This window comes from Polynucleobacter sp. AP-Elch-400A-B2, assembly GCF_018688355.1.
Lineage (GTDB): Bacteria > Pseudomonadota > Gammaproteobacteria > Burkholderiales > Burkholderiaceae > Polynucleobacter.
The window spans coordinates 762398-875996 of record NZ_CP061317.1 but is presented as its reverse complement, the minus strand read 5'-3'; the positions used below and the strand labels follow the sequence as shown (position 1 = coordinate 875996).

Annotated in this window: 113 protein-coding genes and 5 tRNA genes (1 of these 118 only partly in view); 33 read left to right on the top strand and 85 right to left on the bottom strand. The window is 46.3% G+C overall.

What is annotated here, in order from left to right:
• Positions 1-706 (top strand): MBG domain-containing protein (locus FD977_RS04525; protein WP_215306700.1); only part of this gene is annotated, 706 nt, incomplete at its 5' end.
• Positions 707-751: 45 nt separating this feature from the next.
• Positions 752-1057: a hypothetical protein gene (locus FD977_RS04520; RefSeq protein WP_215306699.1), complete on the top strand. Its 306-nt coding sequence runs from the start codon at positions 752-754 to the stop codon at positions 1055-1057.
• A gap of 236 nt (positions 1058-1293) precedes the next feature.
• On the opposite strand, the gene FD977_RS04515 is transcribed toward FD977_RS04520, so the two are convergent.
• Positions 1294-1370, bottom strand: a tRNA-Arg gene (locus FD977_RS04515).
• Between the two features lie 35 nt (positions 1371-1405).
• A tRNA-Pro gene (locus FD977_RS04510) sits at positions 1406-1482 on the bottom strand.
• Between the two features lie 60 nt (positions 1483-1542).
• Between FD977_RS04510 and FD977_RS04505 the strand changes: the two genes are divergently transcribed.
• Positions 1543-1908, top strand: coding sequence for a hypothetical protein (locus tag FD977_RS04505; RefSeq protein WP_215306697.1), 366 nt, complete (start codon positions 1543-1545; stop codon positions 1906-1908).
• Positions 1909-1998: 90 nt separating this feature from the next.
• Positions 1999-4104: a TonB-dependent receptor gene (locus FD977_RS04500; RefSeq protein WP_215306695.1), complete on the top strand. Its 2106-nt coding sequence runs from the start codon at positions 1999-2001 to the stop codon at positions 4102-4104.
• Between the two features lie 8 nt (positions 4105-4112).
• Here FD977_RS04500 and FD977_RS04495 read toward each other — a convergent pair whose 3' ends face one another.
• From FD977_RS04495 to FD977_RS04475, 5 genes are all read right to left on the bottom strand, one after another.
• On the bottom strand, positions 4113-4640 hold the full coding sequence (locus FD977_RS04495; protein WP_215306693.1) for a chromate transporter: 528 nt from the start codon (positions 4638-4640) through the stop codon (positions 4113-4115).
• Positions 4637-5209 (bottom strand): chromate transporter, encoded by a 573-nt coding sequence (locus tag FD977_RS04490; RefSeq protein WP_215306691.1) that lies wholly within the window; start codon positions 5207-5209, stop codon positions 4637-4639. Before FD977_RS04490 ends, FD977_RS04495 begins: the two co-directional genes overlap by 4 nt.
• Positions 5206-6033 (bottom strand): hypothetical protein, encoded by an 828-nt coding sequence (locus tag FD977_RS04485; RefSeq protein WP_215306690.1) that lies wholly within the window; start codon positions 6031-6033, stop codon positions 5206-5208. The genes FD977_RS04490 and FD977_RS04485 overlap by 4 nt, the downstream gene beginning before the upstream one ends.
• A gap of 59 nt (positions 6034-6092) precedes the next feature.
• Positions 6093-6998, bottom strand: coding sequence for a polyphosphate kinase 2 (ppk2, locus tag FD977_RS04480; RefSeq protein WP_215306688.1), 906 nt, complete (start codon positions 6996-6998; stop codon positions 6093-6095).
• A gap of 65 nt (positions 6999-7063) precedes the next feature.
• On the bottom strand, positions 7064-7849 hold the full coding sequence (locus FD977_RS04475; protein WP_215306686.1) for a 1-acyl-sn-glycerol-3-phosphate acyltransferase: 786 nt from the start codon (positions 7847-7849) through the stop codon (positions 7064-7066).
• An 84-nt stretch (positions 7850-7933) separates the two neighbouring features.
• Here FD977_RS04475 and FD977_RS04470 point away from each other — a divergent pair, with 84 nt between their 5' ends.
• The 4 genes from FD977_RS04470 to FD977_RS04455 are packed head-to-tail and all read left to right on the top strand — an operon-like array spanning position 7934 to position 11135.
• Positions 7934-8743: a UDP-2,3-diacylglucosamine diphosphatase gene (locus FD977_RS04470; protein ID WP_215306684.1), complete on the top strand. Its 810-nt coding sequence runs from the start codon at positions 7934-7936 to the stop codon at positions 8741-8743.
• On the top strand, positions 8740-9768 hold the full coding sequence (locus FD977_RS04465) for a glycosyltransferase family 1 protein (protein WP_215306682.1): 1029 nt from the start codon (positions 8740-8742) through the stop codon (positions 9766-9768). The genes FD977_RS04470 and FD977_RS04465 overlap by 4 nt, the downstream gene beginning before the upstream one ends.
• A 9-nt stretch (positions 9769-9777) precedes the next feature.
• A complete protein-coding gene (locus FD977_RS04460; RefSeq protein WP_215306680.1) occupies positions 9778-10179 on the top strand; it encodes a diacylglycerol kinase in 402 nt (133 codons plus the stop codon).
• A 20-nt stretch (positions 10180-10199) separates the two neighbouring features.
• Positions 10200-11135: a GNAT family N-acetyltransferase gene (locus tag FD977_RS04455; RefSeq protein WP_251369546.1), complete on the top strand. Its 936-nt coding sequence runs from the start codon at positions 10200-10202 to the stop codon at positions 11133-11135.
• A gap of 13 nt (positions 11136-11148) precedes the next feature.
• Here the strand turns inward: FD977_RS04455 and ppx are convergent, their stop codons facing one another.
• A complete protein-coding gene (gene ppx, locus FD977_RS04450) occupies positions 11149-12660 on the bottom strand; it encodes an exopolyphosphatase (protein WP_215306678.1) in 1512 nt (503 codons plus the stop codon).
• A 125-nt stretch (positions 12661-12785) separates the two neighbouring features.
• Entirely contained in the window at positions 12786-12998 is a 213-nt protein-coding gene (locus FD977_RS10875; RefSeq protein ID WP_305849426.1) for a GDCCVxC domain-containing (seleno)protein, read from the bottom strand.
• Positions 12999-13108: 110 nt separating this feature from the next.
• Between FD977_RS10875 and FD977_RS04445 the strand changes: the two genes are divergently transcribed.
• The gene (locus FD977_RS04445) at positions 13109-13528 is read left to right on the top strand and encodes a hypothetical protein (RefSeq protein WP_215306676.1); all 420 of its coding nucleotides are present in this window, start codon (positions 13109-13111) and stop codon (positions 13526-13528) included.
• The gene (locus tag FD977_RS04440; RefSeq protein ID WP_215306674.1) at positions 13529-14503 is read left to right on the top strand and encodes a hypothetical protein; all 975 of its coding nucleotides are present in this window, start codon (positions 13529-13531) and stop codon (positions 14501-14503) included.
• A 1-nt stretch (position 14504) separates the two neighbouring features.
• On the opposite strand, the gene FD977_RS04435 is transcribed toward FD977_RS04440, so the two are convergent.
• The 3 genes from FD977_RS04435 to FD977_RS04425 all read right to left on the bottom strand — a co-directional run bounded on the left by FD977_RS04435 (position 14505) and on the right by FD977_RS04425 (position 17606).
• The gene (locus FD977_RS04435; RefSeq protein WP_215306672.1) at positions 14505-15521 is read right to left on the bottom strand and encodes an alpha/beta fold hydrolase; all 1017 of its coding nucleotides are present in this window, start codon (positions 15519-15521) and stop codon (positions 14505-14507) included.
• 114 nt (positions 15522-15635) lie between these two features.
• Complete coding sequence (locus FD977_RS04430; protein WP_251369545.1) at positions 15636-17387, bottom strand: alkaline phosphatase; 1752 nt, start codon at positions 17385-17387, stop codon at positions 15636-15638.
• 36 nt (positions 17388-17423) lie between these two features.
• Positions 17424-17606 carry a hypothetical protein gene (locus FD977_RS04425; protein WP_215306669.1) on the bottom strand — a complete coding sequence of 61 codons (183 nt, stop codon included), beginning with the start codon at positions 17604-17606 and terminating at the stop codon, positions 17424-17426.
• Positions 17607-17882: 276 nt separating this feature from the next.
• Between FD977_RS04425 and FD977_RS04420 the strand changes: the two genes are divergently transcribed.
• Positions 17883-18359 carry an MgtC/SapB family protein gene (locus tag FD977_RS04420; protein WP_215306667.1) on the top strand — a complete coding sequence of 159 codons (477 nt, stop codon included), beginning with the start codon at positions 17883-17885 and terminating at the stop codon, positions 18357-18359.
• Between the two features lie 85 nt (positions 18360-18444).
• The gene (locus FD977_RS04415; protein WP_215306664.1) at positions 18445-18669 is read left to right on the top strand and encodes a hypothetical protein; all 225 of its coding nucleotides are present in this window, start codon (positions 18445-18447) and stop codon (positions 18667-18669) included.
• A gap of 15 nt (positions 18670-18684) precedes the next feature.
• Here FD977_RS04415 and phoR read toward each other — a convergent pair whose 3' ends face one another.
• The 11 genes from phoR to FD977_RS04360 form a co-directional block, all read right to left on the bottom strand.
• On the bottom strand, positions 18685-19983 hold the full coding sequence (gene phoR, locus FD977_RS04410) for a phosphate regulon sensor histidine kinase PhoR (protein WP_215306663.1): 1299 nt from the start codon (positions 19981-19983) through the stop codon (positions 18685-18687).
• Positions 19984-20044: 61 nt separating this feature from the next.
• Positions 20045-20758, bottom strand: a complete 714-nt coding sequence (gene phoB, locus FD977_RS04405; RefSeq protein ID WP_215306661.1) for a phosphate regulon transcriptional regulator PhoB — start codon at positions 20756-20758, stop codon at positions 20045-20047.
• A gap of 21 nt (positions 20759-20779) precedes the next feature.
• Positions 20780-21487: a phosphate signaling complex protein PhoU gene (gene phoU / locus FD977_RS04400; protein WP_215306659.1), complete on the bottom strand. Its 708-nt coding sequence runs from the start codon at positions 21485-21487 to the stop codon at positions 20780-20782.
• 12 nt (positions 21488-21499) lie between these two features.
• On the bottom strand, positions 21500-22291 hold the full coding sequence (gene pstB / locus FD977_RS04395; protein ID WP_215306657.1) for a phosphate ABC transporter ATP-binding protein PstB: 792 nt from the start codon (positions 22289-22291) through the stop codon (positions 21500-21502).
• A 56-nt stretch (positions 22292-22347) separates the two neighbouring features.
• Positions 22348-23214, bottom strand: coding sequence for a phosphate ABC transporter permease PstA (gene pstA, locus FD977_RS04390; protein WP_215306655.1), 867 nt, complete (start codon positions 23212-23214; stop codon positions 22348-22350).
• On the bottom strand, positions 23211-24200 hold the full coding sequence (gene pstC, locus FD977_RS04385; RefSeq protein WP_215306653.1) for a phosphate ABC transporter permease subunit PstC: 990 nt from the start codon (positions 24198-24200) through the stop codon (positions 23211-23213). The genes pstA and pstC overlap by 4 nt, the downstream gene beginning before the upstream one ends.
• 87 nt (positions 24201-24287) lie before the next feature.
• Entirely contained in the window at positions 24288-25310 is a 1023-nt protein-coding gene (gene pstS / locus FD977_RS04380) for a phosphate ABC transporter substrate-binding protein PstS (RefSeq protein WP_215306651.1), read from the bottom strand.
• A gap of 115 nt (positions 25311-25425) precedes the next feature.
• Positions 25426-26769 carry a phosphoglucosamine mutase gene (gene glmM / locus FD977_RS04375; protein WP_215306650.1) on the bottom strand — a complete coding sequence of 448 codons (1344 nt, stop codon included), beginning with the start codon at positions 26767-26769 and terminating at the stop codon, positions 25426-25428.
• A gap of 40 nt (positions 26770-26809) precedes the next feature.
• A complete protein-coding gene (gene folP, locus FD977_RS04370; RefSeq protein ID WP_251369544.1) occupies positions 26810-27682 on the bottom strand; it encodes a dihydropteroate synthase in 873 nt (290 codons plus the stop codon).
• Positions 27683-27686: 4 nt separating this feature from the next.
• Positions 27687-29564 (bottom strand): ATP-dependent zinc metalloprotease FtsH, encoded by a 1878-nt coding sequence (gene ftsH / locus FD977_RS04365; protein ID WP_215306648.1) that lies wholly within the window; start codon positions 29562-29564, stop codon positions 27687-27689.
• A 127-nt stretch (positions 29565-29691) separates the two neighbouring features.
• Positions 29692-30366 (bottom strand): RlmE family RNA methyltransferase, encoded by a 675-nt coding sequence (locus FD977_RS04360; RefSeq protein ID WP_215306646.1) that lies wholly within the window; start codon positions 30364-30366, stop codon positions 29692-29694.
• A gap of 138 nt (positions 30367-30504) precedes the next feature.
• Between FD977_RS04360 and FD977_RS04355 the strand changes: the two genes are divergently transcribed.
• Positions 30505-31131, top strand: a complete 627-nt coding sequence (locus FD977_RS04355) for a YhbY family RNA-binding protein (protein WP_215306644.1) — start codon at positions 30505-30507, stop codon at positions 31129-31131.
• 72 nt (positions 31132-31203) lie between these two features.
• On the opposite strand, the gene FD977_RS04350 is transcribed toward FD977_RS04355, so the two are convergent.
• The 7 genes from FD977_RS04350 to gloB all read right to left on the bottom strand — a co-directional run bounded on the left by FD977_RS04350 (position 31204) and on the right by gloB (position 41033).
• Positions 31204-31689, bottom strand: coding sequence for a DUF4149 domain-containing protein (locus FD977_RS04350; RefSeq protein WP_215306642.1), 486 nt, complete (start codon positions 31687-31689; stop codon positions 31204-31206).
• A gap of 17 nt (positions 31690-31706) precedes the next feature.
• Positions 31707-32183, bottom strand: a complete 477-nt coding sequence (gene greA, locus FD977_RS04345; protein ID WP_215306640.1) for a transcription elongation factor GreA — start codon at positions 32181-32183, stop codon at positions 31707-31709.
• 19 nt (positions 32184-32202) lie between these two features.
• Positions 32203-35466 carry a carbamoyl-phosphate synthase large subunit gene (carB, locus tag FD977_RS04340; RefSeq protein WP_215306638.1) on the bottom strand — a complete coding sequence of 1088 codons (3264 nt, stop codon included), beginning with the start codon at positions 35464-35466 and terminating at the stop codon, positions 32203-32205.
• Positions 35466-36659: a glutamine-hydrolyzing carbamoyl-phosphate synthase small subunit gene (carA, locus tag FD977_RS04335; RefSeq protein ID WP_215307047.1), complete on the bottom strand. Its 1194-nt coding sequence runs from the start codon at positions 36657-36659 to the stop codon at positions 35466-35468. Before carA ends, carB begins: the two co-directional genes overlap by 1 nt.
• Before the next feature lie 245 nt (positions 36660-36904).
• Positions 36905-38788 carry a propionate--CoA ligase gene (locus FD977_RS04330; RefSeq protein ID WP_215306636.1) on the bottom strand — a complete coding sequence of 628 codons (1884 nt, stop codon included), beginning with the start codon at positions 38786-38788 and terminating at the stop codon, positions 36905-36907.
• A gap of 35 nt (positions 38789-38823) precedes the next feature.
• Positions 38824-40224 carry a transglycosylase SLT domain-containing protein gene (locus FD977_RS04325; RefSeq protein WP_215306634.1) on the bottom strand — a complete coding sequence of 467 codons (1401 nt, stop codon included), beginning with the start codon at positions 40222-40224 and terminating at the stop codon, positions 38824-38826.
• Positions 40224-41033: a hydroxyacylglutathione hydrolase gene (gloB, locus tag FD977_RS04320; RefSeq protein WP_215306632.1), complete on the bottom strand. Its 810-nt coding sequence runs from the start codon at positions 41031-41033 to the stop codon at positions 40224-40226. Before gloB ends, FD977_RS04325 begins: the two co-directional genes overlap by 1 nt.
• A 6-nt stretch (positions 41034-41039) precedes the next feature.
• Between gloB and FD977_RS04315 the strand changes: the two genes are divergently transcribed.
• The 5 genes from FD977_RS04315 to dnaQ all read left to right on the top strand — a co-directional run bounded on the left by FD977_RS04315 (position 41040) and on the right by dnaQ (position 47552).
• Positions 41040-41855 (top strand): class I SAM-dependent methyltransferase, encoded by an 816-nt coding sequence (locus tag FD977_RS04315; RefSeq protein WP_215306630.1) that lies wholly within the window; start codon positions 41040-41042, stop codon positions 41853-41855.
• Positions 41856-41859: 4 nt separating this feature from the next.
• On the top strand, positions 41860-42315 hold the full coding sequence (gene rnhA, locus FD977_RS04310; protein WP_215306628.1) for a ribonuclease HI: 456 nt from the start codon (positions 41860-41862) through the stop codon (positions 42313-42315).
• Positions 42316-42433: 118 nt separating this feature from the next.
• Complete coding sequence (locus tag FD977_RS04305; RefSeq protein WP_215306626.1) at positions 42434-43747, top strand: efflux RND transporter periplasmic adaptor subunit; 1314 nt, start codon at positions 42434-42436, stop codon at positions 43745-43747.
• A complete protein-coding gene (locus FD977_RS04300; RefSeq protein ID WP_215306624.1) occupies positions 43744-46842 on the top strand; it encodes an efflux RND transporter permease subunit in 3099 nt (1032 codons plus the stop codon). The genes FD977_RS04305 and FD977_RS04300 overlap by 4 nt, the downstream gene beginning before the upstream one ends.
• A complete protein-coding gene (gene dnaQ, locus FD977_RS04295) occupies positions 46842-47552 on the top strand; it encodes a DNA polymerase III subunit epsilon (RefSeq protein WP_215306622.1) in 711 nt (236 codons plus the stop codon). The genes FD977_RS04300 and dnaQ overlap by 1 nt, the downstream gene beginning before the upstream one ends.
• Before the next feature lie 11 nt (positions 47553-47563).
• Here the strand turns inward: dnaQ and FD977_RS04290 are convergent, their stop codons facing one another.
• From FD977_RS04290 to FD977_RS04280, 3 genes are all read right to left on the bottom strand, one after another.
• Entirely contained in the window at positions 47564-48223 is a 660-nt protein-coding gene (locus FD977_RS04290) for a SprT family zinc-dependent metalloprotease (RefSeq protein WP_215306620.1), read from the bottom strand.
• An 11-nt stretch (positions 48224-48234) separates the two neighbouring features.
• The gene (locus FD977_RS04285; RefSeq protein WP_215307046.1) at positions 48235-49173 is read right to left on the bottom strand and encodes a tripartite tricarboxylate transporter substrate binding protein; all 939 of its coding nucleotides are present in this window, start codon (positions 49171-49173) and stop codon (positions 48235-48237) included.
• A gap of 82 nt (positions 49174-49255) precedes the next feature.
• Positions 49256-50377, bottom strand: a complete 1122-nt coding sequence (locus tag FD977_RS04280; protein ID WP_215306618.1) for an NADH:flavin oxidoreductase/NADH oxidase — start codon at positions 50375-50377, stop codon at positions 49256-49258.
• Positions 50378-50528: 151 nt separating this feature from the next.
• Here FD977_RS04280 and FD977_RS04275 point away from each other — a divergent pair, with 151 nt between their 5' ends.
• Entirely contained in the window at positions 50529-52049 is a 1521-nt protein-coding gene (locus tag FD977_RS04275; protein WP_215306616.1) for a CoA-acylating methylmalonate-semialdehyde dehydrogenase, read from the top strand.
• A gap of 87 nt (positions 52050-52136) precedes the next feature.
• Here the strand turns inward: FD977_RS04275 and FD977_RS04270 are convergent, their stop codons facing one another.
• The 27 genes from FD977_RS04270 to FD977_RS04140 form a co-directional block, all read right to left on the bottom strand.
• Positions 52137-52802 carry an amino acid ABC transporter permease gene (locus FD977_RS04270; protein WP_215306614.1) on the bottom strand — a complete coding sequence of 222 codons (666 nt, stop codon included), beginning with the start codon at positions 52800-52802 and terminating at the stop codon, positions 52137-52139.
• Positions 52802-53533, bottom strand: coding sequence for an amino acid ABC transporter ATP-binding protein (locus FD977_RS04265; RefSeq protein ID WP_215306612.1), 732 nt, complete (start codon positions 53531-53533; stop codon positions 52802-52804). The genes FD977_RS04270 and FD977_RS04265 overlap by 1 nt, the downstream gene beginning before the upstream one ends.
• A gap of 46 nt (positions 53534-53579) precedes the next feature.
• Positions 53580-54233 (bottom strand): amino acid ABC transporter permease, encoded by a 654-nt coding sequence (locus FD977_RS04260; RefSeq protein WP_215306610.1) that lies wholly within the window; start codon positions 54231-54233, stop codon positions 53580-53582.
• A gap of 44 nt (positions 54234-54277) precedes the next feature.
• Positions 54278-55030, bottom strand: a complete 753-nt coding sequence (locus FD977_RS04255) for a transporter substrate-binding domain-containing protein (protein ID WP_215306608.1) — start codon at positions 55028-55030, stop codon at positions 54278-54280.
• Between the two features lie 81 nt (positions 55031-55111).
• The gene (locus FD977_RS04250; protein WP_215306605.1) at positions 55112-55639 is read right to left on the bottom strand and encodes a DUF1178 family protein; all 528 of its coding nucleotides are present in this window, start codon (positions 55637-55639) and stop codon (positions 55112-55114) included.
• 60 nt (positions 55640-55699) lie between these two features.
• Positions 55700-56302, bottom strand: a complete 603-nt coding sequence (locus FD977_RS04245; RefSeq protein ID WP_215306603.1) for an NUDIX domain-containing protein — start codon at positions 56300-56302, stop codon at positions 55700-55702.
• Between the two features lie 105 nt (positions 56303-56407).
• Positions 56408-57913, bottom strand: coding sequence for an NADH-quinone oxidoreductase subunit NuoN (gene nuoN / locus FD977_RS04240; protein WP_215306601.1), 1506 nt, complete (start codon positions 57911-57913; stop codon positions 56408-56410).
• A 10-nt stretch (positions 57914-57923) separates the two neighbouring features.
• The gene (locus tag FD977_RS04235) at positions 57924-59390 is read right to left on the bottom strand and encodes an NADH-quinone oxidoreductase subunit M (protein WP_215306599.1); all 1467 of its coding nucleotides are present in this window, start codon (positions 59388-59390) and stop codon (positions 57924-57926) included.
• A gap of 24 nt (positions 59391-59414) precedes the next feature.
• Positions 59415-61475: an NADH-quinone oxidoreductase subunit L gene (gene nuoL, locus FD977_RS04230; RefSeq protein WP_215306597.1), complete on the bottom strand. Its 2061-nt coding sequence runs from the start codon at positions 61473-61475 to the stop codon at positions 59415-59417.
• A 2-nt stretch (positions 61476-61477) separates the two neighbouring features.
• On the bottom strand, positions 61478-61786 hold the full coding sequence (gene nuoK, locus FD977_RS04225; RefSeq protein ID WP_046329952.1) for an NADH-quinone oxidoreductase subunit NuoK: 309 nt from the start codon (positions 61784-61786) through the stop codon (positions 61478-61480).
• The gene (locus tag FD977_RS04220; RefSeq protein WP_215306595.1) at positions 61783-62430 is read right to left on the bottom strand and encodes an NADH-quinone oxidoreductase subunit J; all 648 of its coding nucleotides are present in this window, start codon (positions 62428-62430) and stop codon (positions 61783-61785) included. The genes nuoK and FD977_RS04220 overlap by 4 nt, the downstream gene beginning before the upstream one ends.
• Before the next feature lie 21 nt (positions 62431-62451).
• On the bottom strand, positions 62452-62943 hold the full coding sequence (gene nuoI, locus FD977_RS04215) for an NADH-quinone oxidoreductase subunit NuoI (protein WP_215306593.1): 492 nt from the start codon (positions 62941-62943) through the stop codon (positions 62452-62454).
• Positions 62944-62954: 11 nt separating this feature from the next.
• Positions 62955-64028 (bottom strand): NADH-quinone oxidoreductase subunit NuoH, encoded by a 1074-nt coding sequence (gene nuoH, locus FD977_RS04210; RefSeq protein WP_215306591.1) that lies wholly within the window; start codon positions 64026-64028, stop codon positions 62955-62957.
• An 8-nt stretch (positions 64029-64036) separates the two neighbouring features.
• Complete coding sequence (nuoG, locus tag FD977_RS04205; RefSeq protein ID WP_215306589.1) at positions 64037-66352, bottom strand: NADH-quinone oxidoreductase subunit NuoG; 2316 nt, start codon at positions 66350-66352, stop codon at positions 64037-64039.
• A 31-nt stretch (positions 66353-66383) separates the two neighbouring features.
• Complete coding sequence (nuoF, locus tag FD977_RS04200; protein ID WP_215306587.1) at positions 66384-67682, bottom strand: NADH-quinone oxidoreductase subunit NuoF; 1299 nt, start codon at positions 67680-67682, stop codon at positions 66384-66386.
• Complete coding sequence (gene nuoE, locus FD977_RS04195) at positions 67679-68182, bottom strand: NADH-quinone oxidoreductase subunit NuoE (RefSeq protein ID WP_215306585.1); 504 nt, start codon at positions 68180-68182, stop codon at positions 67679-67681. Before nuoE ends, nuoF begins: the two co-directional genes overlap by 4 nt.
• A 23-nt stretch (positions 68183-68205) precedes the next feature.
• A complete protein-coding gene (locus FD977_RS04190) occupies positions 68206-69459 on the bottom strand; it encodes an NADH-quinone oxidoreductase subunit D (RefSeq protein ID WP_215306583.1) in 1254 nt (417 codons plus the stop codon).
• A gap of 3 nt (positions 69460-69462) precedes the next feature.
• Complete coding sequence (locus tag FD977_RS04185) at positions 69463-70062, bottom strand: NADH-quinone oxidoreductase subunit C (RefSeq protein ID WP_215306581.1); 600 nt, start codon at positions 70060-70062, stop codon at positions 69463-69465.
• A gap of 3 nt (positions 70063-70065) precedes the next feature.
• On the bottom strand, positions 70066-70548 hold the full coding sequence (locus tag FD977_RS04180; protein WP_011902891.1) for an NADH-quinone oxidoreductase subunit B family protein: 483 nt from the start codon (positions 70546-70548) through the stop codon (positions 70066-70068).
• Positions 70549-70553: 5 nt separating this feature from the next.
• Positions 70554-70913: an NADH-quinone oxidoreductase subunit A gene (locus FD977_RS04175; protein WP_011902892.1), complete on the bottom strand. Its 360-nt coding sequence runs from the start codon at positions 70911-70913 to the stop codon at positions 70554-70556.
• Positions 70914-71023: 110 nt separating this feature from the next.
• Positions 71024-71108: transfer RNA gene (locus FD977_RS04170), tRNA-Leu, on the bottom strand.
• An 85-nt stretch (positions 71109-71193) separates the two neighbouring features.
• Positions 71194-71541: a preprotein translocase subunit SecG gene (gene secG, locus FD977_RS04165; protein WP_215306579.1), complete on the bottom strand. Its 348-nt coding sequence runs from the start codon at positions 71539-71541 to the stop codon at positions 71194-71196.
• Between the two features lie 22 nt (positions 71542-71563).
• Entirely contained in the window at positions 71564-72322 is a 759-nt protein-coding gene (tpiA, locus tag FD977_RS04160) for a triose-phosphate isomerase (protein WP_215306577.1), read from the bottom strand.
• A gap of 16 nt (positions 72323-72338) precedes the next feature.
• The gene (locus FD977_RS04155; RefSeq protein ID WP_215306575.1) at positions 72339-73337 is read right to left on the bottom strand and encodes an NAD(P)H-quinone oxidoreductase; all 999 of its coding nucleotides are present in this window, start codon (positions 73335-73337) and stop codon (positions 72339-72341) included.
• Between the two features lie 27 nt (positions 73338-73364).
• Complete coding sequence (gene pnp, locus FD977_RS04150) at positions 73365-75518, bottom strand: polyribonucleotide nucleotidyltransferase (protein WP_215306573.1); 2154 nt, start codon at positions 75516-75518, stop codon at positions 73365-73367.
• Positions 75519-75789: 271 nt separating this feature from the next.
• Entirely contained in the window at positions 75790-76059 is a 270-nt protein-coding gene (gene rpsO / locus FD977_RS04145) for a 30S ribosomal protein S15 (protein ID WP_112204355.1), read from the bottom strand.
• 226 nt (positions 76060-76285) lie between these two features.
• Positions 76286-77491 (bottom strand): patatin-like phospholipase family protein, encoded by a 1206-nt coding sequence (locus tag FD977_RS04140; RefSeq protein ID WP_215306571.1) that lies wholly within the window; start codon positions 77489-77491, stop codon positions 76286-76288.
• An 84-nt stretch (positions 77492-77575) separates the two neighbouring features.
• On the opposite strand from FD977_RS04140, the gene FD977_RS04135 reads away from it, so the two are divergent.
• Positions 77576-78169, top strand: coding sequence for a YSC84-related protein (locus FD977_RS04135; RefSeq protein ID WP_215306570.1), 594 nt, complete (start codon positions 77576-77578; stop codon positions 78167-78169).
• Between the two features lie 40 nt (positions 78170-78209).
• Here FD977_RS04135 and FD977_RS04130 read toward each other — a convergent pair whose 3' ends face one another.
• From FD977_RS04130 to FD977_RS04105, 6 genes are all read right to left on the bottom strand, one after another.
• On the bottom strand, positions 78210-79757 hold the full coding sequence (locus FD977_RS04130) for a 2-isopropylmalate synthase (RefSeq protein ID WP_215306568.1): 1548 nt from the start codon (positions 79755-79757) through the stop codon (positions 78210-78212).
• A gap of 251 nt (positions 79758-80008) precedes the next feature.
• On the bottom strand, positions 80009-80872 hold the full coding sequence (pssA, locus tag FD977_RS04125) for a CDP-diacylglycerol--serine O-phosphatidyltransferase (protein ID WP_215306567.1): 864 nt from the start codon (positions 80870-80872) through the stop codon (positions 80009-80011).
• Between the two features lie 27 nt (positions 80873-80899).
• A complete protein-coding gene (locus tag FD977_RS04120; RefSeq protein WP_215306565.1) occupies positions 80900-81547 on the bottom strand; it encodes a phosphatidylserine decarboxylase in 648 nt (215 codons plus the stop codon).
• A gap of 52 nt (positions 81548-81599) precedes the next feature.
• Positions 81600-82616, bottom strand: a complete 1017-nt coding sequence (gene ilvC, locus FD977_RS04115) for a ketol-acid reductoisomerase (protein WP_215306564.1) — start codon at positions 82614-82616, stop codon at positions 81600-81602.
• 50 nt (positions 82617-82666) lie between these two features.
• Complete coding sequence (ilvN, locus tag FD977_RS04110) at positions 82667-83158, bottom strand: acetolactate synthase small subunit (RefSeq protein WP_046329932.1); 492 nt, start codon at positions 83156-83158, stop codon at positions 82667-82669.
• On the bottom strand, positions 83158-84942 hold the full coding sequence (locus FD977_RS04105; protein WP_215306562.1) for an acetolactate synthase 3 catalytic subunit: 1785 nt from the start codon (positions 84940-84942) through the stop codon (positions 83158-83160). The genes ilvN and FD977_RS04105 overlap by 1 nt, the downstream gene beginning before the upstream one ends.
• A 192-nt stretch (positions 84943-85134) precedes the next feature.
• On the opposite strand from FD977_RS04105, the gene FD977_RS04100 reads away from it, so the two are divergent.
• From FD977_RS04100 to FD977_RS04085, 4 genes are read left to right on the top strand one after another with little or no spacing between them, the layout of a single operon-like run.
• Positions 85135-85704: an RNA polymerase sigma factor gene (locus FD977_RS04100; RefSeq protein WP_215306560.1), complete on the top strand. Its 570-nt coding sequence runs from the start codon at positions 85135-85137 to the stop codon at positions 85702-85704.
• Positions 85701-86165 carry a DUF3619 family protein gene (locus tag FD977_RS04095; RefSeq protein ID WP_215306558.1) on the top strand — a complete coding sequence of 155 codons (465 nt, stop codon included), beginning with the start codon at positions 85701-85703 and terminating at the stop codon, positions 86163-86165. The genes FD977_RS04100 and FD977_RS04095 overlap by 4 nt, the downstream gene beginning before the upstream one ends.
• A gap of 26 nt (positions 86166-86191) precedes the next feature.
• Positions 86192-86824, top strand: coding sequence for a DUF3106 domain-containing protein (locus tag FD977_RS04090; RefSeq protein ID WP_215306556.1), 633 nt, complete (start codon positions 86192-86194; stop codon positions 86822-86824).
• A gap of 3 nt (positions 86825-86827) precedes the next feature.
• Positions 86828-87367: an RDD family protein gene (locus tag FD977_RS04085; RefSeq protein WP_251369543.1), complete on the top strand. Its 540-nt coding sequence runs from the start codon at positions 86828-86830 to the stop codon at positions 87365-87367.
• On the opposite strand, the gene FD977_RS04080 is transcribed toward FD977_RS04085, so the two are convergent.
• The 7 genes from FD977_RS04080 to FD977_RS04050 form a co-directional block, all read right to left on the bottom strand.
• Positions 87364-89841 carry an ABC transporter permease gene (locus FD977_RS04080; protein ID WP_251369542.1) on the bottom strand — a complete coding sequence of 826 codons (2478 nt, stop codon included), beginning with the start codon at positions 89839-89841 and terminating at the stop codon, positions 87364-87366. The two genes, FD977_RS04085 and FD977_RS04080, sit on opposite strands and share 4 nt — an antisense overlap.
• Positions 89842-89845: 4 nt before the next feature.
• A complete protein-coding gene (locus tag FD977_RS04075; protein ID WP_215306551.1) occupies positions 89846-90631 on the bottom strand; it encodes an SDR family oxidoreductase in 786 nt (261 codons plus the stop codon).
• 42 nt (positions 90632-90673) lie between these two features.
• Positions 90674-91330: an ABC-type transport auxiliary lipoprotein family protein gene (locus tag FD977_RS04070; protein WP_251369541.1), complete on the bottom strand. Its 657-nt coding sequence runs from the start codon at positions 91328-91330 to the stop codon at positions 90674-90676.
• Positions 91327-92241: an MlaD family protein gene (locus FD977_RS04065; RefSeq protein WP_215306549.1), complete on the bottom strand. Its 915-nt coding sequence runs from the start codon at positions 92239-92241 to the stop codon at positions 91327-91329. Before FD977_RS04065 ends, FD977_RS04070 begins: the two co-directional genes overlap by 4 nt.
• Entirely contained in the window at positions 92238-93005 is a 768-nt protein-coding gene (locus FD977_RS04060) for an ABC transporter ATP-binding protein (RefSeq protein ID WP_215306547.1), read from the bottom strand. The genes FD977_RS04065 and FD977_RS04060 overlap by 4 nt, the downstream gene beginning before the upstream one ends.
• The gene (locus FD977_RS04055) at positions 93005-94177 is read right to left on the bottom strand and encodes an ABC transporter permease (protein WP_215306545.1); all 1173 of its coding nucleotides are present in this window, start codon (positions 94175-94177) and stop codon (positions 93005-93007) included. The genes FD977_RS04060 and FD977_RS04055 overlap by 1 nt, the downstream gene beginning before the upstream one ends.
• Before the next feature lie 89 nt (positions 94178-94266).
• Positions 94267-94343, bottom strand: a tRNA-Arg gene (locus FD977_RS04050).
• 18 nt (positions 94344-94361) lie between these two features.
• Between FD977_RS04050 and greB the strand changes: the two genes are divergently transcribed.
• Positions 94362-94862: a transcription elongation factor GreB gene (gene greB / locus FD977_RS04045; protein WP_215306543.1), complete on the top strand. Its 501-nt coding sequence runs from the start codon at positions 94362-94364 to the stop codon at positions 94860-94862.
• Between the two features lie 17 nt (positions 94863-94879).
• Here the strand turns inward: greB and FD977_RS04040 are convergent, their stop codons facing one another.
• The 4 genes from FD977_RS04040 to FD977_RS04025 form a co-directional block, all read right to left on the bottom strand.
• Entirely contained in the window at positions 94880-97177 is a 2298-nt protein-coding gene (locus tag FD977_RS04040; protein ID WP_371743123.1) for a bifunctional (p)ppGpp synthetase/guanosine-3',5'-bis(diphosphate) 3'-pyrophosphohydrolase, read from the bottom strand.
• A 63-nt stretch (positions 97178-97240) separates the two neighbouring features.
• The gene (gene rpoZ, locus FD977_RS04035; protein WP_011902918.1) at positions 97241-97444 is read right to left on the bottom strand and encodes a DNA-directed RNA polymerase subunit omega; all 204 of its coding nucleotides are present in this window, start codon (positions 97442-97444) and stop codon (positions 97241-97243) included.
• A 45-nt stretch (positions 97445-97489) separates the two neighbouring features.
• Complete coding sequence (gene gmk / locus FD977_RS04030; RefSeq protein ID WP_215306539.1) at positions 97490-98140, bottom strand: guanylate kinase; 651 nt, start codon at positions 98138-98140, stop codon at positions 97490-97492.
• Between the two features lie 21 nt (positions 98141-98161).
• On the bottom strand, positions 98162-99100 hold the full coding sequence (locus tag FD977_RS04025; RefSeq protein ID WP_215307043.1) for a YicC/YloC family endoribonuclease: 939 nt from the start codon (positions 99098-99100) through the stop codon (positions 98162-98164).
• Between the two features lie 32 nt (positions 99101-99132).
• Here FD977_RS04025 and rph point away from each other — a divergent pair, with 32 nt between their 5' ends.
• From rph to hemW, 3 genes are read left to right on the top strand one after another with little or no spacing between them, the layout of a single operon-like run.
• On the top strand, positions 99133-99864 hold the full coding sequence (gene rph, locus FD977_RS04020; RefSeq protein ID WP_215306537.1) for a ribonuclease PH: 732 nt from the start codon (positions 99133-99135) through the stop codon (positions 99862-99864).
• Between the two features lie 16 nt (positions 99865-99880).
• Entirely contained in the window at positions 99881-100480 is a 600-nt protein-coding gene (gene rdgB, locus FD977_RS04015) for an RdgB/HAM1 family non-canonical purine NTP pyrophosphatase (RefSeq protein WP_215307042.1), read from the top strand.
• The gene (hemW, locus tag FD977_RS04010) at positions 100437-101654 is read left to right on the top strand and encodes a radical SAM family heme chaperone HemW (RefSeq protein WP_371743116.1); all 1218 of its coding nucleotides are present in this window, start codon (positions 100437-100439) and stop codon (positions 101652-101654) included. Before rdgB ends, hemW begins: the two co-directional genes overlap by 44 nt.
• Before the next feature lie 16 nt (positions 101655-101670).
• On the opposite strand, the gene FD977_RS04005 is transcribed toward hemW, so the two are convergent.
• Both FD977_RS04005 and FD977_RS04000 read right to left on the bottom strand, forming a co-directional pair.
• Positions 101671-102474, bottom strand: a complete 804-nt coding sequence (locus FD977_RS04005; protein WP_215306535.1) for an enoyl-CoA hydratase/isomerase family protein — start codon at positions 102472-102474, stop codon at positions 101671-101673.
• Between the two features lie 21 nt (positions 102475-102495).
• The gene (locus FD977_RS04000; protein WP_215306533.1) at positions 102496-103494 is read right to left on the bottom strand and encodes a tripartite tricarboxylate transporter substrate binding protein; all 999 of its coding nucleotides are present in this window, start codon (positions 103492-103494) and stop codon (positions 102496-102498) included.
• An 80-nt stretch (positions 103495-103574) separates the two neighbouring features.
• Here FD977_RS04000 and FD977_RS03995 point away from each other — a divergent pair, with 80 nt between their 5' ends.
• Positions 103575-104789: a CaiB/BaiF CoA transferase family protein gene (locus tag FD977_RS03995; RefSeq protein ID WP_371743122.1), complete on the top strand. Its 1215-nt coding sequence runs from the start codon at positions 103575-103577 to the stop codon at positions 104787-104789.
• Positions 104790-104866: 77 nt separating this feature from the next.
• Here FD977_RS03995 and FD977_RS03990 read toward each other — a convergent pair whose 3' ends face one another.
• From FD977_RS03990 to FD977_RS03975, 4 genes are all read right to left on the bottom strand, one after another.
• Positions 104867-106969: an alkyl/aryl-sulfatase gene (locus tag FD977_RS03990; protein ID WP_215306530.1), complete on the bottom strand. Its 2103-nt coding sequence runs from the start codon at positions 106967-106969 to the stop codon at positions 104867-104869.
• 164 nt (positions 106970-107133) lie between these two features.
• Positions 107134-107808 (bottom strand): cytochrome b/b6 domain-containing protein, encoded by a 675-nt coding sequence (locus tag FD977_RS03985; RefSeq protein WP_215306528.1) that lies wholly within the window; start codon positions 107806-107808, stop codon positions 107134-107136.
• The gene (locus FD977_RS03980) at positions 107805-108194 is read right to left on the bottom strand and encodes a diheme cytochrome c (RefSeq protein ID WP_215306526.1); all 390 of its coding nucleotides are present in this window, start codon (positions 108192-108194) and stop codon (positions 107805-107807) included. Before FD977_RS03980 ends, FD977_RS03985 begins: the two co-directional genes overlap by 4 nt.
• Positions 108195-108277: 83 nt before the next feature.
• Positions 108278-108661 (bottom strand): DUF1924 domain-containing protein, encoded by a 384-nt coding sequence (locus tag FD977_RS03975; RefSeq protein WP_215306524.1) that lies wholly within the window; start codon positions 108659-108661, stop codon positions 108278-108280.
• A gap of 237 nt (positions 108662-108898) precedes the next feature.
• Here FD977_RS03975 and FD977_RS03970 point away from each other — a divergent pair, with 237 nt between their 5' ends.
• Positions 108899-109480 carry a hypothetical protein gene (locus tag FD977_RS03970; RefSeq protein ID WP_215306522.1) on the top strand — a complete coding sequence of 194 codons (582 nt, stop codon included), beginning with the start codon at positions 108899-108901 and terminating at the stop codon, positions 109478-109480.
• A 66-nt stretch (positions 109481-109546) separates the two neighbouring features.
• Here FD977_RS03970 and FD977_RS03965 read toward each other — a convergent pair.
• Positions 109547-109636, bottom strand: a tRNA-Ser gene (locus FD977_RS03965).
• A 20-nt stretch (positions 109637-109656) separates the two neighbouring features.
• A complete protein-coding gene (locus FD977_RS03960; protein ID WP_215306521.1) occupies positions 109657-110793 on the bottom strand; it encodes an NAD(P)/FAD-dependent oxidoreductase in 1137 nt (378 codons plus the stop codon).
• 139 nt (positions 110794-110932) lie between these two features.
• Between FD977_RS03960 and pgi the strand changes: the two genes are divergently transcribed.
• The 3 genes in view from pgi to FD977_RS03945 are tightly spaced (at most 39 nt apart) and all read left to right on the top strand, a layout consistent with a single transcriptional unit that may run on beyond the window.
• A complete protein-coding gene (pgi, locus tag FD977_RS03955) occupies positions 110933-112423 on the top strand; it encodes a glucose-6-phosphate isomerase (RefSeq protein WP_215306520.1) in 1491 nt (496 codons plus the stop codon).
• A 39-nt stretch (positions 112424-112462) separates the two neighbouring features.
• Positions 112463-112633 carry a hypothetical protein gene (locus FD977_RS03950; protein ID WP_215306519.1) on the top strand — a complete coding sequence of 57 codons (171 nt, stop codon included), beginning with the start codon at positions 112463-112465 and terminating at the stop codon, positions 112631-112633.
• A 22-nt stretch (positions 112634-112655) separates the two neighbouring features.
• On the top strand, positions 112656-113599 hold the 5' portion of the coding sequence (locus tag FD977_RS03945) for a phosphomannomutase/phosphoglucomutase (RefSeq protein ID WP_215306518.1). The gene runs 442 nt beyond the window's last position; only the first 944 of its 1386 coding nucleotides appear in the window; the start codon lies at positions 112656-112658; its stop codon lies beyond the right edge, outside the window.

Here is a 113599-nt window from a genome sequence, read left to right as displayed (position 1 = left end):
CACCGCAATGACAGATGTGGGAACTGCTGTCATTGCTGCTGGTACAGGCAGCTTGATGGCCAGTAACTACGATTTCACAAACCCCGTTAATGGCAACTTGGCCATTACTAAAGCGCATCTAACAGTGACTGGCGCTATATCTAGCACAACGTATAACGGCACTCTTCAAACCAATAACTTTAGCACTTTTGGCATTAAAAATAGTAATGGTGCGGTGACTGGTGTGACGACTTCAGCTAGCGGGACTAACTATAGCGCAACACCTTACGCTGATAATCTCTCCTCGGCAACCGGCACCGGCTTATCGAATTATGTCATTTCCTATATCAACGGTAGTTTAGCAATTGGCCAAGCACCACTGACTGTATACGTTAACAATGCTACTAAGGTTATTAATACACCCAACCCAGTTTTTACATCTACAGTCAGCGGTTTCCAAGGCTCAGATAATCTTGTCAATTCCACCAATAATGTTATTAATTACTCAACAGCAGCAATTACTAGTAGCGGTGTTGGAAACTACCTAATAACGGCTACTGGGTTGATTCCCAAAGTAAATAATTACATCATTAACGACATTGATGGCACGCTTAAGATAACCGCTACAACAGGAATTAGCTCACTTTACTCGCAGCCGCCAAGCATCAATTCACAATGCACAAAGTCGTTTACTTACGAAAACGGTAAACCAATATCAAATTGCTAAGTGTGCAATTTACGCCAATACATTTATTAGTGAATAAGGGACTGCATGAAAATTATTTACGTTTTTTCCTTTGCTGTTTTCCTACTATTTGGAAATACATGCCAGGCCAATAGGCAACTTGCTAACCGCAATGGGTGCATGAACTGCCATGCGGATACTGATTATGATGCTCCTTCATGGGCAGAGCTAGCTACAAATTACAAGAAATACCAAGGTCAGCCAGATGCAGCTCGCATACAAGGAGAAAGATTAAGACAAGGAACTTTCTTTACTAAAATCAAAGCACATCAAAAATTAACGCCCACCACGGCCACCGATCTCATGGAATGGATTATTGATGGCGCAAAATAACTAATTGCCACCGCTCCAACTCGAGAGTCGCTAGACCGTCACGTAACCGGACACTAAACAGTCGGGTCAAACCGACACCCGATCATCAGGGTCAAAAATTTCGACTGAGTTGCCGATAGTCCGCCAGGATCCGCCACGCTGGACGAAGGTGATCTTAACGCTAGCCAAGCAGATCCATGATCGAGTCAATAGACCACAATTGACCAGCCTGAGACAACATTAGATAGTGAGGTGTTTGGCCTGCCCAGCACGATTCGAACGTGCGACCTACGCCTTAGAAGGGCGTTGCTCTATCCAGCTGAGCTATGGGCAGAATGTGCTGGGTCAATCTAGAACAATAAGGGAAAGTGGTCGGAGTACAAGGATTCGAACCTTGGACCCCCTGCTCCCAAAGCAGGTGCGCTACCAGGCTGCGCTACACTCCGACGGAATCGATATTCTACACTGAGATGGCCTACAGGGGCAAATACTGTAAGATTCGGGGCATGGAAGCCTTATTTTTAAGCAAATTCAGAAAACAACTCAGGGGCTTTCTTGCCCTCTGTTTTCTGCTTGCCAGCTTACTAGGCACCCACTGGATTGGCTTTGCTCACGGCATTGCTCACTCCGGCATCCAGCACCAAAATATTGAATTGAGTTGCACAGATCAAGCGCCTGCCCTTAGCCATAGCTTTTCTAGTTGTCATTTGCTTGATGCACTCACACTTGCTGGCTTTGTTGCCTCAATTCCAAACTTACTCCTTGGTACTAATCTCTTTCATGAGATGCCATTGGCACCCAATGATTCTTCACTAGTTCAAACTCAAATTGGGCTTTATCAATCTAGAGCTCCACCTAGCTTCATTCTGTAATTCATCATCACGCCAAGCAAATGCTTGGCCTACCGATTTATTTAATGCATCAACCCTACTAGGTGCATTTTTCAGAATGAAAGCTTCACTATGCAGCACCCCAATCTTTTTTTAGGCAAGCAAAAACTCATTTTTGTTCTTATCTCTGGATTATTGAGCTCACTCACTGTCGCTCAATCAAATGACCCAAGCTTAGAAATCACTGCAACAGGATCGCAAGAGGCTACTCAGAGCATTCTGACGCCAACCAAGATTTTGCAAGGCGATGAGTTACTCAATAAATTAGGTACAACCTTAGGCGCGACCCTAGCTAATGAACTTGGCGTCTCTGCCACAGGGTATGGCGCAGGCTCATCTCGACCAGTCATTCGTGGTCTTGAAGGTGCACGCGTACAAATTTTGCAAAATGGCTTGTCTGTTGGTGATGTTTCTAACATCTCGCAAGATCACGCCGTTGGAAACAATATGCAAAATGCGCACCAAGTAGAGATTCTTCGTGGTGCAGCCGCCCTCCTCTATGGATCGGGCTCTAGCGGTGGACTAGTCAACGTGATTAACGATCGCATTCTGACTAATTTGCCTGATAGACCAACTGGTGCTGTCAATACGAGTTACGAGACAGTGAACAACGGTAGAGCTGGAGCATTAGAGGTAGATGGCGCTTTTGGCTCAATAGCGGTGCACGTAGATACCGCAATTAATAATGCCAATAATTACCGTATACCAGGCAACTCAACACAATCACAAGGTGAGCCGGCTGCTGGGTGGAGCATTCCTCCAGGTGGTGATGGCGGAAATAATTACAGTGGTAAGTTGCCCAATTCTTTTAGCAATCAAAATAATTTAGGGTTGGGAGTTTCTCATATCGGGGAATCTGGATACACCGGAGTTTCCGTAGAACGCTTAAATAATAACTACGGCATTCCGACGCCTGAAGGTGGCTTAATTAACCAGTCGCAAAATCGATATGACATTCAGCATCAAACTCGAGATCCATTCGCGGGGTTTTCATCTTTGAAATTGAGTGCAGCCAATTCAAATTACAACCATACTGAATTTAATAATCTTGGCGCAGCTGCTTCAGTTTGGAAGAATATTGCCAATGAGGCTCGCCTAGAATTGGCTCACAATCCGATAGCTGGATGGAAAGGTACTTTCGGAGCTCAAGTCTCTGCTGCATCTCTCAATGCTACGGAAGTAGGTACAGGTAGTTATGCCATTGTTCCTCCCACTAAAACCAATTCCAATGCCTTATTTTGGATTGAGGAAGGCAAGTGGAATTCTCTACAAGGAAGCCTGGGTCTGCGATATAACCAAGTTGCCCAGAATCCCAATTTAGGTACGGCTCTAGAGACCCAGCCTACAGTTGATCCTACCGGAACTACTCCCAACATTACTCTGCAGAATCGTAAATTCAATCTCATGTCCTACTCTGCAGGTAGCTTATGGAACTTCACAGAGGGATATGGAACTGGAGTGGCATATACGGTGTCACAAAGAGCGCCGAGTGCTCAAGAACTCTATTCTTATGGAGCACATGAATCCACTGCTACCTTTGATATTGGCAACCCTAATCTCACTAAAGAAACCTCGCATAACTTAGAGTTCAATATTCAGAAGACCAGTGGATTACTGAGGAGCAAGGCAAGTGTCTATGCCAATCGATTCAATAACTATATTTATGGTTATTACACTGGAAGCGCTATTCACAATGGCGGGCAACAGGGTGATGGCTTTAACGTAGTGACAGCGCAGCAAGCTGCAGCGACCATCAAAGGTATTGAGGGTGAACTGACTTACAACTGGAATCAAACCGGCTTAGGTAGTCGAGTATTTGGTGATGCCTCGCAAGGCACTTTTGATGCGGGAGGTAATCTACCCCTACAGCCTGCACCACGCTTAGGCGCAGAGTTAGCCCACCAAAAAAATGGCTGGCTTACGAGTACGACTTATATCTACAGCTATCAACAGAATCGCTTGGCAAGCTGGGAGCAAGGCCCCGCTCCAAGCTATAACTTATTAAATGCGGGTATCTCTTATACGGAAAAAGTAAGGGATGTAAATTGGACTGTATATATGAATCTGAAGAACCTGCTCAATGAGCAAATTCGGTATGCCACAACGCCAATGGCTGTCAGGCTATATGCACCTCAACCCGGCAGGAGTCTGATGGTGGGCTTAAGAGGAACCTTCTAAACTTTTAACTATTTTAAATAAGACATCAGCAAGGCGCCCAGTCCGCCAGAGCCCAAAATAACCAATACTGGATTAATCTTAGTTCTGAGAATGAGATACAGAGTGACTAGGACAAGGGCCAAGGCAATACTACTCACTACAGATGCTTTGGCAACCGCATAAACACCAGAAGACATCAGCCCAATAGAAATAGGCTCTAGTGCATTTTGTATAGATCGCCGCCAAGGACTTTCTCCAAAACGATTCCATAAGCGCCCGACATAAAAACAAAGGACGCTTGAAGGCAAAAAGAAGGAGAGCAAGACTACCCCCGCACCAATGAGCCCAGCAATTTGATAGCCAATGACTAAGACCATCAACATATTGGGGCCAGGCGCTAACTGGCCAATACTATAAATATGAACAAATTGGGTGTGGTCTATACCGAACTGATGTGCGAGTATGGTTTGCATCTCCGGCAATACGGCAGTACCGCCACCAACCGCGAGAACAGAGAGCAAGGCAAAGGTCCAAGCCAAGTGGATCAATAGGCTCATTGAGTTTGACCTGGTCGATACAGATAGAGTGATATCGGCGCCATGATGAGGATCACATATGGCAGTGAAAGCTTGAAAATACTCATCAATATAAATGTGACAACAATAATGGCCAATGACTTCACATGACGCCAGTGAGCATCACCGATTTTGTAGGTAATGGCTGCCAGCAAGCCAGTGGCTGCTGCTGCAATACCAGCTAAGATGAAATTGATTGAAGGATGATCTGCGGCACTAGCGTAAATCATGCCAAACCCAAGCACGAGCAATGAGCCGGGAAATATTAAACCCAAGGTAGCAATGACGGCACCCCGCCACCCACGTAGATGATCTCCAGCAAGCACTGCTAAGTTCACCGAGTTTAAGCCTGGCATCGTCTGACTAATGGCTAAATAAGCCATGAACTCATCTGCACTGAGCCACTTGCGCTTTTCAACCAAGAGAATGCGCTCGTAAGCGATGATGCCCCCGCCAAAGCTGACAGCGCCAATAATTAAAAACTGAATAAATAGATCGCCTAAGCTAGGAGACTGCGCCAGCTGCGCATCATCTTGCATCTGAGAACTCACTCAGGCTTTCCGTATACCAAGGCTGTTTTGGTGCTGCCAATTTCCAACCAACTTTCTAATTCAATCTGGAGCTTCTTGAAGAACTTATCAGCGCGCTTATGGGCTTTATCTTGACCCCGATTAGCATCGTTGACTCGATAAGAAAAGGCCAACTCTCCAACAATGGGATCGCCAACGCTCTTCATCCAGATAGCAATCTCACAATGAGCCTGTACGCCATCACCAAAAACTAGGTTTCCAATAGGCAAGCATGCTTCAAGAATCTTATTAGTACGACCACCCACAATTCGGATGGGTGATTTTTTATCAATTGGCAGAGTAACTAGGCTAGGGAAGAACTTGGCAGCACTCGCTAGTGACTTTTCAAACAAGCTATCGATGGGCACCGCATCTAAAATTGCATTATTAGAATAAATACTTCTAGCTGTTCCAATCGCATCACCTCGTAGGATTTCTTCTTTTAGTCGTAGGCGGGACTTAATTGATTTCTTTGGCGAGGGATCAAATTGATGGGATTTAGCTAAATCATCAGTCCGACACTTTAGGGTAACCTCACACCAGTCATCAACCCAGATATTTTGACGGGATTCTCGGACACGTAGAATAATATTATTGCGCCTGAAATCTTCACTAGGTGTATCGTAAAAATAGATATTACGTAAACCGGTAGTCGCGTTATCAAGGTGAAAAAATTCCACCTTATTCTTTTTACAAAAACTCAGAATTTGATCGCTTAAGGCAGTAATTCGGCTACGCCGGTCTAAGCCCTGAGGCTTAATCAGTAGCTTGAATTCTCTATTGGTAATGGCCTTCTTTGATTTCAAGTGCTATCCCCCTTGGTGAATACTGAGAGATTAACACCTAGAGACCTCTGTTTACGGAATCAATAGATCTCAGGGACGTACATATCTTTTGGTACCGGCCCACGAAGATAGTCAGGGTTATGCACTCGTGCAGGCAAGGTGATTTCAGGGTGAGCAATTTCACTATAAGGAATTTGAGTCAACAAATGCGAAATGCAATTGAGACGGGCTTTTTTCTTATCGTTTGCAGCCACAACCCACCACGGTGCCTCAGGAATATTGGTGCGCTCTAGCATGGTCTCTTTTGCCTTGGTGTAGGCCTCCCAGTGACGGCGAGCATCTAAGTCCATTGGACTCAGTTTCCATTGTTTTAATGGATCATGGATACGTACCATGAAGCGGCTATATTGCTCATCATCTGAGATAGAGAACCAGTATTTAATCAAAATGATTCCGGAGCGAATAATCATGCGTTCAAACTCTGGCACTGTACGCAAGAACTCTTCGTACTCAGCATCGTTACAAAATCCCATGACCTTTTCAACACCAGCGCGGTTGTACCAGCTACGATCAAACAAGACGATCTCACCACCAGCAGGCAAGTTTGATACGTAGCGCTGAAAGTACCACTGAGTTTTTTCACGCTCGCTAGGGGCAGTTAATGCAACAACTTTACAAACGCGGGGATTCAGACGCTGGGTAATTCGTTTAATCGCGCCACCCTTACCTGCAGAATCGCGACCTTCAAATAGAACAGCCACCTTGAGTTTATTTTCGACTACCCAGTCTTGGAGTTTGACCAATTCACCTTGAAGGCGAAACAATTCCTTAAAGTAGACATTTCGAGGTATGACAGAGGCGCTTCCGCCATCAGGCGACAAGCGATCATCATCGAGCTCCATTTCGAGCTCTTCATCCATGCTATCGAGAATGTCTTCCCGAGCACGCTTGTACCACTCATCTATTTCTTTATGCTTTGACGTCATATCTCTTCCCGATACCGATAACTCGTTGTACCCCTAGGATATGACACTTTTATTACATATGCTGTTTATAAGGTTTTAGTAATCGCTTCCTGGCAATAGAGAGCGAGTTCCTTGCGATCCGAATTACTTACATTGCTTGTTAAATAGGGCTCTATTAGGGTTAAATGCACCTCTATATCCCGGCTGGCAATGACATTAGACATTGATTCCAGAAGGCCCATGTCTCCAATAAAGGCAGGAGCATCACTCCTCAGACCCGTTGACCTTGACCGGTAAGCAATGGCTATCGGAAAGACTGGTACAGAAGCCAGGATGGCGGATTCAAATAGATTAGGCTTAAACGGCAATACTGATTCCCCGGAGGTGGAAGTACCTTCGGGAAAAATACAGACCGACTCTACTTTGAGAACCTGAGCCATCTGCTCTACCACCTGCCTCGCATGGCGCGCACTATCCCTACGAATAAAGACGGTACCCAACTGCTGAGCCATCCAACCAAATACAGGCCATCCTCGCACTTCCGATTTAGCAACAAAGCGAACCGGTTGAAACGCATTAATCACATGAATATCTAGCCAAGAGATGTGATTTGATGCCAGCAAATGAGGGTTAGAGGACAATTTCTCGGCGCCTATCACTCGCAACTGGATATGAAAGATTTTTAATAGTCTCTTAGACCATTGTTGTATACGGCGGTCCTTCTGATCTCGATTGAGGAAGGGAAAAAGGAAAGATAGTGTGCAGACCCCGCAAATCACATGTAATAGGATTTGAATCCATGTCCAATAGCGAAGCCAAATACTTGGAGCTAAGCTGGGAATTGAGGTGGATTTTGGGTGAAAATGCTTCATATCTAGCCGTAATATAAATCAAGTCATCAAACTGTCGTAAAAGTGTCATGAGCTCTTCATAATGAATCGGCTTAATACGTACTCATGACGCATTACAGAGCGATTTGGATTTCAGATGTACACCTCGGAACATCAGGGTGTCAGGCAAACTACCTCCTCGATTTCTTGAAACACAATGAAGCGGATCAGTTTTACTTGGTGGGTGACATTATCGATGGCTGGAGATTAAAGCAATCGTTTTACTGGCCACAGAGTCACAATGATGTCGTTCAAAAGTTATTGCGCAAAGCCCGTAAGGGAACTGAAGTCATTTACATTCCCGGAAACCATGACGAAGCAGCCCGGCAGTACTTTGGCATGTCCTTTGGTGACATTAAGGTTCAAGAAGAGGTCATACATACGACCTTAGATGGACGCAAGCTTTGGGTAACTCATGGCGATCTATTTGACGGCGTCATGCAATACGCTAAATGGCTTGCCTATGTCGGCGACTCACTGTATTCCTTTATTTTATATATCAATCGCTACTTCAATATGTTACGTGTGAAGATGGGACTGCAATACTGGTCTCTCTCGCAATACCTCAAGCATCAAGTAAAAAATGCCGTGAGCTATATCGCTGACTTTGAGCACATCATGGCCAGAGAAGCCCGCCTCAGAAATTGTGATGGCGTGGTCTGCGGCCATATTCATAAAGCAGAAATTCGTGAAATTGATGGTCTGCTCTATTGCAACGATGGTGACTGGGTCGAAAGCCTATCAGCACTAGTAGAGACCACAACTGGTGAACTCAAAATTATCTACTGGACCCATATTCACGGTGATCCAGTAGAGGTACCTGAAATTACTCTCCAACCTGAGCTTGCAACACTGATTAAAGAGGTTACCGTATGAAAATTATGATCATTACTGATGCATGGGATCCACAAGTCAATGGTGTCGTGAGAACACTCAAACAAACCAGGGCTGAACTCATCGGCATGGGTCATGAAGTCGAAATGATTACCCCAACTGGCTTTAAGTCCATTCCCTGCCCTACCTATCCTGATATTGCCCTATCCTTATTTCCCGGCAAGGAAGTGGCTCGCCGCATTAAAGAATTTGCACCAGATGCAATGCATATTGCGACTGAGGGTCCTTTAGGCTTATCAGCTCGCTCTTATGCAGTAAAGAATAATTTGCCATTCTCTACGGCCTATCACACCCGCTTTCCTGAGTACGTCAAAGCCCGCACCGGAATTCCTCTGAGCATTACTTATGCTTTTATTCGTTGGTTTCATGGGCCATCGATGGCAGTGATGGCACCGACCATTGTTGTTAAAGATGATCTTGAGAAGTTCGGCCTTAAAAATGTTGTGTTGTGGTCTCGGGGCGTAGATTTAGACATCTTCAAAATGCAAGAGTCTAAATCCCTCAATAGCGCTCACCCGATCTTTTTATATGTTGGTCGTGTTGCCGTAGAGAAAAATATCAATGCTTTCCTAGAGATAGATCTACCAGGCTCCAAATGGGTTGTTGGTGATGGCCCTGCAATGGCCAGTATTAAAGAAAAATACCCCAACATAAATTACCTAGGCGTATTACAGCAAGAAGAGTTGGCCAAGGTATACGCTGCCGCTGATGTTTTTGTCTTCCCAAGCAAGACCGATACTTTTGGGCTAGTCATACTAGAAGCTATGGCTTGTGGCACTCCAGTTGCGGCCTATCCAGTGACAGGTCCAATTGATGTTTTAGGTAACTCTGCTGCTGGTGCAATGCACGAAGATCTTCAAATAGCTTGTATGCAAGCCTTGAAGATTCCTCGTGAATTAGCTCGCTCTCATGCTGAGAAGTTTTCTTGGAGAGCAGCTTCGGAGCAGTTTGCCAACCATCTAAAGCCCGTACCCTCCACAGCAGTTCATACCACTGCCCTCGCTTAAGAATTTATTTTGACAGCGCCCTATAACATTAAGCAAAACCCCCATAAAGGCAATCGGGGGCTCACGAGAGCTTGGCATGCAGCTAAGAATTCTTGGTGTGGCATAGTCTACGCGTTTCAAGAGGAAAGTGCTTTTAGACAAGAACTTTTCCTGCTCGTAGTGCTAAGCCCAATTGCTCTTTTCTTGCCAGTTAGTCCTCTTGAGAAATGTGCCCTCATCGCATCGCTCATCATGGTTTTAGTGGTCGAGCTACTCAATTCCAGTGTCGAGGCGGCTATCGATCGTATTTCATTTGATCATCATGATCTATCGAAAAGAGCAAAAGATTTTGGCTCAGCTGCAGTCATGCTCGCCTTACTGATTTCCACCCTATTGTGGGCAACGATTTGCATACCTCTGGTCATCAATTAGATTAATACTTAAGGAACACTATGTCTGATATTCCAAATCCCCTTGCTGCATTTGATCTCTTTAATTCTCGCTTTGAAGAGAAGCCAAAGAAGGCTAAAAAGAGTAAAACTGAGGCGATCAAAAAACTCTTTTCTAAAAAAATTGCGAAGAAATTATTTGGTAAGAAATTTGCTACTAAAGCTCGAGCTGAGCTGAGTGCTATAGAGCCTGCAGCTGAGAAAGTAATAACTAAGCCCAAGCGCCCAGCATTTCAAATTACTTGGGCTAGTAATGCGAGTGAGATTAAAGAAGCACAGCGCCTGCGCTACAAGGTATTTGCAGAAGAGATGGGGGCAAAGCTTCCAAGCAATCCAGAGAACCTCGACATTGATGAATTTGATGCCTACTGTGACCATTTATTGATACGTGATCAAGAGTCATTACAGGTGGTTGGCACCTATCGCGTACTCCCTCCGCACAAAGCTTTAGAGATCGGACGTCTCTACTCAGATTCCGAGTTTGATTTGGCGCGCTTAGATCACTTGCGTCCTAAATTAGTTGAACTCGGTAGATCTTGCGTGCACGAAGACTTTCGTTCTGGTGCAGTCATCATGGCTTTGTGGAGTGGCTTAGCGCAATACATGCAAAAACACGATTATGAAATCATGCTCGGTTGTGCCAGCATCCCCATGGGTGATGGCGGTCATTTTGCAGCTAGCTTATACAACTCACTAAGCAATGATCAGATGGCGCCAGTTGAAAATCATGCTTTTCCTCGCTTACCCTTGCCTCTCGAGCGACTCAATGGTGGTTTAGATGTAGATCCCCCACCCTTGATCAAAGGTTATTTAAAGTTAGGCGCTAAGATTTGCAGTGCACCTGCCTGGGATCCTGATTTCAATACAGCAGATGTATTGACTATGTTGCGCCTATCGGAAATCAATCCTCGCTACGCTAAACACTTCTTAGGGCTGTAAGAATTACTTAAGATTACTTCAGACTAATGCTGTAAGGTCGGCCGATGCGTTGCCATTCGGCCGCTTCTTTTTGAAGGCTAAATTCCGTTAATGGATGCTCTTTGGCCCAATCTTTGGAAACACTAACTAGGTAGTCTCCGTTGTGCTCGGAGACTTTTACTTTGGGTAAATTGATATCACTACGCCCACGGCAAAGTACTTGTGCAAGCCTTATGCAAAATAACATACGCCAATCAGAGAAAGAGGCGTTATTGGCTAACTTCCCTAACTTACCGGTATGGCCGATAAGTAAAGCTGCCAATCTAGCTTGATCATTCTTTGAGAAACCCGGCATATCAGCATTACCAGCAATGTATGCAGAATGTTTGTGATATCCGTTATGTGATATTGATAAGCCGATTTCATGAAGATTAGCGGCCCATTGCAATAAAGCGATGTTATCCGCCCTACTCTCTTCATCAGGTCTAGGTAATTGCGCTAAAAACTCAGCAGCTAGATTGCCAACGCGCTTAGCTTGCTCTCGATCTACAGCGTAACGCTGCATAAATTGCTCGACTGTTACAAAGCGCATATCCTCATGCTGCGAGCGGCCCAGCAAATCATAAAGAACGCCGATTCTCAGAGCGGCATCAGTGACTTCCATAGACTCAATACCGAGTTCATCAAATACAGCAATCATGATGGCAAGGCCACCGGGCCAAACTGAGCGCCGATCATCCTTAAGGCCTTGGAGCTCGACCTGATTGATGTGCTCATATTTAAGCAGGTGCTTTTTCATGGCTCTTAAGCCATCACGGGTAATCAACCCATCGGTGCCATCTTTCTGGCCATTGAAGTTATTCTCCGCAATGAGTTCCGCTAAAGCGCGTGCGGTTCCTGAAGAGCCGATCACTTGCTTCCAGCCGGCATTCAGATATGCCCCAGAAATGACCTGAATTTCTCTTCTAGCAGCTAGCTCTGCCTCTTTAAAAGCATGAGAATCAATATTGCCCTTAGGGAAGAATCTCAGGCTATGAGAAACACATCCGATATACAGACTTTCCATCAGCTTGGGCTCGTAACCTTTACCAATGATCAGCTCAGTAGAGCCTCCACCAATATCCACCACCAAGCGATTACCCTGCACTGCCGGCACTTCATGAGCGGCACCAATATAGATCAAGCGCGCCTCTTCTACGCCCGCAATCACCTCAATTGGGAAACCTAAGGCCTCCTCAGCTTCTTGGATAAAGTGTGGGGCATTTTTAGCTACTCGCAAGGTGTTGGTGGCAACAGCGCGCACATTGGCAGGATCAAACCCCCGAATACGCTCACCAAAGCGCCGAATAGCTGTTATGCCTCGCTGATAGGCATCATTACCTAATAATTTATTGTCAGTTAAGCCTGCAGCAAGGCGGACAGACTCACGCAAGGTATCAATCGGACGAAGCTGAGTACCCGAGGGCGTCTTGACGACTTGGGCAACCAGCATACGAAAGCTATTTGAGCCAAGATCAACTGCAGCGACAAGGTCAGTTGCATTCATTAAGGATTTATTTTGATGTAAGGCCACAGCATTTCCAATAGAAGCAGGTTTACTTGAATATGTCTATTTTATGAAACTCTAATGACACATTCGTGAAACGAGACCCTAGTCTACTGGGTAGTGGCCTAAGCAGCTAAATTTTGCTCCGCATTAGAGCAATCTTGGCTACCGAAGCTGCAGAAAATACAGCAGTCTCCTGATCTAGGCTTCAAAATGATGCTGCAGCTTGGGCAGCGATACAAATGCTGGGAATAGCCTTTTGAGATCTCTAGGGTTTCTTGTGCACGGCAGTTCGGGCAAGTAATAGTTGTATGTATCGAATTCACAGGCTTGATCATGAACTGGAACTATTACAAAATGAAGACATTCATTCAGATCGACGAATCTTCACCGAATCGTCATACTTTGGGAGCATGATTAAGCTTAGATTCACTACAGGAGATATGAGATGCTGTATCAAATTATCCCCCTTGAAATGGGCTCTCTAGTCCAAAGATGTATCTTTAAAAAACAGAATAAAGAAATTAAATGTGGAACTGTTTGGAAGCTGGGTTCCATCACTACCCCTACCAAGCCAAAGTTCATGAGCCACTATCAAGCTCAAGTAGGGATTTGTATTGCCGACATTCCTGGGGCAGAAATTAGCAAGACTTATGATGGGGAGAAGGTAATCTACTTTTCTGAGACCGTTGATGAAGACGAACAAGATGAGCTTACAGATATTTTCTACGGCAAATCAAAAAAGTTTTCTGGGGAATACACGCATGTCTTTCAGGATCTAGGCTGGAAAGAGATGGGGGGAAATACCTATATCTTCGGTGAGCTAGAGATCAAAGAAATCAATGATGAACCTGAGCAATATAAATAAATGAAATCTTTCAAAGCAACACGCTTAAGCATACTTTTTCTCACTATCTTCATAGCAAGCTTTTCATCAGCTGCTATCGGCCAGAGCTTTAAGTTCATTGCCCTGGGGGATATGCCCTACTCACTACCTCAGGATTTTCAACGCTTTGAAAATTTAATTACTGAAATAAACCGACTAAAACCAAGCTTCAGTATTTTTATTGGGGATACAAAATCTGGCTCATCACTCTGCAGTGATGAGCACAACCAAATTATCAAATCCTATTTTTCAAGCTTTAAAGCGCCCTTGATTTACAGCCCAGGAGATAACGAATGGACTGACTGTCATCGACCTTTAGCTGGTGCATACGATCCACTGGAAAGACTAGGAGCTTTGAGATCGGTATTTTTTAGCACCAATCAAAGCCAAGGTAAAAATACCATACGACTTCAAAGGCAGGCAGATCTCGACCCGAAATACTCCAAATATGCAGAGAACGCCTACTGGATCAAAAATAACTTTTTGTTTGTCAGTATTCATATACCTGGCTCCAATAACAATAATGAAGGCATAGAGTCAGCCATCAAAGAATATCAAGATAGAAATCAAGCCAATCTGGCATGGATTGATCGGGCATTTAATTTGGCTACCCAAAGAAATTTGAGTGGCATCATCTTTGCCTATCAAGCTGATATGTTTTATCAACCTAGCCAATTAACTAGTAGCGATAGTGGCTATCGCGATACCTTAGAGAGCTTAATATCTAAGTCAGAGATTTTTAATAAACCGGTGTTATTGATTCATGGTGATAGTCATCGACTCATCATTGATCAACCCCTCTATCACAAGAATCAAAAAAAGGTATTAGAGAATGTATTACGACTTCAAGTGATGGGAGCCGATCAAGTTCAAGCAGTTGAAGTTCAGGTGAATCCTGCGCAAGAACAGCCCTTTAGCTTTAATCCAATTATTCTCAAGGTAAATCACCAGCAATAACTTATTTTAGTTTCATCTGTTGCTGGATAAACTCACAAACCTGGAGCGTAAATGGCACTGGGTGCCCTGCATTCTCGACCTCGAATGTAATTAATCTGGGTATTACAGCCTTTGCAGAGCGTACTCGCTCGCGTGTACATACCTTTGAGTCGGCGCCATAAATAAGTGCCACCTTCCCTTTGTAACCCTCCATTGCCTCATGAAAGTTCATTCCCCATACATCGGCTTTGTAACTTAAATCGAAGTGGCCTGGTAACTGGACATCTGCAAATGCCCTCTCATCCACTCTCAAATCTTTTGCCAATTGTTTGACTTCTTTAAAACCAACTTCATTTTTCATTGATTTATATAAAGAATAGAGGGCGGTCCAATTTACAGTTAAGGCAATATCATTCAGAATAATTTCGGTAATTCTTTTTCCCAGCGATTGCGTTAAGTACATAGCCAATACACCGCCCATACTAGTACCCAAAATGGTAAATTGAGTACTAGATGGATGATTACTCAAAAGCATTTTAATGAGGCTTTGAATGTCTGATAAATAGAGAGACATGGTGTAGTTTTGAGACAAGGCAATGGATTCAGAATCCCCTCTTCCAGGAAAATCAACGCTAACTACTTTGCATTCTTCAAATCTTAAAAAATAGCGATGCAATACGCTAAAGGAATCTTTGGTCTCCAAGAGACCAGGTAAACAAAGTAATACTTTTTCTGCATTCATATTTCCGGAGATGCTGTAGGCGAGCTTTCTGCTGCCTCCCTCATCCGCAATATCAAAATATTGAGTCTCTGCTAGATCAAGGGCTATCTTTGACTTTGCAAGCACCTGAGGCCGAATAGACCCTTCTTTAGGGGCTAGCTCAAGGATTTCTGAGGGTTTATGAAAGAGCTCATGAGCAAACCCAAACTTCTCTGCTGTGGTGACTGGGGTGATGTGTTTGATCTCTTGAGTGAACCCAAGGACTTTAGAAACCGTAAGTCTTAAATCTACCAGCGAATCGTATAACTTTCTTTTCATTAAGACCAAGTCCATTCATAACAAGAGATTACTTGTTAGCATTCATTGTGAACTACGAAGGCACCGAATAATAGCTATGTATTAATAAATTGAAGGTGCCGTTAAATTAACTTGTTAACGCTTGGAATAACCCAGCCCGAGAGTTTCGACCATCACCTTGAACACTTCAGTGTTATCCATGAATCCCCGGAACTTTTCGGATCCGGGCCCCATGGCATTGAGCACTGCATCATCGGCCGTGTGAACGCCCTGCTCTTGACTTGAAGGTAGATTACCTGGCATATGAATAGCATCTTCTTGTTGGTGGATATATTTGGGGTTAGCAACATACTTCCCAGATTCATCTTTCACTGCCGGCTTAAATGTACCATCTAGTTTTGGGTGAAGCGTCTCATAGTGATCAGGGTAGTTCCCATAAAAGAAGGCTAAACGCTTACTTACATCAATTTGATTTGGATAACCTGCCACATCCGCTTTAGGGTAGTTCGGGTAGCCAGCATCTGCATATACCCCAACCTTTTCCCTTAGGGGTCCTGGTTTAGCGTCGTTCACAACGCCACTGATTGAGCCACTATGGGTATGGTCAGGGGTAACAATAATGAGAGTGTCTGGATTTTTCTTTGCAAAATCTTTTGCAATTTGTACGGCATTACTCAGCATGATGGTGTCAAAAGCGGCCCGCTCCCAGTCCAGCGGATGATTAAACTTATCAATTAAGGCAGCCTCAACCATCAAGAAAAAGCCGTTCGAATTTTTGGATAAAACGTTGATCGCTGCTTGTGTCATCTCGGTTAAATCAGGCTGATCTGGATATTGTGCAACCGTATTTTTCTTTAGGAAAAATCGATCTAAGGAACCATCCATATTGTCAGGATGAAATACCCCAAATAGCTTTTTAGTTTCCTTGGCATTACCTGCTGCCAATAGATCTTGCTTATTTAAAGCAATGGCATATCCCGAAGTTTCAAATTGGGATATCAGATTTTTATCATCCTGACGCTTTGACCCTTTAGTAGACTGCGGGTAAAAGTAGGCGGAGCCTCCACCTAAAATAACCTCCGCTCCGCTAGCAAATAGTTGATCGGCAATGTATGGCTTATCTGCGCGCCTTCTGGTGTGAGCCACCATAGCGCCTGGAGTGGCATCCTGTAGCTCGGCATCCGAGACAATGCCAACGGACATTTTAGTTTTGCGTTTAATTAATTCAGAAATAGTTTCCACTTTCGGGTGGGATAAGTTGTCTGCTGCCCTTGAAACATACACCCCCATGGCATTCACAGCAGTCTTATGACCGGTTGTATAGGCGCTCATCGAGTTTGCAGAATCGGTAATGAGTGAGTCAGAGCCTGATGTGCCGATTAGCGCCATATTAGGCATGTCATCAAATGACAACTTACCCTGGTACTTGCCTTCGGTTATCCCTTTAGATAAAACACGTGCAGAGGTTCTGTTGGCGATAGTCATACCATCACCCACAAAAAGAATGATATTTTTTACTTTTCGAGGGCCGCTGGCATAGATGTCCCAAGTGACTTGGATACTTTCCTGACCCCCCTTAGCATTCAGAGAATATTGGCCAGGCTTTGCTAGCTGAACGTCTCGATAGATGAGGGAACTTCCTTTGCCCGATTCATTTGCGATATAGATTGGCTGTGACTTAATCTGCGCCTTGATAGGCGCATTATTGAGTTGAATATCCAAATCCTCTAATTTGTACTCTTGATCAAATTCAATTTTGATATCAAATGAAGATCCAACAAGAATCGAAGCCTTGTTAATTGGATAAATAGCTGCAGCCTCAACCCAAATTGCCTGAAGAAGAAGAGTGATAAATAAAATGGGATAGGCAACTTTGATGATGGGCATAGGTAATTTCATGGGAAAGAGTTGGCAGTTAAATATTTAAATAAGCTCGTCAAGATTTAAAGCGTACTTTTGATCAACTAGAAATACGCCAGCAGAGTGCTCAGTCTTTTCATATTTTTCATTGAGAAATTCTTGCTTGATATTTGCACCATCTTGCGCATGCGTATCGAGATTGCGCCGAAATATGGTTGATAAGTTGATATCGCTATGATTATTCATGATATTCCCTAATAAATAATAAGCTCTTATCTTAAGAGGGAAATATTTCAGATTGATTGCAATTCCAAGGTGAATACAACGCAAGAAATCCACAAGACTGATCAGCAATGGCCATGATCTTCTTGCTTATGACACTACTAAGCGGCATTATGGGGATAGATATAGAGGATCTGCCAGGTATCAAAGAATCCGTCTGCATTGGGATAGTGCTGCCGTATACATTGACCTTAAAGTCAAAAAATCATTTAATACTCAACTGCGGGATTACTTAAAAATATGGAACTTTGGGGCCTTTATGGTGAAATGGCATTGCGACTTCTATTGGCGCTGTTAGCAGGCACCATTTTGGGTCTTAATCGATGGATTCATCATAAATCTGCTGGCATTAGAACCCATTCGCTTGTCTCCATAGGATCTGCAACCGCTGTGATGTCTATTGGACACCTAGGTCAAATTGATGCTCAGGCACTGAGTCATGTATTGCAGGGGCTGATAACAGGTTTAGGATTTTTAGGTGCCGGCGTGATTATTCGAGAGCAAAGCTCTCAAAGGGTTCGCGGGCTTACAACCTCAGCCAGTATCTGGTCCTGCGCCCTGGTATCGGCAGCATTTGGGGCTGGTGAGCTAGCTTTGGGCGGACTATCGCTTGCCGCAATCCTGCTCGCCCTAGTAATGGGAGGTCCGCTAGAAAGGCTTTTAGCGCGGATTATCGGCATTAAACATCAATCCGAAATTTCCTCCGATCCAGATTAAATGCCCTTCCGGATACGAAAAAAGCAGATTTGTCATATTACTTTGCTAGCATTTGTGCGTTCTTATTACTTTTACCCGGATACCCATGAGCGATTATAAATATGAAGACGCTGTAAAGCAGCTACAAGAGTCTGGCGCTATTGGCCTACAAGACTTTAAAAATCTATCTTATGAAGACTTAACTGAGTTGCTTGAGGAAATTAAGGTGTGGTGCCTGTATGCCAACGGTAAGTTAGATAAGCTACCTAAAGAGTCTAAGAAGAAAAAAGAAAAGAAAGACAAGAAGGATAAGAAAGACAAGAAGGACTAAGCAATATAAATGCCTTTAAGCTGAAATACGCTCCTTAGGAAAACGAAGAGTAAAAGTGCTGCCCTGTCCGGGCGTACTAGTAATAATAAGTTGGGCTTGATGGCGGTTTGCAATATGCTTCACAATTGCTAAGCCCAAACCAGTACCTCCAGTATCCCTCGATCGACTTCTATCCACGCGATAAAAGCGCTCGGTCAGTCTCGATAGATGCTCTGATGCAATGCCAGGCCCCGTGTCAACAACTGAAAATTCGCCTTCACCACGTTCATTTATGCTCCATCGCACCTGAATTGAAGCGGCGTCTGGCGTGTAACGAATAGCATTGGAGACTAGATTGCCAAAGGCAGAAAGAATCTCTCGCTCCTCCCCCATCAAGTTATTTGGATTTGAGATCTCAAAGCTAAGAGTGTGATGACCTTGAGAAAGTGCCTCTGCATCATTCTTTAAAAGTGCCATCAGAGTAGTAATGCTGATTACTTGTGTTGGGGCAGGCAAGGTGTTTGCCTCTAGATTAGCCAGAGTCAATAAGTCTTCCACCAAACTCTTCATTCGCTGAGCCTGAGACATCATCATTTCAAAATATTGACTTTGCTGGGATCTATCTAAGTCAAGCGACTGCATAGTCTCTAAAAAACCCATCAAAACAGTAATTGGCGTTCTCATTTCATGCGAAACGTTTGCTACGAAATCACGTCGCATTGCATCCGCCTTCTGAAGATCAGTTACGTCCTGCACAAGCAAAAGATGTCGTTGATCACCGAATGGGAAAATTTGTAACATCAAACTCAGATTAGAGTTTGGGCCCATTCGCTCCATCAACAATGGATCCTCAAATGCCCTCTTAAATAAATACTGAATAAATTCTGGGCGTCGAATCAGAAAATTGATCTTCTGAAGCGCATCACGCTTGAAACTCAAGCCAAAGAAACGCTCAGCAATGCCATTGCACCACTCAATATGATCTTCACTATCCAGCATCACAATGCCATTAGGAGAAGCCTGAAAAGCCTCAATAAAACGATTGTGCTGTTTTTCAATAGATAGTATTTGTTGCTTGAGATTGCGGACTAAACGCTGAAGGCGAAAAAAAATCTCTTCCCAATAGCCGCTTGGCAAAGGCATGGATTCAACAGAATCAGATAAGGTAAATTTTCTTAAACGGGCTAAATTGATGTAGGAATAAATCAATGGCACTGCGAGCACAGCTATTGCCGCCGCAACCCCTAAAAAGGGGCCCAAATTGGAGGATGCTATGTATGCCGCAAGAAAAGCGAGGCAAATCAGAACAATAAAGCGAGAAATAACGGATAACATTCGACAATCTTAGAGCATCCGCTCTATTGGATCCAAAAACCCAGTTAGGACTCGATTCTAATTAGGTCTGGGTGGGCATCTTGGTAATTCGATAACCGCTTCCACGAACCGTCTCTATGTAGCGATCAGAGTCCGTAGGGGCTAGAGCTGCCCTTAACCTCTTGATGTGAACATCGACCGTCCGCTCCTCGATATAGACCTCATTTCCCCAGACCTTATCGAGTAAATTTGCCCGAGAGTGCACTCTTTCAGGGTTGGCCATCAAGAACTGCAATAGGCGATATTCGGTAGGCCCCAAGGGGATGGATTGAGGGTCCATATTAGGCCATACAGCTGTCACACGATGAGAGAGTGGATCCATTCTTAATGGGCCCACGGCCAAAGGTCCAGAGTCTTCTATTGGAGTCTGGCGGCGTAAAAGCGCCTTTACACGCGCGACTAGCTCTTTGGGTGAAAACGGCTTAGTGACATAGTCATCGGCACCGGAGTCTAAGCCAAGGACCTTATCGGACTCATCGCTCTTGGCTGTCAACATCAAAATAGGCAAGGAACGGGTACGCTCATTAGAGCGTAGCTCTTTAGCAAACTGAACGCCCGACTTTCCAGGGAGCATCCAGTCCAAAATAAGAAGAGAGGGAAGCTTATCTCTCATGATATTCATAGCAAGATCAGTTTGGAGGGCTCTCTCAACCTCGTAGCCCGCATGAGTCAAGTTGATTGCAATCAGTTCAGCAATCGAAGGCTCATCCTCAACAATCAATATTCGGTGAGTCATCTGAAATTCCGCTTTGATTAGTTACGGTTTATTTGCCTCGCGGACCAAATCCTCATGAGGGATATGGCGCACATCAGAGCCCTTGGCGATATAAATGACGAATTCAGCAATATTCTTTGCATGGTCACCAATACGCTCAATCGCCTTGGCAATGGTCAACATATCCAGGCCTGTTGAAATCGTATGTGGATCTTCCATCATGTATGAAATTAGCTTACGAACAAAACCTCTGAATTCTTCATCAATTTGGCGATCTTCTTGAACTACTTCTGCAGCAGCAACGGTGTCTAACCTTGCGAAAGCATCCAAGCTACGGCGCAGGAGAGAAATAGCCATCTGTCCGGATAAGCGAATTTCAGCAACGTTAATATTGTGTGTAGCCCCAGCTTCAATTAGGCGCTTCGTTCTCTTGGCAACACGCTCAGCTTCATCGCCGGCACGCTCAAGATTCGTAATCGCTTTTGAAACAGCCATGACAAGACGGAGATCTCGTGCGGTAGGCTGACGACGAGCAATTAATTCTGTACAGGCTAAGTCAATCTGGATCTCAAGATCATTCACGAGCTTTTCGTTCTGGATGACCACATTGCAGGTATCAATATCCATTTGGGTAAAAGCGCGCATTGCCGTTGAAATCTGAGACTCAACAAGTCCACCCATTTCCAACAAACGGCTAGAAAGTGAATTTAAATCTGCGTCAAATTGTGACGAAAGGTGTCTATCTGGCATATATTTCTCCAATTAACCAAAACGGCCGGTAATGTAATCTTCTGTTTCTTTACGCTTAGGCTTGATGAAGATTTCATCAGTCTTACCGAACTCAATTAAGCTTCCTAGGTACATATAGGCAGTGTAATCCGATACACGAGCGGCTTGCTGCATATTATGAGTAACAATCGCAATCGTGTACTCATGCTTCAGTTCATTAATTAACTCTTCAATCTTACCTGTAGAGATGGGATCTAAAGCAGAGGTAGGCTCATCTAGCAAAATTACGGAAGGTTTAACGGCCACGCCACGAGCAATACATAAACGTTGCTGCTGACCACCAGAGAGAGATAAGCCGCTTTGGTTTAATTTGTCCTTGGCTTCATTCCACAATGCAGCCTTATTCAAGGCCCACTCTACACGCTCATCCATTTCGGAACGTGAAAGCTTCTCATAAAGACGTACACCGAATGCGATATTTTCATAGATGGACATTGGGAATGGGGTTGGCTTTTGAAAAACCATACCAATTCTTGAGCGCAGTAAATTGAGGTCCTGCCCAGGCTCTAAAGTATTCTGGCCGTAGAAGTTAATTTCACCCTCAGCACGTTGACCAGGATAAAGGTCATACATACGGTTTAAAGTTCGGAGCAAAGTAGATTTACCGCAACCTGAAGGGCCGATGAAGGCAGTCACTTTGCCCTCTTCAATATTTAAATTGATGTCCTTGAGACCCTGAAAAGAACCGTAAAAGAAATTTAAATTGCGCACTTCAAGCGCATTTTTAACCTCTTTGGCTGCTGGCATATTGGTATTGTCGTTCATTCTGTTTCCTTGACTATCGATTGTATTTAAGTCAAACATTGTTTTCATATTAGCCATTAACTTTGCACTTTTTCACGGAAGACAACACGCGCAAGAATGTTTAATCCCAGCACTGCAAATGTAATTAACAAAGCAGCTGCCCAGGCGAGATCAACCCAGTTGTCATATGGGCTCATTGCAAACTGGAAAATAACCACTGGCAAGTTCGCCATCGGTGCATTCATATTGGTTGTAAAGAATTGATTATTCAAGGCAGTAAACAGCAGAGGCGCTGTTTCGCCACTGACGCGAGCGAGTGCCAACAAGATGCCGGTAATGACGCCACTTTGAGCGGCCCGTAGCGTAATCATGAAAGCCACTTTCCACTTCGGAGTACCTAAGGCATAGGCTGCCTCTCGTAAGCTACCTGGAACTAAGCGCAACATATTCTCTGTAGTGCGCACCACTACTGGAATAGCAATCAAGGCCAAGGCAATCGTACCGGCCCAGCCCGAAAAGTGACGGACTTGCGCCACTACGATTGCATAAACAAACAAACCAATCACAATAGATGGAGCTGATAGCATGATGTCGGTAACAAAGCGAGTTATCGAGGCTACTTTACTTCTGTCGCCGTATTCGGAAAGATATAAACCAGCAAGAACACCGATTGGGGTACTAATCAAAGTACAACTGGCAACAATCATTAGACTTCCAAGAATCGCGTTCGCCAAACCACCGCCCTCAGATCCAGGCGCGGGAGTACTTTGCGTGAACACATCAAGGTTGATTGAAGAAAATCCCTTGATGAAAAGGATGCTCAAAATCCACAAGAGAAATGCCATTCCCAAAACCATGGCACTAGTAGATAACACTAGGCCAATTTTATTGGCACGCTTGCGCTTAGCAAAAATCGCAGGATCAATATTTGAGAGGCCGTTCATGTTTTCAATCCCTGTTTCTTCTCCATATTTAGGAGCATCCACTTTGCAATAGCGAGAACAATAAATGTGATCATAAATAGCGCAAGACCTAGAGCAAACAAAGAGGAGTAATGAGGTCCTAATTCAGCTTCGCCGAACTCATTTGCCAATGTGGAAGCAATTGAGTTGCCCGGAGCAAATAATGATGGAGATAGACGGTGGGCATTACCAATCACAAAGGTCACAGCCATAGTCTCGCCAAGTGCCCTGCCTAATCCCAGCATGATCCCGCCAATAACACCTGCTTTGGTGTAAGGCAGAACGACGTTTTTAACTACTTCCCAAGTAGTGCAGCCAATACCATAGGCAGACTCTTTTAAAACTGGGGGAACAATTTCAAATACATCACGCATTACTGAGGCAATAAAAGGCAGAATCATCATCGCCAAAATGAGTCCAGCACAAAGAATGCCGATACCATTAAATGCGCCAGAAAATAGAATCCCAAGACCAGGAATTTGACCCAAAGTGGCAGCTAATGCAGGCTGGATGTAATCAGCAAACAAGGGGGCAAAGATGAAGAGGCCAAACATACCGTAGATGATGGAAGGAACCGCAGCAAGTAATTCAACTGCAGTACCTAAAGGCCTGCGTAGGGAACTTGGGCATAACTCCGTTAGAAATACTGCAATACCAAAACTTAAAGGTACTGCAATAAGCAAAGCGATCAAAGAAGTAACGATGGTGCCATAGATGGCGATTAATCCACCAAACTCGCCATTAACGATATCCCACTCTTTGGTGAAGAAGAAGCTAATACCAAATTTATCAAGTGCTGGCCACGCGTTAATGATGAGTGAAATGATGATGCCGATCAGAGCAATCAACACTGATAAAGCAAAAAATTGGGTAACTGCATGAAACAGAAAGTCTTGAATACGCTGTAACTTAGCAATGCGAAGCGCCTGGGACGTCGGAGCTGCGTGAGACTGGGTCGATTCAATCATAAATTACGCTTATTTAAATATTGAAACAGCCCCACTTTTGGTGGAGCTGTTATTCAGTAATGATTAAGAAATCTTAATCATCCAACCTTACTTAGTTACTACCTTGGAAAATACATTCTTACGGATGAAATCGGTTGTAACGTCAGGCATTGGAACGTAGTCCAACTCTTCTGCCATTTTCTTGCCATCTTTAAATGCAAAGTCAAAGAACTTAATTACTTCGGCAGCATTTGCCTTGTTCTCTGGGTTTTTGTAAAGCAAGATAAAAGATGCGCCAGTGATAGGCCATGATTTAGCGCCAGCAGCATTGGTAATGAAAGTACCCATACCTGGAATCTTGGACCAATCTGTACCCGCAGCGGCAGCAGCGAATGTTAAATCATCTGGAGCCACGTAGTTACCATCTTTATTCTTCAAAGAGATGTAAGTCATTTTGTTTTTCTTAGCGTAAGCATACTCAACATAACCAACTGAGTTCTTAACGCGAGAAACGTTTGCAGCCACGCCTTCGTTGCCCTTGCCGCCAACTGATGAAGCAGCAGGCCATTTAACAGCAGCGCCTGCACCAACCGCATCTTTCCAGAGGGTGCTAGCTTTGGCTAAGTAGTCAGTAAAGATAGCAGTCGTACCAGAACCGTCAGCACGGTGCACAACGGTAATTGGACCAGAAGGAATCTTTACACCAGGGTTCATGATGGCAATACGCTTATCACCCCAATCAGAAATAACACCTTGGAAAATATCGGCCAAAGTTGGGCCGTCTAGTTTGAGCTCGCCTGGCTTAACACCATCGACGTTCATAACTGGCACTACACCACCAATAATGGCCGGAAACTGAACCATGCCATCTTTTTCTAAATCTTCAAACTTCACAGGATTATCAGTTGCACCGAAATCAACAGTCTTTGCTTTGATTTGCTTGATACCGCCTGAAGATCCAATAGATTGATAGTTCAGGTTGGAGCCAGTTTTGGCTTTGTAGGCTTCGGCCCATTTAGCGTAAATTGGGTATGGGAATGTTGCGCCAGCACCAGTCATATCAGCTGCAAATGCAACCGGAGCAAATGAAATTGCGCTAATTACTAACGCTTTTTTCAAAAATGAGTTCATGTGAATCGTTCCTCAGATAAATTACGCAACATTGCGATAGAAGGACGATACGATGTATGTATGACTCTTTTGTGACAAGCGTTTTTATTGAAATTAATCCAATTAATTCAATGACTTATGATTTTGGTACTAGATCGGCAATACTCTTAGCTGCACTCATAGCCACATTACTGTCTTGAGCCTCCACCATGACACGCAGGACGGGTTCCGTGCCTGAGGCGCGGATCAGCACCCTACCCGTACCCTTGAGATCGTTCTCCACCAGGCTTATCTGGGATTTGAGGGTCTGATCGGACTTCCAGTCATAACCGGACTTGAATTTGATATTGAGAAGTACTTGCGGGAAGAGCTTTACGGAATCTAGGAGCTGAGCTAAGCTTTTCTCGGCCTGACTCATCGCTGCCAGTACCTGCAATGCGGCAATAGTCCCATCACCGGTTGAGTGTTGATCTAAGCAGAGTAGATGCCCCGATCCTTCACCACCAATAATCCAGCCTTTTTGTTTGAGTAACTCCAAGACATAACGATCGCCTACGTTAGCGCGCTCAAATCCGATTCCCAAGCTTTTGATGGCATTTTCAACAGCAAGGTTCGTCATCAAGGTGCCAACTACCCCACCAATTGCTTGGCCGCGATCAATCCGGTCTTTTGCCAGAACATATAAAAGTTCATCGCCATTAAACAATCGGCCAGAAGCATCGACCATTTGCAAACGATCGGCATCGCCATCTAAAGCAATGCCGAGATCTGCTTTGGCTTCTTTAACCTTGGCAATTAATGCAGCTGGGGCTGTTGCGCCAAAACCATCATTAATATTGCGACCATCCGGATTTACTCCAATCGAAATAACTTCAGCACCAAGCTCATGAAAGACATGAGGAGCGATATGGTATGCAGCGCCATGTGCGCAATCCACAACTAACTTCATTCCCTTAAGATTGAGTTCTCCAGGAAAAGTCGATTTACAGAACTCAATGTAACGACCAGTAGCATCATCAATACGAAATGCTTTACCTAATTCTTTCGAGCTGACACAACCCATCGGTTTAGCGAGCTCAGCCTCAATAGCCAATTCAAACTCATCGCTTAACTTGCCACCTTCTGCGGAGAAGAATTTAATACCGTTATCTTGATAGGGATTGTGTGAAGCGGAGATAACTACGCCCGCGGATAAACGCAATGCTTTAGTAAGGTAAGCTACCCCGGGAGTTGGCATTGGGCCGCATAACATGACATCAACACCAGCAGCAGCAAAACCCGCCTCTAAAGCAGCCTCTAATAAGTAACCTGATACACGGGTATCTTTACCAATCAAAATCTTGCAACGCTCTCCAGGCTTTGCCTGGCTACTCAACACTATGCCCGCAGCATAGCCAAGGCGCGTGATGAACTCCGGAACAATCGGAAACTGCCCTACTTCACCGCGGATGCCATCAGTGCCAAAATATTGTTTTTTCATGGGCTTGATTATAAAACTTGTAGATATACGTCCAGTCAGCTTATTCCTGAATAGCTTCCCAGAGCTTCAAGGAGTCGACTGTCTCCTGAACGTCATGGACACGGATGATACGAGCCCCTCGATCTGCAGCCAGAATGGCGGCTGCCACACTAGGCGCTACTCGGTCAGTGGTATCGCGACCCGTTAATTTACCCAGCATGGATTTACGAGACATTCCCGCCAGTACCGAGTAACCCAATTGCGAGAATTGATCAAAATCGGCCAACATCTTAAGGTTGTGCTCTAGGCTTTTACCAAAGCCAAAGCCAGGGTCAATCGCAATTCTATTATTGGCAACACCCTGACTCTCCAGTAGAGCTGCACGCTCTTGCAGAAATACCTTAACTTCAGCAATGACGTCCTGATACTCGGGGTCAAATTGCATAGTCTGTGGATCGCGCTGCATATGCATTAGAACAAGACCGCACTGCTTATTTGGGTTGAGCTGATCGCTCTCGATGATGACTTCTACTGCACCTTCTTGTCGTAATGCCCAGATGTCATTAACGCAATCTACTCCAGCATGGAGTGCCTGACGCATGGTCTCGGCCTTATAGGTATCAATTGACAAAGCAACGCCACAATCTTTTAAAGCCTCAATCACTGGCAGGACGCGATCTAATTCTTCTTGTAGGGAGACGGGTTCAGCACCAGGGCGAGTTGACTCACCACCGATATCAATGAGGTCTGCACCGTTGGCGATCATACGCTCTGCTTGCGCAATGGCATCGCTTGGAGTTTGGAACTTGCCACCATCAGAAAAGGAATCTGGCGTAGCATTGAGAATCCCCATCACCAGTGGGCGCTGACGTTTGCTTAAGTCAAAAAGAAAACGCCCGCAACGCCATGTTGCGGGCAGAGTTTGCTTACTCACCTTACTAAGCAGTGGCTGGGGCAGCCCCGGCAGCAGGACCCGGCGTGCCAGCAGAGTTACCAAACTGAGTTGCTGGTGGTGGCTTAGGAGCGCGTGGTGGGCGACCTTCCATGATGTCGGTAATCTGCTCAGCATCAATGGTTTCCCATTCAAGCAATGCAGTCACCATCGCTTCAACCTTGTCACGGTTTTGCTCCAGGATTGATCTTGCCAATGCGTACTGGCTATCCACCAATGCACGAATCTCTGCATCCACCTTTTGCTGAGTTAACTCTGAAACTGTCTTTGAGCTATTGCGCCCAAAAATGCTTTCAGACTCAGTATCGACATAGACCATCGTACCCAAGCTATCACTCATGCCATAGCGAGTGACCATGTCACGCGCCATTTTGGTAGCACGCTCGAAGTCATTCGAGGCACCCGTACTCATCGAGTTCAAGAACACTTCTTCAGCAGCACGACCGCCAAACAAAATAGCCAACTCTTCCAACATGCGATCTTTGTACAAGTTCACACGATCAAACTCAGGCAACTGCCATGTCACACCTAAAGCCATGCCGCGCGGCATGATGGTGACCTTATGGACTGGATCTGCCTTAGGCAAGACCTTGGCAACTACCGCATGCCCAGACTCGTGATACGCCGTGTTGCGACGCTCTTCTTCACGCATTACTGCAGACTTGCGCTCAGGACCCATATAGATCTTGTCTTTTGCATCTTCAAAGTCTTTCATATCAACGGCACGCTTGTTACGACGCGCTGCAAACAATGCAGACTCATTAACCAAGTTGGCTAAATCTGCGCCTGAGAAACCAGGAGTGCCACGTGCTAATACGGCTGCATCTACATCTGGATCAATGGGAACTTTACGCATGTGCACTTGCAATATCTGCTCACGACCACGAATGTCTGGCAAGCCAACGTGTACCTGACGGTCAAAACGTCCTGGACGCAACAAAGCTTTATCTAATACATCAGAGCGGTTAGTAGCAGCAACCACGATGACACCGCTATTGCTTTCAAAACCATCCATCTCAACTAACATTTGGTTGAGAGTTTGTTCGCGCTCATCATTGCCGCCGCCCATACCGGCACCACGGTGACGACCCACCGCATCGATCTCATCAATGAAGATGATGCAAGGAGAATTTTTCTTGGCGTTCTCAAACATGTCGCGCACGCGAGAGGCACCAACACCAACAAACATCTCCACAAAATCTGAACCAGAGATAGAGAAGAATGGTACTTTTGCTTCGCCTGCAATCGCACGCGCCAACAAAGTCTTACCAGTACCCGGAGGACCGACTAGTAATATGCCATGCGGAATACGACCACCTAGCTTTTGAAACTTTTGCGGATCTTTAAGGAAGTCCACAATCTCGAACACTTCTTCTTTTGCTTCATCGCAACCTGCAACATCAGCAAAAGTAACCGTGTTGCTATTCTCATCAATCAAGCGCGCTTTAGATTTGCCGAAAGAGAATGCACCACCCTTACCGCCACCTTGCATCTGACGCATCATGAAGAACCAGAAACCAATAATCAATAAAGTAGGTCCGAGGTAATACAAAGCAGAAACCAACATATTCGGTTCATCATCTGCTTTACCAGTTACCTGGACACCAAACTTCATCAAGTCGCCAACCATCCAAATATCCCCTGGGGAGATGATGGAATACTTATTGCCGTCATTCGGAGTCACTTGCAAGGTACGACCTTGCACGTCCACTCGCTTAACTTTGCCAGCTTTGGCATCGTCCATGAATTGAGAATACGTGACTTGATTCTGGTCTTTAGGCTTATCGAACTGTTTAAAAACAGTAAACAAGACCAAACCCACAATGAGCCACACGCCAATTTTTTGCAACATATTGCTATTCAAAAGGAGACCTTTGCCGGATTAATCCGGGAGTTAAAGCGGATTGCTATACCTAAGTATTTGATTCTACTACTAGGCTTTTTCAATAGCGAAGAGCTAATTTATTTTATAAACCCCTTCTTTTTGGGGGTTATTTGGGTGCCTTAAGGTCTCGGCCGAGTAAAAAGATTTCTGAGGACTTAGCTCTAGAGGCTTTTGGCTTTCTGGAAGCTACTGTTTTAAAGACCTTTTTAAAGGATTCCACAATCTGACTATAGCCACTGCCGTTGAAGCACTTAATCAATAGAGCCCCGTCAGACTTGAGGTGTTGAACCGAAAAATCCAAGGCAATTTCAGCCAAAAAGGCCATTCGGGCGGCATCTGCCACCCCTACTCCGGATAAATTGGGGGCCATATCGGACATCACAAAATCGACTTTTCCATCGGCATTTGCCGGTAAAAACGCCTCTAGCGCCTTTAAACCCTCATCCTCCCGAAAATCACCCTGAATAAAGGAAACGTCTGCAATATCCTCCATCGGCAGAATATCGATCGCAATAATGATTCCATCTGGCTTACCAGACTCAATGCTGGGGTTATTTTTACCAAGTTCAGTCAGGCGGTTGCGAGCGTACTGGGACCAGCTCCCAGGAGCACTCCCGAGATCCACAATCGTCATACCTGCTTTGATGAGTCGGTCCTGCTCATCTATTTCGCTCAGCTTATAGACTGCTCGCGCGCGATAACCCTCTTTTTGGGCCATCTTCACATACGGATCATTTAGATGATCCTGCAACCAACTTTTATTAAATTTATTCTTTGCCACAACTTACCCACTTTCGTCGTCTATTTTCCTTGTTTATGGTCTACAAGGCAAAAGGAATCGACTCGAAACATCTTGATATTGGCTTAAATAAGCCCGAAAGCCCTGTTTTACAAGCCCTAATGCTCTATCATCATGCCCATGACTGCACTTACTATTACTCCCGCACAACGCAAATCTCTTAAAGCGGATGCTCATGGGCTCAGCCCAGTCGTCATGGTTGGCGGCGATGGCCTGACCCCTGCAGTGATTAAAGAGGCTAAATCAGCGATCTCTCATCACGGCTTAATTAAGGTTCGCGTTTTTGGCGACGATCGTGAAGCACGTATCGCTATTTATGAAGAGCTCTGCGACAAACTGGGCGCCGCACCCGTTCAGCACATTGGAAAATTACTGGTGGTCTGGAAGCCGATTGATATTGTCGATGCAGCACTCGTCAATTTGAGCAGGTCTAGCAAACAAACCAAGAAGACATTGCAAGCGCCCCGCACTAAGCGTCAACCCAATCGCGTGGTGGCGAAAGCTGGTATTCGTACTAGCACTTCTGAGAGATCAGATCGACGCTCAGCAGCGAGTAAATCCCCTTTTGAAAGAGTGGCTGCGGCTAAAGGCGCTGCCCCCAAGAAACGGGTTCTGCGTGCTGATGCCGCTGAATCAAAAATTGGTTGGTCATCACCAGGTTACCGCAAGGCAGTTGCAGCACCTGCTCCCATCAAAAAACGTAAGGTGCGAATGAGTAGTACTAAGAAGAAATCATTAGGCTCTTAGTGCAACGAATATGTGTGAGCTTCTAATAAAAAAACGCCGCTAGTCGGCGTTTTTTTATGACTTAGCCTGAGCTTATCTCTTGGTGAGTCGCCAGACCAAGAAGACTCCCAAGAGACTCTGCAACATAAATAGAATGCTAGAGACGCCATGCAGCCTTCCGAACAAGGTAGCTGAGGGAGAGAGCATGACTGGCATGCCTTGAAGGAGAGCATCATCTCGCAAGGTATTCATCCAGGGAATCAAGATAAAGCTAGCTGCGATTGCACACAGCAACATTGCCAACAAGATCCAGCGAATGATCTTGAATTGATTGAGGCCACGATTCACCAGGAGATTGGCTAGCACCATCAGACCAATACACACAATCAAACTAAGATAAGCCTCTAATTTAAAGATGCTACCAGCAACCATTCCGGCAGCTTGTCGATCAGTCATTGTGCTGAAGATAGCTGGGGCAACCAAGTAGCCCACAGTGAGGAGACTACCTACCCATAAACCAGCAATCACAATAAAGAGTCTTTGAGCCACTAGGTGCTTTGGGGTCTCTAAAGTCTGCATATGGACTCTGCTTTGTATTAGATGTAACGAACCGCAAGAATTTCTACTTCGCGATTGCCGCCAGGAGCCTGAACCGCAACCACGTCACCTTCTTCTTTGCTAATCAAGGCACGAGCAATGGGAGAGCTAATGGAGATCTTATTTACTGCAATATCGGCCTCGTCGTCACCGACGATTTGATAAGTGAGCTTCGTGCCGTCTTCTAGGTCTTCAAGATCTACAGTAGCACCAAATACTATCCGGCCATTCACATCTAAAGTTGCTGGATCAATGATTTGCGCTGCAGATAACTTACCCTCAAGCTCCTGAATGCGACCTTCAATAAAGCCCTGCTTCTCTTTAGCAGCGTCGTACTCAGCATTCTCAGAAAGATCACCTTGTGCTCGCGCTTCAGAGATGGCATTGATCACGGATGGGCGCTCTACATGCTTTAGGCGATGCAATTCTTCTTTGAGGAGCTCTGCGCCACGCTTAGTAATAGGGATTGTGTTCATGTTTCTCACCTCACTTAATTTAATTGAGAGTCTTGTGTAGATTTTGCAATGAATACACCTCGAGCGACTCTTTGTTGCCATTTTGCGAAGCTAATAAACCGTCCATCACCGCACGTGCCGCACTAATTGTGGTGTAGTAAGTCACATTATTAGCTTGAGCGCTAGTACGAATGGAGCGTGAATCCGCAATTGCGGTGCGAGTCTCATCAACCGTAGTAAATACCAGGGATATCTCACCGTTCTTGATCAAGTCAACAATGTGTGGACGGCCATCCTTAACCTTGTTAACTACGCGTACTGGTAAGCCAGCCTCCTCAATCGCTGCGGCAGTACCTTTAGTAGCAACCATGGGGAATCCCAATTGATGCAAAAGCTTAGCTACTTCAACTGCTTTAGGCTTGTCGCTATCTTTCACGGTTAACAACACAGTGCCACTCTTAGGTAACTTGATTCCTGCGCCTAATTGCGATTTGAAGAGCGCTTCACCAAAAGTCTTACCAACGCCCATCACCTCACCGGTAGAGCGCATCTCTGGTCCGAGAATTGGATCAATACCTGGGAACTTGTTAAATGGGAACACCGCCTCTTTTACTGAGTAGTAAGCTGGCTTGACTTCATTCAGAATGCCTTGCTGTTTCAGAGTTTGACCCACCATACAGCGAGCTGCAATCTTGGCCAACTGCAAGCCCGTTGCTTTGGATACGAATGGAACGGTACGAGAAGCGCGCGGGTTTACCTCGAGTACATAGATGACGTCTTTACCATCGACGTGCTGAATCGCAAACTGCACGTTCATCAAACCAACTACGTTCAGACCTTTAGCCATCGCCGCAGTTTGACGCTTGATTTCTGCAATCGTCTCATCCGATAAGGAGTATGGCGGCAATGAACAAGCAGAGTCACCTGAGTGAACGCCGGCTTGCTCAATGTGTTCCATCACACCGCCGATAAATACCTGCTGACCATCGCTAATGCAATCCACATCACATTCAATCGCATCGTTCAAGAAGCGATCCAGTAATACTGGTGAGTCATGGGAGACTTTGACAGCTTCACGCATGTAGCGCTCAAGATCACGGCCATCGTGTACGATTTCCATCGCGCGGCCACCCAATACATAGGAAGGACGCACCACCAATGGGTAACCAATTTCTTCAGCAAGCTTCAGAGCTTCATCTTCTGCACGGGCGGTACGGTTAGGCGGCTGACGCAAATTCAACTCATGCAATAGCTTCTGAAAACGCTCGCGGTCTTCTGCAGCATCAATCATGTCTGGCGATGTACCGATGATTGGTACGCCATTGGCCTCAAGATCCAAAGCCAACTTCAAGGGAGTCTGACCGCCATACTGAACGATGACGCCTTTTGGCTTTTCAATTGCCACGATCTCTAAAACATCTTCTAGTGTTAATGGCTCAAAATACAGGCGATCAGATGTGTCATAGTCAGTGGAAACAGTTTCTGGATTGCAGTTCACCATAATGGTTTCATAACCATCTTCGCGCATTGCCAAGGCGGCATGAACGCAGCAGTAGTCAAACTCAATACCTTGACCGATGCGGTTAGGACCGCCGCCCAAAACCATGATCTTGTCTTTAGTGCTTGGCTGAGATTCGCACTCACCATGCTCTGCTTCGTAAGTGGAGTACAGATAGGCTGTGTTCGTAGAGAACTCAGCAGCACAGGTATCTACCCGCTTGTAGACTGGAACTACATTGAGGCGATGACGTGCTGCGCGAACGGAAGAAGCATCTACTCCTAATAATTTCGCTAAGCGACGATCTGAGAAACCTTTTTGCTTAATGAAATGCAACTCAGATGCGGACAAACTATCGAGCTTACGCTGCTTGAGCTCAGTCTCCATGATGATGAGCTCTTCGATTTGCTCTAAGAACCAAGGATCAACCTTAGTCTCGTTATAAATCTCATCCAAGCCCATACCCATACGAAAAGCATCCGCCAAATACCAAATACGGTCTGGGCCTGGCTCACCGATTTCTTGAATGATGTCATCTAAGTCTGTAGAAACTTCATCAAGACCATCAACACCCACCTCTAAACCGCGGAGTGCTTTTTGGAAAGACTCTTGGAATGTGCGGCCAATGGCCATCACCTCACCGACGGACTTCATCTGCGTAGTTAAACGAGAATCTGCTTGCGGGAATTTCTCAAAGGCAAAACGAGGAATCTTCGTTACAACGTAATCGATTGATGGCTCAAAAGATGCTGGAGTAGCACCGCCGGTAATATCATTCTTTAACTCATCTAAGGTGTAGCCTACTGCTAGCTTTGCAGCAATCTTCGCAATCGGGAAACCCGTTGCTTTTGAAGCCAAGGCAGATGAACGTGAAACACGGGGGTTCATCTCAATGACAATCATACGACCATCAACTGGGTTAATCGAGAACTGTACATTTGAACCACCGGTATCCACGCCAATTTCACGCAAGACCGCAATCGAGGCGTTACGCAAAATTTGATACTCTTTATCCGTCAAGGTTTGTGCAGGAGCAACCGTGATCGAATCACCGGTATGCACGCCCATCGGGTCTAAGTTTTCGATTGAGCAGACGATGATGCAGTTATCAGCGCGGTCACGCACCACTTCCATCTCGAACTCTTTCCAACCTAAGAGCGATTCTTCAATCAAGAGCTCACGGGTTGGTGATAAATCTAAACCGCGCTTACAAATCTCTTCAAACTCTTCACGGTTGTAAGCAATACCGCCGCCTGATCCACCCATGGTGAATGAAGGACGAATGACCACTGGGAAACCTAAACTGTCAGTCTCTTTCTGAATGCGTTGTTGCACTTCGTGCGCTTCATCCATGGAGTGCGCAATACCAGACTTCGCAGAACCCAAACCAATCTTTGTCATCGCATCTTTAAACTTTTGACGATCCTCGGCTTTATCAATCGCCTCTGGTGAAGCGCCAATCAGTTCGCAACCGTATTTCTCGAGAATACCGTGGCGATGTAAATCGAGCGCGCAGTTCAAGGCAGTTTGACCGCCCATCGTTGGCAAAATAGCATCAGGTTTCTCAGTGGCGATAATGCGCTCCACTACTTCCCAAGTAATTGGCTCGATGTATGTCACATCCGCCATTTCAGGATCAGTCATGATGGTGGCAGGATTGCTGTTCACCAAAATCACTTTGTAACCTTCGTCACGCAGAGCTTTACAAGCTTGCGCACCAGAATAATCAAACTCACAGGCCTGACCAATCACTATGGGGCCAGCACCAATAATCAGAATGCTCTTAATGTCGCTACGCTTAGGCATTATTTGCCCCCCTTATTACCAACAGCGGCAGCATTCATGAACTCCACAAAACGATCAAATAAATAGGCGATATCGTGAGGGCCTGGTGAGGCCTCAGGATGTCCTTGGAAACACAAAGCAGGCTTATCTTTCCAAGCTAGGCCTTGCAGTGATCCATCAAATAAAGACACATGCGTAACGCGAATGTTGTCAGGCAAAGTTTTTGCATCCACAGCAAAGCCATGATTCTGAGAAGTAATTGCTACGCGCCCCGTATCCAAATCTTTTACAGGGTGGTTTGCACCATGGTGGCCAAACTTCATTTTTAGAGTTTTAGCGCCGGCAGCCAAGCCCATGATCTGGTGACCCAAACAAATACCGAAAGTCGGAATGCCCTTTTCGATAATTTCTTTAGCAGCAGCAATCGCGTAATCACATGGGCCAGGATCTCCAGGGCCATTTGAGAAGAACACACCATCTGGGTTCATTGCCAACACTTCGGCAGCGCTAGTTTGTGCTGGAACAATCGTTAACTCACAACCACGCTCAGTGAGCATGCGCAAAATATTACGCTTCACACCAAAATCATAAGCAACGACTTTTTTGCTGGGCTTAGTGACATCTAAAGATCGATAGGCAGGTTTGTCATTAGGGCCATGCAGGTCCCATTCAGCCTCACGCCATTGGTATGGGGTTTTTGTTGTTACCACTTTAGCCAGATCTAAACCAGCCATACCCGGGAAGGCTTTAGCCAGTTCTAAGGCTTTCTTGCCGAGGGTCTCTACGTTATCACCCAGCTTGCCAGCCACAATCGCGCCGGACTGAGCGCCTTTATCGCGCAGGATACGAGTGAGCTTGCGGGTATCGATACCAGAGATGCCTACTACCCCTGCTTTTGTGAGATAGCTGTCCAGAGTTTCCTCAGAGCGGAAATTCGAGACACGCTTAGAGAGGTCTTTCACAACCAAGCCAGCCGCATGAATCTGATCCGACTCAGCGTCTTGACTGTTTACACCAACGTTTCCGATGTGTGGGTAAGTCAAGGTAACAATTTGGCGTGAGTAACTAGGATCAGTGATGATCTCTTGATAGCCCGTAAGTGCGGTATTGAAAACAACTTCGCCGGTAGTTTCGCCAGGGGCGCCAATACTAAGACCGGGAAATATAGTGCCGTCGGCTAAGGCCAACACGGCGGGAGGAAAAGAAGGAAGCAAGGGTGACAAACCATCTCCAGTCCCTGCTCCATCCGACGCTCAACACCCCAAAAAGACCAACCCAGGACTGTTTGTGCGGGAGGTGAGTGTCTTTAAGCGCTAGGGTAATTTATTAAGTTTTGAACCGTTCAATCATACCAGTTTTGCGTATAAACCCTTGGATTCGCAGCCAATTGGGCTTGCAAGGTAATAAGCCCCTGAGTCGCACGACCAAGGGGCTTATTTTTGATACAGCCAGGCTGGGTTTAAGGCTTTGCGCTTTGCTCGATGATGGTCTTAATTTGCGCTAAAACGGTTTGATCTTCCATCGTGCTGATATCACCAGGATCACGCCCTTCAGCTACAGCCTGAAGAGCACGGCGCACGATCTTGCCTGAACGGGTCTTAGGCAAGGCTGTGACTACATAAACCCGACCTGGACGAGCAATTGCACCTAGAGTGGTATCCACGGTTTTCATGCACTCTGCCTCTAGAGTAGCAATGTTCGAGGCATCCTTTGGAATCACAAAGGCGATCGCTGCCTGTCCCTTGAGCTTGTCCTCAATACCCACCACTGCGACTTCAGAGATATTCGGATGACTAGAAATACTTTCTTCGATCTCACGGGTGCCTAAGCGATGACCAGCAACGTTAATCACGTCATCAGTTCGGCCTAAGATAAAGAAGTAACCGTCCTTATCTTTAATGCCCCAGTCAAAAGTAGAGTAAATCATCTTGCCGGGGATAGTTTCCCAATAGGTACTTACAAAACGCTTATCGTCACCCCAGACAGTTTGCATACAGCCTGGAGGCAAAGGACCCTCAATCGCAATTACACCCTTCCGATCTGGACCCAACTCTTCCGAGGTCGCGTCATCCAACAACTTCATGTTGTAACCAAATGACGGGACTCCTGGCGAACCAAACTTGTGTGGCATCACTTCTACGCCACGCTGAATTGCCAGCATCGGCCAACCCGTTTCTGTCTGCCAATAGTTATCCACGATCGGCTTCTTAATCGCATCATGAATCCAGGTTGCCGTTGGCTCATCCAAAGGCTCGCCTGCCAAGAACAAAGCACGCAAGCTCGAGAGATCATATTTAGTTAAGAAGGCAGGATCTTGTTTCTTGAGAACACGAACTGCAGTTGGTGCAGAGAACATGACTGAGACTTTGTGCTTCTCAACCAGCTCCCACCAAATACCTGCATCAGGACGTAAGGGTGTGCCTTCATAAAGAATCGTTGCCATGCCGTTTAGCAATGGCGCATAAATGATGTAGCTATGGCCCACCACCCAACCAATATCGGATGTACAGAACATGGTCTCGCCAGGATTACCGCAGAAGATGTGCTCCATGGTGGAGGCTAAGGCGACGGCGTAACCACCGGTGTCGCGCTGTACTCCCTTAGGCTTACCGGTAGTACCAGAGGTGTACAAAATATAGGAAGTGTGGGTTGCATCCACCCACTCAATCGGCACTAAATCATTGAGGTGTTTCTGGCGCTCAGTTGCGTAATCTAAATCTCGACCGGCTACTGTGGTGAAATCAGTCAGGCCACGATTGACGATCAGGACTTTTTCAGGCTTGTAGTCTGCCAGCTTGATTGCCTCATCCAGTAAAGGCTTGTAAGGGACCGCTTTACCACCACGCGCGCCCGCTTCTGCAGTCACAATCATTTTCGGTTTTGCATCATCGATACGCGATGCCAAGCTATGAGATGCAAACCCACCAAACACCACGGAGTGAATTGCACCAATGCGTGTACAAGCGAGCATTGCAAAACAAGCTTCTGCAATCATCGGCATGTAAATCAATACGCGATCGCCCTTTTGAACACCGTTTGCTTTATAAATAGCGGCAATACGATTGACTTCTTCGTAGAGCTCTTTAAATGTGTATGCTTTTTCTAGATTAGTTTCTGTTGAAACAGCGACTAGTGCGATTTGGTTTGCACGATCCTTGAGATGACGATCAACTGCGTTGTAGCAAAGATTGGTTAATCCACCCTCAAACCATTTAGCAAACGGAGGGTTTGCATAATCCAGAACTTGATTAAATGGTTTTTCCCAATGAATGAGTTTTGCCTGCTCTCCCCAAAATCCATCTGGGTCTTTAATGGAGCGTTCGTGTTCTGACTTATAGGACATGGTCAACCTAAATGAGTAAATTAAAGTGTCTAGACTTACTGAAGCTTGCTAGCTCCCTTGCTAGTGGAAGTCTTGGGAGTTGAGCTAGCTGTATTCGAAGATCCATTTTTCGCAGATTTTGCAAGCCCTGTCGATGCGGATTTATGCTGAGTTGCAGCTTTATTCGCAGAAGAATTACCCTTAGCAGCACCTTTTCCAGTCTTTGCCGCTACGCACTTAGTCCCTTTTGCACAATTTTTAGGCGCTGACTTATCCAAATTGAGACTGCCGTTTTCGGCTAAAGCCACTGAGATATCGCCAGGGCGCTGGTGAGTTTTAGGCACTAAAACTGTTGAACCCGCCCGAATTCTCATGCCTTTGGGGATACTATTGACTGTTCTTAAGGTATCTACATCAACACCAAGCGTTTTTGCGGCTTGGTCAACCGACTCCGTCTTAGTCACCTGTACCGCCGACCAAGAAGACAGTGGTTTGGTGTACTTCTTGAGGTTTTCCTGGAAGACCTCAGCATGTCCAAACGGTAGCAAGATTTGCTGATTAGCGTTACTCAAGATGACCGGCTTATTGAATGAGGGATTCAGACTATGGAACTCGTCCTCCGGAATTTCACTCAGCTTAATTACCAGAGCCACATCAATATCAGACCCAACATCCACAGCGACAAAGTAAGGATGGTTTTCTAAATCCGGTAGAACAATGCCATAAGCCTGCGGGTCTAAAACAATTTGTCGGTAGGCCATTAACTTCGGAACATAGTTTCGTGTCTCGTTGGGCATCTTGAGACTCAGGTAATCCGTAGGGAGTCCTGCAGCAAGATTGCGTTTCTGCGCTTTTGAAACATTACCTGCGCCCCAGTTATAGGCAGCCAGAGCGAGATCCCAACTACCGAATTGTTTGTATAGACGCTGCAGATAATCCAATGCCGCATCAGTAGATTGCAATACATCTCTCCGCTCATCTCTAAAGACGTTCTGGGTAAGCTGAAAATCTTTACCTGTTGCAGGCATAAATTGCCACAGGCCCATGGCCTTAGCACTGGACTTCGCATTGGTCACGAATGCGCTTTCGACAAACGGAAGCAAGGCGATCTCCGTTGGCATATTGCGTGCATTCACCTCTTGCACGATGTAAAACAGATAGCGTGATGAACGAGCCATTGAGCGATGCACATAGTCTGGACGCGCACTGAGCCAGCGCACTTGCTCAATCTCCAGCGGCGTATTCATGGGCTTCATCTCAAACCCATCCCGAATCCGAATCCAAAGATTGCTCGATGGTGCGTACAGCTCACTGACCGATTGATTTTGGAGGTTGACCCGCTTAGCTTTAGAAGCGCGTGGATCCTGACGTGTCGGGGTATCCGAAGACCAATCTCCTGTACTGGCACAACCTGAGAGTACAGTAATCATGAGGATCACTGCATAGCGCCACAACATCAGAACCGATCCTTCCACGCCCGAATCACCGCCAGTACATGGGCAGGTGTAGGTAGAGATTTTTCGCCAGAGACCTCCAGAGCAGCTTCGATCACAGCCGGTTGATCACAACGCATGAATGGGTTGACTTGTAGTTCTTGTCCGATGGTCGTTGGTAATGTTGGTTGGTGTTGATCGCGCAGAGCTTTAGCGGTTTCCGCCCAAGTAATCAGGTTGGCATTATTCGGCTCAACCGCCAGCGCAAAGCGAATATTGGATAAGGTGTATTCATGGGTGCAATACACCAGAGTATTTTTGGGTAAGGCGATAAACTTCTCGAGAGATTGGCTCATCTGCGTTGGGGTGCCCTCAAACAAGCGACCACAGCCAGATGCAAATAAGGTATCCCCACAGAACAGCATGGGCTCAACTACATTGGCCTGCATGTTTGCAAAGTAAGCAATGTGACTCAAGGTATGACCAGGTACCTCATAAACCTCGAGGCTAAGACGAGGTGCAGCGATTTCAACTTTGTCACCCTCCATCAGGGCATGCGTGCGACCCGGAATATCAATCGCGGCAGGGCCATAAACCGGAATCGTTGAGCCAAGGGCATTGAGCAAGGTAACAATGCCACCGGTATGGTCTGCATGGTGATGGGTAATTAAAATGCCAGTCAGAGTCAGCTGATTTTGCTCGAGATATTGCAATACTGGGGCAGCATCACCTGGATCCACGATCAAAGCAGACTCGCCATCATGGATACACCAGAGGTAATTGTCATCAAAAGCCGGTATCGGCCAAACTTGCAATAAAGTATTCTTCACCATAGACCCATGATACCAACCCCACCCGCCCCCTCTCAGATACCCGCACCACCATGGAGTTCGTGGGAAAAGTGGCTGCAATCACCCCCTGGACGCTATGTACTTGCATGGGAGCAAAAATGCTTTAATCAAATTGTGGCTGATGTCTTCGGTTTTTATGCCGTACAAATTGGCTTGCCGCAAATGAATACCTTGGTAGAAAACCGCATGCCCTTGCACGCGTTACTAATAAACACCCATGACCGGCAAAAACAGGCCGGCCAGTTTAATTGGCATCAGATTGAGGGCAATGCCAATGAGCTCCCCTTTGCTTCAGAATCCATTGATTTATTGGTGATGCCACATGTCTTAGAATTTGCTGCTGACCCTCATCAAATTCTGCGAGAGGCTGAGCGCGTCCTGCGCCCTGAAGGGCGCTTGATTATTTCAGGATTCAATCCGGCCAGTCTTTGGGGTATGCGTCAATATCTCAGCAGATTAATCGGCACCCCCTACTTACCAAGGGATGGTCAATTTATTGGCCTTCTTAGAATTAAAGACTGGCTGCAACTGCTGAACTTCTCGTTAGATAGAGGCCATTTTGGCTGCTATAAACTCCCCTTGAGTGGCGAGTCAGGCATGGCCAGAATGGACTTTATGGAGCCGGCTGGCAACCGCTGGTGGCCTATTTTTGGAGCTGTTTTTCTGGTTTCGGCCATTAAGCGCCAGCAAGGCATCCGCCTGATCGGACAAGTCCAAGGCCTACGCATCCCTGCGATCACTCAATTGAACCCGGTAGCTGAAAGTCGCCAGCAGTTAGCAAACCAGCAAGACCGAGTAAATTAACGACATGTCCCACGCCAAACCACTTCCTCATATCGTCATTTATACCGATGGTGCCTGCAAAGGTAATCCGGGTCCTGGGGGCTGGGGTGCCGTTCTACGCTCAGGCGGACATGAGAAGCACCTCCATGGTGGCGCTGAACATACCACCAACAATCGCATGGAAATTAGCGCTGTAATTCATGCGCTGCGAGCCCTGAAGCAAACTAGCTCGGTAGAACTGTGGACTGACTCTCAGTATGTTCAAAAAGGTGTGACTGAGTGGCTGGAGGGCTGGAAAAAGAGGGGCTGGAAGACCGCCAGCAAAGATCACGTCAAAAATGCTGATTTATGGCAAGAATTAGATGCCCTGATTCCAGACCATCAAATCTCATGGCATTGGGTTCGTGGCCACAACGGCCACCCTGGAAATGAGCTAGCAGACCTATTGGCAAACAAAGGTGTAGAAGAATTTCTGCCCTAATTGGGATCAGGGCACTACCACCCATGTTTAAGAGCCTTGTGAGAGAATAATCCCGTTCCAGGACAGCAAAGCTGACTCCCTACCTAACCGATATAAAACAAAGAAAAATACCTAGACTGTGTCAAAAATTGAATTAGCCCTTGATAAAGCAGTCGCTTCACTGCCAAAGCTCAAAAACTGGGTGCTGGGCCGCCTCTGTGCACTGTGGAAAAAAACTTCTCCATACCTACAACTAGATAAGCTCAAAAAATTAGACTTCACTACCGTTAAAGCATTTACCCTGAAATACAAGTGGCGCATTTTGATTGTGCTGATCATTTTGTATGCTGGCTCCAAAACCTACGACTTTTTTTTTCCTGCAGGAAAAAAGGCGGGAGGTCCTCAAGTAATTACTAGCGTAGTAGCAGAGAAAAGGGATGTACCTCTCATTATTGAAGCTACCGGCACGATCATCTCCAATAGCATCGTCGATATTCGCCCAATGATCACGAATACAGTGAAGACTATTCACGTGAAGGATGGGCAAGAAGTCAAAGAAGGTGAACTCCTCTTTACCCTCGATGATCGCAACGACCGCGCCAACTATGAGAAGTTAAAAGCATTAGCGGATGACGCTCAAAAACAATATTTACGTGCCAAGGAGCTGGTAGAAAAAAACTTCATCTCCAAGGCTGGTCTAGAAACCTCCCTTGCCAATGCAAAGTCTGCTCAGGCAGCTGCTAGGTCTGCCGAGGTACAACTCTCCTTTGACTCAATTCGCTCACCGATTAACGGAAGAGCAGGCATCATCAACGTCTTCCCCGGCTCTCTAGTGCAAGCAAGTAATGTCGTAACAATTTCAACAAGCTCTACTGCTACCTCGAGCGTAGGTTCGATGGTCACAATCACGCAACTTAACCCAATTAATGTTCAGTTTGTCATTCCAGAAAAAGATATTCCCATCATTCTAGAAAATAAAAAAGATGATGCACCTTTACAAGTAAAAGTGACTATTGGTGATACCGGAAAAAATACTTATGAAGGTCAAGTTCTGGTGATCGATAACCAAGTTGACCCGTTGATTGCCGCAGTTCGTGTCAAAGCACAAATTCCGAACGATAAGTTAGAAATACTCCCCGGGCAATTTGCACGCGTTTCGCTTAATGCCAACACCTTAAAAGACGTGATTGCCGTTCCCACCCAAGCTATTGTCATCGGCCCTACTGGGCGTCTAGTATATGTAGTTGATAAAGACGATAAAGTCACCGCAAAGCCGGTGAAAGTACCCTATGAGTATTTGGGTACCTCAGTCATTACTGGAATTAGCGCTGGCGATCGGATTGTGGTTGAGGGTAAGCAGAATCTACGCACCGGCAGTAAAGTGCGTGAGGCAAAAACTGCTAAATCAGAGAAGCCGCCCGCTGATAAAACTACTACCGCTGAACCAAAATGACGCTTTCTGAGTTATGTATTAGACGTCCCGTAATGACGGTATTACTGTCAATTGCAACTGTCATTGCTGGAACTGTTGCCTATACTAAGATTCCAGTAGCCGCTCTTCCTAGTTTCAATACGCCAGTGATTTCGGTATCGGCCAGCTTACCTGGTGCATCACCAGAAATTATGGCCTCGGCTGTTGCACTGCCACTTGAAAAAGAATTCTCAACAATTGATGGCATTAAAGTCATCAGCTCCACCAACTCACTTGGCTCTACAAGTGTCACCCTTGAATTTACAAGCGATCGCGATATTGATAAAGCGGCTGTAGATGTTCAGGCAGCCCTCTTACGCGCCCAACGCCGTTTACCAATTGAAATGACGGTACCGCCTTCGTATCGAAAGATTAATCCTGCCGATACACCCGTATTAATTGTGCGCATGAGCTCCCCGTCAATCAGCCTCTCTGAAATGAATGCTTATGCAGAGAACCTGCTGTCTCCAAACCTATCCACTATTTCTGGGGTTTCACAAGTAGCAGTTTATGGAGCAAAGCGGTATGCAGTCAGAGTAAGCGTGAGACCAGATGCTTTGGGTAATCGCAATATCACCATGGATGAGGTGGCAGCTGCAGTCAACAAGGCCAATACCAATAGCCCGATTGGAACCCTTGACGGCCCCCGCCAGCTGATCACCATCTATGCCAATCCACAACTAGTGTCAGCTGAAGAATTTGGCAACCTGATCGTTGCCCAGCGCAATGGGTATCCAATCTATCTCAAAGATGTTGCTGATGTACAAGAAAGTTTTGAGGACGTAAAGACCTTTGCCTCGGCAAAAGGTGAGCGCTCAATAGCGATTGCTGTTCTACGTCAACCAAATGCCAATACGGTTGAAGTTGTTGATTCCATTAAAAAACTATTACCTTCTCTCAAAGCGCAAATGCCGGAATCTATTCAGTTAACCCTGATTAATGACCGATCACTTTCGATTATTGAGTCGATTCATGATGTCAATCTCACACTGCTTCTCACTATCGCACTCGTTGTCTTGGTAATCTTCCTATTTCTAAAGCATGTGTCTGCAACCGTCATTCCATCCATTAGCTTGCCGATCTCTCTGATCGGCGCATTCTTTGTTTTCTACTTTTTAGGCTACAGCCTGAATAACATTTCCTTGTTGGGTATCACTCTTGCCGTTGGCCTGGTGGTTGATGATGCAATCGTAGTATTAGAAAACATCATGCGTTATGTTGAAGAAGGCATGGATCCCTTAAAAGCTGCTTTAAAAGGCAGTAAAGAGGTTGGCTTTACGATCATTTCCATCTCCCTGTCTCTGGTGGCAGTATTTATTCCACTGTTTTTCATGGCAGGCCCAATCGGTCTTCTCTTTAGAGAATTTGCCGTTGTGGTGACACTATCAATCCTAGTGTCAGCTGTTGTCTCATTAACAGTAGTACCCATGTTATGCAGCCGCTTTTTGCCTAAACCTGGTGATCATCCAAAAGAATATGAAATCACAAAGCAGTTCGATCGTGTATATGAATGGACCTTAAATAAATATGTTCACTTTTTAGATTTAGCCTTGGCAAATAGAAAGAGAGTGTTATTTGGGGCATTAGCCAGTTTTGTTATCACGATTGCTCTCTTCGTCTACAGTCCAAAAGGATTCTTTCCGGAAGAAGACATTGGCCAATTACGCGTGACTGTTGAGGCATCTGAGGACACTTCCTTTAGCGCAATGATGGCTTTGCAAGATCAGGCTGCGAAAGTGGTTGATAGCGACTCCAATGTGGCAACCTCAATCTCTATTCTTGGTGGCGGCCAAAGTTCAGGTCGCAATACCGGAAGATTCTTCATCATTCTGAAGCCCAAGGATGAGCGCCAAAAAATGAGCAAGGTCATGGAGGGCCTTCGAGCCAAGTTCAAAGAAATTCCTGGCATTCAGGTCTATATGAGCCCGGTACAAAATTTACAGCTTGGTGGCCGAAGCAGTAAGAGTCGCTATCAATTTACCCTGCAAAGCGTTGGCTTTGAAGGTGTCAATGAATGGGCTGAGAAATTGTTGCAAAAAATGCGCGCTGATCCCATTTTTAAGGATGTCACTAGTGACTCGCAATTAAAGGGTTTGAATGTCAAAATTGAAATTGATCGAGAAAAAGCTGCGAGTGCGGGAGTGTCCATTGCCGATATTCGTACTGCTCTCTACTCTTCCTTCGGTGAAAGGCAGGTCTCCACCATCTATACCCCTGTCAATACCTATTATGTGATTTTGGAAACAGCAGAGAATGATCGTCAATTTGAGACAGACTTGAACAAAGTCTTCGTTCGGGGTAGAGCGACAGATAAATTGATTCCGCTATCCAGTCTGGCGAGCTTTGTCAGAACTGTGGGACCCACTGCAGTAAACCACCAAGGTCAAATTCCAGCGGTAACAATTTCTTTTAACCTTGCCCCAGATATTTTCTTGGGGGATGCAACAAAAGCAATAGATGGCTTTGTTAAGGCAGTTGCTTTACCACCCTCGATCATCACGAGTTATGGTGGTGATGCAGCCGTATTTAAAGACAATCAATCAGGTCAAGTCATTTTGCTGTTGGCTGCACTAGGCGTTATTTATATCTTGCTTGGCGTTCTGTACGAGAGCTATATCCACCCTCTCACTATTTTGGCCGGCCTGCCTTCTGCAGCGATTGGTGCAATTTTGTCCTTGCGTATCTTCGGGTTTGAGTTAACTGTAGTTGCATCGATCGGCATCTTGCTGCTCATTGGTATTGTGAAGAAAAATGCAATTTTGATGATTGACTTTGCACTAGATGCGCAACGTAATCAAGGTATGACTCCCGAAAAAGCGATTCGTGAAGCCTGTATCTTGCGCTTTCGCCCCATCATGATGACGACTGTTGCAGCGCTCATGGGTGCCTTACCTATCGCTCTTGGACTTGGTGCTGGTGCTGAGCTGCGCCAACCATTAGGAATCAGCGTAGCTGGCGGTCTAATCTTCTCGCAGTTTGTTACGCTCATTATTACCCCTGTGATCTATCTGTATCTAGATAAGTACGCGGGTAACGGGCCCCTTGAAATACCCCCATCGGTCTTAGAAGGCACCTAATGCGTCAAGTGATTCTGGATACCGAAACGACCGGCCTAAATCCCGCTACAGGCGATCGTATTATTGAAATTGGTTGTGTTGAGATGGTGGGCCGCCGCTTAACTGATCGCACCTTTCATTACTACATTAATCCTGAGCGTGATATCGATGCTGGCGCTTTTGCAGTTCATGGACTCTCTCGTGAGTTCCTATCAGACAAACCCGTGTTCTCACATATTGTGGAAGAGTTAATTGAGTTTGTTGATGGCGCTGAAGTAGTTATTCATAACGCAGCGTTCGACTTAGGCTTTCTTGATAATGAATTTGCCTTGCTCAAGCGTCCAGCTTTTAGAGGTCTTGCTTCCAAAATTACTGACACCCTACTTGATGCCCGTCAGATGTTTCCGGGCAAGCGTAATTCGCTTGACGCCCTTTGCGAACGCTTTGCGATTAGCAATCAACATAGAACCTTGCACGGCGCTTTATTGGATGCTCAGTTATTGGCTGAAGTCTACGTAGCGATGACGCGTGGGCAAGAAGACTTATCGATTGACCTCATTGATTACACCGTTGGCACTGATGCCTCAGGACAAGCGAAAGCTTTGCCCACCAAGCTCAAAATCATAGCGGCGAGTGAGGAAGATTGCCAGCTACATGAAAAGATCTTGGCTGACATTGCCAAGGAGAGTAAGAAGGATCCTGTGTGGAGCCCTTCTGCTGTCGCAAGTTAATCAATATTTGATTAACTGATAGCGCGGCGGATTTCATCCTTCTTAGGTTTAGATCCTGTAACAGATTCTGTATCGTGCTCAGTCGTATTTTCGATCGTCTCGATCAGCGCTTCTTGCATTCGAATATTGTCTTTAGGGCAAATAGGCGCCCCATAAGTAGCCCACTTCTTTAGTAGCGTCACCTCATATCCGCACTGGCCACATTTGGCTTTATTGCGACTCGCATTGCTCGGCCTGGGTGGCGGAAAAACAATTGCCTGATGTGGATATGGGCCAAGCTCTTGACTAATCATCATGAGGCGCACCATCAACTCTTCGGTCGCATGAGCCATTCTGGCGGGACCCTCTAAACCAACAGTCTGAGCAATGCCCTTGAAGTCCTCACCGTGGCCGCTGAAGCAATCATCCACGGCATGACATAACTCATGCACTAGGGTGTCCAACAATTGAACGGGGTCATCTAACTTTGGTGAAATAAAGATCTCGTTCACTCCCCCGCCAGAGCGCTCGCGCGGCCAGCATTGTCCTAAGGTTGTTCTAGGACTGCTAGAGGCTGGAAAGCCACAAGACACTCTCACTGGAGGTATGGCATATCCCGCCTTTGAGAATACCGGCTCCAAATGTCTTACAGCATCTTCTAGCCAAGATTCTCGTACGGAGTGTTGCTTCATTTATCGATCACTTAATCAAGCTTGATATTGGCGGATTTGATTGCTTTATCCCAATAAGGTAATTCTTTTTTCAACAAGGCATCCATCTGTGTAGGCGTGAGATAACGTAACTCAACACCAGCCGCATCAGAACGCTCTTTGACCTCAGGCAGAGCGAGACTTTTCTTCACAGACTCGGTCAGCTTAGCAATGACTGGTGCTGGCGTGCCTGCTGGCGCATATAAAGCTACCCAAGATTCCAATTGGAAAGTAGGTAAGCCTGCTTCAGCAGTAGTAGGTACGTTTGGCATGCCAGGGTGACGGCTTTTACCTGTAACAGCCAAGCCCTTCAGCTTGCCACTTTGTACGTGTTGCATTACCGAAGGTGGTGTCGTAATAAATACTTGCACCTGACCTGCTAATACATCCTGGATTGCAGGACCAGAACCTTTGTAAGGAACATGAACAATATCTACACCCGTATTTTGCTTAAAGATTTCAGTCCCAATATGAGATACCGAACCATTGCCCTGAGAGGCGTAATTCAGCTTTCCAGGATTGGCCTTAGCATAAGCAATTAATTCTTTTAAGTTATTCACAGGCACTGAAGGGTGTACTGCAATCACATTCGTAGAAACTGTGAGGAGCCCAACTGGAGAAAAATCTTTAATGGGATCCCACGGCAACTTGTCCATCAAGGAAGGATTACCAACGTGATATCCGGAATAAGAAATCAGTAAGGTATATCCATCGGGCTTGGCCTTAGCAACATATTGATAGGCCGTATTTCCGCTGGCACCCGGCTTGTTATCTACAATCACTGGCTGACCAATCACCCGAGTTAAGGGCTCACTCAATAAACGCGCCGAGGTGTCTACTAAGCCTCCAGGCGGGTTTGGGACAACGAGAGTAATGGATCGATCTGGGAATGCCTGGGCGTTAACAAGGGTAGAGCCTAATGCAATGCTCATGATGGCTAAAGAACGGTAGATAAGTTTGATTGATTTCATATTGATCTCCAAAAACTGGGTTTCATTTATTGTTTGACACGAATTATCGCTGCCCTACTTTGACATCACCAAAAATGGCCTGGGCTTCACGCGGTAAGCAACGCCAGTAACGCTCATTAGAAGGCACGATGCCACCCAAGGCCGCAGCAGCCTCCCAAGCCCAACGAGGTTTGTATAAAAATGCTCGCGCCAGAGCGATTAAATCTGCATCGCCTTTTTGTAAAATATCTTCAGCTTGCTCAGGCTCGGTAATCAAGCCAACTGTCATCGTTGGAATACCAGACTTGTCTTTCACAATCTTAGCAAATGGCACTTGGTAATTTGGCCCAATCGCAATCTTTTGCAATGGAGAAATCCCTCCTGATGAGATATGAACAAAATCACATCCCAAGGGTTTGAGTCGAGCAGCAAAATCAGCTGTTTCTTCGGGCGTCCAACCACCCTCAATCCAATCGCTTGCAGAAATACGAATGCCTAAAACACCTTGATAGGCTTTTCTTACCGCCGCGAATAGTTCTAATGGAAAGCGGATGCGGTTTTCATAAGAACCACCATATTCATCTGTACGTTGATTGGCGATGGGCGACAAAAACTGATGCAAGAGATATCCATGGGCACCGTGCAACTCAACGCCATCGATCCCAATCCGCTCAGAGCGCTGCGCCGCAGTAACAAATGCGGCAATGAGCTCATTCAACTCTGTTTTTGTGAGCTCGTGTGGCAAACGCTCATCCTTGAGTTGTGGAATGGCTGATGGTGCAACCATGTCCCAGCCGCCCTGCTCCTTGGAGAGCAACTGACCGCCTGCCCAAGGGCTTGCACTGGAGGCTTTACGGCCAGCATGCGCCAGCTGAATAAACACGGGAGTGGCGGGAGCTAAACTCCGGGCTCTCGTGAGCTTGTCTTTCAGGGCCGCTTCTGTGCGGTCATCCCACAGGCCCAGGCATACAGGGGTAATGCGGCCCTCAGGGGTCACACCGGTGGCTTCGATGATGAAAAGCCCTGCGCCACTATTGAGGAGGTTGCCCCAGTGCATGAGATGCCAATCCTGAGCCTCCCCATTGACTGCAGAGTATTGGCACATTGGTGCCACAACCACCCGGTTTGATAAGGTTAGAGGCCCCTTAGGGGAGCTTAGAACATAACTGGAGAATAAAAGACTCATTTGCTTACCTTTAGGGCCGAAAAAGCGTAAAACTAACTAAAGCGATAAAATAGATTCAGTAGAATAAACGAGACCACAGAGTTGTGCGGAATATAGCCCAAGCATCTTTATTGAACCCGAAACCAGATAATAGAATATTAAGTAAATCACTATGAGCGCACCCCAAGCTTTTACATCAAAAGAAGATATTGGCCATTTCGTTGGCGGTAAAGTCGTCAACCCTAAAGATGGTCGTTTTGCCGATGTATTTAATCCCTCCACAGGCGCTGTCGCAAGACGCGTAGCCCTAGCTAGCCGCAAAGAGGTTGATGAGGTTGTAGCAAATGCACAGACAGCATTTAAGACTTGGAGCCAGACCTCCCCATTGCGCCGTGCTCGCATTATGTTTAAGTATCTTGAGCTACTCAACGCCAACCGTGATGAATTGGCTGCCATTATTACCGCAGAACACGGCAAAGTATTTACCGACGCACAGGGCGAAGTGACTCGCGGTATTGAGATTGTTGAATTTGCTACTGGTATTCCAGAACTGCTCAAGGGTGATTACACCGAGCAAGTGTCTACCGATATTGATAACTGGGTCATGCGCCAGCCTTTAGGTGTGGTTGCTGGAGTGACGCCATTTAACTTCCCCGTCATGGTCCCTATGTGGATGTTCCCAGTGGCGATTGCCTGTGGCAATACCTTCATTCTGAAGCCTAGCCCAACTGATCCATCCGCATCCTTGTTCATGGCGAAGTTGCTGACCCAGGCTGGCTTGCCTGATGGTGTGTTTAACGTAGTGCAAGGCGATAAAGAAGCGGTTGATGCCTTGATTGAGAATCCCGATGTCAAGGCAGTGAGCTTTGTAGGCTCTACTCCCATTGCTAACTACATCTATGAGCGTTGCGCACACTTCGGTAAGCGCTCCCAGGCCTTAGGTGGTGCTAAGAATCACATGGTAGTAATGCCAGATGCTGATATCGATAAGACGATTGATGCTTTGATTGGTGCAGCCTATGGCTCTGCTGGTGAGCGCTGCATGGCAATCTCAGTGGCGGTGCTGGTTGGCGATGTTGCCGAGAAAATCATGCCAAAACTGATCGAGCGTACCAAGACCCTGAAGGTGAAGAACGGTATGGAGCTCGATGCTGAAATGGGCCCTATCGTTACTAAAGCGGCCTTAGAGCGCATTACTGGCTACATCGATAGCGGTGTTGCCTCCGGCGCAAAGTTATTAGTAGATGGTCGCGGTTTGAAAGTACCGGGGCATGAGAATGGCTTCTTTATCGGTGGCACACTGTTTGATAACGTGACTGCTGAAATGAAGATCTATTTAGAAGAAATCTTCGGACCAGTCCTCTCTTGCATGCGTGTAGCAAACTTCACCGAAGCACTCAATTTAGTGAACTCCTGTGAGTTTGGTAACGGCGTAGCTTGCTTTACGAGCGACGGTAATATTGCCCGTGAATTTGCTCGCCGCGTACAAGTGGGCATGGTTGGTATTAACGTACCTATTCCAGTTCCAATGGCTTGGCATGGTTTTGGCGGTTGGAAGAAATCCCTCTTTGGTGATATGCATGCCTACGGTAAAGAAGGTGTTCGTTTCTATACCAAGCAAAAAAGCGTGATGCAGCGCTGGCCCGAGAGTATTGCCAAGGGTGCAGAGTTTGTGATGCCGACTTCGAAGTAAGCATTAATCGCAGAGAGTATCTGCAGATGACAATAGCGACCCTCGGGTCGCTATTTTTTATCATTCATTTTTGATTCAGTAGTGACTCTAAGCAGGAATCAGGTAGCGCCTCTCGATGGCACGAGCAAATAACACAATCACCGATACCAGAGCCAGATAGACTAAGGCGGCCAAAAAATAAGCTTTAAAGAATTGGAAGTTGGTTGCGGCCAACTCTTGCACTCGAGCAAAGAATTCGGTGTACTGGATCAAGAAAGCAACTGAACTGTCTTTGAGATTAGCAATCACTTGATTGGTGAGCGCTGGAATAGAAAGGCGAATTACCTGTGGCAAAGTAATCAAGCGAAAGATCTGTAGTGGACTGAAGCCCTGTGCACTAGCCGCTTCCAACTGACTTTTATCCAAACCATTGAAGGCAGTCTTTAGATATGCCGCGTTGTAAGCTGCTACATTGAATGTAAAGCCAATGAAAGCGACCGTAAATGGAGAGAGTCGAATGCCCCACTGTGGCAGGCCGTAATACATCAAGAACAATAGAACAATTAACGGCATTCCGATAAAAAAGGAGATGTAAGAATTGGTGGCTCTACGCACGTATTGGTTTTTACTCAGCGTGAGATAAAACACCACGATCCCTAAAAGCAGTCCTGAAACACTAATCAAGCCAGCCAATTGCAGCGTCTTCACCAGCCCCGTCAAAATCAAGGGCATCTGCTCCGTAAGATCGCGAACGAAGGATGGCCATCCTCCCATTAATGCTTCTCCTCAGCACCAAAGAAGGCTTTGATATCTGGATCAGAATGTTTACTCAATACCTCGATTCGATCATCAGCCCGAATGACGCCACGATCGAGGAACATCACCGTATCTGCAATATTGCGTGCCAAGTTCAGGTCATGGGTCACACAGATCATCGTGATCCCCTCACTATGCAAGCGGTTGATCAGATCAGCAACATCTCTAGACATCACGGGATCCAGTGCTGAGGTAGGCTCATCGAGCACCAAGACAGCTGGATCCATGGCGAGTGCACGGGCAATAGCAACCCGCTGCTTCTGTCCGCCAGAAAGCTGCGAGGGATATTTGTCTTGATGGGATGTCATTTCAAAATGGGATAGCTCTAGGAGGGCTTTTTCTTTCGCCTCAGCCTTACCCATCTTGTGTAGCTTGCGCAGGCCTAGTGATACGTTATCCAATACGGTGAGATGACTGTAAAGGGCGAATTGCTGAAACACAAAACCAATTTGCTTACGCAGCTCCCGTACATCTACGTCAGGATGCAGCACTTCCTTGCCTCTGAAAACAATGGATCCCGAGGTCGGCTCAACTAAGCGATTAAGGCAACGCAATAAAGTAGATTTACCAGAGCCAGAGGCGCCCATCAAGACTCGCACATCGCCATCTTTTAAATCGAGGTTAATGTTGGATAGGACGGTTTGCCCATCAAATTCTTTTACCAAATCCCTCACTTGAATTAATGTCACAGGATTACCTCTTTAAATAATGTAGCGCTAGCGCTCTTACTGGTGCTCATGCTGGAGTCATCCCTGGAATTTGGAAACGCTTGTTCAGCAATTGAACACCGACTAAGCAAATCCGGTAAATTACAAAATATAAAATGCCCACAGCTAGGTAGACCTCTATGCCACGGAGCGTGGTTGAAGTAAGTGTCATGGCTTGCTTGGTAATCTCTGGAATCCCCACCGTATAAGCAAATGGAGAATACTTCAGCACTGAGGTGAATTCATTAACCATGCCCGGCACCGAAAATCGTAGCATCTGCGGTAACTCAATAAATCGCAGTACCTGAGTACGGGTCATTCCCATGGCTTGGGCTGCAATCACTTCAGCAGGATCTACCGAGTTAAATGCTCCCCGAAATACCTCTGCTAAATAAGCGGATGCCACAAGGCCTAAGCTGAGCGCCATCGCCATCAAAGGCGGAACCTTAAAGCCAATACCTGGTAGGCCAAAGTACACCATAAACAGTAAGACTAAAACTGGTACACCCCTAAAGACATAGGTGTAGCAGTCAATCAGCGGGCTTAGCCAGGAAATATCGAGGCGGCGTAGGCTTGCTAAAAATAGGCCGACCACTAAGCCCGTGAGTGAGCAAACGAAAGTGACGAGAACCGTATAAGAAATGCCCTGGCCTAACTGGGAAAGAATATCCAGAAAGGTCACAGGGCAGGCTTTCGACTACTGATTGAGGTATTAATGAATGGAGCTTATTTCATCCACTTATCCAGAATGGCTTTGATTTTTTCTGGGCCCAGTTCATTGAGGTATTTATCAAAGTCATCGCGCAGCTTAGAGCCTTTAGCAAAAGCAAAGCCTAGCTTATCAAACCCTTTGAATACATAGCTACTCTGAATCGGTAACTGGAGTTTATTCTCGTAATTAAGGAATACCGGCTCCTCAATAAAGGCGAGATCCAAATTACCGTTCTGCAAATCGGTAATCACTTCTGCATATGAGGGATAGAGCTTAACCTTGCTTAATGAATAGTAGCCTTTGGGCTCTAGCTCATTCTTAATCAGGTCATCGTAAGCCATGCCACGTGGGTAGCCAATGGAATATTTCTTGAGCTGATTTAAGTCAGTGATCTGAATATTTTTATTCTTCATGCTCACAAGATGCCAAGCATTGTCATAGTAAGGCTGAGAAAAATCCATGACCTCTTTGCGCTTGTCGGTAATAGAAATTCCTGAGAAAGCTACGTCAGCCTGTCCGCTAGAGACAGCACCCAACATTCCAGCCCAATCATACGGAGTGACTTTTAAAGTACAGCCGCGCGACTGACAAAAGCCCTGGAAAATATCCATATCAACGCCAACGATCTGCCCTTTGTCATCAAATAACATGGGTGGGGATGCAGGAGAAACAGCAACCTTAATTTCTTTGGTATCGGAGGACTTAGAGCAAGCCACAATGGTGAGCGCTAGAACAGCGGCGAACAATGCTAGAAAAAAGCGTTTCATGGGTACTTCTCCTATCCTAATTAATGGTGATATCCAGAATCTGAGTACATATTAAGTATAGGGGAATTAGGAAGGTGCTGGCTACTGCAAGGTATTTTTGAAGGCAGGTATCATGGGCATGGCCATAACCTCAATCCCCTCGTCGCGCAAGACCTCAGCCTCGTCTAGAGTGGTTTGGCCGCGGATGCTGCGCTCGGGTGACTCTTTGTAATGAATCTTTCTAGCCTCTTCTGCAAAAGAGTTTCCTACATCTTCGGATCTACCCATTAAATCACGCATGCCTTTTAAAAAGGCTGCCTGTACCTGCGCCTCTAGCTGAGAATGATCGCTACCAGTCAAAGCAAGGACATCCCCACTCAATGTGCCGCTGACACCAGCATGATCAGTTGTGGCTGAACTAGCCACTGTCAACTCAGTCGAAGTCGGGATATCTTTGCTAGATCCTGATTTAGCAATATGGGGTGCCGATGGCATCCGAGTAATCTCGGTACTATCGCAAATAGGACACGCCAGCATTCCCTTGTCTTGCTGAGCAAGGCAATCCTCTTCAGAGGCAAACCATCCCTCAAAGCGATGATTTAGGGGGCAAGCTAAGTTATAAACTTTCATAAGACTTATATAGGGGCAAAAATTCCAAATTCAATAGCCCTATTTTAAAGGATTGTTGAATTACCCCAAGATAGGCTCAGGACTTACTAAACCACGCCGATAGCGATCCAACCAATAGGTCGCAATGGTCGTCTTTACGTCAGTAATTTCACCCTGCTCTACCCACTCTAATAACTGCTCCAAAGGGGCGGCAAATACATCCAAAAACTCTTCATCATCTAAGTGGCTTTTGCCGGAGACTAAACCTTCAGCAAGATAGATATCAATAAACTCGGTCGAGTAAGAGATCACAGGATGGATGCGACGAATAAAGCTCCATTTACTTGCAGAATAGCCAGTCTCTTCTTCAAGCTCTCGTTGAGCACAAAGCAATCGATCTTCACCAATTTCTAACTTACCCGCAGGAATCTCAATGCAGGCCTTTGCAATGGGGTAGCGATATTGGCGCTCCATCAACACCCTGCCATCATCTAAGATCGCCAGAATAGCGACTGCGCCAGGGTGCGTCAGATATTCACGTACGGCCTGATTGCCATCTGGCAGACTGACTTGGTCGCGCTTCATATTCAAAAAGATACCACTGTAAATATCCTCGCCGGATAAGCGCTGTTCCCTCAAATGGGCATCACCGATTGGCAGGTCTTTAAATGATTTTTCAGTCATGGTGCTTCTTTCATTATTTGAACGTCCATCATACAAAATTCAGGTGACGGCAAAGAAAAAGGCTCCTATCAGGAGCCTATATCAGTAGCTAAATGGTAATTTGGCCTATGAGCCTAATAAGGTGCGGCGCATTGCATCCAAGCAAACGGCCATCAGCCCAGCCGGAAAAACTCCTAAAGCTAGAACCAATACTCCATTCAAGCTCAATAGTCCACGAGCAAAGCCTGATCCAGAAATCGTCACAGCGTGCCCTTCTTTTGGTTCATCAAAGTACATCACCTTAACAACTCGCAGGTAGTAGAAGGCACCAATCAAGGAAGCCATCACGGCAATAATTGCTAAGAAAGTATGCTCACCATCCACCAAGGCTTCAAGTACGCCAAGTTTGGCAGCAAAGCCCACTGTTGGCGGAATACCGGCCAGGGAGAACATCATGACTAAGCCAATAAAGGCAAACCAGGGGTGGCGCTTATTTAAACCTTTGAGGTCATCAATGGTTTCGCAATCGTGGCCCTTGCGTGACAGGATCATGAGTAGGCCGAAACTACCTAAGGTAGTTAATACATAGGTAATGGCATAGAACATCGATGCACTAAATGCATGATCATCAAACACGGATAACATGCCCAGCAATACAAAGCCCATCTGCGCAATCGCAGAATAAGCTAGCATCCGCTTGATATTGGTTTGCGCAATAGCAGTGACGTTTCCTACTACCAAGGATAGAACGGCAAGGATTGCTAACATTGGCTGCCAATCACCCATCAGCGGCAAAAGTGTATTTACTAAAAGTCTAAATAGCAGAGCAAAAGCAGCTAACTTCGGTGCAGCTGCAATCATTAAAGTCACTGCTGTCGGTGCGCCTTGATATACATCAGGAACCCACATATGAAACGGCACAACCCCCAACTTAAAGGCTAAGCCAGAAACAATGAACACTAAGCCGAAGGCCATTACCAAATGATTAACGCGTGGATCAGCTACCGTTCTGAAGATCTCAATTAAATCGAGCGAACCAGTTACGCCATACAACATAGACATACCGTAGAGCAAGAAACCAGACGCCAAAGCACCCAAGATAAAGTATTTGATGCCGGCTTCAACACTCTTCTCACTGCTGTGACGCATCGCAACCAAAGCATAGGTTGGCAAAGCCATCAGCTCCAAACCTAAATAGAGCGTGAGCAGGTTTGCACCCGAGATTAATACGCACTGACCTAACAGGGCTAGCAAAGCCAAGACAATGAAGTCAGGACGGAACAATGCGCGATCAGTCAGATACTGCTTTGAATACACCAAGCTCACCAATACAGCGCCGCATGAACAAGCTTTTAAGAGGTTTGAGATAGGGTCTGACTGAAATAAGCCATTCATAGCCACAATGGATACATCCCCCATGCGACCTACAAATGCAAAGATCAAATACACCAACAAGATGATGGTGAAAAAGTAAACAAAACCAACGCCACGTGGTGTGTGGAATATGTCTTGCTCTACACCCGGAGTGGCTGGCTGACGCTCAGGTACATAAACACTCGCCACCAGCAAAAAGCAGGTGACCACCAGTAAAACGAGTTCCGGCAGGACGGCGTATAGGTCGAATGCTTGCATTAGCTTTTACTCAGAGTTTGCTGACAGCGACATGCTGTAGCAGATTAATCACGGCTGGATGAATGACGTCGGTAAACGGTTTTGGATAAACGCCCATACCAATTACGCAGATGGATAACACTGCCATCATGAAATACTCGCGCACATTGAGATCTTTTAATTCTTCAACATGCGCATTGGTAATCGCGCCGAAGAACACACGCTTAACCATCCATAAGGAATAAGCAGCGCTCAGAATCAAAGCAGTCGCGGCCAAGATACCAATCACGAAATCGTAATCCACGGCAGCCAAAATCACCATGAACTCACCCACGAATCCAGAGGTAGCAGGCAAACCACAGTTGGCCATTGCCATTAAGACTGCAAACGCTGTAAAGGCAGGCATGCGGTGTACAACACCACCGTAATCCGCAATTTGACGAGTGTGCATGCGGTCATACAGCACACCAATGGAAAGGAACATGGCGCCAGCAACAAAGCCGTGAGAAATCATCTGCACAATACCGCCTTCAATACCCAGAGGACTGAAGAGGAAGAAGCCAAGGGTCACAAATCCCATATGCGCTACTGAGGAGTAGGCTACTAGCTTCTTCATGTCTTTCTGAACCAGCGCCACTGCACCTACGTAAATCACAGCCACTAAGGATAAGAAGATGATGAATGGGCCAAGATACTGACTTGCATCTGGAGCAATTGGTAATGAGAAGCGCAAGAAGCCATAAGCACCGAGCTTCAACATAATCGCAGCCAACACGACAGATCCGCCAGTAGGCGCTTCAACGTGAACGTCTGGTAACCAAGTATGCAAAGGCCACATTGGAACCTTTACAGCAAAAGCCATAAAGAAGGCAAAGAACAAGAGGATTTGCTCAACAATGTCTAGGCGTGCGTTATGCCAAGCCAAGATATCAAAAGTGTTCGTCACGTTGTACAGGTACAGCATGGCAATCAAGGTCAGCAATGAGCCAAGCAAGGTGTACAAGAAGAACTTGAATGCCGCATAGATCCGGTTATGACCGCCCCATACGCCAATGATGATGTACATCGGGATTAGAGTTGCTTCGAAGAATACATAAAACAACAAAGCATCAAGGGCAGCGAATACCCCAATCATTAATCCAGAAAGGATTAAGAAAGAGGCCATATATTGCGAAACCTTCTTATCAATCACTTCCCAAGCTGCAATCACTACGAAGATGTTGATGAATGCTGTCAATACAATAAACCAGACCGATATGCCATCGATACCCAAGTGGTAGTTAATGTCGTATCGCGGAATCCAACTCATCTTCTCAACAAATTGCATACCAGGATTGGCAATATCAAATTGCATCACTAAAGGCAGAGTAGCAATAAAGCCAAGAACAGAGCCTGCAAGAGCCAGCCAGCGAACACCGGCAGTCGGCTTCTCCGAACCGTAGAACAAAATAATGATGCCGAAGAAAATCGGAATCCAGATGGCGTAAGAAAGAATCATGATGGCTACTTAAGTAACAAAGGCCTAGCGAACAAAAGGCAGGTAAGCGTATAAAACCCAAGCCAACAATACCGCTAAGCCCGCAATCATTGCGAAGGCATAGTGATAGAGATAACCGGATTGCAAATGGCGAATAACTGTGGAAAAGCGCCCTACTGCATGCGCACTACCGTTAACCAAGAAGCCGTCAATAACCTGTTGATCACCGCGATGCCACAAGATGCCACCGATCCATAACAAACCTTTAGCGAATACCGCTTGGTTTAGATCGTCGAGATAGTATTTGTTATCCATCAACTTCTTGATAGGCGCAAATGCTTGAGCAACTACACCAGGCAACTTTGGAGCCCAGAGGTAACCAATCGCTGCAGTCAACACACCCAGAACAACTAATAGCAATACTGGTGAAGTGAATGAATGTATTGCCATGGCGATTGGGCCGTGGAATTCATCCTCTAACTCCTTCATGACTGGATGGCGAGCTAGATCAATAAAAATAGAATCGCCGAAATAGGTACCGAATAACAAAGGTGTAATTGTGTAGAAACCGATGATGACTGAAGGAATTGCCAGCAAGATCAACGGTAAGGTCACAACAAAGGGTGACTCATGTGGTTTTTGACCGGGAGCTAAACCATGGTGCGCATGATCATCGCCCTGCTCTGCATGATCATGATGATGATCATGCGCGTGAGCATCATCATGTCCCCAACGGGCTTTACCGTGAAACACATAGAAATACAAACGGAATGAATATAGCGCTGTGACAAAGACGCTGGCCATGACTGCGAAGTAAGCAAATCCAGATCCAGGTATGTGGCTAGCTGCTACCGCTTCAATGATAGAGTCTTTTGAATAGAATCCCGAGAAGAATGGCGTGCCGACCAATGCCAGATTACCCAGTAACATCATCAGGCAAGTAATTGGCATGTATTTCCAAAGACCACCCATCTTGCGCATATCTTGCTCGTGATGCATACCTAGAATCACGCTACCCGCAGCAAGGAATAAAAGTGCCTTGAAGAATGCATGCGTCATCAGATGGAAAATGGCGATTGGGTACGCAGAGACACCCAAGGCGACAGTCATATAACCTAACTGAGACAGTGTTGAATAAGCTACCACCCGCTTGATGTCGGTTTGGACGATACCCAAGAATCCCATAAAGAGTGCAGTAATCGAACCAATCACCAAGATAAAGCTCAATGCCGCATCAGATAGCTCAAATAAAGGCGACATACGTGACACCATGAAGATGCCGGCTGTCACCATGGTTGCAGCGTGAATCAATGCAGAAATTGGGGTTGGGCCTTCCATGGAGTCTGGCAGCCAAACGTGCAATGGAAATTGAGCTGATTTACCCATCGCGCCAATGAAGAGGCAGATGCAAGCTACAGTGACTAAATTCCAGCTAGTTCCTGGCAATGTTTGTGCAGCCAAAGCCGTGTTCTGAGCAAAGATCACGTCGTAGTTCATGGAACCAGTGCTGGCTAACAGTAAACCAATACCGAGAATGAAACCAAAGTCACCAACGCGGTTGACCAAGAAGGCCTTCATATTGGCAAATACAGCCGATTGACGCTCATAGTAGAAGCCAATCAGTAAATAAGAAACCACGCCCACTGCTTCCCAACCGAAAAAGAGTTGCAAGAGGTTATTGCTCATTACCAACATCAACATGGCGAAGGTAAAGAGTGAGATGTAAGAGAAGAAGCGGTTGTAACCCTCCTCACCTTTCATATAACCAATGGTGTAGATGTGAACCATCAAAGAGACAAAGGTCACTACACACATCATGGTGGCTGTCAGTGGATCAATCAAGAAACCAATATCCAAATTGAGTTCACCCAATTGCATCCAGCGGTACACAGTGCCATTGAAATAGAAGCCATCCATGACTTGCACAAGTACAAAGCAAGACAGAACGAAAGCAAGCATCACACCCAGAATGGTGACGAACTGGCAAGCACCATTACCGATGCGGTTGCCACCTAATTTGGTACCAAAGAACCCGGCAATAACTGAGCCAAATAATGGCGCCAGCGGAATTGCGCAGAGAACAGGAAGAGTTAAGGTCAATTGCATGACTAGCCTTTTAGGTGGTCAAGGTCTTCAGCATTGATGGTGTCCACCTTACGGAAGAGAACAACCAAAATTGCCAAACCGATTGCCGCCTCAGCAGCAGCCACAGTCAAAATAAAGAATACGAATACTTGACCAGCCATATCCCCCAAATAATGAGAGAAGGCTATAAAGTTCATGTTCACCGAGAGGAGCATCAATTCAATTGCCATTAAAAGCACGATGATGTTCTTGCGGTTTAAGAAAATACCAATCACGCTAGCCGCAAACAAGATTGCACCAAGCACTAAGTAGTGAGCGAGGGTAATAGTCATTTCTTCTCCCCCCGGGCATCTTGCTTTGCAGCCATATCAGAATCCATCTTGACGATACGCATGCGATCAGCAGAGTTCACGTTCACCTGCTCATGAATATTTTGGGCTTTCGAATCCTTGCGATTACGCAATGTCAATGCGACAGCGGCAATGATGGCCACTAACAGAATGACGCCAGCAACCTCGAAGGCATAAACATAGTCAACGAAGATCAACATACCTAAAGCTTGTGTATTGCTAGTAGCCATCTCTTCAAGCATGGGCTGTACTGGAGTACTAGTACCGATAAAACTGCGAATCAAGACGATCGATAGCTCTAATACGATGACTGCACCCATTAAGAAAGCCACAGGAAGGAATTTCTTGAAATCGCGACGCAAATGCTCAATATCAAGGTCCAGCATCATGACCACGAAGAGAAAGAGCACCATCACAGCGCCAACGTAAACCAGAATTAAAGCCAAACTAAGGAACTCTGCCTTCAGTAACATCCACAAGCCAGAAGCGCAGAAGAAAGCGAGCACCAAAAAGAGTGCGGCATGCACTGGATTGCGCGCAGTAATCACTCGCAATGCTGAGATCACCAAAAGGCCAGCAAATGCGTAGAAGAATGCTGCAAATAATGTAGAGGTATCGAATGTCATATGTTCTTGTACTTGATTCGATTAACGATAAGGCGCATCAGCTGCGCGGTTAGCGGCAATATCTTTTTCATACTTATCGCCTACTGCCAAGAGCATGTCTTTAGTGAAATACAAGTCACCACGTTTCTCGCCAAAATACTCAAAGATATTCGTTTCAACAATAGCATCTACTGGACAGGCTTCTTCACAGAAACCGCAGAAAATACACTTCGTCAAATCAATGTCATAGCGGCTGGTACGACGTGTACCGTCATCGCGCTCAGCAGTTTCAATCGTGATTGCGTAAGCAGGACAAACTGCTTCACACAGCTTGCAACCAATACAACGCTCTTCACCATTCTCATAACGGCGTAATGCATGTAAACCACGGAAGCGGACAGACTGAGGCGTCTTCTCTTCAGGGTATTGAATTGTAATTTTGGGTTTGAAAAGATAGCGACCGGTAATCGACATACCGACCAAAATATCTTTGAGCATTAAGCTATCGAGGAATTGGGAAATTTTCTTAAACATGATTGATCAACTTATTTCCAAATATTCAATGGAGATACAACCCATGCGCCAACGACAACGACCCAGAATACGGAGATGGGGATAAAGATCTTCCAACCCAAACGCATAATTTGGTCGTAGCGATAGCGCGGCAATGTAGCGCGCAACCAGATGACGCAAGATAAGAGGAAGAAGGTTTTAGCAAACAACCAGAAGAAACCAGGAATATCTCGCAAGATTGGTAAATCTACAATCGGCAACCAGCCGCCCAAGAACAGAGTGGATGCTAGAGCAGCGATCAAAATCATATTAGCGTATTCAGCCAAGAAGAACATCGCAAATGCCATACCGGAGTACTCAACCATATGGCCCGCAACAATCTCAGACTCACCTTCAACTACGTCAAATGGATGGCGGTTAGTTTCAGCAACGCCAGAAATGAAGTAAATCACGAACATTGGTAACAATGGCAACCAGTTCCAAGAGAGGAAGTTCAAGCCAATGTTAGCGAAATAGCCCTGCTCTTGTGAAGCCACAATTGCGCTTAAGTTCAAAGAGCCAGAGGTCAACAAGACAGTAACCAGTGCAAAACCCATGGCGATTTCATAAGAAATCATTTGAGCTGAAGCCCGCATGGCGCCAAGGAATGGGTACTTAGAGTTAGATGACCAACCGGCCAGGATCACGCCATAAACACCGATAGATGATATTGCCATCACATACAGCAATCCAGCATTGACATCTGCCAAGACCATTTTGGCTTGAAAGGGAATCACAGCCCAGGCGGCAAATGCTGGCATGATCACCATGACTGGCGCAATGAAATACAAAACCTTACTTGCTTGCGTAGGAGAAATGATCTCCTTCATCAAGAGTTTCAAGGCATCGGCAATCGGTTGCAATAATCCCAAAGGACCAACACGGTTTGGTCCAAGGCGGATATGCATCCAACCAATCAGCTTACGCTCCCATAGAGTCATATAAGCAACCGCAGCAAACATCGGCAATACGATGATCACAATACGCACCAAAGCCCAAACGAGCGGCCATAGCGAACCAAAGATAGCTTCGCCTTGGGTAGTAACGAGGTTCAAGAAATTATCCATCTCGTCCCTTATGCCTTGCTAACAGTTACAGGACCAAACATCGATCCTAATTGAGCGCTAGCCATAGTGCCCGCAGAAATTCTGACAGCGCCCTGGGCTAAGTTTGCTTCCAATGTCACTGGCAGGTCTACTGATTGAGCACCTTGGGTCACTCGCACAGCATTACCCTCTTTCAAGCCCAACTCAGTAAAGAGGTCTTGACCCAAGCCAACATGATTGCCACGCTTAGCATCGCGCGTTAACTGTAGTGCGGATGAACGACGTACGATTTGATCGCCGGCATAAATACCCACATCAGATACACGCTCTAAACCTGTTAAGGAGCCCGTATTGCTATTGCTTAAACCAGCAGCCGTAGATTGATTTGACAACTTAGTACAGTAATTTTCACCAAGTGCCTCACCCAATACTTCTTCTGGCATGTTGTAGAGGAAGTCATCTAAATTCAATAAGCCGCCAAGAACACGGAGAACCTTCCATGCTGGACGAGAATCGCCCAAAGGTTTTACAGCAGGCTGAATGGTTTGCGTGCGAGCCTCTGCATTAACAAAAGTAGATACTGTTTCTGTAAATGTGGAGATCGGCAGAATGACATCAGTCACCTCTAAAAGATCGGCACTCTTATAGGCACTGAGAGCAATCACCGTATTGGCTTTAGCTAATGCAGCACGCGCTTGCGCAGGATTTGGTAAATCAGCATCTGGCTCAATATTCATCAAGATCACAGCACGACGATCACCAGACAGGATGGATTCAACCCCTGCACCGTTCGCGTTTACCAAGCTAGCACCAACAGCGTTACCGCCAACTGGCAAGAAACCTAAAGTTGCACCAGTTTGCTCAGCAATGAATTGCGCCAACACATGTAAATCAGATGCATGTGGATGTGCGATTGCGGCAGAGCCTAGCAATACTGAAGTGGATGTACCAGAAAGCAAGCTATCTGCAATCTTTTGCGCAGTAGCAGATACCGTTAAATTAGGAGTACCTGTTGGAGCGGAAACAGATTTAGCTTTAGCCACTACCAATGCAACTTCACTCAAAGTACCTACCCATGCGCTTGGAGTAGCAGCAATACTAGTCGCAGGAATTAACCAATCATCACCACCGGCATCAATACGGGAAACTTGCAAACTACGTTTAGCGGCGGTACGTAAACGTGCAGCAATCAAAGGTTGCTCCTTACGCAAGAAGCTACCGATCACTAAAACACGATCTAACTCGCTTAATTTGCTAATCGGCATACCCAACCATGGAGCAGAAGCAGCGCCCTTGATATCAGTTTGACGCAAGCGAGTCTCGACTTGATTGGAGCCTAGACCGCGAATCATTTTTTGGAGGAGATACAACTCTTCAGTACTAGAGATTGGATGCGCTAAAGCAGCAACTGCTTCAGGACCACTCTCAGCAGAAATGGTTTTGAGTGAGTGGGCAACATAATCCATTGCAGACTGCCAATCAGTCTCTAACCACTGACCACCCTGCTTGACCATAGGTGTAGTTATACGGTCTGCACTGTTTAAACCTTCGTAAGCAAAGCGATCACGGTCGCTAATCCAGCATTCGTTGACTGCATCATTCTCTAAAGCAACGACACGCATGACTTTATTGGCTTTTGTTTGAATAGTGGTATTTGCACCAAGGCTGTCGTGCGGACTTACTGAACGCTTGCGACCCAATTCCCAAGTACGCGCAGCATAGCGAAATGGCTTGCTTGTTAAGGCGCCTACAGGACAAATATCAATCATGTTTCCAGATAACTCTGAATCAATAGTTTGACCCGCAAAAGTAGTAATCTCAGAATGCTCACCGCGGTTGACCATACCCAATTCCATCACGCCAGCAACCTCTTGGCCAAAGCGAACGCAGCGGGTGCAGTGAATACAACGGGTCATCTCCTGCATGGATATGAGAGGCCCTACATTCTTATGAAATACAACACGCTTCTCTTCTTCGTAGCGTGAATTCGATTTACCGTAACCAACTGCTAAATCTTGTAACTGGCACTCACCACCTTGATCGCAAATTGGGCAATCCAAAGGATGGTTTATGAGCAAAAACTCCATTACTGAGCGCTGCGCTTCAACTGCTTTAGCGGAATGCGTAAATACCTTCATGCCTTGCGTGACTGGTGTTGCGCACGCTGGTAAAGGTTTCGGTGCTTTCTCAACTTCTACCAGGCACATACGGCAGTTAGCAGCAATAGATAATTTCTTGTGATAGCAAAAATGCGGGATATAAGTATCAAGCTTATTCGCGGCGTGCATCACCATCGAACCTTGCGGAACCTCTACCAACTTACCATCTAATTCGATTTCAACCATGCTCACTTTAAGATGTCCCGTGCTCAATGTCTTATAAAGGTTTAACAGAATCTAAGCAGCGCTTATGTTCTACGTGATACACAAATTCATCCATGTAATGCTTCAGCATGCCACGAACCGGCATAGCGGCTGCATCACCCAAGGCGCAAATTGTACGACCTTGAATATTGGCTGCTACATCATTTAATAAATCTAAGTCTTCAGGGCGACCCTCGCCACGCTCAATACGACTCACGATGCGCCATAACCAACCAGTACCTTCACGACATGGGGTGCACTGACCGCAAGACTCTTCGTGATAGAAGTAAGACAGGCGCTCTAAGGCGCGAACCATACAGCGTGTTTCATTCATCACGATCACTGCGCCAGATCCCAACATGGAACCTGCTTTTGCAATGCTGTCGTAATCCATGGTAAGCGTCATCATCTCTGCGCCCGGAATGACTGGGGCTGATGAACCACCGGGAATGACAGCCTTCAATGGAATGCCATCACGCATGCCACCAGCAAGCTTCAACAGCTCAGCAAATGGCGTGCCCAATGGAATTTCGTAGTTACCTGGATAAGTCACATCGCCTGAGATAGAAAAAATCTTTGTGCCACCGTTGTTAGGCTTACCCAACTCTAAATACGCTGGGCCACCGATTGCCATAATGAATGGCACAGCGGCAAACGTTTCAGTGTTATTAATTGTGGTCGGCTTGCCATACAAACCAAAGCTGGCAGGAAATGGTGGCTTAAAGCGTGGTTGACCCTTCTTGCCCTCAAGCGACTCTAAAAGTGCAGTTTCTTCACCGCAGATATAAGCACCCCAACCCGGAGAAGCATGTAACTGGAAGTTGAATTCACTTCCCATGATTTTGTCACCGAGATATCCGGCAGCACGGGCTTCTTCAAGAGCCTCTTCGAAGCGAGCATAAACTTCCCAAATTTCACCGTGGATATAGTTGTAACCCACAGAGATACCCATGGTGTAGGCACCAATAATCATGCCCTCAATCAAAGCATGTGGGTTGTAACGCATGATGTCACGGTCTTTAAATGTACCCGGTTCACCTTCATCACTATTACAAACTAAATATTTTTGGCCAGGGAACTGACGGGGCATAAAGCTCCACTTCAATCCGGTTGGGAAGCCTGCGCCTCCACGACCACGTAATGATGATGCTTTTAATTCAGCAATGATGGCATCTGGTGCAACTTTGTCATTGATGATACGACGCAGTTGTTGATAGCCGCCTCGGCTCTCATAATCTTTTAAACGCCAGTTTTCACCGTTCAATCCAGCAAGAATCAAAGGCTTAATGTGTCTATCGTGCAAGCTGGTCATGCTTTCCCTTCTGCACGGAGTTCACTTAATAAGGCATCAATCTTTTCATTACTCATATGACTACACATGCGTTTGTTGTTCACCAACAGAACTGGAGAATCACCGCAAGCGCCCATGCACTCACCCTCTTTTAGGGTAAATGTGCCGCAGGGCGTAGTCTCGTTGTAGCCAATGCCAAGCGTTTCTTTTAAATAGCTTGCTGCGGTCTCGCCATGCATTAGCTGGCAAGGTAAGTTTGTACAGATCACCAACTTGTACTTACCAATTTTCTTGGTGTCATACATATTGTAGAAAGTAGCTACCTCATCTACTGCAATGGTTGGCATTTCTAAAATTTGGGCAACTGTTTCAATCACCTCTGGTGAAACCCAACCTATTTCGGTTTGGGTAGCAATCAAAGCGGCCATCACCGCAGATTGCTTTTGCTCTGGAGGGTATTTAGCAATATTGCGCGCAATGTCTGCGAGCGTTTTGTCAGATAGTTGAAGAGTTGTTGTCATGAATTCATCCTTGGCACGCTGTATTAGCGGTCAATCTCCCCGAATACGATATCTTGGGTTCCAATAATGGTTACAGCATCAGCCAACATATGACCACGGGACATCTCATCCATTGCAGAAAGATGCACAAAGCCTGGTGCACGAATCTTCATGCGGTATGGCTTATTAGCACCATCGGAAATTAAGTAAATTCCAAACTCACCTTTTGGGTGCTCAACAGCAGAGTAAGCCTCGCCATCAGGAACATGCATACCCTCAGTAAAGAGTTTGAAATGGTGAATCAACTCTTCCATATTGGTTTTCATATCAACACGCTTTGGCGGAGATACCTTATGGTTGTCACTCATGACAGGGCCATCATTTGCCTTGAGCCAAGCTACACACTGTTTAATGATGCGATTAGATTGACGCATCTCTTCCATGCGCACTAAATAGCGATCATAAGAGTCGCCATTCACACCAACCGGAATATCAAAATCGAGTTTGTCGTAAGTTTCATAAGGCTGCTTCTTACGTAAATCCCACTCAATACCGGAACCACGCAACATAGGACCAGTAAAGCCAAGTTGCAAAGCGCGCTCAGGCGTCACAACGCCAATACCAACCAAGCGTTGCTTCCAAATACGGTTATCCGTTAAGAGATTGCAGTACTCATCGACGTTGGCATCAAAACCATTGGAGAATTGCTCAATGAAATCAAGCAATGAACCGCTGCGGTTCTCATTCAAACGCTTAATGGCAGATGTGCTACGAATTTTAGATTGGGAGTACTGCGCCATCTGTGTTGGTAGGTCGCGATAAACGCCACCTGGACGGTAGTAGGCAGCATGCATACGAGCGCCTGAGACGGCTTCGTACATATCAAAAATATCTTCACGATCACGGAAGGCGTACAAGAACACTGCCATAGCGCCAACGTCCAAACCATGGCAACCAATCCACAAGAGGTGATTTAGCAAACGCGTTAACTCGTCATACATCACCCGGATGTACTGCGCACGCAAAGGCACATCTACTTGTAGCAACTTCTCAATCGCCATCACGTAAGCATGCTCATTTGCCATCATGGATACATAGTCCAGACGATCCATATAAGGAACGTTCTGAATCCAAGTACGTGTCTCTGCTAATTTTTCTGTGGCACGATGCAATAAACCAATATGCGGATCAGCGCGCTGGATCACTTCACCATCTAGCTCTAACACGAGACGAAGTACGCCGTGTGCTGCAGGATGCTGAGGACCAAAGTTGAGGGTGTAGTTCTTAATTTGTGCCATGACTTAAACCGGGCCTCCGTACTGCTCTTCGCGCACGATACGCGGGGTAATTTCACGCGCTTCGATCGTGACAGGCTGATACACCACCCGCTTTAACTCTGGGTCATAACGCATTTCTACGTTGCCAGAGATTGGGAAATCTTTTCTAAATGGATGGCCGATGAAACCGTAGTCAGTCAAGATACGACGTAGGTCTTCGTGGCCATCAAACAAAATACCGTAAAGGTCAAATGCCTCACGCTCAAACCAATTAGCCGAAGCCCATACTGGTGTGAGAGAGGCGACTACTGGATAGGCATCTTCTGGAGCGAATACACGTACACGCAGACGCCAGTTATGGGCAACAGACAAAAGATGGGTCACTACTGCAAAACGCTGACCACCCCACTGTCCATCTCGGTAGTCCTGGTAATCCACTCCACATGAATCCATTAACTGTTCAAAAGCCAATGAAGGCTCATCACGCAAGAGCATGGCAGATTCAAAATAAGTATCTGCATGTACAACAACAGTCACTTCACCTAAAGCGACTTGAATAGATTGAGCACGCTTACCTAAAACTTTTTCTAGATTGGCGGCGAGTTGAACTAAACGGTCTGACATGGTTTAAGCCTTCCGCGCAATCGTGCTAGTGCGAGCGATCTTGGATTGCAACTGAATAATTCCGTAGATCAAGGCCTCTGCAGTTGGAGGGCAACCAGGGACATAAATATCGACTGGCACAATGCGGTCGCAACCGCGCACTACTGAATACGAGTTATGGTAATAACCACCACCATTGGCACAAGAGCCCATGGAGATCACCCAGCGTGGCTCAGGCATTTGATCGTAGACCTTGCGAAGGGCCGGAGCCATCTTGTTACATAAAGTACCGGCCACAATCATTAAATCGGATTGACGAGGCGATGGGCGAAACACCACACCAAAGCGATCCAAGTCATAACGGGAAGCGCCTGCGTGCATCATTTCCACAGCGCAGCAAGCAAGGCCGAATGTCATTGGCCATAAAGAACCATTACGAGTCCAATTAATTAACTGGTCCGCAGTAGTGGTAACAAATCCTTCTTTGAGAACGCCTTCTAATGCCATATCGATCACTCCCAGTCGAGAGCGCCCTTTTTCCAGATATATACAAAGCCCACGATAAATTCCAATAGGAAAATCACCATAGAGGCATAACCAAACCAACCAATATCACGCAGAGCCACACCCCATGGAAACAGGAATGCTGTTTCTAAGTCAAATAAGATAAATAGGATTGCGATGAGGTAGTAGCGCACGTCGAATTTCATACGCGCATCTTCGAAGGCTTCAAAACCGCACTCGTAAGGAGACAGTTTTTCAGCATCTGGCTTCGAAGGAGCCAAAATTTTTCCGAGGAACATGGGCACTAATCCAACCCCAATACCTACAAGGATAAAAAGCAGCACGGGAAAGTAATTAGCGAGATTCAAAATGGCCCTGAGTCGTTCGTCTGGTAAGTCCTAAGAAGCTACAAATTATCAATTACTCCGCTACAAAAAACCTTGATTTAGGGCATAAACCCCCTACAATTTTTACAATTTGGTGCCGACGGCGAGACTCGAACTCGCACAGCCTAAGCCACTACCCCCTCAAGATAGCGTGTCTACCAATTTCACCACGTCGGCATCTTGTAAAACTTGTCAATTCTACTGCATTGCACCACTTATTTACCTCAAAAATAGCGTTAGAAGCTACTTAAACCCCTATTTTTTACTTTGGAACTGCTGGCTTGGTCGGATCTTGAACTGGGGCTACAGGTGCAGCCGCAGGAACTGCAACTGGAGCCATGGTGCCAGACAAAATTCCAGGGCTAGCTTCCTTTTTATTTCCGATCCAAGTAATACCTAAAGTGCAAATAAAGAAGATTGCCGCAAAGATAGCAGTTGTGTGCGAAAGGAAGTTGGCCGAGCCGCTGGCGCCAAAAAGACTCCCAGAGGATCCAGAACCAAAAGCAGCACCCATATCCGCGCCTTTGCCCTGCTGAAGCAATACGAGCAAGATCACAGCCAAAGCTGAAATAACTTGTAAAACGATCAATAAAGTCTTAAACCATTCCATGGCTTATCTCCAAATAAAAAATCTAGGCCTGACAAATGGCTAAGAATTCCTGAGGATTCAATGAAGCACCCCCAATCAATCCACCATCAATATCTGGCATTGCAAATAGTTCAACGGCATTATCAGGTTTGACACTGCCGCCATACAAAATTCCCACATGGGAAGCTACATCTTCATCAAACTCTGCCAACTGCAATCGAATTGCTCTGTGCATATCCTGAGCTATTTGAGCGCTGGCTACCTTACCAGTCCCAATAGCCCAAACAGGCTCATAAGCAATCAAACAATCGGCTAAGCGGTCTTGCAAAATCGCAACTTGCTTTGAAATTTGACCTCTTACAACCTCAACTTCACGTCCAGAGTTGCGCTCATCCGCAGACTCACCAACACAGATCACAGGAATCATGCCGTTGTCTAATACCTGCAGTGCTTTTTCTGCTATCTGCCCATCAGTCTCCTGATGGTACTGGCGGCGCTCCGAATGCCCCACGATGACGTAGGCACAATTCAACTCTTTCAGCATAGCTGCTGCAACATCACCGGTATAAGCTCCCGCCGGATAAGCTGACGCATCTTGAGCACCTAAACTTAAAAAAGCTAAAGAGCAGTCACGAATTAAATCACCACACTGTGACAAATAAGGTGTTGGAGCACACACTACATACTTACGACCCGCAGGCATTCCCTGCTCCATGCCACGGCAAACAGTCTTGATCCAGTCTGCATTACTTGCAAAGCTGCCATTCATTTTCCAGTTGCCGATAACGGTGATGGGACGCATAAATCTAGCTCAACACTTAAACGGTCAACACAATCTTGCCAACGTGCTCAGAAGACTCCATCAAACGATGGGCATCAGCCGCTTGGTCTAAGGTGAATGTTTTATAAATCACCGGCTTTAACTTCCCCGCATCTAGCAAAGGCCAGATATGGGCATGTAACTGCTGGGTAATCTGCTTCTTAAATGACACTGGACGTGGGCGTAATGTAGAACCCGTAATGGTCAAGCGACGACGCAAAATTTGATTCGTACTCACTTCAGCTTTTGATCCACCCTGAATTGCAATAATCACAATACGACCGTCATCAGCCAGACAATCGATTTCTTTTTGCACGTAAGCGCCGGTGACCATATCTAGAATGACATTGACACCCTTACCGTCAGTTGCCTTCTTCACTTCTTCGACAAAGTCTTGCGTCTTATAGTTGATCGCCAAGTCAGCACCTAAAGCTACACAAGCAGCGCACTTCTCATCAGTACCAGCTGTCACAAATACTGTATGACCTAAGGCTTTCGCAATCAAGATAGCAGTTACGCCGATACCGCTCGAGCCACCTTGAACCAATAAAGTTTCGCCTTCAGATAGTTGGCCACGCATGAAGACATTGCTCCACACGGTATAAAACGTTTCCGGTAATGCGGCAGCCTCTTGATCAGTAAATCCTTTTGGGTAAGGCATACACTGTGCTATGGGTGCAATGCACAAATCTGCATAACCACCGCCCTGCACTAGCGCGCACACCTTATCGCCAACCTTTAGCCCAAACAGATTATCGACGTGAGCTAAGTCACCGCCAACAATCTCACCAGCCACTTCGAGGCCAGGAATATCAGATGCGCCTGCTGGAACCGGGTAATGGCCTTTACGTTGCAAAACGTCTGGACGATTAATCCCAGCAGCCAAAACACGAATCAAAATCTCGCCAGACCCAGCACCAGGAAGCACTGGATCAGGACGAGTGGCAGACACCAGCATTTCTGGTGCGCCAAATTCTTTGATTTCTATTACGCGCATATGAATTCCGCTTGTTAACTGAACTACTTAAGCGTTTTCGCCAGATGTGGGAGCAGCTTCAGCACCTGCCAAAGGAGCAATCGTGCCACCCTCTTCAGCCATCGCAGCTTTGAGAGATAAACGTAAACGACCACGCTCATCAGCAGCTAACAATTTCACGCGCACAACTTGGCCTTCTGCCAAATAGTCTTTAACTTCCTTTACACGCTCATTAGAGATTTCTGAGATGTGCAAGAGACCGTCTTTACCTGGAAGAATATTTACTAAAGCGCCGAACTCAAGCAATTTCACTACTGGGCCTTCGTAGATCTTGCCTACTTCAGCTTCAGCAGTAATGCCTTCGATACGTGCTTTGGCTTCAGCCATGCCTTCAGCAGAAGTAGAGGCGATTGTTACGGTGCCATCATCTTTAATGTCGATGCTGCAACCAGTTTCTTTGGTCAAGGCTTGAATGGTTGCGCCACCCTTACCGATTACTTCACGAATCTTATCTGGATGAATCTTGAAAGAAACCATGCGTGGAGCATGTGCAGACAATTCAGTACGCACTGAACCCATCGCTTCTTGCATCTTGCTCAAAATATGCAAACGACCTTCTTTAGCTTGAGCTAATGCAACTTGCATAATTTCTTTAGTGATACCTTGAACTTTAATGTCCATTTGCAAAGCAGTAATGCCGTTAGCAGTACCTGCAACTTTAAAGTCCATATCGCCCAAGTGATCTTCATCACCCAAGATGTCTGTCAACACAGCAAAACGGTTGCCATCCAAAATCAAGCCCATTGCAACACCAGCAACGTGCGCTTTAACCGGAACACCAGCGTCCATCATTGCCAAACAGCCGCCGCAAACGGAAGCCATGGATGAAGAGCCATTGGACTCAGTGATTTCTGAAACCACACGAATGCTGTACGCAAAATCTTCTGCACTTGGCAATACTGGAATCAATGCACGTTTAGCTAAACGACCGTGACCAATTTCACGGCGCTTAGGGCTACCTACACGCCCTGTTTCGCCAGTGGCGAACGGAGGCATGTTGTAGTGGAACATGAAGCGGTCACGGTACTCACCTTCGAGTGCATCAATGATCTGCTCATCACGTGCAGTACCTAAAGTAGCCACTACAAGAGCTTGTGTCTCACCACGGGTAAACAATGCTGAACCGTGTGTGCGTGGTAATACGCCATTACGAATTTCGATCGGACGAACGGTACGTGTATCACGACCATCAATACGTGGCTCGCCATTCAAAATCTGGCTACGAACAATTTTCGCTTCGATTTCAAACAAGATATCGTTAACGGCAACAGCGTCAACATCACCTTCTTCTTGTAGCTTGGCTATAACTGTTTTAGTGATTTCTTTGAGCTTGTCTGAACGAGCACCTTTTTGACGAATCTGATAAGCCTCGCGTAATGGGGCTTCAGCTAATGCAGTGACCTTGGCGATAAATGGCTCATCTTTCGGTGCGGCAGTCCAATCCCACTCTGGCTTGCCAGCCTCGGTTACCAATTCGTTAATGGCGTTAATCGCAGTTTGCATTTGGTCATGACCATATACAACCGCACCTAACATGATTTCTTCAGACAGCTGATTGGCTTCTGATTCAACCATCAATACAGCAGCTTGTGTACCAGCAACAATCAAATCCATTTCGCTAGTAGCTTGCTCTGTACGAGTTGGGTTCAAGAGGTATTGACCGTTAGCGTAACCAACACGTGCTGCGCCAACTGGACCAGCAAATGGAATACCTGAAACAGCTAAGGCTGCAGATGCAGCGATCAATGCAGGAATATCAGCAGGAACATCTGGGTTGATAGACAACACATGAATGACTACTTGAACTTCGTTCAAGAAACCTTCAGGGAATAATGGGCGTAATGGACGATCGATCAAACGGGAGATCAATGTCTCGCCTTCGGATGGACGGCCTTCACGACGGAAGAAGCCACCAGGAATTTTTCCAGCGGCGTAAGTTTTCTCTAAGTAATCAACAGTCAATGGGAAAAATGACTGGCCTGGCTTAGCGGATTTAGAGGCAACTACTGTGCCCATCACTACTGTGTCGTCCACGTTAACGATGACAGCACCACCAGATTGACGAGCAATCTCGCCTGTCTCCATAACTACTTGATGATTGCCCCATTGAAACGTCTTTACTGCTTTTTTAAACATCGTCATTCTGATCTTCTCCAAATTGTTCACGTAAAAGCCACATGGATTTCACGCTTGTCGTGGGATAAAGCAGTGTCACGACAACACTGGAGCGTTTGAAGATCACAAGGGATGCCATTCCAGGGAGACACTGGATTTCACAACCCAGAAACTCATTGGAATGACACGATCCCCTACACAAATAATCTTGAAGCGCCCAAAAAACATGCCATCTGCTTAAGACTGATTCGGTGACGAAACAACCCTAAGATAGATGGCATTGCAATACCGATAAGAATTACTTACGGAGACCTAATTTCTCGATCAATGCGCGATAGCGACCCAAATCCTTGCCCTTGAGGTAATCCAAAAGGCGGCGGCGGCGTGAAACCATCTTCAACAAACCACGACGGCTGTGATGATCTTTAGCGTTAGCTTTGAAATGGGGGGTTAATTCATTGATGCGGGCTGTTAGCAATGAAACTTGAACTTCAGGGCTACCCGTATCGTTTGCGCTGCGCGCGTTGTCTTTGACGATTTCCGCCGTTTTAATATCAGCAACTGCCATTTTCATACTCCTTACTTGCGAACACTTGAGCTTTCACCCAACTTGTGTCGTGCATTTATTAATCAAATAAAACAAAAAAGCTTTAAAAATCAAAGCCATCGAATTGTAGCAGATTCACCGTAAATCCCTAGCCATAGGGCTAGGCACTCAATTTAGGGTTTAGCAGTGGATATTTTGGCAAGTCCTTGATTTATATGAAAATGATGATGAAAATACCTAGAATTGCCTATTTTTTAGGCAATTCCACATCAAACCCCCGCTTATAGCCAGGTGGGTACTTTTGCCACTCCTTACCGCCAAGGCCCTGTTGATAGCCGTAATCAAAAAGAGCCTGCATATAGGCGGTATCAAACTCGGTCTTGTGAGGGAACTTGAAGTCTGACCCAATAAAAGCCAAGTTGAAACTGACGCCATCAAGCTGGGTGGTGTGATAAATACGGTACAAATCCCCAATGCCCTGAGTCTGAATCATGCTAGAAATCGCTCGCTGAATAATACTCAGGGTTCCCCGCTCTGTCTCACGCCACTCAGGATCCAAGCGGGCATTGCGAATAATGTAGGCATTACGCTGTTTCTGTAGCTTGAGTTTCAAATCTTGAGCGCGTTGAGATAAGGCACTTGGATAGAGGAATACCTGTGTGATGGCTCCACCGTCGACATGCATCTCCTGAAAGCTTTTGCCAGAAACTTCAAAATCGAACATGACTGGTGAAAATGCGCCCGGTATTGATGCGGATGCCAGCATGACTTTTCTAAAAAGCTCTAAAGCCTCTGGAGTGCCAATACTAGCAATCTTGCCCATGTTCCAGATTACGGGTACGCCTGCATCTAAATTAGTAGTCCCAATCAAAAGCCAGCGGTTTTTGGTGGTGTACTCATGTGCCACCTTCTTCAGGAAATCTTGATCAATGTATTTTGAAATCAGTTGAAACAAAGGGGTAGTATCTGATAAACCATCACTCAAAATGCCAGAGATCAAACCGCGCTCAATGAAGATGTCTTTGGGGCCATATTTTGTATAAACATCGCGTAAGACGGGGTCATATTCTTTCCCCATATAGGCAAAGGGAGCAATTAATGCTCCAGTACTGATACCAGTAACTAAGTTAAATTGCGGGCGATCGCCGCGCTCAGCCCACCCTATTAATAATCCTGCGCCATATGCACCATCATCACCACCACCTGAAAGTGATAAGTAGTTTGCCGGCGCATTTAAGGTTTTTTCATCTCTCACCTTAAATCCTGCCTGCATATCCGCGGCCATCTGATCAATGCTAGATTGACTGGCCACCATATAGCGCACACCAGTCAGGCCAGCAATTTGCGCTTGACCCATCTGCTGGGGCGGTACTGCCGCTTTGCGCTGCAAGCTACTACAGCCTAGCAATGACAGCATGAGGATGGTGAAGATGCAGCGAGTTAAGAGTGTCATATTGGATCGTTATTGGACAAGAAGGCTTGATGGAGTATAAAGATGGAATTCATCAATTGCGGAAACACAGCGAAGGAAAAATCAATGCGAACTAAATTCATCCAAACATTAGCCTATAGTCTATTAGCCTTATCTCCCTCGCTAAGTTTTGCGCAATTTTCAAATCCATTTGCCGCCGAGAAAACCATTGCCCAGCAACGCCAAGATATCCTCAAAAAGAGTGATGAGACTCTGAAGGCGCTATACCAAGCTCAACCCAAAGCAAGAGAGGTGATTGAGAAATCTGTCGGTTACGCCACCTTTAGCAACTTTGGAATGAAGATTCTAATTGCTGGGGGCGGCACTGGCAGCGGCGTTGTCATTACAAAGGATGGTGCCAAACCTGTTTACATGAACATGGCTGAAGTACAGGCTGGACTTGGTATTGGAATTAAATCCTTCCAAAATATTTTCGCATTTCAAACCCAAGCCGCTATGAATGACTTCATTAATTCTGGATGGACATTTGGTGGTCAAGTGACTGCTGCTGTTAAGTATGAGGCCAATGGTAGCGCATACCAAGATGCCACCACCGTGGCGCCTGGCGTATTAATGTATCAACTCACAGACTCAGGCCTTGCCGCAGAAATCACTGGCAAAGGCACTAAGTACTACAAGAGTACAGACCTGAATAAATAAGAGGCGCATTGCGACATCCGCAGATGTCGCCAAGAATTTCTTAAGGCGTCATCTGCGCATTGAGCTTAGCTTGGCTAGGATCATGCAATTTATTTAAGGCTGACAAATAGGCTTTCGCAGAAGCTGCAATGATGTCTGGATCGGTGCCGACTCCATTAACAACGCGCCCACCCTTTGCAAGTCTGACAGTAACCTCACCCTGAGATTGCGTACCTGAGGTGATTGCATTAACAGAATAGAGTAATTGCTCTACCCCGCTCTTCACAATCTGCTCAATAGCGTTCAAACTCGCATCTACTGGACCATTACCTTCAGCCTCAGAGCTCGCTTCTTTGTCGCCAACTCGGAAAGTCACTCTAGACTTTGGTCGCTCACCCGTTTCAGAATGCTGACTCAAGGATATGAATTTATAAAATTCACCCTCTTCGGCTGCAGCAGAATCCGACATGATGGCAATAATATCTTCATCAAAGATTTCTGACTTTTGATCGGCTAGCGTCTTGAAGCGGACAAAAGCTTCATTTAAATCCGCTTCAGCTTCAATCGCAATACCTAACTCTTGTAAGCGCTGTTTGAAAGCATTGCGACCAGACAACTTTCCGAGCACAATCTTATTGGCAGACCAGCCTACATCTTCCGCACGCATGATCTCGTAGGTATCACGGTTCTTTAAAATGCCGTCTTGATGAATCCCTGAAGTGTGTGCAAATGCATTGGCTCCTACAACTGCCTTGTTCGGCTGAACAACGAAGCCAGTAATTTGCGAGACCAACTTTGATGCAGGAACAATTTGAGTCGCATCAATACCGCACACCATATCAAAATAATCTTTGCGCGTGCGCAAGGCCATGACAATTTCTTCTAATGCTGTATTGCCAGCACGTTCGCCCAAACCATTAACAGTACATTCGATTTGACGCGCACCCCCAATTTTCACGCCAGCCAAGGAGTTGGCAACAGCCATACCCAAGTCATTATGGCAATGCACTGACCACACCGCTTTATCAGAGTTGGGAACTCGGGTACGCAAGGTCTTGATAAATTCACCATACAACTCTGGAGTAGCGTAGCCAACAGTATCAGGAATATTGATGGTAGTAGCACCCTCATTAATAACCCCTTCGACCACCCTGCACAAGAAATCCATTTCTGAGCGATAGCCGTCTTCTGCTGAGAACTCCACATCCTCAGCCAAGTTTCTTGCAAAACGAATGGAGCGTTTAGCCTGCTCCAACACCTCTTCTGGAGACATGCGCAATTTCACGGCCATATGTAATGGACTAGTTGCCAAGAACGCATGGATTCGTTTTGCATTAGCGGCCTTCAACGCATCAGCAGCCCGAGTAATATCTTTATCGTTAGCGCGTGCGAGTGAGCAAACAATGGAATCTTTCACCGCTGCTGCTACAGCAGAGATTGCCTGGAAGTCACCTTCGGAGCTCGCCGCAAATCCAGCTTCGATCACATCAACCTTGAGGCGCTCTAACTGACGAGCGATGCGAACCTTCTCATCCTTGGTCATGGAAGCGCCAGGGGATTGTTCACCATCACGTAAGGTGGTATCAAAAATGATTACTTTGTCGCTCATCACTACTCTCCGGTTCAATATTGCTTAATTATGCTTACTGCTGATTCATACTGACTAATTATTCATTACTAAGCCTAAAAACAAAAAACCCCAGCAATTTGCTGGGGCTGGTATGTCTTGGCTAATGAATTACTTTAATCTCATTAGCTCAGGCCTTACCTGCCCCAAGCTGTAAGCTTAGTGCGAGTAGAAGCAAGTTAGAGAGGGGGGAATTCATCAACATGGTTTTAATATAACCTAAATATTCCAAATTAGCTAAAACGACGGCCGCTCAGATGCTCCCAAGCCCAAATGACATATCCCGAGATGGAATACACCACAAAGAGGCCGAACAGGGTTAAAGGCGGATTCGAAGAAATCAGAACAAAGGTCAAAATCATCAGAACCATGACACCAAAAGGCACGCGGTAGCGCACATCTAAGGCCTTGCCACTGTAAAAACGCGCATTGGATACCATGGTCAAGCCAGCATACACAGCCAAGAAGAAAGTGATCCAAGGGATAGCGCTGTCACGCACGGGGATCTTGTTATCATCAGCTAGCCAAATAAAACCAGCCATTAAAGAGCCAGCGGCTGGACTAGGTAAGCCCTGGAAAAACTTCTTATCAACCACGCCAGTATTAACGTTGAAGCGCGCCAGACGCAAGGCTGCTCCTGCACAGTAAGTAAAGGCAGCCAACCAACCCCACTTACCTAAGTCTTTTAAGGCCCATTCGTAAGCAACCAAGGCTGGCGCCACACCAAAAGACACCATATCAGCCAAAGAGTCGTACTGTTCACCGAAAGCACTTTGGGTATTAGTCATGCGAGCAACGCGACCATCCATGCCATCCAAAACTAAAGATGCAAAGATGGCAATAGCAGCTATCTCAAACTGGTGGTTCATCGCATTGACGATGGCAAAGAAACCGCAGAATAAGGCTGCGGTAGTAAATGCATTGGGAAGCAAGTAAATACCTTTGCTACGTTTACGTGGCTTGTCTACGTGCAACTCTTCCACTTCAAAATCAATTCCATCGCCCAAGTCCTCTGCCCACTCACCCTGAGTGCGATCAGTACGGGAGTTCGCTAAGCGACTGCGATCGATACGGCCACGACGGCGAAATGTAGGCAAAGAATATTCCTAGTTAAAACGGCTTAATTAATCTAAGCCGGGTACGCGAGCTAATGCAGTGTTCGTAGCGAAAACTTTATCGCCAACGCTGACTAAGGGCTCAGCTGTTAAAGGTAAATATACATCGACACGGGAGCCAAAGCGAATAAAGCCATAACGCTCACCCGCTTTAAGTCTGTCGCCAACATGGATATAACAAAGAATACGGCGAGCAATCAGACCCGCAACCTGAACCAGAGTCACGATTTGACCATTAGCATCAATCACAACAGCATTACGTTCATTCTCAGTAGAGGCTTTATCTAAATCGGCATTGACAAACTTGCCAGGAAAATACTGAATCTCTTTTACCGAACCGTTGACTGCACTACGGTTGGAATGGACATTAAATACGTTCATAAAAACACTGATCTTCAAAGCCTCACGACCCGCATAAGGATCGTTGGCTTTTTCTACTACGACGATACGACCATCGGCAGGAGATAAAACCAGATCACGACCTATGGCAGCAATACGCTGCGGATCGCGGAAGAACTGCAGAACAAATATAAAGATGATCCACAAAGGCCATGACCATGCAATACCACCAAGATAGTGGACTAGCAAAGTAACAGCCCCCACTAACGCCAAATACGGCCAACCTTCTTTCGCAATAATGGGGTGCGGATACATCATCTTTGTTCTGAGCCTTTTTAGTTACTACTATTAGTTTCTAGCTACTATTTACTTAGTTCTTTGTTTGATCAACTAATTTGTTCTTTGCAATCCAAGGCATCATGGCGCGTAACTTAGCACCAACCACCTCGATGTCATGCTCAGCATTCAAGCGACGACGTGAAATCAAAGTAGGCGCACCTGCTTTGTTTTCCAAGATGAAGCTCTTAGCGTACTCACCAGTCTGAATATCTTTCAAGCATTGACGCATTGCGTTCTTAGTATCTTCCGTAACAACACGTGGACCAGTGACATACTCACCGTACTCAGCGTTATTAGAGATAGAGTAGTTCATGTTGGCGATACCACCTTCGTAGATCAAGTCAACAATCAACTTGAGCTCATGCAAGCACTCGAAGTAAGCCATCTCAGGAGCGTAACCAGCTTCAACCAAAGTTTCGAAACCTGCTTTGATCAACTCCACTGCGCCACCACAAAGTACAGCCTGCTCACCGAACAAGTCAGTTTCAGTTTCTTCACGGAAGTTAGTTTCGATGATGCCGGCACGACCGCCGCCGTTAGCTGTTGCATATGACAAAGCAACATCACGAGCTGAACCTGATTTGTCTTGATACACAGCGATCAAATGGGGAACACCGCCGCCTTGAGCATATGTACCACGTACAGTGTGGCCTGGTGCTTTAGGAGCAATCATGATTACGTCTAAATCAGCGCGTGGCTGAACTTGACCGTAGTGAACGTTAAAGCCGTGAGCGAATGCCAATGCAGCGCCCTGTTTGATATTGCCATGAACTTCTTTGCTGTATACATCAGCGATTTGTTCATCAGGCAAGAGCATCATGACTACGTCAGCATCTTTAACTGCTGCGCCAACTTCTTTTACTGTCAAGCCAGCATTTGCGGCTTTGCTCCAGGAAGCGCCATCTTTACGCAAACCAACAGTCACGTTACAGCCTGAATCTTTCAGATTCAATGCGTGTGCGTGACCCTGTGAACCGTAACCAATGATGGTTACTTTTTTGCCTTTAATGAGGGACAAATCGGCGTCTTTATCGTAAAAAACTTTCATGCTCTTTCCTTGTTTTGAAAATGTAGTTAATGCAGTAATTAGTTAAAAAATTAAACCTTCAGAATGCGTTCACCGCGCCCAATACCAGAACCACCCGAACGGACAGTTTCTAAAATCGATGCACGATCAATCGAATCAATGAAGGCATCCAATTTGGCGCCATCACCAGTTAATTCAATGGTGTAACTCTTATCAGTCACATCAATGATGCGACCACGGAAGATATCCGTTGTACGTTTCAATTCTTCACGCTCTTTACCTACTGCGCGCACTTTAATCATCATGAGCTCACGCTCGATATGAGGACCTTCAGTCAAATCAAACACCTTCACCACCTCAACTAAACGATTTAAGTGTTTAGTGATTTGCTCAATCACATCCTCAGAGCCAAGGGTGACAATAGTCATGCGCGACAAAGATGGATCTTCGGTTGGTGCAACGCTCAATGCTTCAATGTTGTAACCACGTGCAGAAAATAAACCAACCACACGAGATAGTGCCCCCGGCTCGTTCTCTATCAATACAGAAATAATGTGTCGCATTAGAGATCCTCGCTGCCCAAAAGCATTTCAGTAATACCCTTGCCTGCCTGAACCATCGGCCAAACGTTTTCTTCTGGGTCTGTCTGGAAATCCATAAACACGGTGCGATCTTTTAAACGAATAGCTTCTTTGAGAGCGCCTTCAACATCAGACTTCTTCTCAATCCGCATGCCCACGTGTCCGAAGGCTTCTGCCAACTTCACAAAGTCCGGTAATGAATCCATGTATGAACTGGAATAGCGCTTGTTATAAGTTAGCTCTTGCCATTGACGAACCATACCGAGGTAACGATTATTCAAAGAAACGATCTTTACGGGCGTGTTGTATTGCTTGCAAGTGGATAGCTCTTGAATACACATCTGGATAGAGCCTTCGCCAGTGATAGCGAATACATCGTTATCTGGGAATGCTTTCTTAATACCCATGGCGTATGGCAAACCAACACCCATGGTGCCTAGACCGCCAGAGTTAATCCAACGACGTGGCTTATCGAACTTGTAGAACTGTGCAGCCCACATTTGATGCTGACCAACGTCAGAAGTAATGAATGCATCACCACCAGTGAGCTCCCACAACTTTTGTACTACGTACTGAGGTTTGACGATTTGGGAAGCTTCGTCGTACTTTAAGCAATCTTTTTTACGCCACTCATTAATCTGCGCCCACCATGCCGCCAGCTTGGCGTCATTCTTACGTGGGCCAGCAGCTTTGAGCTGAGCAGTCATCTCTTGCAATACTTCCTTGAGATTGCCAACGATAGGAACGTCTACCTTTACCCGCTTTGAAATCACCGATGGATCAATATCAATATGAATAATCTTGCGTGGGTGACTTGCAAAGTGCGCAGTATTACCAATCACACGGTCATCAAAACGCGCTCCAACTGCAATCAACACATCACTGTGTTGCATCGCCATATTGGCTTCATACGTACCGTGCATACCAAGCATGCCCACAAACTGAGGGCTAGTACCTGGGAAACCACCAAGACCCATTAAGGTATTGGTAACGGGATAGCCCAATAAATCAGCAAACTCTTTTAATTCTGGAGCGGCATCAGCCAAGATCACGCCACCACCGGTATAGATGAATGGGCGCTCAGCCTCTTGTAATAAAGAAACCGCTTTACGAATTTGTCCACTATGACCCTTGACTACTGGGTTGTATGAACGCATCTCCAAGGTTTCTGGATAGACGAATGGTCCTTTAGCTGCAGATACATCCTTCGGAATATCAATCAATACTGGACCTGGACGACCTGTCTGCGCAATATGGAAAGCTTTCTTAATGACTAAGGGGAGGTCTTTAACATCTTTTACTAAGAAGTTGTGCTTAACCACTGGGCGAGTAATACCCACGGTATCCGCCTCTTGGAAAGCATCTTCACCAATCGCGTACGTTGGTACGTTACCGCTGATGACCACCATCGGGATTGAATCAGTGTAAGCAGTAGCAATTCCGGTAACCGCATTGGTTACGCCAGGACCTGAAGTCACTAAGGCAACACCGACCTTACCGGTTGCGCGTGCGTAGCCATCAGCCGCATGAACTGCTGCTTGCTCATGGCGAACCAGAATGTGTTCAAACTTGTCCTGCTTAAAAATTTCATCGTAGATAAAGAGGACGGAACCACCTGGGTAACCCCAAACGTATTCAACACCCTCTTTGTGCAAAGCCTTCACCAGCATCTCAGCACCAATCATTTCTGGTGGAGTTGCTGCGGGATTTGTATTTGTGTCTTGGTTAGCTTTAGAAGCTAAAAATTCGGCGCTGCTTGTATTCATTTCTTTCGTCCTTTGCAATTTTCGGCAAAAAATTGATTGGTCTGTTCTGTCTCTTGCTTGTGGCCTGAGTTCGAACGGCGCTGCTACCGGAAAAAACCACTTCTTGAATGAGATTCTAGGTAGTAAGCCCTATATTCTATAGCAATCCCCTAAAATGGACGAATTCCCTCTGATTCAGGTCTAATCTGCTGAATGGCTTCACCCCAAGAACTTTCTGACTTTCTGAGTAGTATTGAGCAGCGCGCTTTCAAGCAAGCGGTCTATGCTGTGCGAGATGACGATACAGCCTTAGACATTGTTCAAGATGCCATGATTAAGTTAGCTGAAAAGTATGGTGATCGGCCTGCCGCAGAATTACCTCTGGTTTTCACCAGAATTCTGCAAAACCGCATTCACGACTGGTTTAGACGTCAAAAAGTTCGCAATACCTGGGTCACCCTGTTCTCGAATATGGGTAAGAAATCCGATGAAAGTGATGATTTTGACCCCCTGGAATCACTTTCAGCTCCAGATGATAGTGAAATTCACCAAGATGGTGCATTTAAGCTTGAACGGAGTCAGCTATTACAGGCCTTAGAGTCAGAAATATCAAAATTGCCTGCCCGTCAACGAGAAGCCTTCCTGATGCGTTATTGGGATGAGCTGAGTATTACTGAAACTGCCCTTGCGATGAGATGTAGCGAGGGAAGCGTCAAAACCCACTGCTCAAGAGCCACTCAGGCTCTAGCTAAAGCATTGAAATTAAAAGGAATTACCCTGTGAACCGCAACGAAGACATCCTCAGCACAACAGAATCAGATCAATTTGGTCTGAATGCTGCCGCCCTGCTCCGCCAAGGATCCCAATCCCTACCAGCTGGGATCAAAGATCGCCTCTATGCAGCACGCCTCAAAGCCATTTCTGTCAAAAAACCCGAAAAAGTTCGCATTGCGCAGCATATTTTGGCGAGTTCTAATGGGAATTGGTCTTATGGTTCACGCTCATTCTGGGATAACGTGGGTTGGGTTGCCCCCTTGGCAGTTCTGGTATTCGGTCTCATTGGCATCGCCCAATGGCAGCAAGATTCCCGTATCAACGATATTGCTGAGCTCGATGTCGCCCTCTTAACTGACGATGTCCCACCCGATGCTTATGCTGATAGCGGCTTTTTGGGTTTCCTCAAAAACGGCCCTTTAGCGGAATCAGATCAAGACAGCCTCAGCTCAGCTAAGACTCCGTCCTAACTGTCATCGCGAGCTACAGTTAGCGCATGCTAAAAAATCTACGGTCCCTGAGCGCTTCACTGAGCATCAGCATGATGCTGGCGATGGGCGCTTTAGGATCGGCACCAAGTTCAGACGTATTTGCCCAAACACCGGCAGCAGGCCATGGAAAAACCACTGGCATCCCAGAGAAAAAACCGGATGGTACTTGGGAGAACCTTAAACCAGGGCAACAAAAAATCCTCGCTCCACTGGAAGACGATTGGGACTACATGCTCCCGGACAGTCGTAAAAAATGGATACAAGTTGCTAATCTGTATCCCAAGATGAGTGAAACTGATCAACAGCGAATGCAGTCCCGCATGACGGGCTGGTCTAAGCTTTCTCAAAAAGACCGCCGCATTGCCCGCGAAAACTATTTAAGTAGCCTCAAGTTCCCTGCTGAGAAAAAAGCTGAGGCTTGGAGTGCTTATCAAAAACTGACTGATGAGCAAAAGAAGAAGCTGGCTCAAGCAGAGGTCAACAGGAAAAAGCCAACAGCTTTAAATGCGCCTACATTACAACAGCATCCGATTAAACAAAAATCGAACTTAGCAGCACTTCCAACAACCAGTAGCGCCCCAGCTTCAGAGTCTCCTGCAACGAACAGCAGCCCCGATAGCGGTTCAAGCAATCCTTAAGTCGTGATTAGCCCCGCTGAATTAAACCTACTCCCTGCTCCCCAGTTTTGGCGGCGGGTCTTTTGCATTCTGTATGAGCAATTGGTTTTATTGGGCGTCATTGCGCTTACCTTCCTGCTTCCTAATTTGGGATTAGGCATTGTGTTTGGCGTATCCCTCCCAAGTTGGCTCACCTTTCTCTATCTCTACGCCGTCCTAGGTGTTTACTTTATTTGGTATTGGACGAAGTCGGGGCAGACACTGGCAATGCAAACATGGCGAGTGCGCATGATTGGTCCAGGAGGCTACAACCTGACTCGCAGACAAGCGATTTGGCGTTATTTTTTTGGATCTTTGTGGCTAGTGCCTTGCGTGATTTTGCAGTGGCTGTTCGATCTGCAAAGATGGCAAATTATTGAAATGCTATTTGCGGTGGCTTTATTTTTGTGGCCACTGAGTATTTACTTGGATCGCGTTAAACCTTCACTGCGTCAAAGTCTGCCAGACCGCTTTAGTGGAACGCGCTTAGTGGAATTACCGAAAAACTTAGTTAAACTGAACTAAGTTTCACGCAAACATTCCATTGCAGTAGCAGTTTGAATTCTTCTCTGAAAGCGATAACCCGCTAGCAGGCAAGCAGTTACCCCAAAGCCGATACCCATCGCTAGAGACTGCGCAAATGCATTGAACTCAATCTCCAGCACAAAACGGCCAAGCGCCCATGCTGCAATTCCGGCAGCGAGTCCAGCTAAAGTTCCTGCCAGTACTCCAATAATCAGCAGCTCAGCTAATGCAATCTTCCCCAGTAGATAGCGCGACGCACCCACTGCCTTTAACAAGGCCGCACTCCTGAAACGCTCATCTTGTGTTGCCGCAATCGCAGCGACTAAAACTAAAATCGCTGCCGCAATCGTGAAGGTGAATAAGAGGCCTAATACTGAGGACAGTCGATCAAGTACATCTTGGATTTGCTTTAGTGATGTCCCCACATCCACGATGGTGAGATTGGGATAGGCCTGCGCAAGTTGATAATCCAAACCTTCACTTGCAGTACCTTGGTAATACGAGGTAATCCAAGACTGGGGCATCTCTGTGAGCATTGCGGGTGGCATGATGACAAAGAAATTCACTTTCATCGAACTCCAATCCAACTTACGCAAAGAGGTAATGGGCGCTGTAACTTTTTCACCGGCAAGCTCAAAGGTCATTTGATCGCCCAGCTTTAACTTCAAAGTCTTTGCAATTCCCATTTCCAAAGAAACTTGTGGCGCATTCCCTTCAAGCCATTTTCCAGAAGTAATCCGATTACCCTCAGGTAATTGCTCGGTGTATGAGAGATTAAATTCTCGATCAACCAAGCGGCGTGCATTTTCATCAATGTAGTCATTGGGTCCAATAGACTTTCCATTGACTTCTACTAAGCGCGCACGAACCATGGGGCTAAAGCTGGGCTTTGCTACTCCCGCATCCAGTAGTGAGCGAGTGATGCTAAGCTTTTGATCTTCCTGAACGTTAATCATGAAGCGATTGGGCGCATCGACTGGGATATTGCCCTGCCAGGTAGCCAATAAATCTTGTCGGAGCAAGAGGATGAGTAATAAGGCCATCAAGGCAATACCTAGCGCCGTAATTTGCATGACTGCAAACCCAGAGCGACGCGCTTGTACTGTCAGTGCAAAGCGTAATGCGAAGCTGTGACTACTCCACCTTGTAAATACGATTTTAAGCAAACTTAGGCACAACCAAGAAACTACGGAAAAGACCACAATAGCTGAGCCAAAGCTTGCGGCAACCCAAGAGGCCAGTTTCCAATCTTGAGCTGCAAACGCGATCAAGACAAGACAAGTACTCAATCCAAAAAGTGCGACCCACAACACCTTGATGTTCACAGATCCCAACTCTTTACGAATTAGTCGCACTGGTGAAATCATGACCAAACTAAATAAGGGCGGACCAGCAAAACCGATTAGCAGGCAAGAGGAAAACAAAATACTCCAGACTAAGGGCCAGAGTGAGAGCGCGGGTAGATTGGCAACTAGTAAATTACCCAAGATCCCAATGAGCATCTCTTGCACGCCATAAGCAATCGCAGCACCCATCACAGCAGCCGATATACATAGAGTGCCCAATATCTTGACTTGGTTTATTAGGATGGTCTTTTGGCTTGCACCAAGGCATTTCATAACAGCGCAAACATCAGCCTGCTTTAAAACATAACGACGCGCTGACAAGGCAATTGCTACCGCAGCCACCATGGCTGTGAGTAAGGCAACTAACGATAAGAAGCGCTCTGCCCGCTCGAGGGTTTTACGCATGACAGGCTGAGCATTCTCCAAAGTCTCAATGCGCAATCCCCTGAGCCCTTCGGATTTAATCGATTGCGTAGCCCATTGCTCATAGTCAGAGATCGCCGAATCATTCCCCGCTAAAAGAAGTCGATAGGTCACGCGGCTGCCCAGACCAATCAGGCCGGTAGCTGGTAAATCGTCCAGCGACATCATGACGCGGGGCGCGAAGTTCATAAAGCCAGCGCCTCGGTCAAGCTCGCGCTCCAAGATACCGCTAATGAGGAATGCCTTATCACCCAATAACATCGGATCGCCGACTTTTGCCTTGAGCGCACTGAGCATTGCCGGATCCACCCAGACCGAACCTGCTGGTGGAGTCGTGCTGACTGATGAAGGTGACACCTGTAAAGAGCCTCGCAGAGGGTAGGCAGAACTTACAGCTTTAAGGGAAGCCAGTTTACTTTGCGACCCTACCGTTGCCATACTTGGAAAGACAATTGTTTGGGCTATGCTCAGCTGTTGATCCTTGGCTTCCTGAATGAAACGCTCAGGCAGGGGTTGATCAGAAACCAGCAGCAGATCCGCAGCAAGCAGCTGGCGAGCATCGAACTGAAAGGCCCGCTGCATTCGGTCGGCTAAGAAGCTGACGCTGGATAAGGCAGCTACAGAGAGCGTCAGCGCGACCAATAGTGCTACTAGCTCACTAGATCGAAGGTCTCGCTGAATGGCCCGTAGAAAGCTATTAAACACTGCTTTAAATCGCCTGAATCTGACCACCATCCACACGAATCACTGACCCAGTGATGAAGGAGGCATTTTGACTAGCCAGAAAGGCCGCAGTATCTCCATACTCTTGTGGATCACCATAACGTGCCATCGGAATTTGTCTCAAGCTAGCTTGAACAACAGAGTCATAGCTCACATTTTCACGTTGGGAACGTGCTTCATCTAACTGACGCAAACGATCAGTTGCTACACGACCTGGCATGATCACATTCACAGTGATGCCATCGGCTGCCACTTCTGCCGCCAAGGTTTTAGACCAGGCCAGCAATGCAGCACGCAAGGTATTGGAGATCGCCAGATTTTTAATCGGGGCAATAGCACCTGAAGTGGTACTCGTAATAATCCGACCCCATTTACGTTGACGCATTCCTGGTAGAACTCGATCGGTAATGCTGATGAGTGATAGCACCATATCGTTAAAGCTCTTTTGCCACAAAGCGGGGTCTTGCCCTGCCGCTAATGTTGGAGGAGGTCCGCCGGTGTTGTTTACCAGGATATCAATCGGACCTAATTCCTTTTCCACCTTACTCACCAAGCTATCAATCAAAGATGCATCAGAAAGATCCCAGCTCAAAGCTAAGGCTGTTCCACCCGCAGCCTCAATCATTTCAACCGATTTTTTTAATCCCTCCGGATTGCGGCCAGTCACCGCCACTTTGACACCTTCACGTGCCAAGGAAACGGCCATCGCCTGACCTAAACCTCGGCTAGATGCCATCACTAATGCAACCTTACCTTTGAGCCCTAAATCCATGTCTTCTCCAATATTATTATCTGCACTGTCATTCTAGATCGTCTACTGTCCGAGAGGTGGAGGCAGATTACCAGCGTACTTATAAAGTACTACCTCATACTCTTTCAAAATTTGTGCCAAGGCTTCCTGCTGGCCTTGCACCAATGCCTGAGGAGTGTTGTCTTTAAGTGTAACTCTCTTGGAATAGCGGTTTTTACCAATCACTGGATTGCGCTTTTGGGGATCAGTTGCAGTTAGGAAAAATTCAATCGTGACAACAGCCTCTGGACGAACCCGGTAATCACCATAGAACTCTTCTATCGATGTCTGCAAGATGTAATACGGAAAGAAGCTATTACCCTGACCTACTGTCATAGAGAAGATCTGGGCATTATTTAGCCACTGACGTGTTGCGTTACCGACCATTTCATTTGGTAAAGCAGAATACGTATTGTAAAAATCCTTTTCATAGCGCTGATCACCTAAGCGATAAACCAAAGACTTGCCGTCAAAAGGTGGCGTTGCTGACGATGAACCCATCTTGAGCCACAAATCGCTACGCGGTTTATAGGGAGCACCAGTACGCTCAGGGGCGAGCATCCAACTGCTGGTCTCTAATGCTGGTCTTTTAGGTAATGAGCATGCGCTTAAGGCTGTAATGATTAGTAATACAACAGCAAGCTTAGTGAGGTGTAAATTCTTCATCATCTGCATTCTCATTTTTGGACTCCATTCATTGGAGGCGTAATACGGGCCGGCGGCTCACCCCAAATCAGAGTAGATGGTGATTGACTTGCGACGCGGGTAAATTCATTTAACTGCTCGCTAGCCTGACGAAGGTTCTCCAAGGTTGCAGTGGTGTCACCCTGAACGCTAGTGACGGTTTGACGCAAAGAAACCATGGTGGCAACCAATTCGCGCATCAGAATATTGAGTTGATCTTTATCGGTGACTTTGGCAATTCGATCCAACAAGACATTGAGGTCTTGAACTGAATTAATCAGACCTGCATTATTTTTACCATCGCCAGCCATCAATTTATTCAGATTACCCAATAAGGCATCAAATTTCTGCTGGGTTCCATCGATATCCATGCCATTCAGTGCGCTAATTAACTTCTGAACTCCAGAAATAATTTCATCTGCCTGATTGGGCATTGAAGGTACAACTGCATACTCAGGTGTCCATGGGAAAGGCAAGGAGGTGTATTGGGTAGCGCTCGGATAAAAGTCTAGCTCAACATAATTGACACCAGTGATGCCCATCGACCGTATACGCGCACGTAGGTTGTCTTTAATGAATGTTTCCAGGTGACTTTTCTCAATAGCATCGCCATAAATTTGCATTCTCACAACAACATACTCTTGCTTCTGAGCCATCGGGACTTCTTTCTCATACAAGTCACCCGATAAAGCAATCAACGTCACCTGCCCAATCTTGACACCCCGAAAGCGGACTGCTGCACCAGCATCTAAGCCCGTCACTGATTGCTTGACATAGGTTTCGACCATGAATGATTTTTTAAAAAATTGTCCTGAGCCAAAGATTAAGATGACCGTGAGTAATGCGCCGATTGCCGCGAGAACAAAAATGCCAAGACGGAAGTAATTAGGGTTAGAGTTATTACTCATGCTGCGTCCTTGCTCATGATGCGATTAAAAAATTGATGTACTCGAGGGTCTTTGCTGCTATCTCTTAATACCTTAGGATCGCCCTGCGCAATAATGCCCTTAGCATCCTTATCCAACATAATGACTTTGTCGGCAATAGAATAAATACTGGCTAACTCGTGAGAAACGATCACAAAAGTAAATCCTAAGTTTTTTGAAAGATCTAAAATCGTACTATCGAGATCAGCCGATGTAATCGGATCAAGGCCCGCTGAAGGCTCATCCAAGAATAATATTTTAGGATCTAAAGCCATCGCCCGTGCGATTGCAGCCCGTTTTTGCATACCGCCGCTAATCTCGCTAGGCATATACGTCTCATACGGAAGTAAGCCCACCAAGTCCAGTTTGCATCGGGCTAATAAATTCATCTGCTCTCTAGTCAGCTGGGTGTACTCCTCCATAAAGAGTGTCACGTTATCGAGGAGATTCATGGAACCGAATAAAGCGCCCTGCTGATACATGACCCCAAAGCTCGTCATGATTTTTTGACGCTCAGCACCTTGGGCGGTAGTGATATTTTGACCCTCGATCAATACATCTCCAGCAAGCGGTTGATATAGGCCAAATAAATTCTTTAAGAGGCTCGATTTACCGCAGCCTGATCCACCCAAAATCACAAAGATCTCACCGTTATTAACGGAGAAGTTGAGGTTCTGTAACAGCACTTTTGAGCCATAGCCCACAGTGAGGTTTTGCACGTCAATCGATTTACCCAGTGCATCCATCAGAAACCTGTCCTGTAAGAGATGTAGGCAAAGATGCCGTCTACCAACACGATCATCACAATGCTACTCACCACTGCTCGGGTTGCGGAGATGCCTACAGCCGCTGCACCAGTGCCAGTTTGCATACCTCTTAAACAGCCCATTGCAGAAACAACTACACCGAAGAGCGTGGCCTTCACAAGGCCGGACAGAACATCCTCAACACCGACTGCAGCTAACATACCGTTATAGAAATTAATAAAGGGAATGCCATAAATTTGCATTGTCAGCATGGAAGAAAAAATACTGACGACATCGGCAAATAAGGTCAATATTGGCGCCACCAATATTCCCGCCAATACTCTTGGTACAACTAGGAAGCGGATCGGACTTAAGCCGCCAGTGACTAATGCATCAACTTCGCTGTTCACGGTCATCGTACCAATCTCAGCTGCAAATGCTGCCGATGAGCGGCCGGCAAGCAAGATCGCTGTAATCAGTGGTCCCATCTCTCTAACGATACCTAGCGCAGCGAGTGGCCCAACAAATGAGACGGCGCCAAATTGCTCCATACCAATCGCAGCCTGAAAGGACAGAATGACGCCAATCAAAAATGCAACTAGGCCAACAATAGGTAATGCAGCAATACCTGCCTCTACAGCAGCGTTCACGAAGTCACCCCAGCGAACTTGCCTGATATTGCGGATTGACCAAGCTAAATCTGCTGACAGGTGGCCGGTAAATGTCACTAGGCCGCGGGCATCATCCATCAAATTCTGCGCAGCCATACCAGTACTCACCACAAAACTTCTTTTTTGTTTTGCAGCAGGTACTGGGAATAATTTATTAATTGGATCGAATTCATGTAAGAGCGGCTGATACTTAGGATCCAAGCCTTGAATATCAAACTGTCCACCTGCTTTGTTCTGCGCCTCTTGCACATCAATCAAAAATGCAAATGCCGATCCATCTAAAGAGCTCACTTTGGATGCATCAAAAATCAGTGAGAGCGCTTGTGCACTTCCTTGCTCTAACCACTGATTTTGCTGTTTCCGAACATCACTCCACACTCCAGCTAGGGAATACACATTGACTACACCATTCAAACTAACTTGAGCGTGGCTTGCATCGGCTTGCGACCAAACCGCTACTGGAGAGATTAAATTTGAAGAATTGGGGTCCGAAATGCTCATAGGCAAACTATAAGGGATCTATATGAGACCACTATGAAATACCCAAAAAAGAAAAAGGGCCCAGTTTTTCAACTAGGCCCTGTAAGGGTTGGTGCGGCTGGCAGGAATTGAACCCACGACCCCTTGGTTCGTAGCCAAGTACTCTATCCAGCTGAGCTACAGCCGCAACAGCCATAATTATGCCATGGAAGAGAAGAACTACATCACACCCGCTGGTCACGAACGTATCAAAAGTGAGCTTTTACAGCTCCTAAACCTGGATCGGCCAGAGGTTGTCAAGGTTGTTCATTGGGCCGCCTCTAACGGCGACCGGTCCGAGAATGGTGACTATATATATGGAAAAAAGCGACTTCGGGAAATTGATCGCCGAATTCGCTTCCTGAATCAGCGTCTTGAATTTGCTGTGGTGGTCGATAACCAGGCTCGAAAAACGGGTGAAGCCGATGCCGAGCAGATCTTTTTTGGGGCTACCGTGACTTATGAAAACTTGGAAGGCGCTAATGCCGGCAAAAAGACGAGCATCACGATTGTTGGGGTCGATGAGGTTGATTTAGATCTGGGTTACGTCAGTTGGGTGTCACCCATTGCTAAAGCCTTAATCAAATCGCGCCTAGGTGATTGCGTCAAAATTCAAACACCAACGGGCCCAACTGAGATTGAAATCCTGCACATTCAGTACAGGTAAAAGGGATTTACAGGAACCTAGCTAACCCGTACGCGAGTCACGCGCATCACATCATGGTTCGCACGCAAACTACGCATGACTTTAGCGAGATGTAAGCGGTCTGATACCTGAATGGTGAAACGTATAGTGACGGCATCTTCTTTGTAGCGATCATCCATCGATACGTTCATGATGTTGGAGTCTGCCGCAGTCACACTGCTTGCCACTCTAGCTAATACGCCTTTACCCTGAAGTGTATCAATCGCCAAGTCAACCTCAAACTCCCGATTAACTTCTTTACCCCATTCGACTTCTACCCACTTATCACTATCTTTAGAGAGCATTCTGAGAGCTACCTGGCAGTCATTGGTATGAACCTGTAAACCCTCACCCTTACCAAGATAGCCAATGATGTTATCCCCTGGAATAGGATGACAGCAGGTTTGAAAATGAATCGAGTTTCCTTCGCGACCATCTACTAAAATGGCTTGGCGCTGATGATGGTGCGAGGCAATTTCTTGCTGGGGAGAGACCCAGTCTGCCGCGCCCAAGCGCATTTGATCGGAGCCACCTTCATCATCAATCAAAATATTTAAACGAATTGCCAGCTCTTGAGAAGACCTGCGGCCCAAGGCAATGTTGACGCAGGCCTCTTCTCGCGTTTTATCGCCAGTCCAATGCAATAACTTTTCCCAAAGCTCTGGTGATAGCAGTCCAGCATCAACTCCCTGCTGACGCAATGCGCTAGCCAAAAGACGTTCACCTAACTGCAAAGACTCGGCATAGTGCTTAGTTTTGAGTGCGTGACGAATCGAGGCGCGAGCCTTTCCTGTCCTCACAAATGCTAGCCAACCTGGATTAGGCTGAGAGTTCGCAGATGTCACTACCTCAACGATATCGCTGTTCTTAAGCTCACTGCGCAAAGGTAACTGCATGCCATTAATTTTGACGGCAACACAAGTATTTCCTAAGTCACTATGAATAGAGTAAGCAAAATCGAGGGCGGTAGCGCCGCGTGGCAAAGCTCTAATCTGCCCTTTCGGTGTAAAGACATAAACTGCATCCGGGAACAAATCAATTTTGACGTGCTCTAAGAATTCTTGAGAATCCCCGCTGCTATCCTGAATATCGATTAAGGATTGCAGCCATTGATGCGCACGGTTTTGCACCTCACTCATATCCGGACCGCCATCTTTATAGGCCCAGTGCGCAGCAACGCCTGCTTCAGCAACTGCATGCATATCGCTAGTACGTATCTGAAACTCTACCGGCACCCCTGATGGTCCCAATAGCGTCGTATGCAAAGACTGATAACCATTAAGCTTGGGAATAGCAATGTAATCCTTAAACTTTCCAGGCATCGGTTTATAGAGTGCATGCAAAAGACCGAGCGCACGATAGCACTCATCAATCGAATGGACAGTCACCCTGAAGGCATAGACATCGAGGACTTGAGAAAAGCTCAAATGCTTACTACGCATTTTGTGGTAAATGCTAAAGAGCGTTTTTTCTCGACCCTGTAAATCAACCTCGAGATTCACTTTTGCAAAGGCCGTCCGAGCATTCTGCAAAATCTTTTCTACCATCTCTTTACGGTTACCACGCGCCCGCTTCACTGCATCTTCAATTACCCTGAAGCGCATGGGCATGGAATAGCGAAAACTCAAATCCTGTAAGTCGCGGTAAATAACATTGAGGCCTAAGCGGTGTGCAATCGGGGCGTAGATCTCAATTGTTTCAGCAGCTACCCGACGACGCTTTTCCATTGGGACGGCATCGAGTGTGCGCATATTGTGCGTACGATCAGCGAGCTTCACCAAAATCACCCGGACATCGCGCGCCATTGCCATAAACATCTTACGAAAGCTTTCAGCTTGCGCCTCAGCATGACTTTGGAACTCCAGCTTATCGAGCTTAGTCAATCCCTCTACGAGCTCTGCCACTTTGCTGCCAAACTTACCAACTAGATCTGCTTGAGTGCAACCCGTATCCTCAATCACATCATGCATTAAAGCTGCCATGATGGATGACGCGTCTAAGCGCCAAGTAGCGCACAGCTCAGCAACTGCTACCGGATGGGTAATGTAAGGTTCGCCACTATGGCGATACTGACCTAAGTGAGCCGCATCAGCAAAATGAAAGGCTTGTTTAATAAGCGCAACTTCATCAGGCTTGAGATAGCCCAATTTAGAAATCAGCCCATCAATTGAAACAACTTGGTGCTTTAGCGGTAATGCAGGCGCCGAGGTTGGGCCAAATAGATGTCGACTCGATTGAGCCAACAAAGTTGCGATGATGGAAGACTTATCACCACTAGCGATCTCTTTAGGCGAGATCTGACCTTTGAGTTCCGATGTGTTTTGGTCGCCTAAGGGGAGCTCCACAACGGAACCCCGCGATTACAAAGGTACTTTGGTCAACATGTCACGGTCGGTTACACCAGCAGCAACTTCACGTAATGCAACAACGGTTGCTTTATCTCTGGACTCAACACGTGGGGAGTGACCTTGAACTAATTGACGTGCACGATAAGTCGCAGCCAATACCAGCTCAAAACGATTGGGGATAGTTTTTAGACAATCTTCTACAGTAATACGGGCCATGCTGGACTCACTTAAATTTAGCTTTGATACCTATAGGATAACTGATTAGACTCCGAGGCGCTTTAAAAGCGCAGGGTTACGAGCCATAATTGGCCCTGAGCGCAGGCGGCTGGCTGCCACCACATGGCGTAAATCAGTTAAGGCCTGCTCAAAATCATCATTGATCACAATGAAATCGGCTTCGTGAGCATGCTGGAGCTCTAAATGGGCCGCAGCCAATCTCCTCTGAATAGTGGCCTCATCATCTTGACCTCGTTTGCGTAAGCGCTCTTCTAGAGCTTCAAATGAAGGTGGGAAGATAAAGATCCACTGCACTTCCGGAATGATTTGACGAATCTGCTGCGCACCCTGCCAGTCGATTTCTAACATCACATCGCGCCCGGTTTTCATCTGAGTCTCAATCCAGGCTTTAGATGTACCGTAAAAATTACCGTGTACTTCAGCGTGTTCTAAAAAATGGCCCTGGTCACGCTCTGCAATAAATTCTGCTCTCTTAATGAAGCGATAGTCCTTGCCATCTACCTCTCCCGGTCTTGGCGCACGCGTTGTCGTTGAGAGTGACAGCTTGAGGGCTGCGTCTTCTTGCAACAGCGCATTGACTAAGGAGGATTTACCGGCGCCCGATGGAGCGACGATCATCAGCATGCTGCCTTGGTAGGCAGGAGTTAAATTTGCTTTAGGTTTAGGGCTTGCCATAATAATTTGTAGAAATAATGCTTACTCTAAATTTTGCACTTGTTCACGCATTTGCTCAATCAGGAGCTTGAGCTCTAAAGCTGCTTGTGTGCATTCCTCTGAAACCGATTTGGAGCTCAAGGTATTGGCTTCGCGATTTAACTCCTGCATTAAGAAATCCAAACGCTTACCCACCGGCCCCTTGCCTGCTAAGGCGGTGTCAACTGCTTGAAGATGGGTCTTTAAGCGCGCAAACTCTTCTGCCACATCGATACGCACGGCATAGAGCACTACCTCTTGACGGATACGCTCCATCAACTCGGTGCCAGACCCACTACTTTTGCCTTGCTCTTGAGCAGCTAATGCTTCTGCCAAGCGCTCAGTAAGCTTCTCTTGATACTGGGCGACATAGACTGGAACCTTAGGCTCAATCACTTTAACAATCTCACGCATCTTGCTGGTGATAGTAGTTAGGACCGTTACCAAGGCTTTACCTTCAGCATGGCGACTATCCATTAAGGCAGCTAGGGCAGCGCGGCCGGCTTCCACAGTAGCGGCAATCCAACCCTCTTCTTCACCCCTGGGTTCAGAAACAATCCCGGGCCAACGCAAGATATCGGAGATACGTAAAGCTTCGGCATTAGGGAAGGCTACTTGAGCATGTTCCTGAAGGGTATAGAGAGCGTCTAGGCGATTCTTATTTAAGGCGCCCAAAGCATGGGGGTTGGCTTTGGGTGCTCCAGCAGCACCCGAATTTACCCGCCAGGCAGCCCGAAACTCGACTTTGCCCCGAGAAAGGCTTTGAGTAGCCAGTTCTCGTAAGGCAGGCTCAGCCCCGCGACACTCGTCCGGAAGACGAAAGCCCAAATCCAGAAAGCGGCTATTGACAGCCCGACATTCCACTTGCAGATCGGCTACTACGCCAGCTCCTAGGGAGACTTGGCGAGAAGCGCTGCCATAACCAGTCATGCTCGATATCATAGGCACATTGTAGATCTTTAGGAACACACCCCATGACTCAGCACAACATCACCCGTCCGAGTGGCCGCACCCCTACGCAATTGCGCCCTGTGAGCATCAGCCGTGCCTTTACCAAGCATGCAGAAGGCTCCGTCCTGATTGCTTTTGGTGATACCAAAGTACTTTGTACAGCTAGCGTCTTGGAAAAGGTGCCTCCCCACAAAAAAGGTTCCGGTGAAGGTTGGGTTACTGCTGAATACGGCATGCTGCCCCGCTCCACCCACACCCGCAGCGATCGTGAGGCAGCTCGCGGCAAACAGTCTGGTCGTACACAAGAGATTCAGCGCTTGATCGGCCGTGCGATGCGTAGCGTCTTTGATCTAAAAGTATTGGGTGAGCGAACAATCCATTTAGATTGCGATGTCTTGCAAGCTGATGGCGGAACAAGAACTGCATCAATTACCGGTGCTTATGTTGCAGCACGTGATGCGATCAATACCCTGCTTGAAAGTGGTGTCCTTAAAGCTGACCCCATCATCGACAGCGTTGCTGCGATTTCTGTTGGCATCTACCAGGGCGTGCCAGTACTCGATTTAGATTACCCAGAAGACTCTTCTTGCGATACCGATATGAATGTCGTTATGACAGGCAAAGGCGGCATGATTGAAGTGCAAGGTACCGCTGAAGGTCCCGCCTTCTCCCGTACTGAATTAAATGCTTTGTTAGATCTGGCCGAAGAAGGTATCCGTGATTTAACTCAGTTACAAAAAGAAGCCTTCAAGTAAAAGACAAAGGTAGATGGTGCAAAAGCTCGTCCTCGCTTCTAACAATGCTGGCAAAGTCCGTGAATTTCAGGAACTCTTGGCACCATTTCACTTTCAAGTCATCCCTCAGGGTGAGTTGGGTATTCCGTCAGCGGAAGAGCCCCACCATACTTTTATTGAGAATGCCCTTGCTAAGGCGCGTCATGCCAGCGCTGCGAGCGGCTTACCTGCACTTGCAGACGACTCTGGGATTTGTGCCCATGCATTAGATGGAGCGCCTGGAGTGTACTCAGCGCGTTACGCAGGCCTTGATGGCGACAGTGTTGCCAATAATCAAAAGTTGGTTGCAGCATTGCAGGGCAAAGCTGATCGCGGAGCGCACTATGTTTGCGCCCTGGTGATGGTCAATAGCGCTAATGATCCAGAACCACTGATTGTCCAAGCCCGCTGGTATGGCCAAATCATTGATGATGCTCAGGGAGATCGTGGCTTTGGATATGACCCGCATTTTTTTATTCCCGAGCTGGGTAAAACCGTCGCCCAATTAGAGCCCTCTGAGAAAAACCAGATCAGTCATCGTGGCCAAGCCTTGCGTGAACTCATTACCCAAATCCAAATCCGTGCTCAATACGCTTAATTCTGTTTTGGCTACGCAGCCAAAACTGACTGCTCTGCCCCCATTGTCTATGTACATTCACTTTCCATGGTGTGAAAAAAAATGTCCGTACTGCGATTTCAACTCACATCAAATTAAAGATGGCAAGCAAGGTTTTGACGAAGAGCGCTACATCAAAGCCCTCATTACTGATTTAGAAACAGAGCTACCTCGCATCTGGGGTCGTCAAGTACACAGCATCTTTATTGGTGGTGGCACACCCAGCTTGTTATCTGCCCATGGTATGAATGAACTCCTTTCAGCCGTTCGAGCACGAGTGAACTTAGAGCCCGATTGTGAAATCACTATGGAAGCCAATCCTGGATCCGTCGAGACTGAAAAGTTTGCCGGCTTTGCTAAGGCAGGAATCAATCGCGTCTCTTTAGGTATTCAGAGTTTTCAGGATACGCAACTCAAAGCTTTAGGGCGCATACATAATGGCGAAGAAGCCAAGCGCGCGATTGCGATTGCTCTGCAATACTTTAAATCCGTCAATCTCGATCTCATGTTTGGCTTGCCCAATCAAAGTCTAGAAACCGCCAGATCCGATATTGAAACTGCCCTCTCGTTTAAGACGCCGCACCTGTCTTTCTACAACCTCACGCTAGAACCCAATACCTACTTTGCGAGCTTTCCCCCAAAGCTTCCCAGTGAAAATGAGATTGATGCAATCTTTGAGCAGAACCTAAACCTTCTAGAGGCGGCAGGCTATCGACGTTATGAAGTATCTGCGTATGCCAAAAAAGATCAGGAGTGCAAACACAATCTTAATTACTGGCGCTTCGGTGATTACATTGGGATTGGTGCAGGTGCGCATGGAAAGATTTCATTTCCTGACAAAATTACGCGCCAGGTGCGGGAACGTCACCCAGAAAGCTATATGCAGGCGATGGAGACCAAGGGCAATGCCTTGATTGAAGCGAGAGAGATTCCGGCAAAAGATCTCCCTTTTGAATTCATGCTCAATACCTTGCGGCTGACTGATGGTGTGGATACCGCCACCTTTAGCGAGCGCACTGGTTTGCCACTCAATGTAGTGTCAAAAGGATTGGATAAGGCCAGTAAAAAAGGTTTGTTAGATTCAGACCCTAACAAGCTCAAGGCAACGGAACAAGGATTGCGCTATCTCAATAACTTACAAGAGCTGTTTCTATAGACTACTAGCTCTAGAATTATTTTCCCTGCCAGCTTGGTGGCTTACCATCCAGAAACGAAGCGACGCCATTCTTAAAGTCGTCACTGCCATAGCACTCTCGGATTAAATCATGGCAATCGGGTAAATTATTTTTAATGATTCTTGCAAGAGTTTGCTTGCTTGATTTTTGTGTGATGGGCGCTAAACTCATTAAGCGTTCAGCCAGCTGATTTGCTTCATGCTCGAGCGCTTCAGCCGGATAAGTGCCCAAGAGGTAGTCCTGTTTGAGTAGCTCAGGTGCAGTTAGCAGCTCTGCCAGTAACAACATGCGCTTAACGATATTGATACCTAGGTGGGCAACGAGCCAAGCGACATTGCCAGCAGATAAACAATTACCCAGTGTTTTGGCAATAGGCACTCCGAAGCGCGCATCAGGGGTAGAGATTCTGAAATCGCAACAACTAGCAATTGCTAGACCTCCGCCAACTGCCATGCCATCAATGACTGCAATCGTTGGGAAAGGCAACATAGCCAAAGGTGCGAGATAAGCATCGATACCCTCTTCATACCGAACGCCCTCTTCACCAGAACTAAATCCAGAGAACTGGGCGATATCACTACCCGAGACAAAGGACTTACCGCCAGCACCTCTCAGAATGGCAACTTTCGCCGAAGGGGTCCGAGCCAAATCCTCGCAAATCGATTTTAGGCTTTGATACATTCCTACGGTCATTGCATTGCGAGCAGCAACATGATCAAAAGTAATGTACGCAATGTTATTGCGAAGTTCCAAGCGAACTTCGGCAATACGATCTGAGGTGGAATCTATGGCTGTTGTCATGAAATAAAAATCAGGGATGAATTATTCAGCCTTGATATTCAAGCTCTTTACCAAGCGCTGATACTTTGCCAACTCACCTGCGAGGAATAAATTAAAGGCTGCTGGTGTTGCCGGGCCTTCTGGTTGTAAGCCTTGAGCATCTAATGTTTTCTTAATCTCTGGATCATTGGTAGCAGCCTTTACAGCCTGATCAATCTTATTCACGACTACAGGATCCATGCCTTTGGGTCCCATTACGGAATACCAGTTGGTCACATCAAAGCCAACAATACCTACCTCATTAAATGTAGGGACGTTAGGTAATAATGCTAAGCGCTTGGGCGTAGAGATTGCCAAAGCTTTTAAATTACCCTGACGAATCTGCTGCAAGTTTGGCGGCAAGGTATCAAAGTTCATCGTGATTTGACCGCCCAATAAATCCACAATCGCCTGGCCGCTACCTTTGTAAGGTACGTGATTCATTTCTACGCCGGCAATTTTCGAGAACAAAGCACCCGCTAGATGCTGCGTGCTGCCGATGCCAGAAGAGCCATAAGTCATCTGGCCTGGGTTTTGCTTCGCCAAGGAAATCAATTGCGCTACCGAGTTTACTGGTAGAGAAGATTTAACTACCAATACGTTTGGTACGTAACCTAAATAGTTAATTGGCGTGAAGTCAGTCGCCGGGTTGTAAGGCACATTCTTCAAAACATAGGGAGAAATCGCATTGGAGTTCGAGTGGCCCATGAGTAAGGTATGACCATCCGGACTAGATTTGGCAACGAGGTCTGCACCAATCGTGCCGGCCGCACCAGATTTATTTTCGACAATGACACTTTGGCCTAAGATCTCGCCCATCTTGGGAGCAATCGCACGAGCCACAATATCCGTACCGCCACCAGGCGCAAAGCCTACAATTAGACGAATGGGTTTTGTTGGAAAGGCCTGTTGTGCATTGACGGAGAATGGCAAAGCACCGCAAGTTCCCATGACTACGAAAGTAAGCTTCAACAGAATCCGCTTGGAGGATTGGTTTGTCATGCTGTCTCCATTTTTTGTTTTATATTGATCACTATCAACTAACAGCGCTATCTAAACATATAAAAACTATTGAGACAATGATGAAAACACCTATCAGCAAGCCTTTACCCTTGGCTGGCGTTCGAGTTCTTGACGTAAGTCAAGTCATGGCGGGCCCCTACTGCTGCATGTTGTTAGCTGACTTGGGTGCCGATGTCATCAAAATTGAGCCGCCTGGTACCGGAGATCAAACTCGCGGAGCAATGGGATTCAAGATGAAAGGTTCAGACAGCATGGGCTTTCTGAATATGAATCGTAACAAACGTAGCGTTTCGCTCAACCTTAAAACAGAAGCTGGAAAAAAAGTATTTTTTGAGCTCGTGAGGAGTGCCGACATCTTGGTGGAAAACTATCGTCCCGGTGTCATGAAAAAATTGGGTATCGATTACCCCTCCCTGAAAGATCTCAACCCAGGATTAGTCTATGCCAGCATCTCGGGATTCGGGCAAACCGGGCCATGGGCAGATCGACCTGGCTTTGACCTGATGGCACAAGCCATGTCTGGCGTGATGAGCGTGACAGGTTATCCAGATGGTCCTCCTGTAAAGGCTGGCGTTCCAGTAGCGGATATTGGTTGCGCCCTTTTTGCAGTCTATGGAATTTTGTCAGCCTATATTGGTAAGACCAAGTCAGGTGAAGGTCAATTTATTGATGCCTCCCTATTTGATTCTGCTTTGGCATTTTCCATCTGGGATACAGCACAATACTGGGGTACTGGTGTTGAGCCTTACAAGTTGGGTACAGCCAATCATATGAGCGCACCCTATCAGGCCATGAAAGCCGCCGATGGTTATTTTGTGATGGGTGCCACCAATCAAAAACTCTGGAAACTCCTCTGTGACAAGATTGATCGCCCAGAATTATTTGAAGACCCACTTTTTAGAACCAATCCACTACGTCTAGCCAATCGCTTGTTACTAGCTACTGAGCTTGAGAAAACTTTCATCACTAAAACCAGTGAAGAATGGGTGGATCTCCTCTTGGCAGCAGGCATTCCAGCTGGGCCGATTAATACCTACCCGCAGGCATTCGATAGTGAGCATGGGCAGCATCGTCAGATGCGTATGGAGATTGATCATCCGATTGAGGGCAAAGTTCCCAATATTGGGTTTGCAGTGAAGATGATGGGTACACCACAACAAGTGACTCGTCACCCTCCTTTGCTCGGTGAACATACCGATGAAGTGCTCAAGGAATTGGGTATTGCAGGACAAGAACTCAAAGCGCTGGAAGATGGTGGCGCTTTCGCAGCCTAAGTAACTAACTCTTCTAGATAAAAAAATGGGCTCCAAGGAGCCCATCTTTCTAATACCTTACTGCTATTTTATTTTCCTTAAGCACCATCTGAATTGGCAATTGGAGGAGCCTCGAACGGATCCTTGCTTGGTTTAGCAGGAGGTGCTTTTTTGGCTTTCGTACCAGGCATCAACTCAAAATCAGGGGTGAAGGTAGTCATCGTGCTGCGCAGTTGCTCAAATGCTTTGCGATCCCCTTCAAACTTAGCTTTGCCTTCGGTCTGTAGTTTTTCAAAAGTAGTTTGTCCGCCCATGACTTTTTCTAAATCGCTGCGATTGACGGTGATAGTCAGGTTTGGCTTTTTATCTTGGTAACCCTTGATATTGCTTAGCGCAGAATTGCTCATCTCTACGACAAACTTTTCACCATTGTCTGGTGTATTCAGGTTGATAGTGAACTTCATGCCGGCAGCTTTTTTACTGTCCATGCTGATAGCTAAAGCATTCAACCAAAGCTCTGTAGTCATTGCCTTGATCATGTCAGGGCCGTTAGTCTTTGGTGATGCTCCGGAAGGCATGCCATGACGCAATTCATAAGCGGCACCCAAGAAACTATTACGTACGCTTGGGCTTTCTTTTTGATAGCCAATTTGCTCAAAAATATCTGCTAGCAAATCTTTAGCTGCCGTGTTGTTTGGCTCTGCATAAACTAACTTGTTCACAATCTCCATTGCTTCACGGTATTTGCCCTGCTTATAGAGCTGCTTGCCCTTTGCCATAATCTTGCCTGATCCACCCATCATCTCTACGTAGAGTGGCGCAGAATCTTTTGGTGATAGGGGAATCAAGGTCGCAGGATTTGCATCCCAGTAGCCTAGGTAACGATTAATTACCGCGCGACTGTTGTGCTCCTCTGAGCCATGGTAGCTATGCGCTGCCCATTGAGACTTTAGGCTATCAGGTTGCTTGTAGACGTTGTGTACTTCATTAATCGTCACACCATTGTTCGCCAAATGCAGGACCTCATTATTTAGGTGTGCATAGCTATCACGCTGTGTGCGCATGACTTCTTGCACGCGATCATTACCCCAACGCGGCCAGGAGTGTGAGGCAAACATCACTTGCGCCTCAGTGCCATAACGATATAAGGCGTTGTTGATATTCTTAGACCATGCCAAGGCATCACGCACTAATGCGCCGCGCAAAGTGTAGATGTTATGAATGGTGCCCGTAATATTTTCAGCAGCCCAGAATGCTTTCATCTGCGGGAAGTAAGTATTCATCTCCGCTGGAGCTTCTGTGCCTGGTGTGTTCTGGAACTCCATCTCTACGCCATCAACCATCATTTTTTCAAATGGCTCGTTAATCAGAATGGTTGGTTCGATTAGGCCTAGGTTACCGGCCGCAGTATTTTTACCAATCGATTGGTCAACGTGACCAAATGGACTACGTGGTAATAAAACGCCGTACTGGAAATACAAACGGCGTGTCATGGCATTGCCGGCGTAGACATTCTCCGCAACAGCGTGATCCATGAAACCCGCTGGGGCAATAATCTTCACTTTGCCACTCTTCACATCTGCTTCATCCACTACGCCGCGCACACCACCAAAATGGTCTGCATGCGAATGGGAATAGACCACCGCCACTACTGGGCGTTTACCTAACTTCTCATTAACTAATTCCAAAGCTGCTCTAGCAGTTTCTTTTGAAGTTAAGGGATCAAAGACAATCCAACCCGTATTTGTTTTGACAAAGCTAATGTTGGAAAGATCGAGGCCACGCACTTGATAAATCTCTCCTGGGACGACTTCATAAAGGCCGTAGCCCATATTGAGAATCGCTTGACGCTGCAATGATGGGTGAACGCTATCAAAGTCTTTACCTTGCAAGAGGAAGTCGTAACTACCCATATCCCAAGCGACGTTACCGGCATCCGCCATGATGGTCTTATAAGTAGGGGCAGCAATAAATCCCCTCTTAGACTCTTCAAAATCGCGCTTATCTTCAAATGGCAGAGTTTTACGCAAGCCATTTTGTAGGTCGACCGTAAATGTGGACGGCGCCTTACCCTTGGAGTCAAAGTGCTTGCCTTGCATTGCGCCTGGGTCAGCAACTACACCGCCACCGCCAGCGGCAATAGCGGGATTACTAGAAATGAGGGTAATGGATAGTGCAATTAGAGAAAGTTTGGTTTTCATGAAAGCCTTGATGTAATACAAGTATTAGTAAAAAAGATATCTCACGAATGTAAAGATTGCTATAGCCATAGGCAATTAGCTATAGGGCTAATACCTACCGCCGAAAGAGGATCATGTTAGCTACCTTACAAAGAGAATCAGGCCAGACAGTCAAATAAACAAACCTACTGAGTCAGACTAGGCAATCTACCGCTCAAGATCAGGTAGAAAAAGTAAAGTGCACCCAAAAAGATCAAGGTACCAATTAAATACTGTGGATAGATTATTCCCTGCTCTGGCATGCCCTGTTTTTTGCCACTCACCATGGATCTGACGAGATTCTGTTTCTCGATCAAGCTCATGCCAATGGCCGCAATAATATGGACAATGACTAAGCCAAGAGCCAAGCTAGCAACTACTTCATGAGCCTCAGATACGAAGTTACCCAAAAGCTCTTTAACCGATAGATAGCCAGTGAAGCCAATCAACAGGATGAGTAACATCAGCGCAAACATAACTAAACCGCCCGCTGGATTGTGGCCAACATCATGATGAAGATGACCCCGTAACATGGCCATAAAGTGCTCAATGACTGCCCGAGGACTTTTAAGAAATTGACCAAATCTAGCGTAACGAGTGCCAATTAAGCCCCATACCAATCGAATCAGAACCAGCAGGCATGCGGTATATCCAAACGCATAGTGAATCAGCGCCCAGCGCTCACTCTCTGAGCTGAGCCAAGCACCTGCAAAACAAATCACCAGTAGCCAATGAAATACCCTCACCGGCATATCCCACACCATAATGGCCTGCCTCACTCTGCCAGTAGCGCCAACTGCGTCATTCAGGGGATTATTCATTTCGCTGGGATCTTGATGTTGCTATCACTAAAAATGCCATTAGCAGCATCGATATGACAGGCTCCACAGTTGGCGGGACTCTTGATGCTCGATCGCTTCCACACATCTACTCTCACCTCATCATGTTTACGAATAAACCAAGATGTTTTGGTAATGCGGTTTTCAGGTGCGGTCTCGCTGTACTTTTGTCGAGTAGTCGCATTCTGCAGCAACCAAGTTGTAATTTCAGTCTGAGTCTTTGGATCCAAACTAGCATCAGTACCGAAGTGCTTTGATAGGCCAGACATGACATTCCTCCAGCTCTGCTGACTTAAGAGTGCTGGCGGATAGGCCATGTGGCAACTTGCGCACTCAGCCTCGTAAGAAGCCGGTGCATCGGTAGGCATTATCATTTTTGCCGCAAATGTAGATGAGGACGCCAATAGAATAGTAGTGGCAATGAATATAGTTTTTTTCATTTTGATGGGATTCATTTAACAGTCATTAGCCAAGAGAGGACATCTGCTTTTTCTTGCGCGCTACAGTCCCTGCCGAGTACATCATTGCAATTACGCTTGAACCATTTTTCTACTTTGGCTTCTTCAGTAAAGCGGGCGGGATTGGCACTAGGTGCCAATGGCTTGATTACTTTCCCGGTGATGATGTGTTTAGTGTCGTGATTTGGGGGATTTTCATGGCAGGATGCACAGCTCCATTCCTTACCGTGCTTAGCATTAAAGAATTGCTCTCCGCGAGTTGGGTTTGCTTTACCAGATTGAGTCTCATAGTATTTCAGCAGGTCTTGCGGTGTGGTTGCGCCAACCGTAAGGGTCATACCGATTAATACAAACCCTGAAAGTAGCTTCAAAAGCATATAGGCCCCTATTGACGCAATTTACCGAGTATGTGCCTTTTAAAAAACTGAAGATTGCGATAGATCAATAAATAGTGCGAAATTAGGCCCTTTTTAGCCAAATTAGCTCAGAAAACTCATTCTGATCAATAACATGAGTAATACAATCTCCATAATTGTTAAAACAACCATATTTATCAATTACCCCACTATCACTCACTGGTAATGTGATTCAATTTATTAAGGATTAATGCTGTTATGAAAAAAATAATTATTATTGTTGTGCTTGCTGCTATCGCTATCGGCGCCTACTTTGTACTCAATCAACCAAAAGCTCCTGTTGCTGCTGTAGCCGCTCAAGAGACTGCCCTCATCTATGACGGTGAAGTTATCAAGATTGATGCTGCAACCCGCGCCGTTACCCTCAAGAATCAAGATGGTGAATCTACTATCGTTGCTGGCCCTGAAGTAAAGAACTTTGCTGAAATCAAAGTTGGTGATCGTTTTGACGTTGTTTATGAACTCGCTGTTGCCATTGAGTTGGTGAAGGTGAAAAACCCAGGTACAACTAGTGAGCAAGTTACTACCGCCACGACAACTGCCCCACAAGGCGATAAGCCAGGCATGATTACTACCAACACCATTACTGCTACTGCCAATATTGAAGCAATTGATGCGGCTAAGAACATTGTTTCTTTAAAAGGTCCTCAAGGAAATATCTTCAAAGTTAAAGTTCAGAATCCTGACTTAATGAAAGATATCGCTGTAAACGACCAAGTTAAAGTGGTTTATACAGAAGCGATTGCTGCAGTAGTGAGCGCACCAGCTGCAAAGAAGTAATGCACTAATTTTTTCTAGTAACTAGAAAGACAAAACCCCAGCAAGTGATTGCTGGGGTTTTTTATTTGGCGGAAGAGGTGAGATTCGAACTCACGGAGGACTTTCATCCTCGCCAGTTTTCAAGACTGGTGCATTCAACCGCTCTGCCACTCTTCCTTTGCGATTCGAGTCATAGATTATAGAGAACTTTTGATTTGCGCCTCTAAATGCTGGGCAATGGCTAGGCAAGAGGTGAGGCCTGGGGACTCAAAGCCATACAGGTTGAATAAGCCGTTCAGCTGATGCTGCTGGGGTCCTTCAAAGTAAAAGTCTCCTGCTGGAGCGTTTGGTGGGACGATTTTGGCCCTGACGCCCGAGTAATCTGCTTGTAAAGAGCCATCTTTCAGGCCGGGCCAATATTTTCTGACGGCTGCATAAAAGCTATCGCCTCGCCCTTGATCCACTGTGTAGTTAATCTGACTTTCCTCGTCAATGTCTAACCACTCGACGTCTGGACCAAACTTGGCCTGGCCACCCATATCGAGGGTGAGATGAACGCCTAAGCCGCCAGGCTCAGGTATTGGATATATCAAGTGGCTGAATGGCGATTTGCCAGATAAGGAGAAGTAATTTCCTTTAGCGAAATAGGCTTTGGGTATTAAATCCTTTGAGAGGCCTTCAATTTTTTGGGCAAGCGCTGGGGCACTGAGTCCTGTGCAATTAATCAGCAACTTAGTCTGAATGGTCATACCATCTGCTCCGCCGATCGTTAGCTCAAAGCCGCCTTCAGCATTGCTACTAATTGGTTTGGCACTGAGTAATGGGGATTGGTATGCCACCATGCCGCCGGCATCCTCAAACCCGCCTAGTAATGAGAGCATTAATCCGTGGCTATCGACTACACCCGTTGAACTAGAGAGCACTGCAGCCTCACACTGCAGCTCTGGCTCTAAGGCTATAGCTTGCGCTCCTGAAATCATCTTGATATCGGGCACTTGATTGTTTTGAGCCTTAAATAGAATAGCCTGTAGATCATCTAACTGACTAGTGTCTGCAGCAACGATTAGCTTACCGTAGGCTTGCGTGCTTACTTGATGACTACGGCAGTATTCATATAAGAGACGATTACCTTCTACACAAAGCTTCGCTTTGAGAGAATCTTTTGGGTAGTAAATCCCTGCATGAATGACTTCACTATTACGCGCACTACTGATGGTTCCAAAAGAAGCTTCGCGCTCGAGCAAAATCGTTTCTCGGCCCTGCAATGCCATCTCGCGAGCAACTGCTAAACCAACTACTCCAGCGCCTACAACCACGCAATCAACCTGCTCCATCCGCTATTCCTGACCTGATTTCAGATATGTCTCAATTTTGTAATGACTTTTAGCTAAGCTAAAGCACTTATATTGTTCAAATCGTAACATTTTCAGCGTTTTAGGGTGATTTGGATGCCCTTATTGATAAAATCTAGCCATGTCAGTGCAAGCCCAATTAGCCAACCAAAGTACTCACTCCGCCCTTGATGTGGTGCTCGACACCGCCTATCAAGGAATTGATGCGGCTAGCTGGAAAAAGCTCTTTGCCTCTGCTCGTCAAAGCCATCTTGAGCAGTTCATTGTGGATATATTTGCGGGCAAGCACATTAACAATAGTGAAGATCGCCCCGCACTTCATTCTGCACTTCGCAATCTCAGCAAAACGCCAGTGTTGATTGATGGCAAAGATGTCATGCCAGCAGTATCTGAGGTTTGGCATCGGATTGATGCACTGTGCAATAAATGGCTTGGCGTAACTGACGTCATTCATATTGGTATTGGTGGCTCAGACTTTGGTCCCCGCCTAGCGATTGAAGCTATGGCTCATGTTCCAGGCATTGAAAGTCGTGGCATGCGGATGCATTTCTTGGCCAATATTGATACTGCTGAGCTAGCGCGTATCTTGACACGTGCTCAGCCTCACAGCACTCGTGTGATTGTAGTCTCAAAGTCATTCACGACTCTTGAAACTTCTATGAATACCAAAGCTGTTGTTGCTTGGCTAAAAGACAGCGGTTGTACTCACAGTCAAATTGAGCATGCCTTATATGCCGTGACTGCCAACATTCCCGCTGCCAAAGAATTTGGTGTCAGCGAAGACAACATCTTCCCTTTCTGGGATTGGGTTGGTGGTCGCTACTCCGTGTGGTCAGCAGTAGGTCTACCGATTGCTTTGCAATATGGCTTTGAAACATTCAAACAGTTTTTAGCTGGTGCCGAAGCGATGGATTTGCATTTTAAGAATGCACCCCTTGAAGAAAACCTGCCAGTCATCATGGCGCTCTCTCTGCTTTATCAGCAAGAGAAACATAACATTAAAGCTTATGCTGCCATTCCGTATGCAGATGCTCTAGATTGGTTTCCGAAGTGGTTACAACAGCTTGACATGGAGAGCAACGGCAAGAGTGTGGATCGTGATGGTAGGCCAGCGAAGCACTCATCCCCAGTTGTCTTTGGTAGTGCCGGTAGTAATGCGCAGCACTCTTACTTCCAGCTCTTTCATCAAGGCACGGAGATCATTCCGATTGATTTCATCGCCGTGCGTGAGCCGATGAGCGATAGGCCAGAGGCTGTGGCACATCACCGCATTCTGCTATCCAATTGTTTGGCACAAGCGCAAGCATTGGCGAATGGCAAAACTGCTAGCAACCCTAATGATGTGTATCCAGGTAAGCGTCCTAGCAATCTCCTCTTGCTACCTAAACTGAATGCGTTTTATCTTGGCGCCCTGCTCGCTTTGTATGAGAACCGAACAGCGACATTAGGTGCTTTGTGGAATATCAACAGCTTTGATCAGCCTGGTGTGGAGTATGGCAAAGTACTGGCCAAGCCGATTGAGAAAGCCCTTGCAAGTCATCAGAATAATATTACTGCCAACGCAGATATTGACGCTGTTACTGCCGCTCGCATTAATTTATTAAACTCTTAATCTCTTAATCTTTATCCACATTTTTTGAAATTCATCATCATGGCAAGCGAAGTGAATAAGGTTGCACAGTTTACCGTCAGCGACTTAAGTAATTTGAGAGTGAATTCAATTTCTCTACGTCAGAAACTTGAACGCTTTGATATTTACCTACATGGTGGCGAGCAGATGGCCGTCCCAATGACTGGTAATGAGATTGTCAACGTAGAATAATTATTTTAGTACTGGATTAACCGTGCAATTATCACCTTCAATTTTTAAAGCTTATGACATTCGCGGCATTATTGATGAGACTTTAGATCACTCTATCGCCAAACTGATTGGCCAAGCCTTTGGCACGGAGATGCGTGAGCTTGGTGAGACTGATATCGTGATTGGTCGCGATGGTCGTCTATCTGGTCCTAGCTTGATTGAGGCTTTAACAGAAGGTCTACTCTCTACCAGTATTAATGTGATTGATCTAGGCATGGTTGCAACGCCGATGGTCTACTTCGCCACCAATCACACCATCAATGGTAAGACGCCCAAGTCCGGGATCATGATTACTGGCAGCCATAATCCCCCAAATTACAACGGCTTCAAAATGGTTTTGGGTACAGCAGCAATTTACGGGGAAAAAATTCAGGATTTGCGCAAACTTATTGAGGCTAAGAAATTTGCCAGCGGTCAAGGAAGTCGCAGTACTTTTGATATTTTCCCAATGTATCTCAACTACATCGTGGGTGATATCAAGATTGCTCGACCCATGAAGATTGCTGTGGATTGTGGCAATGGTGTGGGCGGCGCTTTTGCTGGCAAGTTATTTAGAGCTCTTGGGTGTGAAGTTCAAGAATTATTCTGTGAAGTTGATGGTCATTTCCCAAACCACCATCCAGACCCGGCGCATATTGAGAACTTACAAGATCTTATTAAGAACCTCCAGACTACCGATAATGAATTAGGCCTCGCCTTTGATGGCGATGCTGATCGCTTAGGAGTAGTTACTAAAGATGGTCAGGTGATATTCCCGGACCGTCAAATGATGCTCTTTGCTAAAGATGTTCTCTCTCGCAATCCTGGGGGTCAAATTATTTACGACGTGAAGTGCACTCGCAATCTAGCGACCTACGTAAAAGAGCATGGTGGCGAACCCATTATGTGGAAAACAGGACATTCTTTAGTCAAAGCCAAACTTAAAGA

Coding starts and splice junctions, on each gene's coding strand:
- nuoH (WP_215306591.1), bottom strand. CDS start 64,028: ATGGATAATTTCTTGAACCTCGTTACTACCCAAGGCGAAGCTATCTTT.
- FD977_RS04135 (WP_215306570.1), top strand. CDS start 77,576: ATGCGAACTAAATTCATCCAAACATTAGCCTATAGTCTATTAGCCTTA.
- FD977_RS04120 (WP_215306565.1), bottom strand. CDS start 81,547: ATGATGTATCCGCACCCCATTATTGCGAAAGAAGGTTGGCCGTATTTG.
- phoB (WP_215306661.1), bottom strand. CDS start 20,758: ATGACTCACCGAATATTGATTGTTGAGGATGAGCCTTCGATTGCTGAA.
- FD977_RS04445 (WP_215306676.1), top strand. CDS start 13,109: ATGCTGTATCAAATTATCCCCCTTGAAATGGGCTCTCTAGTCCAAAGA.
- nuoE (WP_215306585.1), bottom strand. CDS start 68,182: ATGACAACAACTCTTCAACTATCTGACAAAACGCTCGCAGACATTGCG.
- FD977_RS04005 (WP_215306535.1), bottom strand. CDS start 102,474: ATGACAACAGCCATAGATTCCACCTCAGATCGTATTGCCGAAGTTCGC.
- FD977_RS04430 (WP_251369545.1), bottom strand. CDS start 17,387: ATGCCCATCATCAAAGTTGCCTATCCCATTTTATTTATCACTCTTCTT.
- FD977_RS04285 (WP_215307046.1), bottom strand. CDS start 49,173: ATGAGCATTGCATTAGGCTCTACCCTTGTTAACGCCCAGGCATTCCCA.
- FD977_RS04315 (WP_215306630.1), top strand. CDS start 41,040: ATGATACCAACCCCACCCGCCCCCTCTCAGATACCCGCACCACCATGG.
- FD977_RS04090 (WP_215306556.1), top strand. CDS start 86,192: ATGCTAAAAAATCTACGGTCCCTGAGCGCTTCACTGAGCATCAGCATG.
- FD977_RS04465 (WP_215306682.1), top strand. CDS start 8,740: ATGAAAATTATGATCATTACTGATGCATGGGATCCACAAGTCAATGGT.
- FD977_RS04000 (WP_215306533.1), bottom strand. CDS start 103,494: ATGACAAACCAATCCTCCAAGCGGATTCTGTTGAAGCTTACTTTCGTA.
- glmM (WP_215306650.1), bottom strand. CDS start 26,769: ATGAAAAAACAATATTTTGGCACTGATGGCATCCGCGGTGAAGTAGGG.
- carB (WP_215306638.1), bottom strand. CDS start 35,466: ATGCCTAAGCGTAGCGACATTAAGAGCATTCTGATTATTGGTGCTGGC.
- ppk2 (WP_215306688.1), bottom strand. CDS start 6,998: ATGACGTCAAAGCATAAAGAAATAGATGAGTGGTACAAGCGTGCTCGG.
- FD977_RS04255 (WP_215306608.1), bottom strand. CDS start 55,030: ATGAAACGCTTTTTTCTAGCATTGTTCGCCGCTGTTCTAGCGCTCACC.
- FD977_RS04275 (WP_215306616.1), top strand. CDS start 50,529: ATGAGCGCACCCCAAGCTTTTACATCAAAAGAAGATATTGGCCATTTC.
- nuoL (WP_215306597.1), bottom strand. CDS start 61,475: ATGCAATTGACCTTAACTCTTCCTGTTCTCTGCGCAATTCCGCTGGCG.
- FD977_RS03980 (WP_215306526.1), bottom strand. CDS start 108,194: ATGCCTACCGATGCACCGGCTTCTTACGAGGCTGAGTGCGCAAGTTGC.
- pnp (WP_215306573.1), bottom strand. CDS start 75,518: ATGACGATGTTTAAAAAAGCAGTAAAGACGTTTCAATGGGGCAATCAT.
- FD977_RS04300 (WP_215306624.1), top strand. CDS start 43,744: ATGACGCTTTCTGAGTTATGTATTAGACGTCCCGTAATGACGGTATTA.
- rpsO (WP_112204355.1), bottom strand. CDS start 76,059: ATGGCAGTTGCTGATATTAAAACGGCGGAAATCGTCAAAGACAACGCG.
- FD977_RS04435 (WP_215306672.1), bottom strand. CDS start 15,521: ATGAAAAGAAAGTTATACGATTCGCTGGTAGATTTAAGACTTACGGTT.
- FD977_RS04105 (WP_215306562.1), bottom strand. CDS start 84,942: ATGAATACAAGCAGCGCCGAATTTTTAGCTTCTAAAGCTAACCAAGAC.
- FD977_RS04280 (WP_215306618.1), bottom strand. CDS start 50,377: ATGAGTCTTTTATTCTCCAGTTATGTTCTAAGCTCCCCTAAGGGGCCT.
- FD977_RS04025 (WP_215307043.1), bottom strand. CDS start 99,100: ATGATATCGAGCATGACTGGTTATGGCAGCGCTTCTCGCCAAGTCTCC.
- FD977_RS04070 (WP_251369541.1), bottom strand. CDS start 91,330: ATGAGAATGCAGATGATGAAGAATTTACACCTCACTAAGCTTGCTGTT.
- FD977_RS04500 (WP_215306695.1), top strand. CDS start 1,999: ATGCAGCACCCCAATCTTTTTTTAGGCAAGCAAAAACTCATTTTTGTT.
- nuoN (WP_215306601.1), bottom strand. CDS start 57,913: ATGCAAGCATTCGACCTATACGCCGTCCTGCCGGAACTCGTTTTACTG.
- pstS (WP_215306651.1), bottom strand. CDS start 25,310: ATGAACTCATTTTTGAAAAAAGCGTTAGTAATTAGCGCAATTTCATTT.
- FD977_RS04440 (WP_215306674.1), top strand. CDS start 13,529: ATGAAATCTTTCAAAGCAACACGCTTAAGCATACTTTTTCTCACTATC.
- FD977_RS04290 (WP_215306620.1), bottom strand. CDS start 48,223: ATGAAGCAACACTCCGTACGAGAATCTTGGCTAGAAGATGCTGTAAGA.
- tpiA (WP_215306577.1), bottom strand. CDS start 72,322: ATGCGTCCCATCACCGTTATCGGCAACTGGAAAATGAATGGCAGCTTT.
- FD977_RS03960 (WP_215306521.1), bottom strand. CDS start 110,793: ATGGAGCAGGTTGATTGCGTGGTTGTAGGCGCTGGAGTAGTTGGTTTA.
- greB (WP_215306543.1), top strand. CDS start 94,362: ATGGAAGAGAAGAACTACATCACACCCGCTGGTCACGAACGTATCAAA.
- FD977_RS04235 (WP_215306599.1), bottom strand. CDS start 59,390: ATGATTCTTTCTTACGCCATCTGGATTCCGATTTTCTTCGGCATCATT.
- FD977_RS04420 (WP_215306667.1), top strand. CDS start 17,883: ATGGAACTTTGGGGCCTTTATGGTGAAATGGCATTGCGACTTCTATTG.
- FD977_RS04180 (WP_011902891.1), bottom strand. CDS start 70,548: ATGGCATTAGAAGGCGTTCTCAAAGAAGGATTTGTTACCACTACTGCG.
- pstC (WP_215306653.1), bottom strand. CDS start 24,200: ATGATTGAATCGACCCAGTCTCACGCAGCTCCGACGTCCCAGGCGCTT.
- FD977_RS04495 (WP_215306693.1), bottom strand. CDS start 4,640: ATGAGCCTATTGATCCACTTGGCTTGGACCTTTGCCTTGCTCTCTGTT.
- FD977_RS03985 (WP_215306528.1), bottom strand. CDS start 107,808: ATGAATAATCCCCTGAATGACGCAGTTGGCGCTACTGGCAGAGTGAGG.
- rnhA (WP_215306628.1), top strand. CDS start 41,860: ATGTCCCACGCCAAACCACTTCCTCATATCGTCATTTATACCGATGGT.
- FD977_RS04520 (WP_215306699.1), top strand. CDS start 752: ATGAAAATTATTTACGTTTTTTCCTTTGCTGTTTTCCTACTATTTGGA.
- FD977_RS04055 (WP_215306545.1), bottom strand. CDS start 94,177: ATGAGCATTTCGGACCCCAATTCTTCAAATTTAATCTCTCCAGTAGCG.
- pstB (WP_215306657.1), bottom strand. CDS start 22,291: ATGAACGACAATACCAATATGCCAGCAGCCAAAGAGGTTAAAAATGCG.
- FD977_RS04505 (WP_215306697.1), top strand. CDS start 1,543: ATGGAAGCCTTATTTTTAAGCAAATTCAGAAAACAACTCAGGGGCTTT.
- pgi (WP_215306520.1), top strand. CDS start 110,933: ATGTCAGTGCAAGCCCAATTAGCCAACCAAAGTACTCACTCCGCCCTT.
- FD977_RS03950 (WP_215306519.1), top strand. CDS start 112,463: ATGGCAAGCGAAGTGAATAAGGTTGCACAGTTTACCGTCAGCGACTTA.
- phoU (WP_215306659.1), bottom strand. CDS start 21,487: ATGCCAGATAGACACCTTTCGTCACAATTTGACGCAGATTTAAATTCA.
- FD977_RS04270 (WP_215306614.1), bottom strand. CDS start 52,802: ATGGGAGGATGGCCATCCTTCGTTCGCGATCTTACGGAGCAGATGCCC.
- dnaQ (WP_215306622.1), top strand. CDS start 46,842: ATGCGTCAAGTGATTCTGGATACCGAAACGACCGGCCTAAATCCCGCT.
- FD977_RS04075 (WP_215306551.1), bottom strand. CDS start 90,631: ATGGATTTAGGGCTCAAAGGTAAGGTTGCATTAGTGATGGCATCTAGC.
- FD977_RS10875 (WP_305849426.1), bottom strand. CDS start 12,998: ATGATCAAGCCTGTGAATTCGATACATACAACTATTACTTGCCCGAAC.
- phoR (WP_215306663.1), bottom strand. CDS start 19,983: ATGTTATCCGTTATTTCTCGCTTTATTGTTCTGATTTGCCTCGCTTTT.
- greA (WP_215306640.1), bottom strand. CDS start 32,183: ATGAACACAATCCCTATTACTAAGCGTGGCGCAGAGCTCCTCAAAGAA.
- FD977_RS04155 (WP_215306575.1), bottom strand. CDS start 73,337: ATGCGCGTAATAGAAATCAAAGAATTTGGCGCACCAGAAATGCTGGTG.
- FD977_RS03995 (WP_371743122.1), top strand. CDS start 103,575: ATGAAAACACCTATCAGCAAGCCTTTACCCTTGGCTGGCGTTCGAGTT.
- FD977_RS04330 (WP_215306636.1), bottom strand. CDS start 38,788: ATGTCCTATAAGTCAGAACACGAACGCTCCATTAAAGACCCAGATGGA.
- FD977_RS04130 (WP_215306568.1), bottom strand. CDS start 79,757: ATGAGCGACAAAGTAATCATTTTTGATACCACCTTACGTGATGGTGAA.
- ilvC (WP_215306564.1), bottom strand. CDS start 82,616: ATGAAAGTTTTTTACGATAAAGACGCCGATTTGTCCCTCATTAAAGGC.
- FD977_RS04100 (WP_215306560.1), top strand. CDS start 85,135: ATGGCTTCACCCCAAGAACTTTCTGACTTTCTGAGTAGTATTGAGCAG.
- pstA (WP_215306655.1), bottom strand. CDS start 23,214: ATGAACGGCCTCTCAAATATTGATCCTGCGATTTTTGCTAAGCGCAAG.
- FD977_RS04470 (WP_215306684.1), top strand. CDS start 7,934: ATGACGCATTACAGAGCGATTTGGATTTCAGATGTACACCTCGGAACA.
- nuoF (WP_215306587.1), bottom strand. CDS start 67,682: ATGACCAGCTTGCACGATAGACACATTAAGCCTTTGATTCTTGCTGGA.
- FD977_RS04325 (WP_215306634.1), bottom strand. CDS start 40,224: ATGTTGTGGCGCTATGCAGTGATCCTCATGATTACTGTACTCTCAGGT.
- FD977_RS03975 (WP_215306524.1), bottom strand. CDS start 108,661: ATGCTTTTGAAGCTACTTTCAGGGTTTGTATTAATCGGTATGACCCTT.
- FD977_RS04185 (WP_215306581.1), bottom strand. CDS start 70,062: ATGTCAGACCGTTTAGTTCAACTCGCCGCCAATCTAGAAAAAGTTTTA.
- gloB (WP_215306632.1), bottom strand. CDS start 41,033: ATGGTGAAGAATACTTTATTGCAAGTTTGGCCGATACCGGCTTTTGAT.
- rpoZ (WP_011902918.1), bottom strand. CDS start 97,444: ATGGCCCGTATTACTGTAGAAGATTGTCTAAAAACTATCCCCAATCGT.
- rph (WP_215306537.1), top strand. CDS start 99,133: ATGACTCAGCACAACATCACCCGTCCGAGTGGCCGCACCCCTACGCAA.
- nuoG (WP_215306589.1), bottom strand. CDS start 66,352: ATGGTTGAAATCGAATTAGATGGTAAGTTGGTAGAGGTTCCGCAAGGT.
- FD977_RS04245 (WP_215306603.1), bottom strand. CDS start 56,302: ATGACTGAAAAATCATTTAAAGACCTGCCAATCGGTGATGCCCATTTG.
- FD977_RS04140 (WP_215306571.1), bottom strand. CDS start 77,491: ATGACACTCTTAACTCGCTGCATCTTCACCATCCTCATGCTGTCATTG.
- FD977_RS04455 (WP_251369546.1), top strand. CDS start 10,200: ATGTCTGATATTCCAAATCCCCTTGCTGCATTTGATCTCTTTAATTCT.
- ppx (WP_215306678.1), bottom strand. CDS start 12,660: ATGAATGCAACTGACCTTGTCGCTGCAGTTGATCTTGGCTCAAATAGC.
- FD977_RS04220 (WP_215306595.1), bottom strand. CDS start 62,430: ATGACATTCGATACCTCTACATTATTTGCAGCATTCTTCTACGCATTT.
- ilvN (WP_046329932.1), bottom strand. CDS start 83,158: ATGCGACACATTATTTCTGTATTGATAGAGAACGAGCCGGGGGCACTA.
- nuoI (WP_215306593.1), bottom strand. CDS start 62,943: ATGTTTAAGAAAATTTCCCAATTCCTCGATAGCTTAATGCTCAAAGAT.
- FD977_RS04350 (WP_215306642.1), bottom strand. CDS start 31,689: ATGCAGACTTTAGAGACCCCAAAGCACCTAGTGGCTCAAAGACTCTTT.
- nuoK (WP_046329952.1), bottom strand. CDS start 61,786: ATGACTATTACCCTCGCTCACTACTTAGTGCTTGGTGCAATCTTGTTT.
- FD977_RS04250 (WP_215306605.1), bottom strand. CDS start 55,639: ATGAAAGTTTATAACTTAGCTTGCCCCCTAAATCATCGCTTTGAGGGA.
- FD977_RS04355 (WP_215306644.1), top strand. CDS start 30,505: ATGACTGCACTTACTATTACTCCCGCACAACGCAAATCTCTTAAAGCG.
- FD977_RS03990 (WP_215306530.1), bottom strand. CDS start 106,969: ATGAAAACCAAACTTTCTCTAATTGCACTATCCATTACCCTCATTTCT.
- gmk (WP_215306539.1), bottom strand. CDS start 98,140: ATGGCAAGCCCTAAACCTAAAGCAAATTTAACTCCTGCCTACCAAGGC.
- FD977_RS04415 (WP_215306664.1), top strand. CDS start 18,445: ATGAGCGATTATAAATATGAAGACGCTGTAAAGCAGCTACAAGAGTCT.
- FD977_RS04475 (WP_215306686.1), bottom strand. CDS start 7,849: ATGAAGCATTTTCACCCAAAATCCACCTCAATTCCCAGCTTAGCTCCA.
- FD977_RS04425 (WP_215306669.1), bottom strand. CDS start 17,606: ATGAATAATCATAGCGATATCAACTTATCAACCATATTTCGGCGCAAT.
- FD977_RS04060 (WP_215306547.1), bottom strand. CDS start 93,005: ATGGATGCACTGGGTAAATCGATTGACGTGCAAAACCTCACTGTGGGC.
- FD977_RS03970 (WP_215306522.1), top strand. CDS start 108,899: ATGAAAAAAATAATTATTATTGTTGTGCTTGCTGCTATCGCTATCGGC.
- FD977_RS04065 (WP_215306549.1), bottom strand. CDS start 92,241: ATGAGTAATAACTCTAACCCTAATTACTTCCGTCTTGGCATTTTTGTT.
- secG (WP_215306579.1), bottom strand. CDS start 71,541: ATGGAATGGTTTAAGACTTTATTGATCGTTTTACAAGTTATTTCAGCT.
- FD977_RS04190 (WP_215306583.1), bottom strand. CDS start 69,459: ATGGCACAAATTAAGAACTACACCCTCAACTTTGGTCCTCAGCATCCT.